Source organism: Kribbella sp. NPDC050281 (assembly GCF_040655855.1).
In the GTDB taxonomy this organism is placed as follows: Bacteria; Actinomycetota; Actinomycetes; order Propionibacteriales; family Kribbellaceae; genus Kribbella.
Genome location: NZ_JBFAKS010000025.1, coordinates 1 through 115,343, shown reverse-complemented (window position 1 = coordinate 115,343; position 115,343 = coordinate 1). Strand labels below are relative to the sequence as shown.

At 68.9% G+C, this 115,343-nt stretch carries 103 protein-coding genes and 1 pseudogene (1 of these 104 running past the window's edge); 70 read left to right on the top strand and 34 right to left on the bottom strand.

Going from position 1 to position 115,343, the window contains the following annotated elements; genetic code table 11:
• On the bottom strand, window positions 1-99 hold the 5' end (the start) of the coding sequence (thiO, locus tag AB0I34_RS25965; RefSeq protein ID WP_360449556.1) for a glycine oxidase ThiO. It extends 1,059 nt beyond the left edge of the window; only the first 99 of its 1,158 coding nucleotides appear in the window; its start codon is at window positions 97-99; its stop codon lies off the left edge, out of view.
• Between the two features lie 43 nt (window positions 100-142).
• Between thiO and thiE the strand changes: the two genes are divergently transcribed.
• Genes thiE through AB0I34_RS25950 form a run of 3 tightly spaced genes read left to right on the top strand, consistent with a single transcriptional unit; the run spans window position 143 to window position 1,655 of the window.
• Window positions 143-790, top strand: coding sequence for a thiamine phosphate synthase (gene thiE / locus AB0I34_RS25960; RefSeq protein ID WP_360449553.1), 648 nt, complete (start codon window positions 143-145; stop codon window positions 788-790).
• On the top strand, window positions 787-1,224 hold the full coding sequence (locus AB0I34_RS25955) for a ribonuclease (RefSeq protein WP_360449550.1): 438 nt from the start codon (window positions 787-789) through the stop codon (window positions 1,222-1,224). The genes thiE and AB0I34_RS25955 overlap by 4 nt, the downstream gene beginning before the upstream one ends.
• Entirely contained in the window at window positions 1,221-1,655 is a 435-nt protein-coding gene (locus tag AB0I34_RS25950) for a barstar family protein (RefSeq protein WP_360449548.1), read from the top strand. Before AB0I34_RS25955 ends, AB0I34_RS25950 begins: the two co-directional genes overlap by 4 nt.
• On the opposite strand, the gene AB0I34_RS25945 is transcribed toward AB0I34_RS25950, so the two are convergent.
• Together AB0I34_RS25945 and AB0I34_RS25940 are read right to left on the bottom strand one after the other, a co-directional pair.
• Window positions 1,641-1,994 (bottom strand): DUF4180 domain-containing protein, encoded by a 354-nt coding sequence (locus AB0I34_RS25945; protein ID WP_360449545.1) that lies wholly within the window; start codon window positions 1,992-1,994, stop codon window positions 1,641-1,643. The two genes, AB0I34_RS25950 and AB0I34_RS25945, sit on opposite strands and share 15 nt — an antisense overlap.
• Window positions 1,979-2,791 (bottom strand): alpha/beta fold hydrolase, encoded by an 813-nt coding sequence (locus tag AB0I34_RS25940; RefSeq protein WP_360449542.1) that lies wholly within the window; start codon window positions 2,789-2,791, stop codon window positions 1,979-1,981. Before AB0I34_RS25940 ends, AB0I34_RS25945 begins: the two co-directional genes overlap by 16 nt.
• Window positions 2,792-2,887: 96 nt before the next feature.
• Between AB0I34_RS25940 and AB0I34_RS25935 the strand changes: the two genes are divergently transcribed.
• The gene (locus AB0I34_RS25935; RefSeq protein ID WP_360449539.1) at window positions 2,888-3,307 is read left to right on the top strand and encodes a helix-turn-helix domain-containing protein; all 420 of its coding nucleotides are present in this window, start codon (window positions 2,888-2,890) and stop codon (window positions 3,305-3,307) included.
• Between the two features lie 267 nt (window positions 3,308-3,574).
• Here AB0I34_RS25935 and AB0I34_RS25930 read toward each other — a convergent pair whose 3' ends face one another.
• Window positions 3,575-4,645: a polyprenyl synthetase family protein gene (locus tag AB0I34_RS25930; RefSeq protein WP_360449536.1), complete on the bottom strand. Its 1,071-nt coding sequence runs from the start codon at window positions 4,643-4,645 to the stop codon at window positions 3,575-3,577.
• Between the two features lie 56 nt (window positions 4,646-4,701).
• On the opposite strand from AB0I34_RS25930, the gene metF reads away from it, so the two are divergent.
• The gene (gene metF / locus AB0I34_RS25925; protein WP_360449534.1) at window positions 4,702-5,619 is read left to right on the top strand and encodes a methylenetetrahydrofolate reductase [NAD(P)H]; all 918 of its coding nucleotides are present in this window, start codon (window positions 4,702-4,704) and stop codon (window positions 5,617-5,619) included.
• 28 nt (window positions 5,620-5,647) lie between these two features.
• Window positions 5,648-6,178 carry a histidine phosphatase family protein gene (locus tag AB0I34_RS25920; RefSeq protein WP_360449531.1) on the top strand — a complete coding sequence of 177 codons (531 nt, stop codon included), beginning with the start codon at window positions 5,648-5,650 and terminating at the stop codon, window positions 6,176-6,178.
• Window positions 6,179-6,199: 21 nt separating this feature from the next.
• Here the strand turns inward: AB0I34_RS25920 and AB0I34_RS25915 are convergent, their stop codons facing one another.
• From AB0I34_RS25915 to AB0I34_RS25905, 3 genes are all read right to left on the bottom strand, one after another.
• On the bottom strand, window positions 6,200-8,413 hold the full coding sequence (locus tag AB0I34_RS25915) for a UvrD-helicase domain-containing protein (RefSeq protein WP_360449528.1): 2,214 nt from the start codon (window positions 8,411-8,413) through the stop codon (window positions 6,200-6,202).
• 92 nt (window positions 8,414-8,505) lie between these two features.
• Window positions 8,506-9,813, bottom strand: a complete 1,308-nt coding sequence (locus tag AB0I34_RS25910) for an NAD(P)/FAD-dependent oxidoreductase (RefSeq protein WP_360449526.1) — start codon at window positions 9,811-9,813, stop codon at window positions 8,506-8,508.
• The gene (locus tag AB0I34_RS25905) at window positions 9,813-10,424 is read right to left on the bottom strand and encodes a DUF4126 domain-containing protein (protein WP_360449523.1); all 612 of its coding nucleotides are present in this window, start codon (window positions 10,422-10,424) and stop codon (window positions 9,813-9,815) included. Before AB0I34_RS25905 ends, AB0I34_RS25910 begins: the two co-directional genes overlap by 1 nt.
• A 175-nt stretch (window positions 10,425-10,599) precedes the next feature.
• Here AB0I34_RS25905 and AB0I34_RS25900 point away from each other — a divergent pair, with 175 nt between their 5' ends.
• Together AB0I34_RS25900 and AB0I34_RS25895 are read left to right on the top strand one after the other, a co-directional pair.
• Window positions 10,600-12,537 carry an N-acetylmuramoyl-L-alanine amidase gene (locus AB0I34_RS25900; protein WP_360449520.1) on the top strand — a complete coding sequence of 646 codons (1,938 nt, stop codon included), beginning with the start codon at window positions 10,600-10,602 and terminating at the stop codon, window positions 12,535-12,537.
• A gap of 10 nt (window positions 12,538-12,547) precedes the next feature.
• Entirely contained in the window at window positions 12,548-13,279 is a 732-nt protein-coding gene (locus AB0I34_RS25895) for a nucleotidyltransferase domain-containing protein (RefSeq protein WP_360449517.1), read from the top strand.
• Here the strand turns inward: AB0I34_RS25895 and AB0I34_RS25890 are convergent.
• Window positions 13,272-13,742, bottom strand: a complete 471-nt coding sequence (locus AB0I34_RS25890) for a YbaK/EbsC family protein (protein ID WP_360449514.1) — start codon at window positions 13,740-13,742, stop codon at window positions 13,272-13,274. The two genes, AB0I34_RS25895 and AB0I34_RS25890, sit on opposite strands and share 8 nt — an antisense overlap.
• A 33-nt stretch (window positions 13,743-13,775) precedes the next feature.
• A complete protein-coding gene (locus AB0I34_RS25885; protein WP_360449511.1) occupies window positions 13,776-14,333 on the bottom strand; it encodes a DM13 domain-containing protein in 558 nt (185 codons plus the stop codon).
• A gap of 175 nt (window positions 14,334-14,508) precedes the next feature.
• Between AB0I34_RS25885 and AB0I34_RS25880 the strand changes: the two genes are divergently transcribed.
• The 5 genes from AB0I34_RS25880 to AB0I34_RS25860 all read left to right on the top strand — a co-directional run bounded on the left by AB0I34_RS25880 (window position 14,509) and on the right by AB0I34_RS25860 (window position 17,533).
• Entirely contained in the window at window positions 14,509-15,108 is a 600-nt protein-coding gene (locus AB0I34_RS25880) for a DUF6504 family protein (protein ID WP_360449508.1), read from the top strand.
• Entirely contained in the window at window positions 15,105-15,578 is a 474-nt protein-coding gene (locus AB0I34_RS25875) for an SAV_6107 family HEPN domain-containing protein (protein ID WP_131351369.1), read from the top strand. The genes AB0I34_RS25880 and AB0I34_RS25875 overlap by 4 nt, the downstream gene beginning before the upstream one ends.
• A gap of 93 nt (window positions 15,579-15,671) precedes the next feature.
• Window positions 15,672-15,872, top strand: coding sequence for a hypothetical protein (locus AB0I34_RS25870; protein ID WP_360449506.1), 201 nt, complete (start codon window positions 15,672-15,674; stop codon window positions 15,870-15,872).
• Between the two features lie 209 nt (window positions 15,873-16,081).
• Window positions 16,082-16,834 carry a methyltransferase domain-containing protein gene (locus AB0I34_RS25865; RefSeq protein ID WP_360449503.1) on the top strand — a complete coding sequence of 251 codons (753 nt, stop codon included), beginning with the start codon at window positions 16,082-16,084 and terminating at the stop codon, window positions 16,832-16,834.
• Window positions 16,835-17,113: 279 nt separating this feature from the next.
• Window positions 17,114-17,533, top strand: coding sequence for a DUF3040 domain-containing protein (locus tag AB0I34_RS25860; RefSeq protein WP_360449500.1), 420 nt, complete (start codon window positions 17,114-17,116; stop codon window positions 17,531-17,533).
• Window positions 17,534-17,768: 235 nt separating this feature from the next.
• Here AB0I34_RS25860 and AB0I34_RS25855 read toward each other — a convergent pair whose 3' ends face one another.
• The 3 genes from AB0I34_RS25855 to AB0I34_RS25845 are packed head-to-tail and all read right to left on the bottom strand — an operon-like array spanning window position 17,769 to window position 22,405.
• Window positions 17,769-20,081, bottom strand: coding sequence for a DUF3488 and transglutaminase-like domain-containing protein (locus AB0I34_RS25855; protein WP_360449497.1), 2,313 nt, complete (start codon window positions 20,079-20,081; stop codon window positions 17,769-17,771).
• A gap of 41 nt (window positions 20,082-20,122) precedes the next feature.
• Window positions 20,123-21,409, bottom strand: a complete 1,287-nt coding sequence (locus AB0I34_RS25850; RefSeq protein ID WP_360449495.1) for a DUF58 domain-containing protein — start codon at window positions 21,407-21,409, stop codon at window positions 20,123-20,125.
• A gap of 3 nt (window positions 21,410-21,412) precedes the next feature.
• Window positions 21,413-22,405 carry a MoxR family ATPase gene (locus tag AB0I34_RS25845; protein WP_238163086.1) on the bottom strand — a complete coding sequence of 331 codons (993 nt, stop codon included), beginning with the start codon at window positions 22,403-22,405 and terminating at the stop codon, window positions 21,413-21,415.
• A gap of 513 nt (window positions 22,406-22,918) precedes the next feature.
• Between AB0I34_RS25845 and mraZ the strand changes: the two genes are divergently transcribed.
• The 18 genes and pseudogenes from mraZ to AB0I34_RS25755 all read left to right on the top strand — a co-directional run bounded on the left by mraZ (window position 22,919) and on the right by AB0I34_RS25755 (window position 42,757).
• Entirely contained in the window at window positions 22,919-23,350 is a 432-nt protein-coding gene (gene mraZ / locus AB0I34_RS25840; RefSeq protein ID WP_131514606.1) for a division/cell wall cluster transcriptional repressor MraZ, read from the top strand.
• Between the two features lie 359 nt (window positions 23,351-23,709).
• On the top strand, window positions 23,710-24,675 hold the full coding sequence (rsmH, locus tag AB0I34_RS25835) for a 16S rRNA (cytosine(1402)-N(4))-methyltransferase RsmH (protein WP_360449492.1): 966 nt from the start codon (window positions 23,710-23,712) through the stop codon (window positions 24,673-24,675).
• The gene (locus tag AB0I34_RS25830) at window positions 24,675-25,349 is read left to right on the top strand and encodes a hypothetical protein (protein WP_360449490.1); all 675 of its coding nucleotides are present in this window, start codon (window positions 24,675-24,677) and stop codon (window positions 25,347-25,349) included. The genes rsmH and AB0I34_RS25830 overlap by 1 nt, the downstream gene beginning before the upstream one ends.
• A 4-nt stretch (window positions 25,350-25,353) precedes the next feature.
• Window positions 25,354-27,567 (top strand): penicillin-binding transpeptidase domain-containing protein, encoded by a 2,214-nt coding sequence (locus AB0I34_RS25825; protein WP_360449489.1) that lies wholly within the window; start codon window positions 25,354-25,356, stop codon window positions 27,565-27,567.
• A 50-nt stretch (window positions 27,568-27,617) separates the two neighbouring features.
• A complete protein-coding gene (locus AB0I34_RS25820) occupies window positions 27,618-29,141 on the top strand; it encodes a UDP-N-acetylmuramoyl-L-alanyl-D-glutamate--2,6-diaminopimelate ligase (protein ID WP_360449487.1) in 1,524 nt (507 codons plus the stop codon).
• Entirely contained in the window at window positions 29,138-30,529 is a 1,392-nt protein-coding gene (murF, locus tag AB0I34_RS25815; RefSeq protein ID WP_360449485.1) for a UDP-N-acetylmuramoyl-tripeptide--D-alanyl-D-alanine ligase, read from the top strand. The genes AB0I34_RS25820 and murF overlap by 4 nt, the downstream gene beginning before the upstream one ends.
• Window positions 30,526-31,602: a phospho-N-acetylmuramoyl-pentapeptide-transferase gene (gene mraY, locus AB0I34_RS25810; RefSeq protein ID WP_360449483.1), complete on the top strand. Its 1,077-nt coding sequence runs from the start codon at window positions 30,526-30,528 to the stop codon at window positions 31,600-31,602. Before murF ends, mraY begins: the two co-directional genes overlap by 4 nt.
• A complete protein-coding gene (murD, locus tag AB0I34_RS25805; protein ID WP_360449481.1) occupies window positions 31,599-33,038 on the top strand; it encodes a UDP-N-acetylmuramoyl-L-alanine--D-glutamate ligase in 1,440 nt (479 codons plus the stop codon). The genes mraY and murD overlap by 4 nt, the downstream gene beginning before the upstream one ends.
• A 4-nt stretch (window positions 33,039-33,042) precedes the next feature.
• Window positions 33,043-34,281 carry a putative lipid II flippase FtsW gene (gene ftsW / locus AB0I34_RS25800; RefSeq protein WP_360449478.1) on the top strand — a complete coding sequence of 413 codons (1,239 nt, stop codon included), beginning with the start codon at window positions 33,043-33,045 and terminating at the stop codon, window positions 34,279-34,281.
• A 27-nt stretch (window positions 34,282-34,308) separates the two neighbouring features.
• Window positions 34,309-35,397: an undecaprenyldiphospho-muramoylpentapeptide beta-N-acetylglucosaminyltransferase gene (gene murG / locus AB0I34_RS25795; RefSeq protein ID WP_360449476.1), complete on the top strand. Its 1,089-nt coding sequence runs from the start codon at window positions 34,309-34,311 to the stop codon at window positions 35,395-35,397.
• Window positions 35,394-36,854, top strand: coding sequence for a UDP-N-acetylmuramate--L-alanine ligase (murC, locus tag AB0I34_RS25790; protein WP_360449474.1), 1,461 nt, complete (start codon window positions 35,394-35,396; stop codon window positions 36,852-36,854). Before murG ends, murC begins: the two co-directional genes overlap by 4 nt.
• An 18-nt stretch (window positions 36,855-36,872) precedes the next feature.
• Window positions 36,873-37,613: an FtsQ-type POTRA domain-containing protein gene (locus tag AB0I34_RS25785; RefSeq protein WP_360449471.1), complete on the top strand. Its 741-nt coding sequence runs from the start codon at window positions 36,873-36,875 to the stop codon at window positions 37,611-37,613.
• A 160-nt stretch (window positions 37,614-37,773) separates the two neighbouring features.
• Window positions 37,774-38,718: pseudogene (gene ftsZ / locus AB0I34_RS25780) on the top strand (cell division protein FtsZ); the annotation flags it as partial.
• 610 nt (window positions 38,719-39,328) lie between these two features.
• Window positions 39,329-40,060 (top strand): peptidoglycan editing factor PgeF, encoded by a 732-nt coding sequence (gene pgeF, locus AB0I34_RS25775; RefSeq protein WP_360449468.1) that lies wholly within the window; start codon window positions 39,329-39,331, stop codon window positions 40,058-40,060.
• Window positions 40,057-40,770, top strand: coding sequence for a YggS family pyridoxal phosphate-dependent enzyme (locus tag AB0I34_RS25770; protein WP_360449466.1), 714 nt, complete (start codon window positions 40,057-40,059; stop codon window positions 40,768-40,770). Before pgeF ends, AB0I34_RS25770 begins: the two co-directional genes overlap by 4 nt.
• A 70-nt stretch (window positions 40,771-40,840) precedes the next feature.
• A complete protein-coding gene (gene sepF, locus AB0I34_RS25765) occupies window positions 40,841-41,404 on the top strand; it encodes a cell division protein SepF (protein WP_360449463.1) in 564 nt (187 codons plus the stop codon).
• 38 nt (window positions 41,405-41,442) lie between these two features.
• On the top strand, window positions 41,443-41,748 hold the full coding sequence (locus tag AB0I34_RS25760; protein ID WP_360449460.1) for a YggT family protein: 306 nt from the start codon (window positions 41,443-41,445) through the stop codon (window positions 41,746-41,748).
• Window positions 41,749-41,995: 247 nt separating this feature from the next.
• Entirely contained in the window at window positions 41,996-42,757 is a 762-nt protein-coding gene (locus tag AB0I34_RS25755; RefSeq protein WP_131351431.1) for a DivIVA domain-containing protein, read from the top strand.
• Window positions 42,758-42,851: 94 nt separating this feature from the next.
• On the opposite strand, the gene AB0I34_RS25750 is transcribed toward AB0I34_RS25755, so the two are convergent.
• Complete coding sequence (locus tag AB0I34_RS25750; protein WP_360449458.1) at window positions 42,852-43,307, bottom strand: pyridoxamine 5'-phosphate oxidase family protein; 456 nt, start codon at window positions 43,305-43,307, stop codon at window positions 42,852-42,854.
• A gap of 46 nt (window positions 43,308-43,353) precedes the next feature.
• On the opposite strand from AB0I34_RS25750, the gene AB0I34_RS25745 reads away from it, so the two are divergent.
• Window positions 43,354-43,830, top strand: a complete 477-nt coding sequence (locus tag AB0I34_RS25745; RefSeq protein WP_360449455.1) for a MarR family winged helix-turn-helix transcriptional regulator — start codon at window positions 43,354-43,356, stop codon at window positions 43,828-43,830.
• 573 nt (window positions 43,831-44,403) lie between these two features.
• Here AB0I34_RS25745 and ileS read toward each other — a convergent pair.
• Entirely contained in the window at window positions 44,404-47,556 is a 3,153-nt protein-coding gene (gene ileS / locus AB0I34_RS25740; RefSeq protein WP_360449452.1) for an isoleucine--tRNA ligase, read from the bottom strand.
• Between the two features lie 646 nt (window positions 47,557-48,202).
• On the opposite strand from ileS, the gene AB0I34_RS25735 reads away from it, so the two are divergent.
• From AB0I34_RS25735 to AB0I34_RS25695, 9 genes are all read left to right on the top strand, one after another.
• Window positions 48,203-48,889, top strand: coding sequence for a TraR/DksA C4-type zinc finger protein (locus AB0I34_RS25735; RefSeq protein WP_360449450.1), 687 nt, complete (start codon window positions 48,203-48,205; stop codon window positions 48,887-48,889).
• On the top strand, window positions 48,862-49,494 hold the full coding sequence (gene lspA / locus AB0I34_RS25730; RefSeq protein WP_360449447.1) for a signal peptidase II: 633 nt from the start codon (window positions 48,862-48,864) through the stop codon (window positions 49,492-49,494). The genes AB0I34_RS25735 and lspA overlap by 28 nt, the downstream gene beginning before the upstream one ends.
• Before the next feature lie 17 nt (window positions 49,495-49,511).
• Window positions 49,512-50,420, top strand: a complete 909-nt coding sequence (locus AB0I34_RS25725) for an RluA family pseudouridine synthase (RefSeq protein WP_360449597.1) — start codon at window positions 49,512-49,514, stop codon at window positions 50,418-50,420.
• Window positions 50,417-51,022, top strand: coding sequence for a Type 1 glutamine amidotransferase-like domain-containing protein (locus AB0I34_RS25720; RefSeq protein ID WP_360449444.1), 606 nt, complete (start codon window positions 50,417-50,419; stop codon window positions 51,020-51,022). Before AB0I34_RS25725 ends, AB0I34_RS25720 begins: the two co-directional genes overlap by 4 nt.
• 128 nt (window positions 51,023-51,150) lie before the next feature.
• Window positions 51,151-52,140: a type IV toxin-antitoxin system AbiEi family antitoxin domain-containing protein gene (locus AB0I34_RS25715; RefSeq protein ID WP_360449442.1), complete on the top strand. Its 990-nt coding sequence runs from the start codon at window positions 51,151-51,153 to the stop codon at window positions 52,138-52,140.
• A 192-nt stretch (window positions 52,141-52,332) separates the two neighbouring features.
• A complete protein-coding gene (gene dnaE / locus AB0I34_RS25710) occupies window positions 52,333-55,881 on the top strand; it encodes a DNA polymerase III subunit alpha (RefSeq protein ID WP_360449440.1) in 3,549 nt (1,182 codons plus the stop codon).
• Between the two features lie 80 nt (window positions 55,882-55,961).
• The gene (locus AB0I34_RS25705; RefSeq protein WP_360449437.1) at window positions 55,962-56,582 is read left to right on the top strand and encodes a hypothetical protein; all 621 of its coding nucleotides are present in this window, start codon (window positions 55,962-55,964) and stop codon (window positions 56,580-56,582) included.
• Between the two features lie 78 nt (window positions 56,583-56,660).
• Window positions 56,661-58,520, top strand: coding sequence for a DUF3352 domain-containing protein (locus AB0I34_RS25700; protein ID WP_360449435.1), 1,860 nt, complete (start codon window positions 56,661-56,663; stop codon window positions 58,518-58,520).
• 128 nt (window positions 58,521-58,648) lie between these two features.
• Window positions 58,649-59,020 carry a VOC family protein gene (locus AB0I34_RS25695; protein ID WP_360449433.1) on the top strand — a complete coding sequence of 124 codons (372 nt, stop codon included), beginning with the start codon at window positions 58,649-58,651 and terminating at the stop codon, window positions 59,018-59,020.
• Here AB0I34_RS25695 and AB0I34_RS25690 read toward each other — a convergent pair.
• Window positions 59,011-59,778 carry an SDR family NAD(P)-dependent oxidoreductase gene (locus AB0I34_RS25690; RefSeq protein WP_360449431.1) on the bottom strand — a complete coding sequence of 256 codons (768 nt, stop codon included), beginning with the start codon at window positions 59,776-59,778 and terminating at the stop codon, window positions 59,011-59,013. The genes AB0I34_RS25695 and AB0I34_RS25690 overlap by 10 nt on opposite strands.
• 18 nt (window positions 59,779-59,796) lie before the next feature.
• The gene (locus AB0I34_RS25685; RefSeq protein ID WP_360449429.1) at window positions 59,797-60,516 is read right to left on the bottom strand and encodes an SDR family oxidoreductase; all 720 of its coding nucleotides are present in this window, start codon (window positions 60,514-60,516) and stop codon (window positions 59,797-59,799) included.
• Between the two features lie 103 nt (window positions 60,517-60,619).
• On the opposite strand from AB0I34_RS25685, the gene AB0I34_RS25680 reads away from it, so the two are divergent.
• From AB0I34_RS25680 to AB0I34_RS25670, 3 genes are all read left to right on the top strand, one after another.
• Window positions 60,620-61,495, top strand: a complete 876-nt coding sequence (locus AB0I34_RS25680) for a LysR substrate-binding domain-containing protein (RefSeq protein WP_360449426.1) — start codon at window positions 60,620-60,622, stop codon at window positions 61,493-61,495.
• Between the two features lie 25 nt (window positions 61,496-61,520).
• Window positions 61,521-62,663 carry a serine hydrolase domain-containing protein gene (locus AB0I34_RS25675; protein ID WP_360449424.1) on the top strand — a complete coding sequence of 381 codons (1,143 nt, stop codon included), beginning with the start codon at window positions 61,521-61,523 and terminating at the stop codon, window positions 62,661-62,663.
• An 82-nt stretch (window positions 62,664-62,745) separates the two neighbouring features.
• A complete protein-coding gene (locus AB0I34_RS25670; protein ID WP_360449421.1) occupies window positions 62,746-63,894 on the top strand; it encodes a serine hydrolase domain-containing protein in 1,149 nt (382 codons plus the stop codon).
• A gap of 37 nt (window positions 63,895-63,931) precedes the next feature.
• Here the strand turns inward: AB0I34_RS25670 and AB0I34_RS25665 are convergent, their stop codons facing one another.
• The 4 genes from AB0I34_RS25665 to AB0I34_RS25650 form a co-directional block, all read right to left on the bottom strand.
• Entirely contained in the window at window positions 63,932-64,510 is a 579-nt protein-coding gene (locus AB0I34_RS25665; protein WP_360449418.1) for a dihydrofolate reductase family protein, read from the bottom strand.
• An 80-nt stretch (window positions 64,511-64,590) separates the two neighbouring features.
• Window positions 64,591-66,426 carry a DNA helicase RecQ gene (recQ, locus tag AB0I34_RS25660; RefSeq protein WP_360449416.1) on the bottom strand — a complete coding sequence of 612 codons (1,836 nt, stop codon included), beginning with the start codon at window positions 66,424-66,426 and terminating at the stop codon, window positions 64,591-64,593.
• A gap of 58 nt (window positions 66,427-66,484) precedes the next feature.
• On the bottom strand, window positions 66,485-66,916 hold the full coding sequence (locus AB0I34_RS25655; protein WP_360449413.1) for a VOC family protein: 432 nt from the start codon (window positions 66,914-66,916) through the stop codon (window positions 66,485-66,487).
• A complete protein-coding gene (locus tag AB0I34_RS25650; protein WP_360449410.1) occupies window positions 66,913-67,755 on the bottom strand; it encodes a helix-turn-helix domain-containing protein in 843 nt (280 codons plus the stop codon). Before AB0I34_RS25650 ends, AB0I34_RS25655 begins: the two co-directional genes overlap by 4 nt.
• 122 nt (window positions 67,756-67,877) lie before the next feature.
• Between AB0I34_RS25650 and ilvD the strand changes: the two genes are divergently transcribed.
• The gene (ilvD, locus tag AB0I34_RS25645; RefSeq protein WP_360449407.1) at window positions 67,878-69,728 is read left to right on the top strand and encodes a dihydroxy-acid dehydratase; all 1,851 of its coding nucleotides are present in this window, start codon (window positions 67,878-67,880) and stop codon (window positions 69,726-69,728) included.
• Here the strand turns inward: ilvD and AB0I34_RS25640 are convergent.
• The 4 genes from AB0I34_RS25640 to AB0I34_RS25625 are packed head-to-tail and all read right to left on the bottom strand — an operon-like array spanning window position 69,725 to window position 71,835.
• Window positions 69,725-70,027: a type II toxin-antitoxin system PemK/MazF family toxin gene (locus AB0I34_RS25640; RefSeq protein ID WP_360449405.1), complete on the bottom strand. Its 303-nt coding sequence runs from the start codon at window positions 70,025-70,027 to the stop codon at window positions 69,725-69,727. The genes ilvD and AB0I34_RS25640 overlap by 4 nt on opposite strands.
• Window positions 70,027-70,263: a YlcI/YnfO family protein gene (locus AB0I34_RS25635; protein ID WP_329475872.1), complete on the bottom strand. Its 237-nt coding sequence runs from the start codon at window positions 70,261-70,263 to the stop codon at window positions 70,027-70,029. Before AB0I34_RS25635 ends, AB0I34_RS25640 begins: the two co-directional genes overlap by 1 nt.
• 24 nt (window positions 70,264-70,287) lie before the next feature.
• Window positions 70,288-71,115 (bottom strand): SDR family NAD(P)-dependent oxidoreductase, encoded by an 828-nt coding sequence (locus AB0I34_RS25630; protein ID WP_360449402.1) that lies wholly within the window; start codon window positions 71,113-71,115, stop codon window positions 70,288-70,290.
• Between the two features lie 51 nt (window positions 71,116-71,166).
• The gene (locus tag AB0I34_RS25625) at window positions 71,167-71,835 is read right to left on the bottom strand and encodes an LON peptidase substrate-binding domain-containing protein (RefSeq protein WP_360449399.1); all 669 of its coding nucleotides are present in this window, start codon (window positions 71,833-71,835) and stop codon (window positions 71,167-71,169) included.
• A 101-nt stretch (window positions 71,836-71,936) separates the two neighbouring features.
• Between AB0I34_RS25625 and hisD the strand changes: the two genes are divergently transcribed.
• The 14 genes from hisD to AB0I34_RS25555 all read left to right on the top strand — a co-directional run bounded on the left by hisD (window position 71,937) and on the right by AB0I34_RS25555 (window position 90,677).
• Window positions 71,937-73,274: a histidinol dehydrogenase gene (hisD, locus tag AB0I34_RS25620; protein ID WP_360449396.1), complete on the top strand. Its 1,338-nt coding sequence runs from the start codon at window positions 71,937-71,939 to the stop codon at window positions 73,272-73,274.
• Window positions 73,274-74,398 (top strand): histidinol-phosphate transaminase, encoded by a 1,125-nt coding sequence (locus AB0I34_RS25615; protein ID WP_360449394.1) that lies wholly within the window; start codon window positions 73,274-73,276, stop codon window positions 74,396-74,398. Before hisD ends, AB0I34_RS25615 begins: the two co-directional genes overlap by 1 nt.
• Before the next feature lie 72 nt (window positions 74,399-74,470).
• The gene (hisB, locus tag AB0I34_RS25610; RefSeq protein WP_360449392.1) at window positions 74,471-75,070 is read left to right on the top strand and encodes an imidazoleglycerol-phosphate dehydratase HisB; all 600 of its coding nucleotides are present in this window, start codon (window positions 74,471-74,473) and stop codon (window positions 75,068-75,070) included.
• Window positions 75,067-75,708 carry an imidazole glycerol phosphate synthase subunit HisH gene (hisH, locus tag AB0I34_RS25605; protein ID WP_360449389.1) on the top strand — a complete coding sequence of 214 codons (642 nt, stop codon included), beginning with the start codon at window positions 75,067-75,069 and terminating at the stop codon, window positions 75,706-75,708. Before hisB ends, hisH begins: the two co-directional genes overlap by 4 nt.
• 119 nt (window positions 75,709-75,827) lie before the next feature.
• Window positions 75,828-77,219 (top strand): glutamate decarboxylase, encoded by a 1,392-nt coding sequence (locus AB0I34_RS25600; RefSeq protein ID WP_360449387.1) that lies wholly within the window; start codon window positions 75,828-75,830, stop codon window positions 77,217-77,219.
• 5 nt (window positions 77,220-77,224) lie between these two features.
• Entirely contained in the window at window positions 77,225-78,529 is a 1,305-nt protein-coding gene (locus AB0I34_RS25595) for a DUF2254 family protein (protein WP_360449385.1), read from the top strand.
• The gene (gene cydD / locus AB0I34_RS25590; protein WP_360449382.1) at window positions 78,516-80,177 is read left to right on the top strand and encodes a thiol reductant ABC exporter subunit CydD; all 1,662 of its coding nucleotides are present in this window, start codon (window positions 78,516-78,518) and stop codon (window positions 80,175-80,177) included. The genes AB0I34_RS25595 and cydD overlap by 14 nt, the downstream gene beginning before the upstream one ends.
• On the top strand, window positions 80,177-81,886 hold the full coding sequence (cydC, locus tag AB0I34_RS25585; RefSeq protein WP_360449380.1) for a thiol reductant ABC exporter subunit CydC: 1,710 nt from the start codon (window positions 80,177-80,179) through the stop codon (window positions 81,884-81,886). Before cydD ends, cydC begins: the two co-directional genes overlap by 1 nt.
• Before the next feature lie 82 nt (window positions 81,887-81,968).
• Complete coding sequence (locus AB0I34_RS25580) at window positions 81,969-83,366, top strand: cytochrome ubiquinol oxidase subunit I (RefSeq protein ID WP_360449377.1); 1,398 nt, start codon at window positions 81,969-81,971, stop codon at window positions 83,364-83,366.
• 17 nt (window positions 83,367-83,383) lie between these two features.
• Window positions 83,384-84,367 carry a cytochrome d ubiquinol oxidase subunit II gene (cydB, locus tag AB0I34_RS25575; protein ID WP_360449375.1) on the top strand — a complete coding sequence of 328 codons (984 nt, stop codon included), beginning with the start codon at window positions 83,384-83,386 and terminating at the stop codon, window positions 84,365-84,367.
• 58 nt (window positions 84,368-84,425) lie between these two features.
• The gene (locus AB0I34_RS25570; RefSeq protein WP_360449372.1) at window positions 84,426-86,003 is read left to right on the top strand and encodes a GMC family oxidoreductase; all 1,578 of its coding nucleotides are present in this window, start codon (window positions 84,426-84,428) and stop codon (window positions 86,001-86,003) included.
• Window positions 86,004-86,033: 30 nt separating this feature from the next.
• Window positions 86,034-87,410 carry a glucose-6-phosphate dehydrogenase gene (gene zwf / locus AB0I34_RS25565; RefSeq protein WP_360449369.1) on the top strand — a complete coding sequence of 459 codons (1,377 nt, stop codon included), beginning with the start codon at window positions 86,034-86,036 and terminating at the stop codon, window positions 87,408-87,410.
• Between the two features lie 16 nt (window positions 87,411-87,426).
• A complete protein-coding gene (locus AB0I34_RS25560; RefSeq protein WP_360449367.1) occupies window positions 87,427-88,824 on the top strand; it encodes an NAD(P)/FAD-dependent oxidoreductase in 1,398 nt (465 codons plus the stop codon).
• Window positions 88,788-90,677: a glycoside hydrolase family 15 protein gene (locus AB0I34_RS25555; protein ID WP_360449364.1), complete on the top strand. Its 1,890-nt coding sequence runs from the start codon at window positions 88,788-88,790 to the stop codon at window positions 90,675-90,677. The genes AB0I34_RS25560 and AB0I34_RS25555 overlap by 37 nt, the downstream gene beginning before the upstream one ends.
• Before the next feature lie 46 nt (window positions 90,678-90,723).
• Here AB0I34_RS25555 and AB0I34_RS25550 read toward each other — a convergent pair whose 3' ends face one another.
• Window positions 90,724-91,917, bottom strand: coding sequence for a cation:proton antiporter (locus tag AB0I34_RS25550; protein ID WP_360449362.1), 1,194 nt, complete (start codon window positions 91,915-91,917; stop codon window positions 90,724-90,726).
• Between the two features lie 186 nt (window positions 91,918-92,103).
• Here AB0I34_RS25550 and AB0I34_RS25545 point away from each other — a divergent pair, with 186 nt between their 5' ends.
• From AB0I34_RS25545 to AB0I34_RS25515, 7 genes are all read left to right on the top strand, one after another.
• Window positions 92,104-92,943, top strand: coding sequence for an ABC transporter ATP-binding protein (locus tag AB0I34_RS25545; RefSeq protein WP_360449360.1), 840 nt, complete (start codon window positions 92,104-92,106; stop codon window positions 92,941-92,943).
• A complete protein-coding gene (locus AB0I34_RS25540; RefSeq protein ID WP_360449357.1) occupies window positions 92,940-93,767 on the top strand; it encodes an ABC transporter ATP-binding protein in 828 nt (275 codons plus the stop codon). The genes AB0I34_RS25545 and AB0I34_RS25540 overlap by 4 nt, the downstream gene beginning before the upstream one ends.
• Window positions 93,764-95,620: an AMP-binding protein gene (locus AB0I34_RS25535; RefSeq protein WP_360449354.1), complete on the top strand. Its 1,857-nt coding sequence runs from the start codon at window positions 93,764-93,766 to the stop codon at window positions 95,618-95,620. The genes AB0I34_RS25540 and AB0I34_RS25535 overlap by 4 nt, the downstream gene beginning before the upstream one ends.
• Window positions 95,617-96,504 (top strand): branched-chain amino acid ABC transporter permease, encoded by an 888-nt coding sequence (locus tag AB0I34_RS25530; protein ID WP_360449351.1) that lies wholly within the window; start codon window positions 95,617-95,619, stop codon window positions 96,502-96,504. Before AB0I34_RS25535 ends, AB0I34_RS25530 begins: the two co-directional genes overlap by 4 nt.
• Window positions 96,505-96,524: 20 nt before the next feature.
• Window positions 96,525-97,616, top strand: coding sequence for a branched-chain amino acid ABC transporter permease (locus AB0I34_RS25525; protein WP_360449349.1), 1,092 nt, complete (start codon window positions 96,525-96,527; stop codon window positions 97,614-97,616).
• 45 nt (window positions 97,617-97,661) lie between these two features.
• On the top strand, window positions 97,662-98,963 hold the full coding sequence (locus tag AB0I34_RS25520) for an ABC transporter substrate-binding protein (protein ID WP_360449346.1): 1,302 nt from the start codon (window positions 97,662-97,664) through the stop codon (window positions 98,961-98,963).
• 138 nt (window positions 98,964-99,101) lie between these two features.
• Window positions 99,102-100,502 carry an alkaline phosphatase PhoX gene (locus AB0I34_RS25515; protein WP_360449344.1) on the top strand — a complete coding sequence of 467 codons (1,401 nt, stop codon included), beginning with the start codon at window positions 99,102-99,104 and terminating at the stop codon, window positions 100,500-100,502.
• Between the two features lie 47 nt (window positions 100,503-100,549).
• On the opposite strand, the gene AB0I34_RS25510 is transcribed toward AB0I34_RS25515, so the two are convergent.
• The 9 genes from AB0I34_RS25510 to AB0I34_RS25470 all read right to left on the bottom strand — a co-directional run bounded on the left by AB0I34_RS25510 (window position 100,550) and on the right by AB0I34_RS25470 (window position 109,909).
• Entirely contained in the window at window positions 100,550-101,788 is a 1,239-nt protein-coding gene (locus AB0I34_RS25510; protein ID WP_360449341.1) for an ATP-grasp domain-containing protein, read from the bottom strand.
• 9 nt (window positions 101,789-101,797) lie between these two features.
• The gene (locus AB0I34_RS25505; protein ID WP_360449338.1) at window positions 101,798-103,054 is read right to left on the bottom strand and encodes an MFS transporter; all 1,257 of its coding nucleotides are present in this window, start codon (window positions 103,052-103,054) and stop codon (window positions 101,798-101,800) included.
• Window positions 103,051-104,298, bottom strand: a complete 1,248-nt coding sequence (locus AB0I34_RS25500; RefSeq protein ID WP_360449336.1) for an ATP-grasp domain-containing protein — start codon at window positions 104,296-104,298, stop codon at window positions 103,051-103,053. The genes AB0I34_RS25505 and AB0I34_RS25500 overlap by 4 nt, the downstream gene beginning before the upstream one ends.
• A 1-nt stretch (window position 104,299) precedes the next feature.
• Complete coding sequence (locus AB0I34_RS25495; RefSeq protein ID WP_360449334.1) at window positions 104,300-104,674, bottom strand: hypothetical protein; 375 nt, start codon at window positions 104,672-104,674, stop codon at window positions 104,300-104,302.
• Window positions 104,671-107,019, bottom strand: coding sequence for an FAD-dependent oxidoreductase (locus tag AB0I34_RS25490; RefSeq protein WP_360449332.1), 2,349 nt, complete (start codon window positions 107,017-107,019; stop codon window positions 104,671-104,673). The genes AB0I34_RS25495 and AB0I34_RS25490 overlap by 4 nt, the downstream gene beginning before the upstream one ends.
• Window positions 107,020-107,023: 4 nt before the next feature.
• Complete coding sequence (locus AB0I34_RS25485; RefSeq protein WP_360449330.1) at window positions 107,024-108,379, bottom strand: class I tRNA ligase family protein; 1,356 nt, start codon at window positions 108,377-108,379, stop codon at window positions 107,024-107,026.
• The gene (locus tag AB0I34_RS25480; protein WP_360449327.1) at window positions 108,372-108,725 is read right to left on the bottom strand and encodes a cupin domain-containing protein; all 354 of its coding nucleotides are present in this window, start codon (window positions 108,723-108,725) and stop codon (window positions 108,372-108,374) included. The genes AB0I34_RS25485 and AB0I34_RS25480 overlap by 8 nt, the downstream gene beginning before the upstream one ends.
• Window positions 108,726-108,953: 228 nt before the next feature.
• A complete protein-coding gene (locus AB0I34_RS25475) occupies window positions 108,954-109,364 on the bottom strand; it encodes a ferritin-like domain-containing protein (protein WP_360449325.1) in 411 nt (136 codons plus the stop codon).
• A complete protein-coding gene (locus AB0I34_RS25470; protein WP_360449322.1) occupies window positions 109,361-109,909 on the bottom strand; it encodes a cell division protein FtsK in 549 nt (182 codons plus the stop codon). Before AB0I34_RS25470 ends, AB0I34_RS25475 begins: the two co-directional genes overlap by 4 nt.
• 154 nt (window positions 109,910-110,063) lie before the next feature.
• Here AB0I34_RS25470 and rimP point away from each other — a divergent pair, with 154 nt between their 5' ends.
• The 4 genes from rimP to infB all read left to right on the top strand — a co-directional run bounded on the left by rimP (window position 110,064) and on the right by infB (window position 115,288).
• Window positions 110,064-110,585 (top strand): ribosome maturation factor RimP, encoded by a 522-nt coding sequence (rimP, locus tag AB0I34_RS25465; RefSeq protein WP_360449320.1) that lies wholly within the window; start codon window positions 110,064-110,066, stop codon window positions 110,583-110,585.
• Between the two features lies 1 nt (window position 110,586).
• Complete coding sequence (gene nusA / locus AB0I34_RS25460; RefSeq protein WP_360449318.1) at window positions 110,587-111,564, top strand: transcription termination factor NusA; 978 nt, start codon at window positions 110,587-110,589, stop codon at window positions 111,562-111,564.
• 105 nt (window positions 111,565-111,669) lie between these two features.
• Window positions 111,670-112,035: a YlxR family protein gene (locus tag AB0I34_RS25455; protein WP_360449315.1), complete on the top strand. Its 366-nt coding sequence runs from the start codon at window positions 111,670-111,672 to the stop codon at window positions 112,033-112,035.
• A gap of 112 nt (window positions 112,036-112,147) precedes the next feature.
• On the top strand, window positions 112,148-115,288 hold the full coding sequence (gene infB / locus AB0I34_RS25450) for a translation initiation factor IF-2 (RefSeq protein WP_360449312.1): 3,141 nt from the start codon (window positions 112,148-112,150) through the stop codon (window positions 115,286-115,288).
• The last annotated feature ends 55 nt before the right edge of the window (window positions 115,289-115,343 follow it).

Below are 115,343 nucleotides of genomic sequence, written 5' to 3'. Positions count from 1 at the left end.
TACCGTCACCTGCATACCGTCTGCCGCGAGGCGCCAGGCGGTCGCCAGACCGATCAGCCCGGCGCCGACCACCACCACATCGGACGTGTGCTCAGGCATGCCGTCAAGCCTACGTCCAGCAAGACATGGCAGGCTTTGCGGTGTGACTGAGCACACCGATCGCCTCAACGACGCCCACCTGTACCTCTGCACGGACGCCCGCGAGAAGCAGGGCGACCTCGGACAGTTCCTGGACGCCGCGCTGGCCGGTGGCGTGGACATCGTGCAGCTCCGCCAGAAGGAGATGGAGGCGGCCGACGAGCTGGCCGCGCTGGAGGTGTTCGCGGACGCCTGCAAGCGGCACGGCAAGCTTCTGGCGGTCAACGACCGGGCAGACATCGCGTTCGCGTCCAGGGCCGACGTACTGCACCTCGGCCAGCGGGACCTGCCGGTGCACGCCGCACGAGCCATCACCGGACCGGATCCGATCATCGGGCGGTCGACGCACACGTTCAGTCAGGTGAACGCTGTGGTGGCCGAGCAGGGATCCGACTACTTCTGCGTCGGTCCGACCTGGGAGACCCCGACGAAGCCCGGTCGTCAGGCGGCCGGTCTGGATCTCGTCTCGTACGCCGCCAGCCGGCCGCAGTCCAAGCCCTGGTTCGCGATCGGCGGCATCGATCTCGGCCGGCTCGACCAGGTCATCGAGGCCGGCGCCACCCGCGTGGTCGTCGTCCGCGCCATCACCGACGCGGACGACCCGGAGGCGGCGGCCGCGGAGTTCAGCCGGCGGCTGCGGGGTGCCGGGTGATCAACAACCCGAAGACCGCCCGGATCATCGCCGCGATCCTGATCGCCATGCTGGTGATCACGTTGGCGGCGTCGTTGTTCGGCTGCGCCGCGGCCAAGACCCAGCCGTCGAGCACGTCGAGCACGGATCCGGACAGTGGTCTTCGGATCGTCGCGGTGGCGGACCTCCCGAAGGAGGCGCAGGACACGCTGAAGCTGATCGACGCGGGCGGACCGTACCCGTACAGCCGCGACGGCGTCGTGTTCGGCAACCTCGAGAAGATCCTGCCGAAGCACGACCGCGGCTACTACCACGAGTACACGGTGAAGACGCCGGGAGAGAAGGACCGTGGTGCCCGCCGGGTCGTGACCGGCACCGGCGGCGAGCGTTATTACACGGATGACCACTACGAGTCGTTCCGCCGGATCGCGGAGGACGGGAGCACCGACGGATGACCGACCTGCGCACGCTACTGACTGACGGGGTGCGCCCCGGTGTCTACCGCTGGCAGTCGGACCAAACGCCGGATCAGGTACGCCGTGACGTCGCGGCGGCAGGCTGGGACTTCGTGCTCCTGGACACCAGCGACGTCACCGACAAGGCCGGCTTCCTCGACCAGTGCGCGACCGCGTTCGACCTGCCGCGCTGGTTCGGCCGGAACTGGGACGCGCTGGCCGACTCGCTGAGCGACCACTCCACGGGTGCGCCCGAGATCGTCCTCTGGGAAGGCCTGCACCACCTGCTCGAGCACGACCACGACACCGTCGACGTCGCGCTCCAGATCTTCGCCGAGGACATCACGAACTCGGGCCAGCTCCGCGTCCTGGTCCGTGAGCCCTCGGCCGCCGCCACGCCGGACCTGATCGGCTCGCTACCTGCCCTGTAGCCGATCGGCGAGCTCGTCCAGCTCGGGCACGAAGACCACCGACCGACCGCGGTTGCTCTCCCGCACCCAGTCCCGCAACGGCTCGCTCTTCGCGAGCCGGTCCGTCAGGTCGCCGACTACTGCGAACCCCACGCCGTACTGCACGAACTTCTGCGTGATCGCTCCTGCCCGTCCGGTCCTCAGGTCGAAGAACTCGTCCCCGAGCAGGTCCGCCTCCAGGGCGACCCACGTCGCGTCGTGGTCGTAGACCGCCTGCGAGATCAGATCCACCGCGCCCCGCTCGTCCACCACCTCGATCTCGGTGACGTACACCCGGACCCCGCCTACTTCCTCAACCACTCCAGCACCCTCTCGGTCTGGGCCGGCACCACGTGCCCGGCCTTCGGCAACACCACTGTCTGCTCCGGCAACCGCCGCTTGGTCTCCTGCGCGTCGAGCATCCGGTCGCGCCCTCCGACGATCACCAGCAGGTCGAGCTTCGACAACTGCTCGTCGGTGAAGATCGGGAGCCGCACCCGCCGGGGCCGGAAGTGCTCGTGCACCTGCAGTGCGAACCGTCCGTACTCCGTTGCGTCCCCCGACGGCAACGGGCCTGCGACCAGCCGCATCGTCTGCAACGTCCCCCAGCGCCCGAACGGCTGCAGGAACAGTGCAGGGATGAAGATCAGCGACTTCTGCCGCCCGATCCCAGCCGGTGTCAGCAACGCCAGCCTCTCCACCCGCCCCGGCCGCCGGACCGCGTAGTCGAGCGCGAACCACCCGCCTAGCGATCTGGCCACCATCCGCGTCGGGCCATGAATCCCGAGCCCTTCCAGTACGTCGTCCAGCCAGTCCACCTGCGCATTCAGTGCGGGACGTACCGGCGCGCTCATGCCCGGCTCACCGAGCAGATCGACCGCGTGTACCCGGAAATGCTCGGACCAGGCCGCCACGTCACCGATCCACTCGAGCGTCGTACTGGCCGAGCCGTGCAGGAGGACGAGTGGAGGCGTAGCTACCGGTCCGCTGCTGACGACGAACGTTTCGCCTTCACGCGTCGGCAGCAGGCGCTGATCGCTCGGCACCGGCCAGGTGGCCAGCAGCTCGCGATAGCACTCGTGCAGCAGATGTCTGCCTGCCTCGGAGGTGAAGATCATGGCACTAAACTACCTTAAACTTCCCTATTGAGTCATTTATAGGGAATTCTAAGGAATCGGCCCTAGGCTTGGTGCCCACGACGACGAAGGATGCGGATGCCTCAGGAGCTGTACTCGGTCGAGCAGGTCGCGCAGCGACTCGGGCTGCACGTCCGGACGATCCGGAACTACGTCCGCGACGGCCGGCTGAAGGCGGTCCGGATCGGCAAGCAGTACCGGATCGCGCGCGAGGACCTGGAGGCGTTCACCGGCACCAGTGCGGCTGCGCTGGAGGTGGACCAGCAGACCCGGCACGTGGAGGCGTCCAGCATCGTGCACATCGACGCAGTCGACCGAGCCACCGCAGACCGGATCAGCACGCATGTGATCGGGTCGCTCAATCAGAGCGGGATCGGCCGGCTCCGCGTCGAGACCGTGTACGACGAGGACCGCGCCGTACTGAAGGTGATCATCCTGGGAGACCTCGCTCCGACCGCTGAGCTGCTCCGGCTGATCGAGATGATGACCGCCACCTGACCGCAGGTACGCCGCGGCTGGCCATGGCTACCCGGAAACAAGTCGCCACCTGGAGACGAAAAGTTTCCGGACAGAGGCCCGTCCGGCGGAGGGCAGACGGGGTGTGCTGGGTCGCCGTTGTGCGTGCGGGGCGAACGCCCACGCCATCGCAATCGCGGTGTTTCGGGTGCCGGCCCGCAGGGGAGTCGCCGGGTAGACCGATTGTGATGGTCTCGGCGTCCACCCACGGCCCGGTTTCGCGCCGAAGGTCTCGGTCGGCCTGGGCGGTCAGAGTTGCCGGGAGGTGGCTGCGATCGCGAGGTCTGCGAGCGCCTTGCGAGCGGTGTCGTCGGCCAGGGGAGCGCGGTCGAGCGCGTCGAGGGCGTCCTCGGTCCGCTCGGTGATGAGATCCTCACAGGCCTGCACCGCCCGGGAGTCTTGCAGGATCTCGCGCAGCAACTGGATCTCGTCGTCGTCCAGGTCCGGTCGCCCGAAGAGCCGGTCGAACTCGGTCAGCTGCACCTCCGACGCGTGGTCGACCGCGTACGCGACCAGCACAGTCCGCTTGCCCTCGCGCAGGTCGTCACCGGCCGGCTTCCCGGTCAGTGCCGGGTCGCCGAACACCCCGAGCAGGTCGTCGCGCAGCTGGAACGCCTCACCGACGGGCAGTCCGTACGCCGACAACGACTCGATCAACCGCTGATCCGCACCGGCCAGCGCTGCCCCGACGTGCAGCGGCCGCTCGACCGTGTACGTCGCCGCCTTGTACCGCAGTACTCGCAGGGCCAGGTCCATGTCGGACTCGCCGCTCGCCTGCGCGAGTAGGTCGAGGTACTGACCGGCTGTCACCTCGACCCGAACGGCATCGAAGTACTGCTCCGCTCGTGCCAGCGCGGCCGCGTCGAAGCCAGACGTGTGCAAGAGCTCGTCCGCCCAGATGAGGCACAGATCTCCCAGCAGGATGGCCGCACCGATGCCAAAGCTCAGCGCGTCGCCGCCACGACCGGACTGCTCCGACCGAGCCCGCTGCAACGCCTCGAAGCGGCGATGCGCGGCCGGTGCACCTCGTCGTACGTCGGAGGAGTCCATCACGTCGTCGTGGACGAGGGCACTGACGTGCAGCATCTCCAGACTGGCCGCGGCCTTCAGGATCGGTCGGGCCGGGTCACCACCGGCGGCGCGGAATCCCCAGTAGCAGAAGGACGGCCGCAACCGCTTCCCGCCACTGGTCGCGTCCCGGGCGGCCTGCACCTGCTCGGTCAGCTCCGGCCCGATCGCCTCCAGGCGCCGCTGCTGCAGGTCGAGGAAACCGGTCAGCGCGCGCTGCACCTCGGCGGGGATGTCCACATCGCCATACACGTCTCGGAGCGTAGTCGGTGCGACGACACGGTGGACACCGCGGGTAACCTATCGCCATGGCGAACGGTCTTGCTTCGACGCGTCCCGGCAACCGGCCGACGATCCACGAGCTCCTCGCGAGCGGAGGCCGTTCCTTCTCGTTCGAGTTCTTCCCGCCGAAGACACCCGAGGCCGAGGAGGTGCTGTGGCGCTCGATCCGGGAGATCGAGCAGCTGCGGCCGACCTTCGTCTCGATCACGTACGGCGCCGGCGGGACCACCCGGGACGGCACGATCCGGGTCACCGAGCGGGTCGCCCAGGACACCTCGCTGACGCCACTCGGCCACCTGACCTGTGTCGCGCACTCACGCGACGAGCTGCGGTCGGTGATCGGTGCGTACGCCGGGTCCGGGGTGCGCAACATGCTGGCGCTGCGCGGCGACCCACCGGGTGGTCCTAACCAGCCCTGGGTCGCGCACCCGGAGGGCATGAACCACGCGATCGAGCTGGTCGAGCTGATCCGGTCGCTCGGCGACTTCTGCGTCGGCGTCGCGGCGTTCCCGGACAAGCACCCGGAGGCCACGTCGCTGGAGGCGGACGCGCAGGTGCTGGCGGCCAAGGCGCAGGCGGGTGCGGACTACGCGATCACCCAGATGTTCTTCGGAGCGGACGACTACTTCCGGCTGGTGGACCGGGCGGCCGCGCTCGGCTGCGACATCCCGGTGCTGCCGGGCATCATGCCGGTCACCAACATCAAGCAGATCCAGCGGATGGCGGAGCTCACCGGGATGGCGCTGCCGACAGCTGTCACCGACCGCCTGCTCGCGGTCGAGGAGGACCCGGCCGCGGTCCGGCAGGTCGGCGTCGAGATCGCCACCGAACTGTGCGAACAGCTGCTGGCCGGCGGCGCTCCGGGCATCCACTTCATCACCTTGAACCGATCGACCGCGACCCGTCAGGTCTTCCTCAACCTGCGATCGTCGGTCGTGTCCTGACCGCGGCACCCGGCCGTATCCTGTGGCGATGGCTGACCCGTCGGATCTGTTGATCGACCGCACCCTCGTCCTGCTCCGGCACGCCAAGGCGGTCCCGCCCGAGACCATGCCGGACCTGCAGCGTCCGCTGGCCGACCGCGGCCGCGCCGACGCCCGCGCGGCCGGCCGCCATCTAGTTGCCCAAGGCATCGAGGCCGGACTGGTCCTGTGCTCGCCGTCGGAGCGCACCCGGGAGACCTGGCAGTGCGCCGCCGAGGGCGGGGCGACCACCTCCGATATCTGGTACGACCGGCGCATCTACAACGCCGACACCGACGAGCTCCTCGATGTCATCCACGAAGTACCGGCCGAGGTCCGTACCGCGATCATGATCGGCCACGCACCAGGCATCCCGTGGCTGGCCGACGAGCTCGCACTGGACGGCACCAGCCCGGAGCGGGTCGAGCTCACCAAGAAATACCCGACATCGGGCCTGACCATCCTCCACCTGACCTGCCGCTGGTCCGACCTGTCCGCGAACGAGGCCGACCTCGTGTCGTACGTCGTACCTCGCGGCTGACCCGCGAGGTACGACGCGCGCTCAGTCGCGGGTGGGCAGCCAGTGCGTGGTGCTGTTGATCGTGATCAGCCGTTGCGTCGCCCGGGTCAGTACGACGTACAGCGCGCGGACGCCACCGAGGGTGTCGTGCACGATCTGGTCCGGTTCGACCACGACCACAGCGTCGTACTCCAGGCCCTTGGACTCGAGGGGGCTGACGGCAACGACCCGCGGATTGCCGATGTCGGCCAGCACCGCGTCGACGGCAGGTCGCAGCTTCGGCGTGACGATGACGCCGACCGTGCCTTCCACCAGTTGGAGCAGCTCGGTGGCCGCGTCCGCGGTGGCCTCGACGACCTTGCCGTCGTCGAAGATCCGATGCTCCGGGTCCACTCCGGTACTGCGGACGGCGTTGGGCAGATCGGCGTCGGGGAGACTCTGCCGGATCACCTCACCGGCGAACGCGTAGATCTCGGCCGAGTTCCGGTAGTTGGTCGACAGCCGGAACGTGTGCCGCCGCAGGTGCGACAGCATCGAGTCCATCGCCGCACGGGCCTCGTCCGGGTCCGGCCACGAGCTCTGCGCCGGGTCGCCGACGATCGTCCAGCTCGCCTGCGGCCCGCGCCGCGTCACCATCCGCCACTGCATGGGGGAGAGGTCCTGTGCCTCGTCCACCAGCACGTGGGCGTACTCCTCCGGCTCCTCGGCCTCTCTGGCCGCCGCTGCCCGGGCGCGCCGCTCCGACGTCGTCAGCACCTCGTTGACGCCGTCCGACAGGCCTTCCAGCCAGTCGAACTCCTCGTCCTTCGTCTCCGAGACCGGAGCGCGTCCCAGCACCGTGTCCAGCTCGTCCAGCAGGGCCACGTCGGCGATGGTGAACTCGTCGGTGCCGCGGATCGCTCTGGCGAGCGCGTCGACCTCGGCCGGCGTCAGGTCGTTGCGGGCCCACCGCTGCAACCGCCGCGGATCACCGAACCACCGCAGTACCGCCTCCGGCGTCAGCACCGGCCACCACTGGCTGAAGAACGACCGGAACGCCGGTGTGTCGGTCACCCGGTCGCCGAACGCCTCACGGTCGGCGTACACGCCGGTCCGCAGGTCCTCCGGGAACCGCTGCCACAGCGCGCCGACCAGAGCCTTGCGGGCTTCGGTGCCCGCCCGGTTGCGTGGCGTACGGCGCAGTGCGTTCCGACGTACGTTGTCCAGCTGGTTGGCGTCCAGCTCGATCGTGGCGCCGCCGAGGAAGACGCGCAACGTGGCGGGCGCCGTCGGCACGCGGTCGCGGGCGGCCCGTGACAGCAGTGCGCTCATCCGGAGCGAACCCTTGATCGCGGCAACCTCCGCCTCGTCGACCGCGGTGGCCTTGACGCCGTCGACCAGCTCGCCGACCGCCCGCAGGGAGACCGTGTTCTCACCGAGGCTCGGCAGCACGCGCTCGATATAGGCCATGAACGCGGCCGACGGCCCGACGACCAGTACGCCGCCCCGCTCGAAGCGCCGGCGGTCGCTGTACAGCAGGTACGCCGCCCGATGCAGAGCCACCACGGTCTTGCCGGTGCCCGGTCCGCCGCCGATCACGGTGACGCCACGAGCCGGCGCCCGGATCGCCTCGTCCTGCTCGGCCTGGATGGTGGCGACGATGTCACGCATCGTGTGACCGCGAGCGCGCGACAGCGACGCCATCAGTGCGCCCTCGCCCATCACCGGCAGGTCCTCAGGAGCGCGCTCCGGGGCGAGCAGGTCGTCCTCGAGGCCGACGATGCGGGCGCCCTTGTTGCGCAGGACCCGCCGCCGGACCACCTTCAGCCGATCGGTCGAGGTGGCGCGGTAGAACGGCTCCGCGGCCGGCGCGCGCCAGTCGATCACCAGCGGCTCGTACTCGGCGTCACGGACACCGAGGCGGCCGACGTACAGCCTCTCCAGATCCGCCGCGGTGCCTGCGGCCGGCTCGTCGTCGCCCTGGTCGGAGTCGAGCCGGCCGAAGACCAGGCCCTCGTGCTCCGCGTCCAGCTCGGCGATCCGGCGGGCGGCGGCGAAGACCAGCACATCCCGCTCGTACAGACCGGTCTGCTCCTCGTCGCGGACCCGGCCGACGTTCTGCGCCTGCCCGCGTTGGTGCCCTTCGACCGCGATGCGCGACGCCGATCGAGCCGCCTCCGCGACCCGGTCGTACACCCGGTCGACGTGGTGCTGCTCCGCCGCCAGCTCGGCCCGCTCGACGTTCTCGTGATCGGCCGACGTAGGGGATTGATCCACCGAGGTCCTCTCTACTGCCGGGCTCCTGCCCCGACACGGAACACATGAACGATCAATCCTACGTGGGTCCGGTGACTGAACCCCACCCGGTATCAGGCCTTGCCGATGGCATCGGCCACGATGGCGGCGCCGAGTGTGGTGGCGGGCACACCGGAGCCCGGGTGAGCGCCCGCACCGACGCAGTACAGGCCTTTCACGGGGGAGACGTTGGACGCCCGGCGCCGGGCTGTTCTGTACCCCTCCCAGGCCACCCCGGCCCACCAGGACGGTGACGTCTGACGGGACACCACCTTGTCCCGGATGTGCAGCCCACGGGCCACGAGCAGGTCGAGTACGTCGTCCGTCGGGTAGCCGTGCACCAGGACTGACCACGCCTGGTGGCCGGCCGGTGCCTGTCCGCCTGTTCGGACGACCACTGTCGGCGTACCGTGCAGCACCGTCTCGAACGGCAGGCTCGGCACAGGCTCCTGCAGCCCGAGATGTACTACGTACGCCGCCTGGGCCTGGTGCGTCGCCAGCACCTTCTTGCGGACCTTCTTGGCCGCCGGGTCGTCCATGAGCTCGGCGTAGAGCTGACGCGGGTCGATGTCGCTGACCACGATGTCGGCGGGCAGCTCGGTCGCATCGGCCAGTCGTACGCCGGTCACACTGCCGTCGGCCGTGGAGACCGCAACCACCTCCGCGCCGGTGCGTACGTTGATCTTCCGCTCGCTCGCACGCTGGGCCAGCGCGTCCGCGAGCGCACCGAAGCCGCCCTCGATCGTCCAGCGGCCGAACGTGCGCTCCAGGTAGGACCACACCCCGACGTACCCGGGGGTGAGCTTGGCGTCCGATCCGCCTTGCGCTGCGAAGTGCCGCAGTACCGCACGGGCCCGGTCGTCCCCCAGCTCGCGGTTCGCCACCTTCTCCAGCGACTGCCAGGGCTTGAGCGACCGGACTGCACGCAGCGACAGCTTGTCGTGCAGCGGTGGCTCGAGTGAGGTCTTCCGCAGGATCTGCCACGTCTCGCCGTAGCCGTCGACCAGAGCGGTCCATTGCTTGGCGGTCTTCTGGTCGGCCAGACCGGTCCATGCCTCCGCCTGCGCACCGCGATCACTGATCGGCAGGTCCAGCACTGACCCGTCGCCGAACATGTGCCGCCGCGGCTCCGTGATCGGCTCGAGCTGGACCAGACTCTCGATCGGGCGGCCGCTCTTGCGGAAGAGGTCCCGCAGCGCCGCAGGGAGCGTCGTACTGGCTGCTCCTGCGTCCCAGCTGAACCCGTCCGCCTCGACCCGACCGAGTACGCCGCCCAGGTGCTGGTCGCGTTCGCACACGGTGACCTCATGGCCGAGCTTGGCCAGCCGGACTGCACTGGCGAGGCCGGCCAGACCAGCCCCGACGACTACAACGCGGGCCATCAGGCGGCACTGCTCCCGGTCACCGGGGCGCCCCGTTTCTCCCGCCACGCCTTGAAGCGCGCGAAGCCACGGCGGATGAACCGGAACGTGAAGTACACCCCGATCAGGCCGAGCAGCAACAGCACGCCGGCGATGATCAGCGCGATCTCCGGGTGGAACACGGCGAGCGCCACCACACTGGCGACGGCGACGTCCTCACCGGACGACGCGGCGATGTTGGTGACGGGCTCGGGGGAGGTGTTGATCGCCAGCCGCAGACTCGACTTCACAGCGTGTGAGAGTAGCGCCACGAGTCCACCGGTGGTCGCGATCACGGCCTGCTGCAGGGTGCTCGCCTCACCGGACAGCAACGCGGCGATGATCACGCCGATGGTCGGCCGGATCACGGTCGAGATCGCGTCCCAGGCCGAGTCGACGTACGGAATCTTGTCGGCGACGAACTCGAAGGCGAATAGAACACCCGCTGCGATCAGAACCGGGGTGGTGGTCAGGGCCGTCGGTACGTCCTCGGCGCCGGCGAAGCGGCCGAGCAGACCGAGAATCAGTACGCAGGCGTAGGCGTTGATGCCGCTGGCCCATCCCGTCGTGAACGCCAACGGCAACGCTTCCATCGTCGATCTCCGTAACGCTCGGTCGCCACCCCGTGAGACGGCATGCTTCGTCAGTATCGAACCTGCGGATGTGAGTTTTGGTTAACCGTTGACATCCGGTCCGCCCCGACCCACAGTGACTAGGCTGCCAGTCTGCGTGACCGGCATCCCCCGCCATCGGGTTCAGGAGATCAACATGCTTCGTCGTCCGAAGATTCTCGCCGCACTGGCAGCGGTCGCGCTGCCCATCACCGCGCTCGGCGTGTCGACCGGAGGCCCACCCGCTGCCGCTGCGCCCCCAGGGCCATCCGCCGCGACCGCCTCCGCCACCGCGGCCTCCGCGTTCAACGCTGCCGCCGCGAAGTACGGCGTACCCGAGTCTGTCCTGCTCGCCGTGTCGTACGCCGAGTCGCGGTGGGACGACCATCTGGGTGCCCCCAGCACGTCGGGCGGTTACGGCCCGATGCACCTGACCGCCGTCGACCCCAGCGAAGTGGCCGACCTGTCCGGCAAGCGCAAGGTCGCCACCGCTGCGTCGCTGCGGACCCTCGACAAGGCGTCCGAGCTGACCGGGCTGGACCCGGCCGCCCTCAGGAACGACACCACTGCCAACATCAACGGCGGCGCCGCGCTCCTGGCGTCGTACCAGCGCTCTCTCGGCCTCGCGGTCGGTGCCAGCACCTCTCCGGCCCAGTGGTACGGCGCCGTGGCGTCGTACGCGGAGGCCGGCGACCGCGTGGCCGCCTCCGGCTTCGCCGACGACGTCTACTCGATCATGGCCCGCGGTGCGGCCCGGACGACGAACACCGGACAGCAGATCACGATGGCTCCGGTCGCAGTGACTCCGGACAAGACGCAGGTCGGCAAGCTGGCGCTGCCCGCGGGGACGAAGCCCGCGAACAGCGACGTCGAGTGCCCTCCGACACTCGGGTGCGAGTGGCTGCCCGCGCCGTACTCGCAGTACGGCCCCGGGGCCGGTGACTACGGCAACCACGACCTGGCGAACCGGCCGAAGACCGGCAAGATCGACTACATCGTCATCCACGACACCGAGGGCAGCTGGCAGACCACGCTGAACCTGGTGCAGGACCCGACGTACGTGAGCTGGCAGTACACGATGCGCTCGTCCGACGGCCACACGTGGCAGCATGTCAAGGCCAACGACGTCGCGTGGCACGCCGGCAACTGGTACGTGAACATGCACAGCATCGGCATCGAGCACGAGGGCTTCGCCCCGCAGGGTGCCACCTGGTTCACCGAGGCGATGTACCGCAACTCGGCCAAGCTGGTCCGCTACCTCGCCGCCAAGAACAACATCCCGGTCGATCGCGCCCACATCATCGGCCACGACCAGGTGCCGGGCACGGTTCCCAGCACGGTGGCCGGCATGCACTGGGATCCGGGACCGTACTTCGACTGGGAGCACTACTTCGACCTGCTCGGCGCCCCGATCTACGGGAACAAGATCTTCCCGGTGAAGGCCGGCTCGATCGTCTCCATCAAGCCGGGCTTCGAGAACAACGTCCAGGTCGTGACCGACTGCACGGGCGCCGGAACCACCTGCGACCCGCAGGGCACCAACTTCGTGTACCTGCGTCAGTCGCCGGACGACGCCGCTCCGCTGGTCAAGGACGTGGGACTGCGTCCGGGTGCGACCGCGAGCACCACACAGGTCTCCGACATCGGCGCCCGCGCCACGGCCGGTTCGCAGTACGTCGTGGCGCAGCGGCAGGGCGACTGGGTGGCCGTCTGGTACCTGGGCGCGCTGGGCTGGTTCAAGAGCCCGGCGTCGGCTCCGGACGCGTTCGCCAAGCCGGGTCTCGTGGTGAAGCCGAAGGCGGGCAAGGCCTCGGTGCCGGTCTACGGGCGTGCGTACCCCGAACAGGCGGCGTACCCGGCGGGTATTCCGTACCAGACCGTCACGCCGCTGCAGTACTCGATCGGTGCCGGCCAGGCCTATCCGGTCAGTGACCTCAACATCGAGACCGACTACTACCGCGCCGTCACCTTCGCCGGTCAGCCTCCGACCGACCACGTGCAGGTGCTCGGCAAGGACCGCTACTACCAGATCTGGTTCGGCCACCGGATGGCTTACGTCCGGGCCGCCGACGTGGACATCAGGCCGGCCGTCTAGCTTGCCTGTTGTGCATGACGAAGCCGTCCAGCAACTGCTGGACGGCTTCGTCGCGTCGGTGCGCCAGGTCGCCGCGGTCGAGGCGATCTGGCTGCACGGTTCGCTGGCCCTGGGCGACTACCAGCTGGGGCGCAGCGACCTCGACGTCGTCGCGGTCGTCTCCACGCCACCGCCTGCTGCGATCGAGAACGTGCATCGCCGGCTGATCGACACGTCCCCGCTGGCCGCCAAGCTCCATTGCTCGTACATGGTCCGCGACCAACTGACCGACGTCTCGATCCGCCATGCGACGTTCGCCCAGGGGCGGTACTTCGACCGGCCGGTGACGCCGGTGACGCGGCGAGAGCTTGCCTTGAGCAATGTCTCGCTCTTCGGTCCGCCGCCTTCCTCGTTGCTGCCGGCCACCAGTGACGCGGAGTTGTCCGCCTTCATTCGCCGTGACCTGCGGGAGTTCTGGCTGCCCGCCGTGGCCCGGCGGACGAACTGGTACGTGGACATCTGGGTCGATCTCAGCTTGCTGACGCTCGCCCGTGCGCACGTCACGCTGACGACGGGGGACCTGATCACCAAGCGGGCCGCCCTCGACGTCCTGCCGTCGTTGGGAGCACCCACGGCCGTGATCGCGGACATCAGCCGGCGCAGGTACGGCCCGGCGACGCGGACCTGGCCGTGGTGGCGCCACCGCCGCGCAGTCCTGACGCGCCGCTTCGTCCAGACCGCGATCCCCACCGTCCTCAGTTGACGGTGATCGGGGTTCCGTTGGCGATGGAGACGAGTTCGGCGTACGTGGTCGGGAAGACCGAGTGGGGGATGCCGGCAGCGGCCCAGATGACGTCGTACTGCTCGAGGGCGGCGTCGACGTAGGTCGGGACCTGATGCGGGTGGCCGACCGGGGCGACACCGCCGATCGACTGGCCGGTGTGCTCCTTGACGAACTCCGGGGTGGCGCGGCGGAGCTTGCCGATGCCGAGCTCGGCGGCGACCTTCGCGGTGTCGACCCGGTGCGCGCCCGAGGTCAGGATCAGGACTGGTACGCCGTCGCCGTCGAAGATCAGGCTGTTCGCGATCGCGCCGACCTCGCAGCCGAGCTCGGCGGCAGCGGCCGCCGCCGTCGGCACCGCCTCGTCCAGGATCACGATCTCACCGGTGGCACCGGCCGCCTTCAAGGCATCGGCCACCTTCTGCACATTGGGATGACTGCTCACCCTCGGCACCTTATGCGGGCGCCTTGACGCCGGTCACGCCGGTTTCAGTTCGGCTGCTCCGAAGGACACGTTGAACCGGTCGCACCAGATGGCCACGCTGCGGAAGTCGCCGAGTGTCAAGCCGGCCGGGACCGGATAGTTCTGGTTGCCGTGGTTGCCCTTCAGGCTGCCCAGACTGCGGTAGCGCCCGTCGTCGAACAAGTGCCATCCCGCTCGGCCCGGAACGACGTTCGCATCGCTCAACCACACTTTCAGATCGGGACCGTCCGAGGTGTCGAGGTTCTCGATCCTCAGCACCCGGCTGCCGTCGGACAGCCGGAGTACGGCGACTGTGCCAGACGTCTCGTGTTCGTGCGTGATCAACTTCCCGGTCAGGAGAACCTCTGTCGTGGGCGGGACCTGCTTCGGTGCGACGGAAACTGTCGGTGGCGTCGTCGACGATGTCTGTGTGGAGATCGGAACAGCGCCGGGTAGCGCCTCGTCGACCACCGTGTCGGTGAAGAGCCGCCACGGCTGGAAGAGCGGCAGCGCGACTGCCGCGACCACGACGGCAACGGCCGCCGCGGTGACCAGTGCTGCCCGCTTCTTCACGGTCCGTCCCTTCGTCAACGCCTCGGTGCACCCAGTCTGGCGGCCGGATCGGTCGCGCGGCGGCGCGCCGGGCTTACGGGCCGTTGACGATTGTCGGCGGGCGGCGATACGCTTCCAGTGTTCGAACAGATGTTCGATTACCTCCGACCCGGCTTCGTCGGGAGGCCGGCCGGAGGTGACCCGGACAGCTGGACGGCTCCGGTGCGGAGTTGCGGCCGCATCGGGATCCGGTGGTTCCGGCGGGCCGGGCACCGAGGTGGACCTCGACCCCCACCTCGCGCCCACCCGCCGGGCCTCCGACCAGGCCGTCGACCAGGGGAAGCAGCAGTTCGTACACAGGAGGCGATGGACCATGTGGGAGTTCGACGAAGCCGTCGAGGTGCGTTCGGGTGTCGTGGACGGCGTCGAGACCCCGGAGCAGTTCCTCTGGCGTGGCCGTCTGTGGCGTGTCTGCTCCGTCCAGTCTCACTGGACGGAGACCGCTGCCTGGTGGGAACGCGGCATCATCGGCACCCCGATCCATCGCGTGACCGACTGGCATCACGCCGAGGCCGCTCCGGCCGTCGCCGAAGCGCCTGTCCTTGCCGGTGCTGCCCCGACCAGCGGCGCAGCGAACGGCGCGGCGGTCGGCGTACTGGATGCGGACTGGGGACCGCGGCGCGCGGTGTACCGGGTGGAGGCCGGGTGCGGCCGGCACGGTCGGCGTGAGCTGTTCGATCTCGCGCACGACCCGGACTCCGGCCGCTGGCAACTGGAAAGGGTGACAGACCGATGACCGTTTCACCGGTGTCTCCGGCGGCTGCCGGCGCGGCGAGCCGGGAGTTGTCCCGCGCCCGAGCCGCCCTGGCCGAGGCGTTGGACACGAGCGACCATCTGATCCGCTACTCGAGTGCGCATATCGCGGCTCTCCGGGTCGCGGCGGCGGTCTTGGCCGTGCGCGCCCGGCCGGTGCGCTCCGGCGCTCGCCGCCGCATCCAGCGGAATGCCTGGGTGCTGCTGGCTGAGGTCGCCCCAGAGTTTGCCGAGTGGGCTACGTTCTTCTCGGCCGGTGCGTCTCAGCGGGCTGCCGCCGAAGCCGGCCTGGAGCGAGCCGTCACGACCCGCGAGGCCGATGACCTGATCCGCGCAGTGGAGACCTTCTACGGTCTGGTCGAGTCCTCGCTGCGGCTGTCCAGCACCGCCACCTTCACCGCCACCACAGACCCTCAGTCGGTCCTCACCCAGTCCTGGATGCAGGCCAGCTAGCAACAGCCCACGACGGCAGTCACTCGGAGAGAAACGACATTGAGTCAGGTACGCAGAGGTGTCGGCCATGACCTGTGCGGTCGCGTGCATGCAGTGCTCGGGGTCGAGTGCTATCTGGCCGACACCCACTACCCGAGCCCGCATCAGTCGCTCGAAGGCGAGTCCTGGGACGACGGTCTGTGCAGCAAATGCGCGGGCGGCGGCCTCCTGGCCGGCTACACCTGCGACCGCTGCAACGGCGCCGGCTTCGAGCCCGTCGAGCTGATCGACCCCGAAACCTACCAACCCGGCTAACCCCGCACCTCCGGCGGCGCGACGCGGCGGCAGGTGGGCGGGGTGGTGACCGCCTCCTCCGCCCCGCGGTGGCGCCACGCCGCGGCAGGTCGGCAAGTGGTGACCGCCTCCTCCGCCCGCACACCTACCCGGACGGCGGTGAGCTACCGGGGTGGGAAGTAGGGTGTGGCGGACGTGGGGTGGTTGGTTGGGGGACTGCTAGGAGGGTCATGACGATGGTCGATCGGCGGCGGCGTTCGCTGCGGACGGCGCTGGTGGGCGAGGCTCTGCGGGTTGCCCTGGCAGGGCGGGCCCGGACCGATCCGGGTGCCGGGCTGGACATCGTCGACCTCGGTGGCGGCACCGGCGGATTCGCCGTACCGCTGGCCGTCGAAGGTCACCGGGTGACCGTGGTCGACCCGAGTCCCGACGCGTTGGCGTCGCTGGAGCGGCGGGCGCGGGACGAAGGCGTGAGCGACCTGGTCCGCGGCGTCCAAGGCGATGCGGCCGAGCTGCCCGGCCTGGCCGGCGAGTCAAGTGCGGATGCCGTCTTGTGCCACGGCGTACTCGAGGTCGTCGACGATCCGGTGCAGGCCCTGCAGGCCATGGCCTCGGTACTGCGCGAAGGCGGCGTACTGAGCTTGCTCGTTGCCCAACGCAACGCTGTCGTACTGGCGCGGGCCCTCGCCGGTCACCTGGCCGAGGCGCGGGTCGCACTGCAGGACCCGGACGGTCGCTGGGGTGCGAACGATCCGATGCCGCGGCGGTTCGACGAGGCCGGCATCATCGCGCAGTTGGCCGACGCCGGCTTCATGGTCCACACCGTCCACGGCGTCCGTACGTTCGCCGACCTGGTCCCGTCCGCTTTCGTCGACGCCGAGCCGGGCGCCGCCGACTCCTTGGCCGAGCTGGAACGCGCTGCCAGCCAGCACCCCGACTTCCGGGCGCTCGCCACTCAGCTGCACATCCTCGCCACCCGCTGACCACCCGGACAGCGCCGGGGACGTCCACGAGGTACGACGTACCGCCTCAGACGCGCGTGTCGCGGCTCACAAAGACAGCCCGGAACGCCCGAGGGCGACGGAAAGTGACGGGCTGGCGACCGTATGCTGGAACAAGGTTTCGGCTGGTCGCGCCGTGGCTCGGGAGCGTCCGTCGAGGCGGGGAGTTTCCGGACCGTGACGCGCTGGACAGGCGGCCAGGGTTTCGTGTGAGGCACGCGCGTCCTAGACTGATGGTGGCCTATCGAGATCGCGCTCACCATGGAGGGATCGACGGTGCCCCTCTCGGAAGAAGAGCAGCGCCAGTTCGAGCAGCTCGAACGCGCCCTCGCTGCGGAAGACCCGAAGTTCGTCTCCGCCATGCGAGGGACCAATGTGCGCTTGTATTACAAGCGCCGGGCAGTGCTTGCCGGCGTTGGATTCGTGCTGGGCATCGCGGTCTTGATGGCCGGCGCGATCATCCCCAACACCATCATCGGAGTCATCGGCTTCGTGATGATGGTCGCCTGCCTCTACATCGCGGCGCTCAGCATGAAACGGATCAGCAACGCGGGGGACTCGGACGACATCCCGCCGCCGCCTCCGCCGTCGAAGCGGCATCGGACCAAACACGACTCGTCCGGAAGTTTCATGGAGCGCATGGAGGACCGCTGGCGGCGTCGCCGCGACGAAGACCTCTGACCGGCCGCCGCGCCGGCTGAGCGCGAGACCAGTCGAAGAACCACACCCGTGCCCTGGTGGGGCGGGTGTGGTTCTTTATGTGCGCGGTCTGGTTCGAGATCTGTCCCAGGTGGGAAGCCACCGCCCTCGGCCGCGCACCCCGGGTGGGTCGGCCGCGCACCCCGAGATGGAATGCGCGGCCGAGGTCCACTGTGCGGCGAAGGCCTGGTCGTCAGCTGCGGCCGAGGCGCGGCTGTCAGTTGGCGTGGCGCCCGCGGAGGACCAGGGACCTGAGCCGGGCGAGCAGAAGGTCGAACTCGTCCAGGAGGTCGGAGGCCTCTGTGCTGCCCCGGTTCAGGTACCAGCGCCAGGACGGTGGCAGCAGCCGCGCCCGCCAGCGGCGGACCTGCCGCGCCTGGGACCACAGCGCCTTGCGTACGGCGGCCGCCTCGGCCCGGAGGTCCGTGCTTGGGTTCACGTCACCGGAGTACCGCAGAGCCTCGATGCCACGGGCCAGCCGGAGAGCCTGCGGATGCGTCTCTGTGGGCAGCTTCGTCAGCAGCCATTCGCCGGACTGGCGTGGTGTGGAGATCTCCGACCAGTCGAGACCGAGGTCCCGGGACGTGTCGCGGATCTCCGCCCAGAGCCCTTCGGCTCCGGCCCGGCCTGGCGGCCGGGAGAACCGGCGGCGTCTGGTCAGACTGCGGATCAGCCACGGGATGCACAGCAACAGGATCACGCCCGCGCTGATGCCGATCGCCTGGCCGCCTCCGTTGGTGAACCAGTTGCCCTGGTCGAGGACCGCGACGCCGCTGTCGTTGGGCAGGTTGCGGTCGCTGTTGGGCTTGTCGATCAGCGGGTCCTCGGTGCCGCCCGGGGTGATCGGCGCGGTGCTCGGCGCCGTCGACGGGTTGATCGGGTCAGAGCCGGTGCCGACCGTCCAGCTTGGTGCGGCCGCCACCCGGGCCGGCGGGGTCGGCTCGAACCGGACCCAGCCGTAGCCCTGGAAGTACAGCTCGGGCCACGCGTGCATGTCGTGCATCCGCACCGTGTACTGGCCGTCCTTGTCGGATGTCCCGGGCAGGAACCCGATACCGACCCGGGACGGGATACCGAGGATGCGCGCCATCAGCGCCATCCCGGTGGCGAACTGCTCGCAGTACCCGGTCTTGTTCTCCAGCAGGAAGTCGCGCAGCGCCGGCATCCCGCTGCCGCGCGCGTTGTCGGTGCTGTAGGTGAAGCCGCCGCCGCTGCGGAACCAGCTCTGCAGCAGCACCGCCTCGTCGAACTGGTTGCCCTTGGCATCGGCAGTGACCTCGTTGGTGAGGTCCTTGATCTCCTGCGGGGTACGCCGCGGCACCCGGCTGGTGTACTCGTCCGGCGCACCGCCCTGGAGGGCGTTGTGCAACTGGTCCGGGTTGGGCTTGAGGTCGTACGCGCTCAGGTTGTACTTCTTGCCGCCGACGACCTGCCCGTTCGACGACACCACGTCGAGCGCGCCGGCGTCGTACCGCCAGTCCCGCTTGAGCGAGATCGTCCGCAGCGGATAGGGGACCGGCGCGAACTGGGACCGGAAGCTCCGGCTGACGCTGATCTCCATCTTGGTCTGCGGGGCCTTGCTCAGGTCGCCGTTGTACCCGGGTGGCGGCGCGAGTTCGCCGTCGATCTTGCGGTTCTCCGGCCGGGGCGCGATCCGCCAGGTGTTGCCGTCGAAGCTGTCGAGCGCAGTCAGCCGCAGGTAGGTGCCGGCGTCCGGACCGCCCTTGTAGGTGAGCGCGACCACGTTGTCGCCGCGCTTGAGGTTCTTGCCCATGTCCAGCATCGGGTCGGTCGACGAGATCGACGCGCCGACGCCGTTACCGGGACCGCTACCCGCCAGGCCGTTGCCAACGACACCTTCCGGCAGCGCCGGCAGCAACGCCGGCAGAAGTGCGGCGAGCGCAACCACGCTCAGACCGATCCGCCGGCCCGCCTGGCCGAGCGCGGACGCCTCGACCGGCTCGGCAGCGTCCAGGTGCGACACACCGGAGATCCGGCGGCCCCATCGGCTCAGCCTGCTGCGGCCCTCGGCCGACAGCAGCACGATGTAGCCGATCGCCGGCGGGATGAACAGCAACGCGGGCAGTCCGCCGTGCACGGTCGCGGCCGGCACGGTGTACATGATCAGGAGCAGCAATCCGGCCCAGGCCGCCTGCCGAAGCTGCACGGCGACGACGTGGATCAGCAGTCCGGTCGCGGAGATGACCGACACGGCGAACAGGGTCAGGTGCGAGTCCGGCGGCAGCGGCGCGCTGAACCGGTTGATCGAGTCCATCGCGTTGACCAGCTGCTGGTTGAACTCGATCGCTGTCGCCTTCCACGGGAACAGCCCGAACTTCAGCGTGCTGTTCAGGAAGAACAGCGACAGCAGTTCGATCAGCACCAGTAGTTGAACCAGCGGTACGACGATCCGCGGGGCGCGCAGGTTCTGCAACAGCACTCCGACGCCAGTGACAGCCCCGCACAGAAACGCACTGATGAACAAGAACGGCCCCGAGAACACGGGCGTCAGCACGAGCGACCCCAACACGGTCGCTCCCCAAGCGGCGAGAGAGATCCTCACGTGACCGGTCATGCGATCCTTCCGCTCCGCAGCCCGAGGCCGGACCACACGGTGGGTAGGTGGTCGCCGCGCCGGACTCTGGCGACCCGCCAGCCGCTCCGGCGCAGTTCGTTCTCAGTGGCGTCCGCGGCGGCGGTCAGCCGGGCCGCCTTCTCGGTCGCCTCGGCGCCGACCGCCCAGCTGGCCGCGTCGAGCAGCAGCGCGACGCCGATGGCCTGGCTGGTCCGCCAGCGGTTCAGCGAGGTGATGTCCTCGGAGCTGCACGCGCCGAGGATCGCGATCACCAGGCTCGGGTCGTGGGAATGCCGGTCAACGGTCAGCAGCGGACCGATCTCGGCGTACTTGTGTTCCTCGACGGTCGCGCACTCGGTCAGCAACTGCTGCGTGGTGAGCGGCTGGTGGACGGAGGCCGAGGTGCGGTGGGTGATCGCCGACAGTGTGGTCGGGCCACCGAGCATCGTGGTCGCGTAGCCACGGCGGATCCGGTCGATGCCGACCGAGGCGGCCGCGCTGACGGCCCACTCGAGGCTGGACGACGGGCCGTGGCCGTGGTGCGAGATGACCCGCGCGTCCAGGAACATCGCGCACCGGCTCTGCCAGGGCTGCTCCTCCCGCCGCACCATCAGCTCGCCGCGGCGGGCGGTCGACCGCCAGTGCACCCGGCGGAGGTCGTCGCCGTCGCGGTACTCGCGAACAGTCGCGTCCTCCTCGCCGGCCGACGCGATCGCCCGCGGCCGGTTCTCACCGGAACCGGCCCGGTCCGCACCCAGCCGGATCTCCGGCAGCCGGTAGACCCGCGGCGTCACCAGCAGGTGCTGGCTGCGGGTGAACGTGCGGCTGGTCTCGACCAGACCGAACGGGTCGGCCACGGTCAGCATCAACGGCCCGACCTGGAACAGGCCGCGGACGTCGGACTTGACCGAGTAGGTGACCGTACGACGCCAGTTCGGACTGACCCGGTCGACCACGAAGCGCGGCCGGTGACCCAGCACGTAAGGGATCCGGTCCTCGAGCAGGAGCAGACCCGCGGGCATCCGGCCTTGGTTGCTCAAGGCAAGCTCCACCGTCGCCTGCGTACCCACCGGCACCTGGTCCGGCGCGAGGCTGCGCCGTACCTGCAGTCGAAGCCTGGTTCGTCCGACGACGAGCGCCGCGACCAACGGCAGTGCGACCAGCAGGATGCCGACGCGCAGCAAGTCCTTCTGCCCGAGCAGGAGTGCACACAGAGAGGCGGTGATGCCGGCCGCGACGAACGCCCGCCCTCTGGTGGTCAGCCCGCGCAGTGCCTGCCGCATGTCTCAGTCCCGACGAGTGCGGGGGAGTGCCACTGTGGACACCAGCCCGGAGATGATGTCGGCTGCACCGCGCCCACCGAGATGCGCCTCAGCCGCAGGAAGAACACGGTGCGCCAGCACGGGCACCGCGAGCTCTTGAACATCGTCCGGGAGCACGAACTCCCGGGAGTCGAGCGCCGCCGCCGCGCGGGCCGCCCGGATCAGGTGCAGGGTGGACCGGGGGCTCGCACCCAGCCGGAGCTCCTGCGACCGACGGGTCGCGCCGACCAGGGCGACGGCGTACTCCTTGACGCCCTCGGACACGTGCACCGACTGCACCGTCTTCACCAGCCGCAGGATCTGCTGGCCGTCCGTGACCGGTTGCAGGCTCTTCAGCGGGTCGTCGGCGGCGTGACCGTCGAGCATCCGCAGCTCGGCGGCCGGCTCCGGGTACCCCATCGAGACGCGGGCCATGAAACGGTCGCGCTGCGCCTCGGGGAGTGGGTAGGTGCCTTCCATCTCGATCGGGTTCTGGGTCGCGATGACCATGAACGGCGCCTCGAGCTGGTACGTCGTGGTGTCGACGGTGACCTGGCGCTCCTCCATCGACTCCAGCAGCGCGGCCTGGGTCTTCGGCGAGGCACGGTTGATCTCGTCGCCGACCACGATGTTCGCGAACACCGCGCCGGGCTTGAACTCGAAGTCGCGGATCTCCTGGTTGAAGACCGAGACGCCGGTGATGTCCGACGGCAGCAGGTCCGGGGTGAACTGGATCCGGCGCACGGTGCAGTCGATCGACCGGGCCAGCGCCTTGGCCAGCATCGTCTTGCCGACGCCCGGTACGTCCTCGATCAGAAGGTGGCCTTCGGCCAGCAGGACCGTGACGGCGACCTCGACCACGTCGGGTTTGCCCTCGATCACCTGCTCGATGGCCCGGCGGACTCGTCCCGCCACCTCGGCCAGTTCGTCGAAGTCCCCGGCTCCTGCCAGTGCCGAGCTGGTCGCGGTACTGCTCACCCTGAGTCCTCCCCATTCGTTGACGGCCGACACATTCTCACCCGCTGTAGGGGCCGGGCCTAGAGCATCGGAAGTTTCGTTACCTGGCGTTTCGGTGTTCATCGGCACAGGCCCTCACCGGCTGGGTCGGAAAGTCGTCCCTCCAAGCGTACGGGCGGCGAAAACAAACTGCCGGGGGTTACGACGGCTCTGGGCGCCGAATGGTTCATCCCGATGCGGAGCGGAGTGGCATGAGCACCGAGTGGAGCGAAGTGGCGGATGACCGGGTGGAGCGAGGTGGAGAAGGCCGGTGGAGGGGAGTGGATGGGCCGGTGGAGCGAAGCGGAGGAGAGGCAGGCGCCTGACCGGGCAGCGACACGCGGGAACGCCGGGTGGGATTCGCGGCGCGGGTGGGGGGAAACGGGCGGAAGTTGGTTGACGGTGGTGGAAAGTGGAGTAAGGTGGAGCGCAGTGGAACCGAAGTGGTGGATACAGCTCGCCTGAGACGGAGAGTCCGCAACGGGGAGGTGGAGCGTGTTCCTCGGAACGCACTTCCCCAAGCTCGACGACAAGGGACGGTTGTTCCTGCCGGCGAAGTTCCGCGACGAACTGGCCGACGGCCTGGTGATCACGCGTGGACAGGAGCGGTCGCTGTCCGTGTGGCCCGAGCGCGAGTTCATCCAACTGACAGAGCAGCTGAAGCAGGCGCCGATCACCAACAAGGGTGCGCGGGACTATCTGCGGATGCTGTTTGCCGGAGCCTCGAACGAGGTGCCGGACAAGCAGGGCCGGGTCACCATCCCGCCGATGCTGCGCGATTACGCGGGACTGGATCGCGACTGCGTCGTCATCGGGGCGATGAACAGGGTGGAGATCTGGAACACCGAGAACTGGAACAGGTACTCGCAAGAGCAGGAGCAGGCCTTCGCGGACCTCTCCGAAGAGGTATTGCCAGGGATCTTCTAGCTGAACAGTGGGCGAGCAGGACCGAGAGCACACCGACCGTCCGGTGAGATCACGGGTCCGACTTCCGACCTCAAGCCCTTGGCGCCACTTCCCCGGCGCCAAGACCGACGAGGTACTTCCCCGGAAGGCGTACCCGCGATCTGACCGGACGGTGTCACTCGAAGCACCGCGCCACAGCGACACCCTCCACCCCGCCCCACCGCAGGACACGTACGACGGCGAACCGCCGGACCGGATCCGCGACATCCGGAGCGGCGACCAACCGGAAGGCCGGCCCGGACGGCAGGCCTGACGGGCAGCACAGCAGTACAGAACCTGCGGGGGCAGGGTCGCTCCCGCGGCGACGGGAAGGGTCGAGGATGAACGCTGCGGAGCGGCATGTGCCGGTGATGCTGGAGCGCGTGGTCGCGCTGCTGGCGCCGGCGCTCGCGCACCCCGGCGCGGTCCTCGTCGACGCGACCCTCGGCCTCGGTGGTCATTCCGAGGCGTTCCTGCGCAGCTTCCCCGACGTCCAGCTGATCGGCTTCGACCGCGACCCCGCGGCGTTGCGCCTCGCCGGTGACCGGCTGGCGCCGTACGAGGAGCGGATCACCCTCGTGCACGCGGTGTACGACCAACTCCCGCGGGCGCTCGCGGACCTCGGCGTACCGGCGATCGACGGGATCCTGTTCGACCTGGGCGTCTCGTCGATGCAGCTGGACGAGGCCGACCGCGGGTTCGCCTACGCGCAGGACGCGCCGCTGGACATGCGGATGGACAGCACCGGCCCGACCACCGCCGCCGACATCGTGAACACCTACAGCGCGGCCGACCTGGCCCGGATCCTGTTCCAGTACGGCGAGGAGAAGTTCGCCCGGCGGATCGCGGACCGGATCGTGCGGGAGCGCGAGACCGAGCCGTTCACCACCAGCGCGCGACTGTCCGAGCTGGTGCGGAACGCGATCCCGCAGGCTGCCCGGCGTACCGGCGGGCACCCGGCGAAGCGGACGTTCCAGGCGCTGCGGATCGAGGTGAACGGCGAGCTCGAGGTACTCCGGCGGGCGTTGCCGGCTGCGCTCGCGGCGCTGGCGCTGCACGGGCGGATCGTGGTGATGAGCTACCAGTCCCTCGAGGACCGGATCACCAAGCAGACGTTCGCTGCCGCCACGAAGAGCGACGTACCTGACGACCTGCCGGTCATTCCGGCCGGGCACGAGCCGTACCTGAAGTTGCTGACCCGCGGCGCCGAGCGGCCGACCGAGGAGGAGGTCGCGGCGAACCCGCGGGCCGCCTCCGCTCGCGTGCGAGCCGCCGAACGAATCCGGGAGAAAGGGCTGGTGGCCTGATGAGTACTGTCTTCAGCCCGTCCAAGGCACGGGTCACGCCGGCGCCGGCCAAGCGGTCGGAGCCGAAGCTGCGGGTCGTCTACGGTGCGCCGTTCCGGCCACCGCGGATGCCGTTCGTCATCTTCGTGGTGTCGCTGCTGGCGGCCGGCCTGGTCGGCCTGCTGCTGCTCAACACCGAGCTGCAGGGCGGGACCTTCCAGGTCACCGAGCTGAACAAGCAGGCCGATCAGCTGCGGGACCAGCAGGAGCAGCTGGAGAAGCAGGTCCGCACGCTGGAGTCGCCGCAGAACCTGGCCGACCGGGCGCTGAGGATGGGCATGGTGCCGAACCCGAACCCGGTCTTCCTGCGGCTGTCCGACGGGCGGGTGCTCGGGGTGCCGCAGGAGGGCAAGGCCGGGACCGGTGCGGCGATGTTCGGTCCCGGCGCGGCGCCGAAGCCGGCCGTCACGCCGAATCCGCCGGTCGTCACGCCCAAGCCTCCGCCAGCGACGGTGAAGCCTCCGGCCGGCACGGTGAAGCCTCCGGCCGGGACGGTCAAGCCGGGGACGGTGACGCCGGGTACGGCTACCGCACGGACAGGAACCGCCACGGGTAACAAGCCGCCCGCCACCACGAACTCCCCGCGCACCGGTACGACGACAGGGGCGCAGGGCACCACGACCACCGGGGGATGATCGGATGACGGACCGACGGGGCAGCGAGCCGCCACGCAGGCGTGGCACCGAGCCGGGCCGGGGCGGCACGCCCCGCAAGGCCCAGCCTCGCCGTCCGTCCGTCACCGACAGCAATCGCTCCACCCCACAGCGTCCCGAATCCACCCGAGACCGCCTCCTCCGCCAAGCCCGCGAGGAGCAGGAGAGTGCCGCTCAACCGAGTCCCGCTCCGCGCCGTCCTGTGAAGAAGGCGCAGCCGAAGAAGCGGGTGAGCTCGAACGGCGCGCGCCCGACACCCCGCCGGACGACTGGTGACACCGACCCGCGGAAGAGGCCGGTCAAGAAGGCGCCGGCCAAGAAGGCTGCTGTCAAGAAGTCGGGAGGGAAGAAGAGGCCTCCGCAGAATCGGCCGGCTCCTCGGCCCAGGAAGCGGAAGGTCAAGCGGCCGCCGCGGACTTTGAAGTTGGGGCGGCCGACGTTGCGGCTGCGGGTGACGTTCGGGGTGATGGCGTTCGTGCTGTCGCTGTTCGCCGGGCGGCTGGTGCTGCTGCAGGGCGTGGACCCGGACAGCTATGCCCAGGCGGCCAGCCGGGAGAACACCAAGCCGTTCCCCCTGTACGCCTCCCGCGGCGCGATCGTCGACCGCAACGGCGTCCCGTTCTCGGTCTCCGAGGACGCGGTCGCGATCACCGCGGACCCGACCCAGACCGGCCCGGTCGCGACGCAGCTGGCCGCGATCATGGCGCCCAAGCTGTCCGGTACGACGTACGACAAGCTCGTCACCGCGATGACCGGGAAGGGCCGGTACGTCCGTCTCGCCCGCCAGGTCGCCCCGCAGACCTGGAACGAGATCCAGGCCGCGATGAAGCAGGGCAACGCCGGCATCAACGAGCAGAACAAGGCCAAACCGCAGGACCAGAAGGCCCCGCTGCTGGCCGGCCTCTACACCGAGGACGACCCGGTCCGCAGCCACCCCAACGGCACCATCGCCGCGAACGTGGTCGGCGTGGTCGGCGGCGACGGCAAGGGGCTGTCCGGACTCGAGTACGGGCTGAACGACAAGCTGTCCGGTCAGGACGGCAAGGCGATGTACGAGGTCGACACCAAGGGCAACAAGATCCCGAACGCGAACCACACGGTCGAGGAGCCGAAGCCCGGCGTCGGCGTACAGCTCACCCTGGACGCCGACCTGCAGTGGTTCGCCGAGAAGCGGATCGAGCAGACGGTGAAGCAGTACAAGGCCAGCGCCGGCACCGTGGTCACGATGGACGTGAAGTCCGGCGAGATCCTGGCGATGGCCAACTACCCGAGCTTCGACCCGAACAAGAGCATCACCTCGCCGAGCCAGTTGACGAACCCTGCGCTGGAGCGGACCTACGAGCCGGGCAGTGTGCAGAAGGTGGTCACCATGGCCGCTCTCGCCGACGCCGGCCTGATCGACCTGAACACCAAGCTCCGGGTCCCGGGCAGCATCGAGGTGCAGCGGCGCACGATCAAGGACCACTGGGACCACGGCACGCTGAACCTCACGATCGCCGGGGTGGTCGCGAAGTCGTCGAACGTCGGCACGATCATGGCCTCACAGCAGATGCGGATCCCGCAGTTCGTGAAGTACCTGCACGACTTCGGTTTCGGCGCGCCGACCGGGCTGAACTACCCGGGCGAGAGCAAGGGCCTGATGCCGCCGGGTGACGAGTGGAGCGAGCTGACCCGGTCGAACGTCGCGTTCGGCCAGGGCCTGTCGGCGAACGCGGTGCAGATGACCGCCGCGGTGAACGCGGTCGCGAACGGGGGCGTCTACGTGCCGCCGAAGCTGGTCCGCAACTACGTCGACGCGAACGGCACCACCACACCGAACCAGACCGCCCCGCCGCGTCGGGTGGTGAGCGAGAAGGCCGCCAAGGAGGTCGCCACGATGATGGAGGCGGTGACCGCGAAGAAGGGCACCGCACCGCAGGCGGCGATCGACGGCTACCTGGTGGCCGGCAAGACCGGAACCGCCCAGGAAGTCGACTCGGCCTGCGGGTGCTACCGCAAGTGGGCGACTTCTTTCGCCGGATTCGCCCCAGCCGACAACCCACGGTTCGTGACGTACGTCGTACTGCACGACCCCGTGGGTGCGCGGGGTGGTGGCTTCCAGGGAGGACCGGTGTTCCGAGACGTGATGAGCTACGCGCTGCAGAAGTACGTCGTCCCACCGACGGGGGCGAAGCAGCCCGACGTTCCCATCACCTGGTGACGCAGGGTCAGGTAGGACTCACGGTGCCCGGAGCGGTAGCCTCTGGGCCCGTGTCCAACCCTTCCGCCGCAGGCGGCGCCGTCGCAGCGATCAGGCCACGGCACATCGTGCCGGTCGACCTCGCCGAGGTCGCCAGGGTCGCCCACGCGCGGACCCCGGCAGCGTCGGCCGACATCACCGGTGTCTCGCTCGACTCGCGCTCCGTCCTTCCTGGTGATCTGTACGCCGCTCTGCCGGGTGCGATCACGCACGGTGCGGCCTTCGTGGCGAAGGCACAGCAGTCCGGAGCGGTCGCCGTGCTGACCGATCCCACCGGTGAGGAGCGGGCGAACGCGACCGGTCTGCCGGTGCTGGTGGTCGACAAGCCGCGGGACGTGCTCGGCGCGGTCGCTGCCCGGATCTACGGCGAGCCGACCAGTGAGCTGCGCCTGATCGGTATCACCGGCACGAACGGCAAGACCACGACCTGCTTCCTGCTGGACGCCGTACTGCGTCGGCTCGGGCAGGCGGCGTTGATCGGGACGATCGAGACGCGGATCGGCGACGAGGTGGTGAAGAGCGTCCGGACCACTCCGGAGGCGACCGATCTGCAGGCGCTGTTCGCCGTCATGCGGGAGCACGCTGTGGCGTGGTGCTCGATGGAGGTGTCGAGCCACGCACTGGCGATGGGCCGCGTGGATGGCGCGCGGTTCGCGGTGGCCGGGTTCACCAATCTCACCCAGGACCACCTGGACTTCCACAACACGTTCGAGGAGTACTTCGCCGCGAAGGCCTCACTGTTCACCCCGGAGCGGTGTGATGTGGCGGTGGTGACCATCGACGACGAGTACGGACGCCGGCTGGCCGCGCAGACCGTCGTACCGTTGGTGACTGTGTCCACGACCGGCGAGGCCGACTGGACCGTCGCGAGCCGGCACCAGTCCGAGCACGGCACGACCGTTCTCGACATCCAGGGGCCGGGGGAGACGCTGACCGTCGAGATCGCGCTGCCTGGTGACTTCAACGTGGCCAACGCGCTGCTGGCGACCGCGATGCTGCGGCAGGTCGACGTACCGGCGGAGGCGATCGCGGCCGGACTGCGGACCGCGACCGTGCCGGGGCGGATGGAGGCGTTCACCCGTGAGGACGGCCTCGCGGTGATCGTGGACTACGCGCATACGCCGGACGCGGTCGAGCTCGCGCTGAAGGCGGCGCGCGGCGCGACGAAAGGCCGGCTGTTCGCGATCGTGGGCTGCGGCGGCGACCGCGACGCGGGCAAGCGCCCGCAGATGGGCGCCGCGGCCGCGCGGGCATCGGACGTCGTCATCGTCACCGACGACAATCCGCGCAGCGAGGACCCGGCGGCGATCCGGGCCGCTGCGCTCGAGGGTGCCCGGCAGGCGGTCCCGGGCGTCGACCTGCACGAGATCGGTGACCGGAGGCGGGCCATCGCGACCGCGATCGAGCTGGCCGGACCCGGCGACACCGTCGTCGTACTGGGCAAGGGCCATGAGACAGGCCAGGACGTCGGCGGTGTGATCCACCCGTTCGACGACCGCCAAACCGTGCGTGAGTTGCTGGAGGCTGAGCGGTGATCGGAGTCAGGTGCGGTGAGATCGCCGAGGCGGTCCACGGCGAGCTGGTGGGTGTGGACCCGTCGGCCGTCGTCGACGGTGCGGTGGTGATCGATTCGCGAGCAGCCGCGCCCGGCGGGCTGTTCGTCGCCCTGCCCGGTGAGCGGGTCGACGGGCACGACTTCGTCGGTACGGCGTCCGAGGCCGGCGTCACGGCGTCACTCACGACCCGGCCGATCGACGGTGCACCCTGCATCGTCGTCGCCGACACCCAGAAGGCGCTCGGCGATCTGGCCCGGCTCGTGGTCAGCCGGCTGCCCGAGCTCGTGGTGATCGCCCTGACCGGCTCGTCCGGCAAGACCAGCACCAAGGACCTGATCGCGCAGCTGATCCGCCCGTACGGCGAGACGGTGTCGCCGGAGAACTCGTTCAACAACGAGATCGGTCACCCGCTCACCGCGCTGCAGGCGACCGAGAGCACGAAGTACCTGGTCGCCGAGATGGGCGCGCGGCACATCGGCGATCTCACCTACCTGTGCGGGATCACGCCGCCGCGGGTCGGACTGGTGCTGAACGTCGGGACGTCACATATCGGCGAGTTCGGCTCCCAGGACAACATCGCGCTCGGCAAGGGTGAGGTGATCGAGGCCGTCGTCCCCGGTGGTACGGCGATCCTCAACGCCGACGACCATCGGGTCGCGGCGATGCGGAGCCGGACAAAGGCACGAGTGCTGACCTTCGGCGAGGCGCCGGAGGCGGACATCCGCGCGGAGGGCGTCAAGCTCGACGCCGAGGGACGCCCCGCGTTCACCGTGCACCTCGGCGACTTCGCCGGCGAAGTGCAGTTGCAACTCATCGGCGAGCACCACGTGTCGAATGCGCTGGCCGCGGCGGCTGTCGCCTCGGCAGTCGGCCTCACCCCCGAACAGATTGTGGCCGGGCTCAACTCCGCAGGCCGCGTGTCGGCGGCGCGGATGGAGCTGGTCGAGCGGGCGGACGGTGTCACGATCATCAACGACGCCTTCAACGCCAACCCGGACTCGATGCGCGCGGCACTGAAGGCGCTGGTCGCGATCGGCCGCTCGCGCGGTGCGCGAACGTGGGCGGTGCTGGGCGAGATGCGCGAACTCGGCGACACCTCCACCGACGAGCACGACGCGATCGGACGGCTCGTGGTCCGGCTCGACGTCAACCGGCTCGTCGTGGTCGGGGAGGGTGCGAAGCCGATCCACCTCGGTGCGTCGCTCGAAGGTTCCTGGGGCAACGAGTCGGCGTTCGTCGACACCATCCCGGAGGCGCTGGAGATGCTGCGGTCCGAGCTGCGTCCGGGTGACGTCGTACTGGTGAAGTCCTCGAAGGCGGCGAAGTTGCGCAGCCTCGCCGATGCTTTGCTGGAGGGCGCGCAGTGATCTCGATCCTGTTCGCCGGCGCCGTGTCGATGGTGCTGACGCTGCTCGGCACCCGCTGGGCGATCACGCTGCTGTCGCGGCGTGGCTACGGCCAGGAGATCCGCGACGACGGCCCGACCTCGCACCACACCAAGCGCGGTACGCCGACCATGGGCGGCACCGTCTTCATCGTCGCCACCATCGTCGGGTACTTCGCGGCGAAGCTGTTCACGATGATCAGCGGCCACGGGAGCGCGCCGACCGCCTCTGCGCTCCTGGTGCTGTTCCTGTTCGCCGGCATGGGCGCGGTGGGCTTCCTGGACGACTTCATCAAGATCGTCCGCCAACGCAGCCTGGGCCTGCGCAGCAAGGCGAAACTGGCCGGCCAGACGGTGGTCGCGGTCTCCTTCGCCGTCCTCGCGCTGCAGTTCCCCGACGAGCGCGGCCAGCGTCCGGCCTCGCCGTTCATCTCGTTCATCCGCGACATCAACTGGCTGCACCTGGCCGGGATCCTGGTGGTGATCTGGATCCTGCTGCTGATCGCCGGCATGTCGAACGGCGTCAACCTGGTCGACGGCCTGGACGGTCTGGCCACCGGCGCGTCGATGATGGTGTTCGGTGCGTACACCCTGATCTGCATCTGGCAGTTCAACCAGAGCTGCGCGTCGTTCCCGACCGCCAAGTGCTACGAGGTCCGCGATCCACACGACCTGGCCGTGGTGGCCGCCGCTCTGACCGGCGCGCTGTTCGGCTTCCTGTGGTGGAACGCGTCGCCGGCGAAGATCTTCATGGGCGACACGGGCTCGCTGTCGCTGGGTGGTGCGCTGGCCGGGTTCGCGGTGATGACCCGGACCGAACTGCTGGTGCTGCTGCTCGGCGGGCTGTTCGTCATCGTCACCGCCTCGGTGATCCTCCAGGTCGGCTACTTCAAGCTGACCGGGGGCAAGCGATTGTTCCGGATGGCGCCGCTGCACCACCACTTCGAGATGCTCGGGTGGGAACAGGTCAATGTGGTGATCCGGTTCTGGATCATCCAGGGCCTGTGTGTCGTGATCGGTCTCGGGCTGTTCTACGCGGAATGGGTCGCCGGATGAGTCTCGAAACACGCACCTCCGACGGTTGGGCGACGACCCGGTTCGTTGTGCTCGGCTTCGGTACGGCGGGCTACGCGTGCGCCGACTCACTACTGCAGGCCGGCGCCGAGCACGTCACGGTGCTGGACGATCGGGACAACGAGGCACTGCGCGAGAAGGCGCAGATCCTCGAGACCCTCGGCGCCGCCATCACCCTCGGCCCGGGCAGTACGGCGGAACTCCCGAAGGATGTCGACATCGTGGTGACGTCGCCCGGCGTCCCGCCGTACGCGCCGCTGCTCGCGCAGGCCGACGAGCGCGAGGTGCCGATCTGGAGCGAGATCGAACTGGCCTGGCGGCTGCGGGACCCGGCGAATGCCGCGCCGTGGCTGTGCATCACCGGGACCAATGGCAAGACCACGACCGTGCAGATGCTGACCGCCATGCTGACCGCGGCCGGCCACCGTGCCGTTGCCGCGGGCAACGTCGGGCTGCCGCTGCTGGAAGTCGTGATGGACCCCGAGCCGTACGACGTGATCGCGGTGGAGCTGTCCAGCTACCAGTTGCACTTCACCCACTCGATGTCCGCGCACTCGGCCGCCGTACTGAACCTCGCGCCCGATCACGTCGACTGGCACGGGTCGATGGAGGCCTATGCGAAGGACAAGGGCCGGATCTACGAGAACTGCCAGATCGCGTGCGTCTACAACGTCGCCGACCCGGCCACCGAGCAACTGGTCGTCGACGCCGAGGTGATCGAGGGCTGCCGCGCGATCGGCTTCACCCTCGGTACGCCGGGACTGTCGATGGTCGGCCTGGTCGAGGATCTGCTGGTCGACCGCGCCTTCGTCGAGCAGCGCGAGACCTCCGCGCTGGAGCTGGCGAAGCTCGACGACATCACGCCGGCGGCACCGCACAACGTGGCGAACGCGTTGGCCGCGGCGGCGCTCGCCCGGGCGTTCGGCGTACCCGCGACGGCGGTGAGGGACGGGCTGCGCGGGTTCACCCCGGACAAGCATCGGATCGCGCATGTGGCGGAAGTTGCCGGGGTCAACTATGTCGACGACTCGAAGGCGACCAACCCGCACGCGGCGCAGGCGTCGCTGCTGGCGTACGAGCACGTGGTCTGGATCGCCGGCGGTCAGGCCAAGGGCGCGACGTTCGACGAACTGGTGCTCGCGGCAAGGGAACGGCTGCGGGGGGTCGTGCTGCTCGGCCAGGACAAGCAGGTAATCGCCGAAGCACTTGCCCGACACGCACCGGATGTCCCGGTAATCACTGTCGAGGCAACGGACACTGGAGCCATGCAGATCGTGGTGGGGGAGGCGGCGAAGCTGGCACAGGTGGGTGACACCGTGCTGCTCGCGCCTGGCTGCGCATCCTGGGACATGTTCGCCAACTACGGAGCCCGTGGCGACGCCTTCGCCGAAGCCGTGCAGCAGTTGACCTGGGAGTGATCGCGTGACGTCGATCGCGGATCAGCCCAAGAAAGCGCAGGACGAGCGGCCGTGGATTGCCGCCATCCGCGAGGTGCTCGACCGGCCCCTGACGTCGTACCACATCCTGCTCGGTGCGACCGGCCTGCTGCTGGTGCTCGGGCTGCTGATGGTCCTGTCGGCGTCCAGCGTCCTGTCGCTGCGTGCGAACGGGAACAGCTACACGATCTTCGTCCGCCAGTTGATCTGGGTCGGCGTCGGCCTGCCGATGGCGTATGTCGCGTCCCGGATGACGCCTCGGCACTTCCGCATGCTCGCGTACGTCGCGCTGCTCGGTTCGGTGTTCCTGCTGGTGCTGACCTACGTGCCCGGCCTCGGTGTCGGGGTGAAGGGCAACACGAACTGGCTGAACCTCGGTGGACCCCTGCAGATCCAGCCGAGTGAGTTCGCCAAGCTGGCGCTGGTGATGTGGTGCGCGGACCTGTACGCGCGCAAGGAGAAGTTGCTCACCCAGTGGAAGCATCTGCTGGTCCCGATGGTGCCGGTCTGCGGTCTGGTGATCGCACTGGTCGTCGGACAGCACGACCTGGGTACGGCCCTGGTGCTGATGGCCGTGATGATCGGCATGATCTGGGTGGTCGGCGCGCCGACCAGGTTGTTCATCGCGACCATCACGGTGGTCGGCACGATCGCGTCGTACTTCGTCATCACCGCGAAGCACCGGATGGACCGCGTCTCGTCGTTCCTGGATCCGTTCACCGACCCGTCCGGTGTCGGCTGGCAGGCGTACCACTCGTTCTACGCGCTCTCGACCGGCGGCTGGTGGGGTGTCGGAATCGGCAACAGCCGGCAGAAGTGGGGCAATCTGCCGGAGGCGCACACCGACTTCATCTTCTCCGTGATCGGTGAGGAGCTCGGCCTGTTCGGGTCGCTCACCGTGCTCGCCCTGTTCCTCACCCTGGCCTATGCCGGAGTGCGGATCGCGACTCGGAACACCCAGCCGTTCGTCCGCTATGCGGCGGCCGGGATCACCGTCTGGATCATGGCGCAGACCCTGGTCAACCTGGGTGCCGTGATCGGACTGCTACCCATCGTGGGGATTCCGCTCCCGCTTTTGTCGTACGGTGGTTCCGCACTGCTGCCGACGCTGATCGCGATCGGCATGCTGCTGTCCTTCGCGAAGGCCGAACCCGGCGCGCAGGCCGCCTTGAAGGAGACCAGGCGGTCGCGGTTCGGATGGCTGCCTTCGCGGCGTACGCCCTAACGAGAACACGCGGGAGCGTTGAAAGCTGTGCCCAGCATCGTCCTGGCCGGTGGAGGATCCGCCGGCCACACCTCACCCCTGATCGCCACCGCCGACGCACTGCGCCGCATCGACCCGACGGTCGAGATCCTCGCCCTCGGCACCGAGCGTGGCCTGGAGACCCGCGTGATTCCCGAGGCCGGCTACCGGCTCGAGTTGATCCCGCCGGTGCCGCTGCCGCGCAAGCCCACGCCCGCCCTGCTCGCCGTCCCCGGGAAGATGCTCGCCTCGGTCGGCGCGGCCCGCAGGGCGCTCGACGAGGCGAAGGCCGACGTCCTGGTCGGATTCGGCGGCTACGTCTCCACACCCGCGTACGTCGCGGCGTGGCGGCGGAAGACGCCGATCGTCGTCCACGAGGGCAACGCGATGCCCGGGATCGCGAACAAGTTCGCCGCCCGCTACTGCACGCGGCACGTGAAGACATCCTTCCCGGGCACGGACCTTCCGCACGCGGAGTACGTCGGCCTGCCGATCCGGCGAGCGATCTCCACGCTGAACCGGGCCGCGCTGCGCGCCGAGGCTCGTCAGTTCTTCGGACTGGACCCGGACGCGCCGACGCTGTTCGTGACCGGTGGCTCGCAGGGCGCGCAGCAGATCAACCAGGCCGTCTCCGGCGCCGCCGCGGACCTGCAGGCAGCCGGGATTCAGGTGCTGCACGCGATCGGCCCGAAGAACACCCTCGAGGTCCCGCAGACCGGTCGCTACCCGTACGTCGTGCTCAACTACGTCGACCGGATGGACCTCGCGTACGCCGCGGCCGACCTGGTCGTCGGCCGCTCGGGTGCGAACACGGTCACCGAGGTGTCCGGTGTCGGCCTGCCCGCGATCTACGTTCCGCTGCCGATCGGTAACGGTGAGCAGCGATTGAACGCGAAGCCGGTGGTGGACGTGGGTGGAGGTGTGCTGATCGACAACGCGGAGATGACGACGGACTGGGTCCGGGCCAACGTGCCGCAACTTCTGCACGACCGTGAGCGTCTGACAGCCATGTCCACAGCAGCGACCGGCGTGATCCGTACGGATGCCGACGAGCGATTGGCGCGGATCATCCTGGATGTGGTGGGGTCTGCTTCGTGATCGTCACCGCTCCTGACACAACGCTGCCCGCGGAGAAGCTGGGCAGGGTGCACTTCGTCGGTATCGGCGGCGCCGGTATGTCCGGGATCGCCCGGATCATGGCGTCCCGCGGCATCGAGGTGTCCGGCTCCGACGCCAAGGACAGCAAGGTGCTGGCCGCGCTGCGCGCGCTCGGCGCCACCTGCTGGGTCGGCCACGCCGCCGAGCACGTCGCGGCCGTGGACACCGTGGTGGTGTCGACCGCGATCCGCGAGACCAACCCCGAGGTGGTCGCGGCACGGGCCGCCGGGATCCAGATCCTGCCGCGGGCCGCCGCGCTCGCCTCGGTGATGGTCGGTCGCCGGACGCTGGCGATCGCCGGCACACACGGCAAGACGACCACGACCTCGATGCTGACCGTCGCGTTGCAGCACTGCGGAGCGGATCCGTCGTACGCGATCGGCGGCAACCTGAACGAGTCGGGCTCGAACGCCCACGACGGCAGCGGTGACCTGTTCGTCGCCGAGGCGGACGAGTCGGACAAGTCGTTCCTGACGTACACGCCCGAGGTGTCGATCGTCACGTCGGTCGAGCCGGACCACCTGGACAACTATGGCGACGAGGCCAGCTACCGGAAGGCCTTCGAGGAGTTCTGCGGTCGCGTGCTGGCCGGCGGCTTCATGGTGATCTGCCACGACGACGCGGGTGCGCGCCGGCTGGCGGCGTACGCGCAGGAGCAGGGGATCGACGTCCGCACGTACGGCGAGTCGGAGGACGCGGACCTGCGCGTCACCGAGATCACCGCCACCGGGGCGACGCAGTCGTTCGTGCCGGTGTACCGCGGCCGCAAGCTGCCGATGGTGCAGTTGCAGCAGGCGGGCAAGCACAACGCGCTGAACGCGTCGGCCGCGCTGACGGTCGGCCTGGGCCTCGGGTTCTCCGCGGCCGACCTCGCCGAGGGGTTGGCGTCGTTCACCGGCACCGGGCGGCGGTTCGAGTTCAAGGGGCTCGAGGACGGCGTACGGGTGTTCGACTCGTACGCTCATCACCCGACCGAGCTGGCCGTCGACCTGACCGCGGCCCGACAGGTCGCGGGGGAGGGCCGCGTGGTCGCGTGCTTCCAGCCGCACCTGTTCAGCCGGACCAGGATCTTCGCCACCGAGTTCTCGGACGCGCTCGCGCTGGCCGACGAGGTCGTCGTGATGGACGTGTTCGCCGCCCGTGAGGACCCGGAGCCTGGTGTCACCGGTGCCCTGATCGCGAACCACGTGCCGTTGAAGCCGGAGCAGGTCCGCTTCGAGCCGTCCTGGTCCGCCGTACCTCAGCTGGTCGCCGACCTGGCCGAGCCCGGCGACCTGGTGGTCACCCTGGGCGCCGGCGACGTGACCCTGATCGGGCCGGAGGTCGTTGGTCTGCTGGCCGAACGCGCCGCCGCCCGCGAGTCTGCCGCGGAAGCCCTTGCCCCTGTGGTGGAGTAATTGCGTGGGGTTTGTTGAATGAGCCAGAGCGCTGATCTGGCTCGGGCACAGCAGCGGTTCGCGCGCCGGCAACGGCTCGTGCGGTGGCGGAGTTGGCTGCCGTGGGCCATCGGCGGCGCACTGGTCGTCGTGGCCGGCGTGATCGTCTGGTTGTTCTACTACTCGTCCGCCTTCGCAGTCGACGGCGTCCGGGTGAGCGGTGCGGACACGGTGCCGGTGGCAACGATTCAGAACGTCGCCGAGGCACCGGTCGGGACGCCGCTGGCGAAGGTCGATCTGCGCTCGATCGCCGACCGGGTCCGGACCATTCCGGCGGTGGCGGACGCGCAGGTGACCCGCGCCTGGCCGAACAAGGTCGTGATCGTCGTCACGGAACGGGTCGCGGTGGTGGTCGTCACCGACGGGTCGCGGTTCGAGTTGGTCGACGCGACCGGTACGACGTTCAAGACCGTGCCGAACCGGCCGGCCGGGCTGCCGGAGGCCAAGGTCACCGGCTCCCGGCGCGACGTCACGATCCGTTCGCTGGTGACGGTTTCGGCGGCCCTGCCGGACACGTTGCGGGCCCAGGTCGGGTCGATCTCGGCGGAGTCGCCGGACTCGATCACCCTCAACCTCGGCTCCGGGGTGAAGGTCGTGTGGGGCAGCTCCGATGACAGCGAGCGCAAAGCGGAAGTACTCAGCGTACTGATGAAGCGCAAGGCGAAGGTGTACGACGTCTCGGCACCCGATCTCCCTGTCACCAAAGGGGAAAAGCGGTGAGGGATCACATCACGGGAGTGTGCGGCGAGGCGCGTGGACTTTGGCTGGAAGCGTCCCGTACCGTGCGTCGTAATCTAAAGTTGACATAAGTCTAAGCATTCAGTTGAGGTTCAGTCTTTTCGCTGGACAACGGGAAACGAACGAGGCGAGAGGCGCGGACGTGGCGGCACCGCAGAACTACCTGGCACTCATCAAGGTCGTCGGCATCGGCGGAGGCGGCGTGAACGCCGTCAACCGGATGATCGAGCACGGTCTGAAGGGCGTTGAGTTCATCGCCATCAACACCGACGCGCAGGCGCTGCTGATGAGCGACGCGGACGTCAAGCTCGATATCGGCCGGGAGGAGACCCGGGGCCTCGGCGCCGGCGCGAACCCGGCGATCGGGCAGAAGGCCGCCGAGGACCACGCGGAGGAGATCGAGGAGGCGCTGAAGGGCGCCGACATGGTCTTCGTCACCGCGGGCGAGGGCGGCGGCACCGGCACCGGTGGCGCGCCGGTGGTGTCCCGCATCGCGCGCTCGCTCGGTGCGCTGACGATCGGTGTGGTGACCCGGCCGTTCTCGTTCGAGGGGAAGCGCCGTGCGACCCAGGCGGAGGACGGTATCGCCGCCCTGCGCGAAGAGGTCGACACGCTGATCGTGATCCCGAACGACCGGCTGCTGACGATCTCCGACCGCGCCGTGTCCGTGCTGGACGCGTTCAAGCAGGCCGACCAGGTGCTGCTGCAGGGTGTTTCCGGCATCACCGACCTGATCACCACGCCCGGCCTGATCAACGTGGACTTCGCCGACGTCAAGGCGGTCATGTCCAACGCCGGATCCGCGCTGATGGGCATCGGCTCGTCCCGCGGCGAGGACCGCGCGGTCGCGGCGGCCGAGGCGGCCATCTCCTCGCCGTTGCTCGAGGCAAGTATCGAGGGTGCGCACGGCGTGCTGCTGTCGATCGCCGGCGGCTCCGACCTGGGCCTGTTCGAGATCAACGAGGCGGCCCAGCTGGTCTCGGAGTCCGCGCATTCGGACGCGAACATCATCTTCGGCGCGGTCATCGACGATGCCCTCGGCGACGAGGTGCGGGTCACGGTGATCGCGGCCGGGTTCGACGGCGGGATGCCGAAGCGCCGTGAGCAGGCGATGAACTCGGCCCGCCCACAGACCACGCGCCCGGCGACCGACGCGTCGACGTACTCGGCCCCGATGTCCGGGACGACGAACCCGCCGGCACAAAGCGGTCAGCCTGCGACTGGGCAGCCGGGTCAGCCACCGGCAGATCAGCCTGGCGCCGGCCAGTCCGCATCCGGTCAGCCGGCCGCGGGCCAGGGCACCGCGGGGCAGAACGGCGGTCCGGCTCAGCCGGCCTCGGGCACCCCGGCCGGCCAGGCCACGACTCCGCCTGCTCCGACCGACGACACCGTCCCGGTGCCGGCCCCGACCGAGGGCCGTCCGGGAGCAGGCACGACCAACTCGGCCCGCCCGCAGGCCGGTGACCCGGTTCGCACCGTGCCGTCGCAGCCCGCGCCGCACACGCCGGCCACTCCGACCTCGCCGCACTCGTGGCCGACCAACGGTCCGAGCAACTCGCCGACCGGCGGTTCGACGTCCGGTTCCACCTCCTCGCAGCCCGCGCCGGCCCGCCCGGTCCGCAAGCCGGAGCCGGAAGAGGACCTCGACATCCCGGACTTCCTGAAGTAAGGAGCGTCCGGGCCGGTAGCCTTTGTTCGTGTTCAGCTACGACGAGGTTCACTCCGCTGCCCGCTTCGCCGTCACCGACCGCTTCGGCGGTGTGAGCACAGCGCCGTACGGCGAGCTGAACCTCGGCGGGTCGGGCGAGGATCCGGAGCTGATCGCGGAGAACTTCCGCCGCATCGCGGCGGCCTTCGGCGTCGAGCCGGAGGCCGTGGTCCGGGTCAGCCAGGTCCACGGGCGCGACGTTCATGTGGTCCGGCCGGGGGACGAGTTGCCGGCCGACCCGACACCGACCGCGGACGCGATAGTCACGACCAGGTCCGATGTGGTGCTGGCTGTCCGTGCCGCCGACTGTCTCCCGGTCCTGCTGGCCGATTCCGAGCAACGCGTGATCGGTGCCGCCCACTCCGGACGCCCGGGGATGTACGTCGGCGTCGTACCGGCCACCGTCGAGGCGATGCGTGACCTCGGTGCCCGGCACATCACCGCCGTACTCGGGCCGCATGCGTGTGGGAAGTGTTACGAGGTGCCCGCGGAGATGCGGGCCGAGATCGCGGAGCGGGTGCCGGCGTCGTACTCCGAGACCACGTGGGGTACGCCGGCCATCGACGTGGCCGCTGGAGTGAAGTCGCAGCTGGCCGAACTCGGGGTCGAGGTCATCGACGCGACCACATGCACGATCGAGTCGGAGAACCTGTATTCGTACCGGCGTGAAGGCAAGGTCAGCGGACGCCTGGCTGGTCTGGTCAAGCTGGCCGCGGAATGAGCACACGTACTGACGAACTGCGGAGCAATCTGCAGCAGGTCCGGGAACGGATCGAGAAGGCCTGTCAGGCGGCCGGGAGGTCTCCGGACGAGGTCACCCTCGTCGCGATCACCAAAACCTTCCCAGTTAGCGACGTACGGGCGCTGGCGGCCCTCGGGGTCCGGGACGTGGGGGAGAACCGCGAGCAGGAGCTCAAGGCGAAGGCACCGGACTGCGCGGACCTGACCTGGCACTTCGTCGGGCAACTGCAGTCGAAGAAGGCCCGCTCGGTGGCCCGGAACGCGTCGATCGTGCACTCCGTGGACCGCTCGTCACTCGTGGCCGCGCTGTCGAAGGCCGCTGTCGCCGAGGAGAAGACTCTTCGCTGCCTGCTCCAGGTCAGCCTGGCGTCGTACGGATCGAGTGAGGCCGCGACCGGCGCCGAACGGGGTGGAGTCGAGCCTGACGCCGTACCGGAACTGGCCGCGGAGGTCGCGGCCGCGGACCGGCTGGAGCTCGGTGGCGTGATGGCGGTAGCGCCGCTGGGATCGGACCCCGACGTTGCCTTCGCCGGGCTGCAAGAAGTAGCGTCCCGGCTACGCTCCGAACACCCCGGCGCAGACTGGATCTCGGCCGGGATGACCGGTGATCTGGAGGCCGCGATCAGGCGCGGCGCGACACACGTCCGGCTCGGGCGCGCCTTACTCGGTACGCGTCCTCCACTCGGTTAGTGTCGACATCGAGCAGGTTTGCTTCCTGCTCACCGTTGTCGTCGAACCGGGATCGAGGGGCTGGAGGGCCATGAGCGGCGCACTGCGCAAGATGGGTGTGTACCTCGGCTTGGTCGAGGACGGGGAGCGCTACAACGCTCGCTACGACGATGAGTACGACGACTACGAGGAGTACGACGAAGCCGTCGACGGGGAGTCCCACGAGCCCGAGCCGGTGCCCGCCGGCCGGGAGAGCCGCGAGGCCCGTGAATCCCGCACCGAGTCGCAATCTCACTCGGGTCGCGAGGAGCAGGGCGCAACGGTGAGCAAGTTTCCAGATCGACGTGGTGTTGCACCGTCCCCGGAGGTTACCGAGTTGGCCCGCATCACCACCGTGCACCCGCGCAGCTACAACGAGGCGCGCGTCATCGGTGAGCACTTCCGCGACGGCACGCCCGTCATCATGAACCTGACCGAGATGGACCACGCGGATGCCAAGCGGCTGGTCGATTTCGCCGCCGGGCTGATCTTCTGCTGCCGTGGTTCGATCGAGCGGATCACCACCAAGGTGTTCCTGGTCTGCCCGCCGAACGTGACGGTGGCCGCCGAGGAGAAGGAGAAGATCGCCGCGGACGGGTTCTACAACCAGAGCTGACCCGAACCCTTCGCCGGTCTTCTACACTCATTGACGACATGGTTGCTCTAACGCTCGTCCTCAGTGTTCTGTACTGGGTGCTGCTCGCCTTCTTTCTGGTGCTGGTGGCGCGGTTCGTACTCAGTCTGATCGTCATGTTCGCGCCGCAGTGGCACCCGAAAGGCCCACTGCTGCTGTTCTTCGAACTGATCTACTCGGTCACCGATCCGTTCCTGCGCCCGCTGCGGCGGATCCTGCCCCCGATCGGGGCCGGCGGGATCCGGATCGACCTGTCCATGCTGATGCTGTTCGTGATCGTCTCCGTGGCGATGTCGATCAACTCGACCGCGCTCGGATCGCTGTGACCCAGCGGATCGGGCCGGACAGGGAACCGGCGGAGGTTCTGCCGGGTCGGAGGGTGAGTACACCGGGTACTGGGTAGGTAGAGTCTCGACGAAACGGCTGAGTTGTCGAGACTCTCCGCGGGGGCAGTGGAGCGTTATCGCCCGCCCGGATTCCGTCAGAACACAACGAAGCGATAACGTGATCTACTGAGTCGCCGAGGTGAAGGCCACGGGGACTCCGCCAAGACACAGACAAACGAGGTGAAAGATGCCGCTGACGCCGGATGACGTCCGCTCGAAGCAATTCACGCCCGTCCGACTACGGGAGGGCTACGACGTCACAGAGGTCGACTCCTTCCTCGACGAGGTGGAGGCCGAGCTCGAGCGACTTCTCGCCGAGAACGAGGAGCTGCGGGCCAAGCTCGCGGCGGCTCAGCGCGCGGGCGCGGGACAGGAGCGGCCGGTCGTCGACCAGACCGCTGCGCTGCCGCCTGTCGTGCAGCAGCCCAAGCCCCCGGTCGTCGTCGAGAAGCCGGAGGAGAAGCCACCCGTGGTGCCCGCTGTTGCGGCCGCGGGGGCTGCTGCGGCAGCAGGCACTGTCGGGGACGCGTCCAGCTCCGCCGTGCGGCTGCTGGAAATGGCGACCAAGCACTCCGACGACCTGGTCCAGGAGGCGAAGGACACCGCCGACAAGATCATCGGCGAGGCCCGCGCCAAGGCCGAGCGGCTGGAGAACGAGGCGCGTGGCAAGGCCGACCGGATGACCGGCGAGGCCCGTGCCCGCGCCGAGAAGCTGGACGGCGAGATCGCCGAGCGCCGGGCCCAGATGCTCGGCACGCTGGAGAAGCAGAAGGGTCAGCTCGAGCGCACGATCGACGACCTGCACGCCTACGAGCGCGAGTACCGCAGCCGGCTGAAGACGTACTTCACCGAGCAGCTCAAGGCGCTCGGGAACGGCGACGACACGCTCAGCCCGCGCAACGGCTTCCGCCCGGAGGCTCGCGCCCAGGCTCACGGTCACGGCGTCTAAAAAACCTCGAGAAGAGGCGGTGCTTTCCGGCAGCACCGCCTCTTCGGCATGTCTGGCCACGTCTGACACACCGTCCCGTTGCGGTGACAGGGTGTCAGGGCCAGGCGAGCGGATCCTTCCGGCCACTGAGCGTCTCGACGTCGGTGAGCCGCAGCCGGTACGGCGTCAGCCGTAGCAGGGAGGGCGATTCCCCGGCCGGGCCGTCGGGGAACACACTCCAGAAGTTGTAGCCGAGCGGTGCCGGCTCGCCCCGGTACAGTTCCCAGACTCGTTGCCTGGTCGCGACATCGGCGACCCACTCCGCGCGGCAGTCCGCGACAGCCACTTGATGACCGGGCTCCCAGTAGCTGCAACTCAAGTACGGGCTGTAGGCAAGGTGTCGCACCTTCACCGGCGTCGCCCGCGTGACGATCCACCCGGTCAGCTCATCCGCCAGTTCCCACAGCGGATGGAGGATGCGGGTCCGCGGCCGGTGATCCGGTCCGACGGTCGCGACGGTGCACCACACGATCCGGTGCGCCCGATCCAGAAACTCCTTTTGCACAACCATGGTTGTAGGTTAGCCGATACACAACCACGGTTGTATAGTTCGCGGCATGGACTTCGATCCGGCCGGTGCGGACCTCTCACTCGCCTCGCTGTTCGCCGGCTGGGCGCTGGCCGACGAGCTGCAGCGCCGCCTGGTGGCGGACGGTTTCGAGGACACCCGATTCGCCGACGGGGTGATCTTCCAGCATCTGGTCAGCGGCCCGGTGACGATCAGCACACTGGCCGAGCGTCTCGGTGTCACCCAGCAGGCCGCGTCCAAGTCGGTCGTGGACCTCGAGCATCGTGGCTACCTGACCCGCGAGCCGGATCCCGCCGACGCTCGCGCGCGGAACGTCGTACTCACCCAGCGGGGACAGTCCGTGATCGCCGCGGCCCGGCGTCATCGGGCGGCCCTGGACGCAGAACTCCGCCGAGCCCTCGGCACCGAGCGCATCGAAGCAGCCCGGTTGCTGCTCGTCGACACCATCAACCACCTCGGCGCCACCCCACCCCTCCGAGCCCGCACCGTCCGCCCACCGCGCTAACCACCCGCCCGACCCATTCGCGCGTGCCCTCCCGCCCGCCTGCAGACCGATTCGCCCGCGCGCCCGCCCGCATGCAGACCCGCGCGCGCCCGCCCCCGTCTGGTGGGCTGACCCGCGAGATGGTGGGTTTGCCAGCCGCCTGCCGATGGCCAACCCCCCATCCGGTGGGTCGACCCACTCGCCGGCGCACCCGCCAGCATGCAGACCCGCCCACCCGACCGCCCCGTCTGGTGGGCTGACCCACGAGACGGTGGGTCTGCCAGCCGCCTGCCGATGGCCAACCCCCCATCCGGTGGGTCGACCCACTCGTCGGCGTGCCCGCCCGCGCCTCCGCCCGCGTACAGACCCACTCGCCCGCGCGCCCGCGCCCGTCTGGTGGGCTGACCCACGAGACGGTGGGTTGGCCAGCCGCCTGCCGATGGTTGACCCACCGTCCGGTGGGTCAGCCCACCAAATGGGCATGGACGAACGAACGGACAGGCGGGCGGACGGGCGAGCATGCGGGCGGGGTGGATGGGTGGAGTGGGGTGGATGGGTGGGGTGAGGGGGATGGGTGGGGTGAGGGGGATGGGGTCAGGCTTTGGCTAGCCAGTAGGTGAGGTGCAGGTCGTCTTCGGTGCCGGTGGCAACGTCCGGCGACTCGGTCGGGGCCGAGTGCGCCAGCTCGACTGCCAGGACCTCGCGGGCGATCTCGTCGCTGTGCTTGCCGAGGGCATCGGTCAGGTCGGTGTCGGTCGAGGTGAGCCAGACCTTGATCCGGTCCGAGACCTCGAGGCCGGCGTTCTTCCGGGCTTCCTGCAGGGTCCGGATGACCTCGCGGGCCAGGCCGGCCTGCTTGAGCTCCGGCGTGACCTCGAGGTCGAGGGCAACGGTTTCGCCCTGCTCGTTCACCACGGACCAGCCTTCGCGCGGCCGCTCCGACAGCAGCACCTCGGACTCGCCGACCTCGACGTTCTCACCGTCCACCACGACGGTCGCCGTACCCGACTCCTTCAGGGACGCGGCGAGGGCGGCGGCGTCGGCCGCGGCGATCGCGGCGGCGACCACCGGGGTCTGCTTGGCGAACCGTTTGCCGAGCTCGCGGAAGTTGCCCTTCGCGGAGAACTCGACCAGGTCCGCGCCGGCGGAGGAGAGCGGTTCGACCGAACCGACGTTGAGCTCGTCGGCGATCTCGCGCAGCAACTGCGGAGACAGGTCGGCGATCGCCGCCGATCCGACCAGCGCCCGGGACAACGGCTGGCGCGTGCGCACCTTCGCCTCGGCCCGCGCCGAGCGGCCGAGCTCGACCACGCGACGTGCCATCGACACATGCTGTGCGAGTGCATCGTCGATGAGGCTCTCGTCGTACGCCGGGAACGTTGTCAGGTGCACCGACTCCGCGAGCCCGGGCGTGACCGGGCGGAACACGTCCTGCCAGACCCACTCGGTGACGAACGGCGTCAGCGGCGCCATCACCCGGGTCAGCGTCTCGAGCGTCTCGTGCAGCGTCGCCAGCGCGCCGGGGTCACCGGCCCAGAACCGGCGGCGCGAACGCCGGACGTACCAGTTCGAGAGCACGTCGACGAAGCCGCCGATCGCGGTGCCAAGCTTCTGCGTGTCGTAGACGGCGTACGCCTCGTCGGCGTCGCGGACCAGCCGGTGCGTCTCGCCGACCAGCCAGCGGTCCAGCACCGATCGCTCGGCGACCGGCGGCGCGTCCGTGGGTGACCAGTCGGCCAGCCGCGCGTACAGAGCGTGGAAGGCGACCGTGTTCCAGTAGGTGAGCAGCACCTTCCGGATGATCTCGTTCAGCACGTTCGGTCCGATGCCGCGCGCCTTCCACGGCGACCCGGACGCGGCCATGAACCAGCGCAACGCGTCCGCGCCGTGGTCGTCCATCAGCGGGATCGGCTCGAGGATGTTGCCCAGGTGCTTGGACATCTTCCGGCCGTCCTCGGCCATGATCAGGCCGAGGCAGACGACATCGCGGTACGGCGACTCGTCGAACACCAGCGTGCCGATCGCCATCAGCGTGTAGAACCAGCCGCGGGTCTGGTCGATCGCCTCGGAGATGAAGTTGGCCGGATACGTCTGCTCGAACTTCTCCTTCGAGCCCTCGACCCAGGGGTAGCCCCACTGCGCGAACGGCATCGAGCCCGAGTCGTACCAGGCGTCGATCACCTCGGGCACCCGGCGGGACTCCGCGCCGCAGGTCGGGCAGACGAAGGTGATGTCGTCGACGTACGGCCGGTGCGGGTCGGTCTCGCTCACGTCGCGTCCGGCCAGCTCACTGAGCTCGGCCAGCGACCCGACGCAGACCTGGTGGTCGTCCGCGCACCGCCAGATCGGCAGCGGCGTACCCCAGTAGCGGGTCCGGGAGACGGCCCAGTCGATGTTGTTGCGCAGCCAGTCGCCGTACCGGCCCCACTTGACCGAGTCCGGGTACCAGTTGGTCTTCTCGTTCTCGCGGAGCAGCGCGTCCTTCACCTGGGTGGTGCGGATGTACCAGGAGGGGAGGGCGTAGTACATGACCGGGGTGTGGCAGCGCCAGCAGTGCGGGTACGGGTGCTCGTACGGCACGTGCTTGTAGAGCAGGCCGCGGTCCTGGAGGTCCTTGACCAGGGTCTCGTCGGCCTTCTTGAAGAACTGCCCGCCGACCAGCGGCACGTCGGCGGCGAAGTGGCCGTTGCTGTCGACCGGGTTCACGACCGGCAGGTCGTACGCGCGGCTGACCGCGAGGTCGTCCGCGCCGAACGCGGGGGACTGGTGCACCAGACCGGTGCCGTCCTCAGTGGTGACGTACTCGGCGAGTACGACGTAGTGCGCCGGCTCGGGGAACTCGACAAGCTCGAACGGTCGCTGGTAGGTCCAACGCTCCATCTCACGACCGCCGTACCGGCCGGTCACCGTCCAGCCCTCACCTAGCCGGTCCAGCAGCGGCTCTGCCACGACAAGCGACTCGGTGCCGTCGGTCGCGACGACGTACTCGACGTCGGGATGAACTGCGACAGCAGTGTTTGAAACGAGCGTCCAAGGTGTCGTCGTCCAGACCAGCAGCGACGCCTGGTCGGCCAGAGGTCCGGAGGTGAGCGGGAAGCGGACGTAGACCGAGGGGTCGACGACCGTCTCGTAGCCCTGGGCCAACTCGTGGTCGGACAGGCCAGTGCCACAGCGCGGGCAGTACGGCGTGATGCGGTAGTCCTCGACCAGCAGACCCTTGTCATGGATCTGCTTCAGCGACCACCAGACCGACTGCACGTACGGCGCGTCCATGGTCCAGTACGGGTGCTCCATGTCCACCCAGTAGCCCATCCGCCGCGTCATGTCCTCGAACGCTTCCACGTGCCGCAGGACCGACTCGCGGCACTTGGCGTTGAAGGCGGCGATGCCGTACGCCTCGATGTCGTTCTTGCCGGTGAAACCGAGTTCCTTCTCCACCGCGACCTCGACCGGCAGGCCGTGGCAGTCCCAGCCGGCCTTGCGCTCGACCCAGAAGCCCTTCATGGTCTGATAGCGCGGGAACACGTCCTTGAAGACGCGGGCCTCGATGTGGTGGGTGCCGGGCATGCCGTTCGCCGTCGGCGGGCCTTCGAAGAACGTCCACGGCTGTCCGCCCGCGGTCTGCTCGAGGCTCTTGGCGAAGGGATCGTTCTCGTCCCACCGGGTGAGCACCTCGCGCTCGAGCGCGGGGAAGTCAACTTGTGCCGGGACCTGCCGCCACGGGGTCCTCGGGGTGTCTGCCGCCATCGTTACGTCGTCCTTCGTCGCCAGTGACCTGCTGACGAGGGACGAAGTACCAGGCTTTGGTCGCCGGATACCGCGCGGTACCACCCTCCTTGGTAACTCCGGGTGGAGCTACCCACTTCCTTCCCGCGCCGCGGCCGGTTCTAATAGGTCCTTGCGGACCGTTCTTCCGGCGGCTCCGGGGTGATGGCCCCATCACTGCCTTTGCGGATCGCGGTTGTCAGTGTACGGCGTAGTACCAGGCAACTACGAATCGTTAAGTGACCGGGGCCGGCGGGGTGAGGCAGTGAAAAGCACTGGTCAGGGGAGGATTCAGGGATGAGAATTCTCCCGCGGGCTCGGGTGCTTCCGGACCTCGGTCTGCGGTAGGACGTCAAAGGGGGAGGAGAGCGACATCCGGCGGGGCGTCGAACAGATGCTCGGCTGAATTCCAGTTGGGTCCGAACTGATGCTCGTTCGGAACGAAACAGACTCGGGTGGTGAGACAGTCGCAGATGCGACTGTGACGCGCGGAACATCGAGTGGCCTTGAAGAACCGACTACCGTATGTCCACGGTCTGCGCGTCGGACTGGCACGTGGTGAACACGTGGCCTAATGTCTTGCGACCAGTCCGCTTCAGTCTCCGACGAAGGCAGGGGGTAGCTGACCATGGCTACATCGGCTCCCAAGAAGACCGCCCCCCAACGCACCGCCGCGGCCAAGAAGAGCGCCGCGAAGAAGACGACCGAGCAGGCCAAGACCACGGCCCGCAAGAAGGCGCCGGCGAAGACCTCACCGGCCAAGAAGACTTCCGCGGCGAAGAAATCCACAAGTTCGGCCGCGGCGAAGAAGACAGCTGCGAAGACCCCTGCCAAGAAAGCTCCGACGAAGAGGGTGGCCATGAAGACGAACGAGAACAGGGCCCCGGCAACGGCGCCGGCGAAGTCCGCAGCACGCAAGGCTGAGACCCTCGCGGTGAAATCCGGGGAGACCCCGTGGACGACGGCCGAGCTGGCCGAACTGCGCGGCGAGCTGGAGGCCGACGTGGTGCACCTGCGGGAGGAGATCCGCGACGCCGAGCAGGAGATCGTGGGCCTGCTCCGCGACGGCGGTGACGGAGCCGGTAACGACCAGGCCGACGTCGGCTCCACCACGCTGGAGCGCGACCACGAGATGTCGCTGGCCAACAACGCCCGGGACATGCTGGACCAGATCGAGCGGGCCCTGGCCCGGATCGAGAACGGCACCTACGGCGTCTGTGAGAGCTGTGGCAACCCGATCGGCAAGGGTCGGTTGCAGGCGTTCCCGCGTGCGACACTGTGCGTGTCATGCAAAGAACGCGAAGAACGTCGCTGAACCACACCTCGTCCCGTCAGGCGGGGGACGACGCTGAACCGACGCCGGAACCGGCCGACCACGAGTCGGCCGGTTCTCCGTCGTCTCCGGACCCTGCCACGCCGCCGCCGAAGAAGTCCTGGAAGTGGACCCTCATCTTCGCCGTCGTGGGGCTGGTCATCCTCGGGCTGGATCAGTTGACGAAGGCTCTGGCGCTCCAGCATCTGACGCCGGGTGAGCCGGTGAACGTGATCGGGAGCCTGCTGAAGTTCAACCTGATCCGGAACTCGGGAGCCGCGTTCAGTCTCGGCGCCGGGTATACGCCGTACATCAGCGTCATCCAGATCACCGTCGCGGCCGGGGTCATCTACCTGTCCCGGCGACTGGGGTCGGTGGGCTGGGCGATCGCGTTCGGGCTGCTGTTCGGCGGTGCGGTCGGCAACATCATGGATCGGGTCTTCCGCGAGCCGTCGCCGTTCCACGGGCACGTCATCGACTTCCTGCAGACCCCGCACTGGGCGATCTTCAACGTCGCCGACATGGCGGTCACCACGGCCGCCTGCCTGCTGGTGCTCCAGACTCTGCGCGGCGTCCGCCTGGACGGTACGAAAGACCACCGGAAGTGAGTGACTCCCGGACCGTGATGGTGCCGGATGGGCTGGCCGGCGAGCGCCTGGACGCGGCGCTGTCCCGCCTGTTCGGCGTGTCCCGGACCAAGGCCGCCGAGCTGATCGAGTCCGGCCTGGTCCAGGTCGACGGTGCCCCGGCTCCGAAGTCGTCCCGGGTGGCGGCCGGCGTACTGCTGGACGTCGAACTACCGGCTCCGCCCGCCGCGGTGACCGTCGTGCCCGAGACCGTGGACAACCTCCGAATCGTGTACGACGACGACGAGATCATCGTGGTCGACAAACCGGTCGGAGTCGCCGCGCACCCGTCGCCCGGCTGGACCGGCCCGACCGTGATCGGCCACCTGGCCGGAGCCGGCTTCACGATCTCCACCAGCGGCGCTGCCGAGCGCAAGGGCATCGTGCACCGGCTCGATGTCGGCACCTCCGGGTTGATGGTCGTCGCCAAGACCGAGTACGCGTACACCGTGCTCAAGCGCGCCTTCAAGGAGCGCACGGTCAAGAAGATCTACCACGCGCTGGTCCAGGGCCACCCGGACCCGTTCACCGGGACCGTGGACGCGCCGATCGACCGGCACCCGCACCACGACTACAAGTTCGGCGTCGTCGCGGGCGGCAAGCCGAGCGTCACTCACTACGAGACGCTCGAGGCGTTCCGGTACGCGACCCTGCTCGAGATCACCCTCGAGACCGGCCGCACCCACCAGATCCGCGTGCACATGTCCGCCATCGGCCATCCGTGCTGCGGCGACCTGACGTACGGCGCCGACCCGGTGCTCGCCGAGCGGCTCCAGCTCACCCGGCAGTGGCTGCATGCCATGCGCCTCGGCTTCAACCACCCCGGCACCGGCGAGTACGTCGAGTTCACCTCGGAGTACCCGGACGACCTCGACCACGCGCTGGACCTGCTCGTGGACTCGCAGTGAGGCTGTACCTGTCTTCCTTCCGTCTGGGTGACCATCCCGAGCGCCTGGTGGCACTCCTGCCACCGAGCGGCCGGGTCGCCGTCATCTGCAACTCGATCGACTTCGAGGAGCCTGGCGAACGCAAGGAGAAGGTGGCGGCCGAGATCACCTGGCTGACCGAACTGGGTCTGCGTCCCGAGGAGCTCGATCTCCGGGAGTCCGCCGATTTCTCGACGTACGACGGAGTCTGGGTCCGCGGGGGGAACGTCTTCGTCCTCCGCGAGGCGATGGCGCGCTCCGGTGCCGACCGGATCCTCCCTGATCTGATCCGCTCCGACCACCTGGTGTACGCCGGGTACAGCGCGGGGCCGTGCGTCCTCGCGCCCAGCCTGCGCGGGCTCGAACTATGCGACGACGTCGACGCGGTCGAAGGCGAGGTGATCTGGGACGGTCTCGGTGTCCTCGACCACGCCATCGTCCCGCACCTGAACTCCCCCGGCCACCCGGAAATGGAGCTCCTGGAGAAAGTCGCTGCCCTCTACGACCGCACCAACGTCCCCTACCTCCCCATGCACGACGGCCAGGCCCTGGTCATCAACGGCCCCCACCGCACCCTCACCTGATCCCCTCTGTTTGGTTTGGGGAGCGGAATGGACGTGGAACGACGTGCAGAACTCCCCAGTCGTGGTGGTTGTCCACAGGGGGAGAGGTGGGAGGGCGGGGGGTGTGGGGGTGAGGGCATGTTGTGGGTGTGAATTGGGATGCGGACGAGTTTGTTGGGGATCGGCGGCGGCAGTTGGGGGCGTTCACCCGGGCGCAGGCGAACGCGTACGGCGTATCGGATCGGTCGCTCGCCATGCGATGCCGATCCGGACGGATCGAGCGGGTCTATCAGGGTGTGTACGTCGATTTCTCCGGCCCTGTTCCGTGGGAGACGCGGCTGTGGGCTGCCTGGTTGGCGTACGGACCGGAAGCGGCCCTGGCTGGAGAGACGGCGCTTCGAAGGTACGGACTCGACGGGGACTGGGGTGACGTGGTCCGGCTGGAGATTCCGCACCACCGCCGGGTGCGCGGTCGGGCGGGCGTCGTCCTGACTCGCTCCCGCGAGTTCGACAGTCGGGTCGTCGCGGCCCGCGAACCCCGGATAGTGCGGATCGAGGTCGCTGTCCTCTCGGTCGCGAGTCGCCGCCCCAGGCTCGAGACCGCGGCGGCGCTCGTACTCGACGCCTGTCGCCAGCGTCGTACGACCCCACAACGTCTGCAATCGGAGCTGGATCGGCAGCACCGCCTTCCCCGGCGCGCGGCCCTCGGCGAAGTACTTCGGGACGCGACCAAAGGGGTCGAGTCGTTCCTGGAGCTCACCTACCTGCGCAAGGTTGAACGGGCGCACGGTCTCCCGGCCGCCGTGAGGCAGGTCCGAGTCGCCGCCGGCGTCGGCGCTGTGTACCGGGATCTCGAGTATGACGAGTACGGTCTGATCGTCGAGCTCGACGGCCGTGCCGGGCACGAGGATGCCCGTTCCCGCTGGCGCGACATGAGCCGCGACAACGCCGCCCTGATGACGGCGAAGGCGACTCTCCGATTCGGGTACCAGTTGGTGGCCGACCCTTGCGCCGCGGCTGTCCAGGTAGCCCATGTCCTCCAATCCCGCGGCTGGCCCGGCACCCCCACCCGCTGCACCCCCACCTGCCCCCTCCCCTTCACGCGTTCGGATCTGGGGAGCGCAGCACACGCAAACTGACCAGCAGAACTCCCCAGTCACGGGTGGGGCGAGGGGAGGGGAGCGGGGGAGGGGAGCGGGGGAGGGTGACCGGATAGCGGGCGGATCGGGGTGGGTGGGGGGTTCGTCGGAGCGGCGGTTCACGGACTGTCGGTGGGGCGGATTAGGCTGCTGCGGTCACCTTCACTCACGCCCTGGGAGGTCTGCGAAGACATGGCGTCCAGCGACAGTTTCGTGCATCTACACGTGCACACCGAGTACTCCATGCTGGACGGCGCCGCGCGGATCGACGAGTTGTTCAAAACCGCCCATGACATGGGTCAGCCGGCGATCGCGACCACCGACCACGGCTACGTGTTCGGGGCCTACGAGTTCTGGAAGACCGCGAAGAAGTACGACGTCAAGCCGATCATCGGCGTCGAGGCGTACCTGACCCCGCACACGCATCGGAGCGAGCGGAAGCGGGTCAAGTGGGGCGACGCGAACTCGGGTCGCGACGACGTCTCCGGCAGTGGTGCGTACACCCACATGACGTTGCTGGCGAAGAACACCTCCGGCATGCACAACCTGTTCAGGATGAGCTCGCTGGCCAGCCTCGAGGGCTACTACTTCAAGCCCCGGATGGACCGCGAGCTGCTGAACACCTACGGCCAGGGCCTGATCGCGACCACCGGCTGCCCGTCCGGTGAGGTGCAGACCCGGCTCCGCCTCGGGCAGTACAAGGAGGCCGTCGAGGCTGCCGCGGAGTTCCGCGACATCTTCGGCAAGGAGAACTTCTACTGCGAGTTGATGGACCACGGCCTCGGCATCGAGCGGGACATCCAGAAGGACCTGCTCAAGCTGGCCCGGGAGCTCGGCCTGCCGCTGGTCGCGACCAACGACCTGCACTACACCAAGCCCGAGGACGCGACCGCGCACGCCGCGCTGCTGTGCGTGCAGTCCGGTTCGACCCTGTCCGACCCGAACCGGTTCAAGTTCGACGCGAACGAGTTCTACGTCAAGACCGCGGCCGAGATGCGCGAGGTCTGGAAGGAACTGCCGCAGGCGTGTGACAACACGCTGCTGATCGCCGAGCAGTGCGACGTCAGCTTCACCGAGGGCGAGGGCCGGTTCATGCCGCGCTTCCCCTGCCCGGAGGGACACAACGAGGAGTCCTGGTTCGTCGCCGAGGTCGAGACCGGTCTGCACTTCCGCTACCCCGACGGCATCCCGGACGCGGTCCGCAAGCAGGCCGAGTACGAGATCGAGGTCATCGTCGGGAAGGGGTACGCCGGCTACTTCCTCGTCGTCGCCGACTTCATCAACTGGGCCAAGAAGAACGGCATCCGGGTCGGACCGGGCCGTGGTTCGGGTGCCGGTTCGATGTGCGCGTACGCGATGAAGATCACCGACCTGGACCCGCTCCAGCACGGCCTGATCTTCGAGCGCTTCCTGAACCCGGAGCGGATGTCGATGCCCGACTTCGACGTCGACTTCGACGACCGCCGCCGCCCCGAGGTGATCCGCTACGTCACCGAGAAGTACGGCGACGACCGGGTCGCGATGATCGTCACCTACGGCACGATCAAGGCCAAGCAGGCGATCAAGGACGCCGGCCGGGTGCTGGACTACCCGTTCGCGATGGGCGACCGGATCACCAAGGCGATGCCGCCGACCGTGATGGGCAAGGACGTCCCGCTGTCCGGCATCTTCGACCCGCAGCACAAGCGGTACTCCGAGGCCGGCGAGTTCCGGCAGTTGTACGAGTCGGACCAGGACGTGCGCAAGATCGTCGACACCGCGCGCGGGCTGGAGAACCTGAAGCGCCAGTGGGGTGTGCACGCGGCCGGCGTGATCATGTCCAGCGAGCCGCTGATCGACCTGATCCCGATCATGCGCCGCGAGCAGGACGGCCAGGTCATCACCCAGTTCGACTACCCGAGCTGCGAGACGCTCGGCCTGGTCAAGATGGACTTCCTCGGCCTGCGCAACCTGACGATCATGGACGACGCGGTCAAGAACGTCGAGGCCAGCCGCGGCATCACGCTGGACCTGGACGAGCTGGCCAAGAGCCTGAACGACGGCCCGACCTTCGAGCTGCTCGGCCGCGGTGACACGCTCGGTGTGTTCCAGTTCGACGGCGGCCCGATGCGGGCGCTGCTGCGGCTGATGAAACCGGACGGCTTCGAGGACATCTCGGCCGTCGGCGCGCTGTACCGGCCCGGCCCGATGGGCGCGAACTCGCACACCAACTACGCCCTCCGGAAGAACGGGCAGCAGGAGGTCTCCTACCTGCACCCGGAGCTGGAGAAGGCGCTGGAGCCGATCCTCGGACCGACGTACGGGCTGATCGTCTACCAGGAGCAGGTGCTGAAGATCGCCCAGGAGCTGGCCGGCTACAGCCTGGGCAAAGCGGACCTGCTCCGCAAGGCGATGGGCAAGAAGAAGAAAGAGGTCCTCGACGCCGAGTACGTCGGCTTCGAGGAGGGCATGAAGTCGAACGGCTTCTCCGCCCAGTCGATCAAGGCGCTCTGGGACGTCCTGGTCCCGTTCTCCGACTACGCGTTCAACAAGGCGCACTCCGCGGCGTACGGGCTGGTCTCGTACTGGACGGCGTACCTGAAGGCGAACTACCCGGCGGAGTACATGGCCGCGGTCCTCACGTCCGTCAAGGACGACAAGGACAAGATGGCCATCTACCTGAACGAGTGCCGCCGGATGGGCATCAAGGTGCTACCGCCGGACGTGAACGAGTCGGACTCGAACTTCACCCCGGTCGGCACCGACATCCGCTTCGGCCTGTCCGCGATCCGCAACGTCGGCGTGAACGTGGTGGCCGAGGTCGTCGCGGCTCGCGAAGAGAAGGGCCGGTTCACCGACTTCGTCGACTTCATCGACAAGGTGCCGCTGCCGGTCTGCAACAAGCGGGTGATCGAGTCGCTGGCCAAGGCCGGTTCGTTCGACTCGATGAACCACGCCCGGCGCGCGGTCGTCGCGGTGCACGAGCAGGCCGTCGACGAGGCGATCGACCTGAAGCGGAACGAGGCGCACGGTCAGTTCGACCTGTTCTCGATGGGCGACGACGAGGCGGACGAGGGCGAGGGGAACAGCCGGCTCACCGTCACCGTTCCGGAGATCGAGGAGTGGGACAAGGCGACCAAGCTCGCGCACGAGCGCGACATGCTGGGGCTGTACGTCTCCGACCATCCGCTGTTCGGCGTCGAGCACGTGCTGACCAACGGCAGCGACTGCACCATCGGTCAACTGCTCGCCGACGAGGACCGGCCGGACGGCTCCCAGGTCACCATCGGCGGCCTGGTCACCGCGGTGCAGCGGAAGGTGAACAAGCGCGGCGACATCTACGCGATCGTCACCATCGAGGACCTGGAAGGTTCGATCGAGGTGATGATGTTCTCCTCCGCGTACCAGTTGCACGCACACCTGCTCACCAACGACGCGATCATCTTGATGAAGGGCCGGGTCCGGCGTCGTGAGGACCGGCTCGAGCTGAGCGGCTCCGAGGTGATCGTGCCGGACCTGACCGAAGGCCCGAGCGGGCCGGTGGTGATCACGATGCCGGTGAACCGGTGTACGCCGCCACTGGTCGAGCAACTGCGGGACGTGCTGCAGTCGCATCCCGGGATGACCGAGGTGCAGTTGCGCCTGCAGGCCCGCCAGAAGACCACGGTGATGCGGATCGGCGACCGGTTCCGCGTGACGCCGACGTCGTCGCTGATGGCGGATCTCAAGGCGCTCCTCGGACCTTCCTGCCTGGCCAGCTGAGGGGACCTGTGAACGAGTCGTCTTCCGTTGCCGACCGGGGCGGTGGGGTGGGGCAGCAAAGAATGAGCCACACTGTCGAGGTGAGTCAACAGGAGTCCGCACAGCCCTCGCCGTACGTCGCACCGCCCTCGGGGCTGCCGTTCGGTACGCCGCCGGCGACGGAGCCGGAGATGCCGTGGGCGAAGGCGATCCTGGTGACCGTCGTCGTGTTCCTGGTCGCCGGTGTGGTGGCCGGGTGGGCCTGGCAGCAGTTCTCGCCGCTGGCGCAGTACACGGTCGACGAGCGGGGCGGTGCTCTGGGCGAGGAGCAGATGACCCGGATCTTCGGGCCGGACGGCACATTCACCTCGATCGGGTTCGTGACCGCGCTGGTGCTGGGGGCCGCACTCTTCTGGTGGCTGCGCAACTACGGGCCGTGGTCGGTCGCGATCGTCGTACTCGGCGCCTGCATGGGTTCGGGAGTCGCGTGGGGTGTGGGCATGCTGCTCGGCCATGATCCGCTGCAGCAGCGACTGGAGGCGGCGAAGCCGGGAGACCTCGTGTCCGCCCCGCTGGAGCTGCATACCTGGACTCCGGCCGCGGCCTGGTTGGTCGGTGCCGCGCTGGCCGCAGCCGTCATCGCCGCCACCACCTGGCGCAGCGAGCCGGTTGCAACCACTTCGCAACCTGGCGCGTCAAACCCCCCGCCACCGGTGCACTAGTGTGTCCAGGTCGTGCCGCGCGAGAGCGCCGGACGACCTAGCCGGTGGGTGAGGCCACCGGACCACGCGAGGGAGCATATGTCCGACCAGAACATCCCGCCCAACCCGCCGTACCCAGGCGCCGGCGGTCCGCAGCACCCCCAGAACCCGTACGGCGGCCCCCCGCAGGGGCGGCGCCCGTACGCCGGTCCGCCGCAGGGACAAGGCCAGTACGGCGGCCCCGCTCAGCACGGCGCTCCGCAGGGTCAAGGCCAGTACGGCGGCCCCGCCCAGCACGGCGCTCCGCAGGGACAGCGCCCGATGGGTGCTCCCGGCAACCAGCAGGGTCCCTGGACGCAAGGCGCTCCGCAAGGTGCACCGCAGTACGGCCAGGCGCCGTCGCAGGGGCACCCAGGTCAGGCGCCGTACGGGCAGCAGCCTGGCGGACCAGGCGCGTACGAGCAGATGAACATCGGCGGACAGCCGCCGCAGGGGCCTGGGTTCGGTCCGGGGCAGTGGCAGGAGCCGAAGAAGCGCCGCGGCAAGGTGATCCCGCTGATCGCCGCGCTGGCCATGGTGCTGGTCGTCGCGGGCGGCGGAATCTTTGCCTACGGCAAGCTGAATGGCGGCGAGCAGCCGGAGGCCGTGCTGCCCGGCACCGCGGTCGCCTATGCCCGCGTGGACCTGAACCCATCGGCCGGCCAGAAGGTCGCCGCGATCCGGTTCCTGATGAAGTTCCCGTCGGTCAAGGAGAAGCTCGGCCTGACCGGTGACAAGGACGACCTGCGGCAGAAGCTGTTCGAGCAGATCAAGAAGTACGCCGGTGACGACCTCGCCGATGTGAACTACGACAAGGACATCAAGCCGTGGCTCGGCGAGCGCGCCGGTCTGGCCGCGCTGCCCGCCACCGACGGCAAGAAGGACCCGGACGTGGTGCTCGCCGTCCAGGTGAAGAGCGAGAGCGACGCGAACAAGGGCCTGGACAAGCTGCTGGCGAACGAGGACGAGAAGCCGGGCCGTGCGTTCAGCAACGGCTACGTCCTGCTCGCCGACAGCCAGGCGATCGTCGACACGGCGGTCGCCACCGCCAAGGACAACCCGCTGGAGAAGAACGCCAAGTTCAGCGCGGACATGGACAAGCTCGGCGAGCGCGGCTTCATGTCGGCCTGGGCGGACATTAAGGCCATTGCCTCGCTCTCCGGCCGGGTCGAGTCCGAGCAGTTGGCCGGCCTGGGCGACGCGAGCATGGCGGCGGCGCTGCGGTTCGACTCGCAGTACGTCGAGCTGAAGGGCATCGCCTCGGGGGATCAGAGCATCAAGGTCAACTCGGCCGACGCCGGTGACGTGATCGGCCAGTTGCCGGACAGCACCGCCGGTGCTCTCGCGGTGTCGGGTGGCGAGAGCCTGATCGACACGATGTGGAAGCAGATGGAGAAGGCGGCCAACGGCAACCTCGAGCAGCTCACCCAGGGCTTCGCCGAGGAGACCGGCCTGAAGCTGCCGGACGACCTGAAGGTTGTGCTGGGCAAGAACCTGGCCCTCGCGATCGACAAGGACACCTCGAACGGCCCGAAGATCGCGGCCCGGCTCGAGACCGACCCGGCCAAGGCCGAGCCGGTGGTGGAGAAGCTGACCACGCTGCTGCGGGACAAGTCCCGGGCGAACATCCCGGTCGAGTCGGCCAAGGACGACGACACGCTCGTGCTGGCGACCGACAAGGACTACGCCGACCAGGTGCTGAAGGGTGGCACGCTGGGCCAGACCGACAACTTCAAGCAGGCCCTGCCCGACACGAAGGGCGCGGTGTCGATCGGTTACATCGACTTCGAGGCCGCGGGTTCGCTGAGCGAACGGTTCAGCTCCGACAAGGACCTGGCCGCGCTGAAGTCCGGCGGCTTCGTCGCCCGCTCCACAGGGGACGGCCAGGCCGACTTCACCCTCCGGGTGGTCGCGAAGTAGTCGTTCCATCGAGAAACCCCGGACGGCAGCGGTATGCCGTCCGGGGTTTCTTGTGAAGTGATGTCGAAAACGCCGGTGCGGCTTCTACCTCCTGAGTGAAAGCACCTTTCACCGAGAAGGAGAACGAGATGAACCACCTCACCGGCATTCGGACCGTCGGCGTACCGGTGAACGACCAGGATCGTGCGGTCGCGTTCTACACCGAGACGCTGGGATTCGAGCTGTTGATGGATGCTCCGCTGCCGCAGTTCGGCGGTCGCTGGATCGTGGTCGCGCCGCCCGGCGCCGCGGCCAGCATCGCGCTCACCCCGGCCAGGGACGACAGCCCGGCCGGCATCGACACCGGCATCCGCCTGTCCAGCCCGGACGCCGAGGCGGCGCACGAGCACTTCCTCGCCGCAGGCGTCGAGACCGACGAACTGCTGAAGTGGCCGGACGTCCCGCCGATGTTCAGCCTCCGCGACCAGGACGGGAACCGGCTGTACGTCTCTCAGGAATGACCCGGCAGCGTCACGCCGGTGAGCGAGGCGCAGGCGTCCAGGAAGGCCGCCTGCACCTCCGGATCGGACGCGGCCGGATGCGTCCGGTGCGGCCGGAGGTGGTAGTAGTACCCACCGGTCGGCGTGCTCGCCGCGGTCGCGAGCCAGACCTGGGTCAGGTGCGCCTGGCCCAGGTCGCCGGGTGCACCGCGGCCGCCCATCTTGGTCGGGACCCAGCCCGGATCCACGGCGTTCGACAGTACGTCGGGCCACAGCCGGGCGACCGCGAAGGCGAGGATCACGTCGTGCAGCTTCGAGTCCGAGTACGCCTGCGCTCCCCGCCACCGCCGCCGTACCCACTGCAGGTCGTCGAGTACGACGTCCCCGCTCTCGTGCATGCCCGAACTCAGATAGATCAGCCGGTCTGGCCGATCGATCAGAGCGGTCAGCAGGTACGGCGCCAACGCGTTGACGGCGAACACGTGCTCCAGGCCGTCGACGGTCTCGATCCGTGGTTCCTGATAACCGACCGCCGCGTTGTGGATCACCACGTCGAACCGGCCCGACTCGTTCGCCTGCCGGGCCAGGTCGCGCGTCTGCGCGATACTCGCGAGATCGCCGGTCAGCGCGGCTTCGGCTCCGGGCAGAGCGGCCATGGCATCAGCCGCACGGGCTTCGTTGCGGGCATGGAGTACGACGTCATGCCCTTGATCGATGAGCTCGGAGGCCGCCAGCCGGCCGAGGCCGTCGGCGGAACCGGTGATCAGGATGCGTGCCACGGTGTCCACTCTGCCAGCTCAGACGAGGACATGGCCGCCGTCGACGGTGACGATGGTGCCGGTCGCGTAACCCTGGTTCATCAGGTAAACGTACGTCTCGGCGATGTCGGTGACCTCGCCGACCCGTCCGACCGGGAGCAGCCGCGCCGTCTCGTCGTACAAGGTCTGCTGGTCCTCGACGGACAGGTCCGACCACAGTGGCGAGCGGACGACGCCGGGCTTGACCGCGTTGACGCGGAGTGGTGAGAGTTCGACGGCGAGCGCCCGGACCAAAGAGTCCATGGCACCGCAGATGCTGGCCGCCACCGACCAGCCTGGACTGGGGCGGTCACCCGCGGCGCCGGTCGTCAGTACGACGGAGCCGCCCCGGCGGATCTTCGATGCGGCGGAGCTGACCGCACCGAGAGCGCCGAAGTACCGGAGCTGGAACGCCTGCCGGGCCCGCGCGAGGTCCATCGACTCGACCTCGAGCAGCGTGAGCGGTTCACCGGCCGTGAAGATCAGGTGGTCGAACGGGTCGAGACGATCGAAGAAACCCTTGACTGCCGCGGCGTCGGTCAGGTCCACCGCCTCGCCGGACACGGTCGCGGGGAGTGTGTCCAGCGCGCGCTTGACGGACTCGGGGTTGCTGGAGGCAACGATCACGGTGGCGCCCTGGGTGGCGGCGAGGTGGGCGGTCGCGAGCCCGATCCCCGACGTACCGCCGAGGACGACGACGCGCTGATCCTGCAAACTCATCAGAAGACTGCCTTTCGTGGTGGGGGATTCCCTTCCACGATGCGGGCGTCCGGCCGCCGGAGTCCAAGACCTGTTCCGGCGCCTGTAATACCCTGAAGGTATTATGGACGTCGACCTCCGCAAGCTCAGGTACTTCGTCGCCGTCGCCGAGGAGCTGCACTTCGGTCGGGCGGCGGAGCGACTGCACATCGCCCAGCCGGTGCTCTCCCGGCAGATCCGCGCGTTCGAGGACGAGCTCCGGGTCCAGCTCTTCGTCCGGACCAAGCGCGCCACCGAACTCACGCAGGCGGGTCGCCAGTTGCTCGACGACGCCCGGCCACTCCTCGCCTCAGCCGAGGCCGTGCGCCGCCGTGTCACTCAAGCAGCGCGGGGACCGAAGACCTTCACCGTCGGCTTCATGCCCGGCATCACCGTCACCCCAGCTGTTCGCGCCTTCGCCGCCGCACATCCCGAGGTCGAGGTCGAAGTGATCCGCACGACCTGGGATGACCAGGTGGACGTCCTGCACGACGGTCGCGTCGACGTCAGCATCGTGCGCCTGCCGATCGACCAGCAGGGCTTGAGCATCCGCCCGCTCTTCGAGGAGCCCAGGGTCGCGATGCTCCCGTCCGACCACCGCCTGGCCGGCAAACCGGTCATCGAGATCACCGACCTCGCCGACGAACACCTGCTCCAGGAGCCTGACGCCGTTCCCGAATGGCGTGACATCGCGCTGGAGTTGCGCGCCGGCGCACCGAAGCCGCTCCCCGCACTCCGCAGCGTCGAGGAGAAGCTCGAACACGTCGCCACCGGCACCGGCATCTCGATCCTCCCGCTGTCGGTCGCGACCTTCTACCACCGCTCCGACGTCGCCGCCGTACCGGTGAACGACCTCGCCACCAACAAGGTATGCCTGGCCTGGATCGCCTCCCGCCGCTCCCGCTTGATCTACGACTTCGCCGATCTGGCCGTCACCGTCGACTGGACTCCGCAGCGCTGAACTCCTCCGGTGCCACTATCGAAGGATGGTGAAATCGGGGATGGCGGTGCTGCTGGTGCTGACGTTGGTGGGTTGTTCGGGTGGGAGCCCGGCCACGAGTACGCCGGCCACGGCCGCAATCTTCCTTGATCCGGCGACGACGCCGCTCGATCAGGCGAAGGCGAAGGCCTTGCAGGACGTGCTCGCGAAGATCGTCGCGACGCAGGACCTCGAGTCGGGCTCGCGGGGTGTGACGGCCACGGTCGTCACCGATCGGTGGACCTGGTCCGGGGCGGCGGGGAAGGACGCCCGGGGTACGGCGTTGACCGCGGACACGAGCATGGCGGTCGCGAGCATCACGAAGACGTTCGTCGCGGCGGAGGTGATGCTGCTGGCGAAAGCGAGGAAGGTCGACCTGGACGCGCCGATCTCGACGTACGTGAAGCACAGGCTGACCGCCAACAAGGCGACCGTCAGGCAGCATCTCTCGATGACATCCGGCGTGCCGAACTACCTGCCCGAGGACTACGCGCGGATGGACAAGGCGATCGCGACCGCGCCGAGTGAGCACTGGACGCATGAGCAGGCCTTGTCCTACGACACCGCGCCGGTCGGAGCACCGGGCAGCACCTACAACTACAGCAATCCCAGCTACGTGCTGCTCGGGCTGCTGATCGAGAAGGTGACCGGGCAGCCGCTCGCGACCGTGCTCCGCCGGGACTTGGCTACGCCGGCCGGGCTGCAGCACGCCGCCTTCCAGGACGGGGAGAAGCCGCAGCCGCCCGCTGTGGTCGACGCCAACCCAGGGTGTGGCTCGGCGAACGACGGCTATCTCCCGTGCCGCTCGATCGCCAGCCTGTCGGCGGCGAACGGAGGGCTCGCCGCCGACGCGCCGACGATCGCGCGCTGGGGATACCAGCTGTACGGCGGCCGCATACTTCCGGCCGACCTGGTGAGCGAGATGACCAAGGGCGAGGGCGAGTACGGGCTCGGGACGATGCTGTTCACCGGACGGTTCGGCATCGGTACGGCGTTCGGCCACCGCGGTGAGATGGCCGACCACACCAGCCTGCTGGTCGTGATCCCGGAGAAGAGACTCTCCGTCGCCCTGCTCCTTGCCGATGGCAACAAACAGGTCGACACCGCGATGGCCGGACTCCTCACCGCCGTCCAGCCGTTGCTGAACTGACCTCCGCGGGCGCACCCAGGCCGCCGGATCCCGCAGCGGCAGAGCACTGCCCCCCGGACGGTTTCGGTGGCATGATCGAAGGATGAGGTGGAGCGCGGCCGCCCTCTTGGTGATCGCGCTGGTGGGGTGCTCTGGTGGGGGAGACGAACCGGCAGCGGCGCCGATCATCCCTGTCACGATGCCGGCGTTCCCGGATCCGGGAACAACAGCGCTCGAACCGGGGAAAGCCCAGGCTCTGCAGAACGTGCTCGCGAAGATCGTCGCATTCCCGGACAGCCCGGCAGGTTCACGGGGGGCGACCGCGGCGGTCGTCACCGATCGTTGGACGTGGTCCGGAGCGGCCGGCAAGGACATCCGGGGAACGGCGTTGCGCCCGGACACGAGTATGCCGGTCGCCAGCATCACGAAGACCTTCATCGCCGCGGAGGTGATGCTGCTCGCCAAGGCCGGGAAGGTCGACCTGGACAAACCGATCTCGACGTACGTGCAGCACAAGCTGACGGCGAACGGCGCGACCGTCCGGCAGCACCTGTCGATGACGTCCGGTGTTCTCGACTTCGAGGGGATCGACTTCGCCCACCTGGACACGGCGATCGCGGCTGCTCCTGGTCGGCATTGGAGGCTCGGGGAGGTGCTGTCGTTCCACAGCTCGAAGGTTGGTCCGCCGAACAGCCCCTTCAGTTACAGCAATCCCAGCTACGAGCTGCTCGGCATGCTGATCGAGAAGGTGACTGCCCAGCCGCTCGCCACCGTCCTGCGTCGCGACCTGGCCACACCGGCCGGGCTGAAGCACGCAGCCTTCCAGGACGGGGAGAAGCCGCAGGCGCCGGCCGTGCAGGACGACAACGAGTCCTGCGGCGAGCCTGACGGTTACCTCCCGTGCCGCGCCTTCGCGAGCTCGATCGCAGCCGCAGGTGGGCTGGCCGCCGACGCGCCCACTGTCGCGCGCTGGGGATACCAGCTGTACGGCGGACGCGTGCTGCCGGCCGGCCTGGCCGGCGAGATGATCAAGGGCGACGGCGAGTACGGGCTGGGGACGATGCTGTTCACGCTGCAGTTCGGCCTCGACACGGCGTACGGCCATGGCGGGGACATGCCTGACCACTCCAGCATGATGGTCGTGATCCCGGCGAAGAAGGTCTCGGTCGCGCTGCTCGTTGCCGACGGCGAGAGGCACCTGGACGGCGCGATCGTCGAGCTGACCACGGCCCTCCGACCCTTGCTCGGGTGAGCCGGGACCGGAGGCCCATCGCCAGGCAGTGCTCGGCTCAGCGCCGGACGCGGTAGCGGATGTGGGTGGCTGCCGGGGTGTCGATCACCCGCGCGACCTCCAGTTCGATCCGTTCCGGCAGGACGTCGAACAGGCGCATCCCGCCGCCGAACAGCACCGGGACCTGGTCGATCTGCAGCTCGTCGAGTACGCCCGCCTCGAGCGCCTTCTGGGCGGTGACCGCACCGTGGACCAGGACGTCCTTGTCCCTGGCCGCGGCCTTCGCCTGCGCCATCGCGGTCTCGATGTCGGAGACGAACTTCACCGTCTCGTACTTCGCGGCCGCCTCAGGCACCGGTTGGCGGCTGAGCACGAAGATCGGCACGCCGTGGTGGTCGCCGCCGTAGAAGTCGACCTGTTCCGCCGTACGCCGGCCGACCAGCACCGCGCCGGTCGCGTTCAGTTCGTCCCAGACCTCACCGGCCGGCCCCTCCGGCCGGCCGAACTCGCCGTCCGCGCGCTCGTACCACTTGTGCAACCGCATGAAGCCGTCGCCGCCCGGGTTGCCCGGACGGTCGTTCGGGCCCGCGATGTACCCGTCGAGGGACATCGCCATCAACAACACCGATGAAGACATGATCCTGCTCCTTCACTCCGCAGAGCGCGGCCGACCCGCGCTCATACCCTCGCGTCGAAGGAACCCGGCCGGACTCGACATCAGTCCGGCGCGGACAGCGCCTCCAGGACGCCCTCGCCGTACTTGGCCAGCTTGTTCTCGCCGATGCCGCTGATGGTGCCCAGCGCGGCCAGGCTGCCGGGGAGGTCGGTGGCGATCTGGCGGAGCGTCGCGTCGTGGAAGATGACGTACGCCGGGACGCCCTGCTCCTTCGCGACGGCGGCACGCCAGGTCCGTAGCCGCTCGAAGACCGGAGCCGCCTCGGGGGACAGGTCCGCCGCCGCCTTCTTCTTCGACCCCGACGAGGACTTCGACCGCATCCGCTCCGGCTCCCGGCGCATCATCACCTCGCGCCGGCGGCCGAGCACCTCGCCGCTCTCGTCGGTGAGCACCAGCGTCCCGTAGTCGCCCTCGACCGCGAGCAGCCGCAGCGCCAGCAACTGCCGGATCACGCCGCGCCACTCGGTGTCCTTCAGTTCGGTGCCGATCCCGAACACACTCAGCTGGTCGTGCCGGAACTGCTTGACCTTCTCGGTCTCCTTGCCGAGCAGGATGTCGATCAGCTGGCCTGCACCGAACTTCTGGCCCCGCTCGTGCTGCAGCCGGTACACGGTCGACAGCAGCTTCTGCGCCGCGATCGTCCCGTCCCACGACTCCGGCGGAGTCAGGCAGGTGTCGCAGTTCCCGCACGCGTCGCCGTGCTGACCGAAGTACGCGAGCAGTTGCGATCGGCGGCACTGCACGGTCTCGCACAACGCGAGCATCGCGTCGAGATGCGCACTGAGCCGCCGCCGATGCGCGAGATCGCCCTCGGAGGTGTCGATCATCTTCCGCTGCTGAACGACGTCCTGCAGCCCGTACGCGAGCCACGCGGTGGACGGCAGCCCGTCGCGCCCTGCGCGGCCGGTCTCCTGGTAATAGCCCTCGACCGACTTCGGCAGATCGAGATGGGCGACGAAGCGGACGTCGGGCTTGTCGATGCCCATCCCGAACGCGATCGTCGCGACCACGACCAGCCCGTCCTCGCGCAGGAACCTGGCCTGGTTGGCGGCGCGGGTCCGACTGTCCAGGCCGGCGTGGTACGGCACGGCCTCGATCCCGTTCTGGGTCAGGAACGTCGCGGTCTTCTCGACGCTGTTGCGGGACAGGCAGTAGACGATGCCCGCGTCGCCGGAATGCTCGGTCCGGAGCAGGTCGAGCAACTGCCGCTGCGGGCTGTCCTTCGGCACGATCCGGTACTGGATGTTCGGCCGGTCGAAGCTCGCGACGAAGTGCTTCGCGTCGGTCAGCTTCAACCGGGTCGCGATCTCCTGGTGCGTCGCCTCCGTGGCGGTCGCGGTCAGCGCGATCCGCGGTACGTCGGGCCAGCGCTCGTGCAACTCCGACAGCATCAGGTAGTCGGGCCGGAAGTCGTGGCCCCACTGGGACACACAGTGCGCTTCGTCGATCGCGAACAGTGCGATCTTGCCCTGGTCGAGCAGCCGCACGGTCGACTCCACCCGGAGCCGCTCGGGGGCCAGGTAGAGCAGGTCCAGCTCGCCGGCCAGGAACGCCTGCTCGACCTCGCGCCGCTGCTCGAAGTCCTGGGTCGAGTTGAGGAAGCCGGCCCGGACCCCGAGCGCGGTCAGCGCGTCGACCTGGTCCTGCATCAGCGCGATCAGTGGCGAGATCACCACGCCCACGCCGGATCTGACCAGCGCCGGGATCTGGTAGCACAGCGACTTGCCACCACCGGTCGGCATCAGCACCAAGGCGTCCCCACCGGCAACGACCGTGTCGATGATCTCGGCCTGCTGACCGCGGAAGGCGTCGTACCCGAAGACTCGGCTCAGCACTTCGACGGCTTCGGAAACGGGCAGCCCGGGTGTCTCGGTCACCCCGCGAGTCTAATGAGATCGCCACGTCGATGCTGGGCGTGCGGCACGATCCTGTGGATTACTCGGGGATCTCGCCGGCATAGGTGCCGACGCTCCAGATGTTGCCCTCGGGATCGCGGACGGTGAAGCCGCGGGATCCGTAGTCCGCGTCGGACAGGCCGCGGACCACGACCGCGCCGGCGGCGACCGCGCGGCCGATCAGGCTGTCCGGGTCGTCGTGGACGAGATACACCGACTGGGGCACGTCGGCCAGCGCACTGAACTCGTCCGCTTCGGACTTGGCGTCGCTCGAGCCGACCATGATGCCGCCACCGGTCGGCCAGGACAGCTCGGCATGAGCAACCGAACCCTCAGCCGCTCCGGGGTACGACGCGACCAGGACGAACCCGAGTCCCTCGGTGAGGAACGTCAGTGCGGCCTGTCCGTCCTTGTAGTGCAGACCCGGCCAGACGCCGATCACGGTCTTCTTCTGTTCAGTCGTCGTGTTCATGCCTCCAACTCTTCGGCCCAGGCCGGGACGAAGTCTTGAAGATTTGGGAGCTCCTCGACCAGCCACTGGCGCGGCGAGCAGCCCGCGATCGCCTGCCACTCCCTGGTCAGATGCGCCTGATCGGCGTACCCGAACTCGGCGGACAGGTCGGCGAGCCGGATCGCCGGCTGCCGTCGCAACCGCCCGACCGCCCGCTCGAACCGCAGTACGCGCGCCGCCACCTTCGGCGGCAGCCCGAATTCGGCAGTGAACCGATCGGTCAGATGCCGCCGGCTCCAACCGACCTCCGCGGCCAGCTCTTGTACGCCGATCGCCCCGCCGGCGTCACGCAGTCGTCGCCAGGCCCAGCTGACCTCCGGACGCACCTCATGTGCAGGCGTGTCCGCCATCCGCCGGAGGAACAGCGTCTCGAGTAGGTCCATGCGCTCGTCCCAACCCGGGGCCTCCCGCAGCTGCTCCGTCAGCACGCGGGCGGGCCGGCCGAGCACCTCGTCGAGGCCGACGACGGTGGACGCGAGCTCACCCGGTGGCAGGCCGAGCAGGACGCGCGCCGCGGCCGGCGTCAGTGACAGCTGGACGCCTGCCCGGCTGGGTGTCGCGCCGATATGGACCGCGGTCGAGTGCAGTCCGCCGACCAGTGCGTCGTACTTCTCCACCGGACAGTCGGGCCAGGCGACGCCCAGCGGATCGTCGAGGGTGATGACGAGCGTCAGGTACCGCGAGGGCAGGCCGCGGTGCAGCTCCGGGGGATCGCCGTGGTACGCGTACCCGCTCACGTCACCGACGTACGGGCGCAAGGCAGGATGCACCGCTCGCGTGTGGTGTTCCATCCCAGCCATGTGCTCAGGCTAGATCCGGCGTCCGACAGAATCATCCGCTCCACAATCCGGGACCCGCGTACCGGCATCCGGACGCACGTGGCAACATCAATGGGGTCGTTCTACTGCGAGGAGATGCCGTCGTGCCTGCCCTGAGGTCCCGTACCGTCACCCACGGCCGCAACATGGCCGGCGCCCGCGCCCTCATGCAGGCCTCCGGGGTCGCCCGGGAGGACTTCGGCAAACCGATCGTCGCGGTGGCGAACAGCTTCACCGAGTTCGTCCCCGGCCACACCCACCTGGCGCCGGTCGGCCGGATCGTGTCCGAGGCGATCCACGCGGCCGGTGGGATCGCGCGCGAGTTCAACACGATCGCCGTCGACGACGGCATCGCGATGGGCCACGGCGGCATGCTCTACAGCCTGCCGTCGCGGGACCTGATCGCCGACTCGGTCGAGTACATGGTCGAGGCACACTGCGCCGACGCGCTGGTCTGCATCTCGAACTGCGACAAGATCACCCCGGGCATGCTGAACGCCGCGCTCCGGCTGAACATCCCGACCGTGTTCGTCTCCGGCGGCCCGATGGAGGCCGGCCGGGCCACGCTGGTCGACGGCACCGTGCGCAAGCTGGACCTGATCGATGCGATGTCCGAGGCGGTGAACGAGAACGTCTCCGACGCCGACATCCTGCGGATCGAGGAGAACGCCTGCCCGACCTGCGGCTCCTGCTCCGGCATGTTCACCGCGAACTCGATGAACTGCCTGACCGAGGCGATCGGCCTGTCGCTGCCCGGCAACGGTTCGGTGCTCGCCACCCACACCGCCCGGAAGGCCCTGTACGAGAAGGCCGGCGAGACCGTCGTACAGATCACCAAGCGGTACTACGACAACGACGACGCGACCGTACTGCCGCGCAACATCGCGTCCCGCGAGGCGTTCGGGAACGCGATGGCGCTGGACATCGCGATGGGCGGGTCGACCAACACGATCCTGCACCTGCTCGCGGCCGCGCAGGAGGCCGAGGTCGGCTTCGACCTGGACGACATCAACGCGGTGTCGCGCCGGGTGCCGTGCCTGGCCAAGGTCGCGCCGAACGTCGCGCCGGGCGGGACGTACTACATGGAGGACGTGCACCGGGCCGGCGGCATCCCGGCGATCCTGGGTGAGCTGCACCGGGCCGGACTGCTGAACGAGAACATCCACACGGTCCACAGCGACTCGATCGACGACTGGCTGAAGACCTGGGACGTGCGTGGCGGTTCGCCGTCGCCGGAAGCCGTGGAGCTGTGGCACGCGGCGCCTGGGTGCAAGCGGTCGGCGACCGCGTTCTCGCAGTCGGAGCGGTGGGAGACCCTCGACACCGACGCGGCCGGCGGATGCATCCGCGACCTCGAGCACGCCTACTCCAAGGACGGCGGCCTCGCCGTACTGAAGGGCAACCTGGCCGTCGACGGCTGCGTCGTGAAGACGGCCGGGGTGGACGAGTCGATCTGGACGTTCCAGGGTCCCGCGGTGGTGTGCGAGTCGCAGGAGGAAGCGGTCGAGAAGATCCTTGCCAAGCAGGTCCAGCCGGGTGACGTCGTGGTGATCCGGTACGAGGGCCCGAAGGGCGGCCCCGGGATGCAGGAGATGCTGTACCCGACGTCGTTCTTGAAGGGCCGCGGCCTGGGCAAGGTCTGCGCGCTCGTCACCGACGGCCGCTTCTCCGGCGGCACCTCGGGCCTGTCCATCGGACATGCCTCCCCGGAAGCCGCGTCCGGCGGGACCATCGCGCTGGTCCAGGACGGCGACCAGATCCGCATCGATATCCCGAACCGCTCGATCGAGCTGCTGGTCGACGAGGCCGAGCTGACCGTACGCCGGGATGCCCTCGGCGGCGTCTACGCCCCGCGCGCACGCGAGCGCAAGGTCTCGCAGGCACTCCGCGCGTACGCCGCCATGGCCACGAGCGCGGACAAGGGCGCGGTGCGCGACGTGAGCAAGCTCGGCTAGAGCTCGAGGTCGAAGGCGAGGGTGATGGCCTCGGCCAGGGCGGGTTCCTGGTCGGGGTGGAGGTAGCCGATCAGGCGGCCGAGCTGGGCCTTCGGGATGGTCTGGATGTTGTCGCAGGAGATCGCGCTCTGATGGTCGAGCCCGTTCTCCGGGCCGACCAGTACCTCGGTGGACAGGCCGCGGATCGTGCTGGTGATCGGCGCCACCGTCACGTTGGTCAGGCGTGGGCGGATGAGTTCACGCGTCAGCACCACGACCGGCCGCGGTTTGTCGAGCCGGGCGATGTGGAGCGGCCGCATCAGTCGAGGTCGGTGAGCACGGTGCCGGCGGCCGCGGGCGCCAGGCCCTCCAGGTCGGGGTAGTCGCCGTGCTCGGTCAGGATGGCGAGGTCGCGGGCGGCCAGCTCGCGGCGGCGCTCACGCTCCATCGCCCGGGCGACCACGGACGCCCGGCTCGTTGCCTTGTCGGTCGCCACCAACTGGTCCATGAAGTCGACCAGTTCGTCCGGCAACCGCACGGTGATCTGCTTGCTCATACCAGAACCATACCGCGCTGGGATTCACTTCGGTAGGGCGGTCTGCTCCGCGCAGGTCTGCCACAGCCGCTCGGCGGTCGCCTGGTCCTGCGCCGCGGCGGACGGCTGGGTAAGTTTCTTGTCCGAGTAGTAGCCGCCGGCCCCGGCCTCAGCTCCCGTCGCGAGCCACACCAGCGTCTCGGCGCCCTGCTCCGGTGTCTTGGCGAACGGCTTGGTCATCGCCATCATGGCCTTCATCAGCCGGCCGTTGTTGGTGTTGAACCCGGTGGAGACCAGCCCGGGCTCGAACGAGTACGCCTGGACCCCTCGCCGGGCCAGCTCCACGGTGAGCAGGATCGTCGCGAGCTTCGTCTCGCCGTACCGGCGCAGCGGGCCGCCGGTCATCCGGGTGGTGGTGGAGTAGAACCGCTCCCCGGTCAGGTCGTCGAAGTCGATGCGCTTCGCCTTCGCGTGCTCGTCCGAGACGGTCATGATCACCCGGCCGCCGGGGGAGAGGTGGTCGGTCAGCAGATTGGTGATCAGGTACGGCGCGAGCACGTTCAACGCCCAGGTCAGCTCGATCCCTTCCGGCGAGAGCTGATGGGTGCCGTAGATCGCGCCGGCGTTGTTCACCAGCACGTCGATGGCCGGCGCCCGGTCCGCGACGTCGGCGACCATCGTCCGGATCGAGGCCTGCGAGGTCAGGTCGGCCTCGAAAACGTCCGCCCCGCCGAGGTCGGCGGCGACCTTCTCGGCCTTCGCCCGATTCCGCGCCACGAGCCCGATGCGTGCGCCCTGCTGACTCAGCTCGCGTGCAGCCGCCAGCCCGATGCCGTTGGTTCCCCCGGTGATCAGTACGTATTTCCCGTCCATCCCCAGCCCCTTCGAGAAGGTCCCCTGGGTCTACTACAACCCCGGCGGGGGTCAGTTCGGCGACATCGTCGACCAGCTGAGGTCGGTGTCGGGCAGCGACGGGAGCGCGGCGATGGCGGCCAGCTCGGTGTCCAGCAGGCCGACGAGCTGGGCCAGCCGGGCCGTGGTGTCGGTCGCTTCGAGCAACTTCTGCCGGTCCGGGGTGAGCAGCGTCATCGCGGCCGACATCAGGTACGACAGTGTGCTCGGGTCGTCCGGCAGTTCGCCGATGTGCAGGCCCGGGCGGCTGATCTCGGTGACGGCCGCGGCGTACCGGCGGAACCGTTCGATCGCGATGGTCGCCGTACCGAGTGGGTCGTCGCCCAGCTCCTCGTCCAGCCACTCGACGTCCGCGACCAGGTAGTCGCCGCCGCCGTCCAGCTCGGCCACCTTGAACCGGCGGTTGCCGGTCAGCGTGAGCTCGACCGGTCCGTCGTCGTCGGCGTCGAGGGTGATCTCCGAGATCGTCGCCGCACAACCGGTCCCGTAGAGCGACCGGAACACCCGCTCACCCAGCTCGTACCCGTCCCGGACGGCCAGTGCGCCGCAGACGAGTTCACCGCCGTTCTCGACCAGGTCGCGGACGACCGCGCGGCCCTGGACATCGGTGACCGGAATGGGGAGCACCAGCCCGGGGAAGATCACCGTCTCGACAGTGAGCAGCGGCAGGCGGGAGTCCATGCTGTCGAGCGTAGTGGACGATCACCCCGATCACGGCTCGTGATCGGCCGCGTGGTGGATAGGGCGCAGGGACGGCGGGTCGTCACCACTAGACTGAGCCCATGATTCGCCGCGTCGACCTGCGGGGCCGAGTGGCGGCCGGAGAGGTGTCCGACCTCCAAGCCGAAGTGAATGCCCTCGTCCCCCGAGCCGTGTTCGACGTCGAGAAGGCTCTCGACGTCGTCCGACCGATCTGTCTGGACGTCCGCCATCGTGGACTCGAGGCGATCAAGGAGTACGGCGAGAAGTTCGACCATGTGCGTGTCGACGAGGTCCGCGTCCCGGCCGAGGCACTGAAGACCGCGCTGGAGGAGCTCGACCCCGAGGTCCGTGCGGCGTTCGAGGAGTCGATCCGCCGGGTCCGCGAGGTCAGCCAGGACGAGCTCACCCCCGACATCGCCTCCGAGCCCGCCCCCGGTGGCCGGGTGACGCAGCGGTTCGTCCCCGTCCAGCGCGTCGGGCTGTACGTGCCGGGTGGTCGTGCGCCACTGGCGTCATCCGTCGTGATGAACGTCGTACCGGCGCAGGTTGCCGGCGTCCCGTCTCTGGCCGTCGCGTCACCGCCACAGAAGGAGTTCGGCGGCCTGCCGCACCCGACGGTGCTGGCGGTGTGTGCGCTGCTCGGGATCGAAGAGGTCTACGCGATGGGCGGCGCGCAGGCGATCGCCGGCTTCGCCTACGGCTTCGGTGCTGGTGTCACGGGCTGCCGGAAGGTCAACCTGATCACGGGTCCCGGCAACATCTATGTGGTCGCGGCCAAGCGGTTCCTGCTGGGTGAGGTCGGCATCGACTCCGAGGCCGGCCCGACCGAGATCGCGATCCTCGCCGACGACACCGCGGACCCGCAGCACGTCGCCGCCGACCTGATCAGCCAGGCCGAGCACGACCCGATGGCCGCCAGCGTGCTGGTGACGCCGTCGGAAACGCTGGCAACCAAGGTGGAGGCCGAGCTGTCGGTGCAGGTCGCGAAGACCAAGCACCAGGACCGGGTCACCGAAGCGCTCAACGGTCAGCAGTCGGCCGTCGTACTCGTGGACGATCTGGACCAGGGGACCGCGGTGGTGGATGCGTACGCCGCCGAGCACCTGGAGATCCAGACCGCGGACGCGGAGGAGCGGGCCGGGCTGATCACCAACGCCGGCGCGATCTTCGTCGGCGGCTGGTCGCCGGTCTCGCTGGGCGACTACTGCGCTGGGTCCAACCACGTCCTCCCGACCGCCGGCTGTGCCTGCCACTCGTCGGGGCTGTCCGTGCGCAGCTTCCTGAAGGCGATGCACGTCGTGAACTACTCGCGCGACGCCCTGCAGGAGGTGGCCGGCCACGTGGTCGCGCTGGCGCACGCCGAGGACCTGCCGGCCCACGGCGCCGCGGTGTCGGTGCGATTCCCCGGGGAGGACTGATGGGCCGCTTCGACGGGCTGCCGCTCCGCGACGAGCTGAAGAGCTTCGAGCCGTACGGCGCCCCGCAACTCGATGTCCCGGTGCTGCTCAACGTCAACGAGAACCCGTACCCGCCGAGCGAGGAGACCGTCGCCGACATCGCAGCGTCGGTCACCGAGGCGGCGCGTGGCCTGAACCGCTACCCGGACCGTGAGTTCCTGGAGCTGCGTGCGGAGCTCGCGGCGTATCTGGGCCGGGAGTCCGGCGCGCAGCTGACCGCCGAGCAGGTCTGGGCGGCCAACGGCTCCAACGAGGTCATGCTGCACATCCTGCAGGCCTTCGGCGGACCAGGACGTACGGCGCTCTCGTTCGCGCCGACGTACTCGATGTATCCGGAGTACGCGCGGGACACGAACACGGCCTGGGTGACCGGCCGCCGGGCCGAGGACTTCACCCTCGACCAGAGCAAGGCGCTGGCCGCGATCTCGCGGCATCACCCGTCCGTCGTACTGCTCGCCTCGCCGAACAACCCGACCGGGACGGCGCTGCCGATCGACGTGGTCGAGGCGATCGCCGCCCGGACCGCCGCGGTCGGCTCGGTCCTGGTGGTCGACGAGGCGTACGCCGAGTTCCGCCGTACCGGGACGCCGAGTGCGGTGACGCTGCTGCCGTCATACCCGAATCTCGCGGTGGCGCGGACGATGTCGAAGGCGTTCGCGCTGGCCGGTGGCCGGGTCGGATACCTTGCCGCGAGCAAGCAGTTGGTGGACGCACTGCGGATCGTGCGGCTGCCGTACCACCTGTCCGCTGTGACGCAGGCGGTCGCGCGGGCAGCACTGCGGCACTCCGACGAGCTGCTCGGCCGGGTCGAGCAGTTGCGGGTGGAGCGCGACGAGACGGTCGACTGGCTGCGGGCGCAGGGCCTGCGTGCGGTCGACTCGGACGCGAACTTCGTCCTGTTCGGAACGTTCGCCGACCGGCACGCCGTCTGGCAGTCGCTGCTGGACGACGGCGTACTGATCCGCGAGACCGGCCCGGACGGCTGGCTGCGGGTTTCCATCGGCACCGGCGCCGAGATGGCCGCATTCCGCATTTCACTGGAGCGTGTACTGAAGACCGACGTGGGAAGGCTGACACATGAGTGAGCGAAGCGAGCTCATAAGACAACATGGTCGCCAATGCGGGGAATGCGCGCCCGCAGCGAAGCGAGGACGTGCATGAGCCGCACAGCGCGGATCGATCGGGAGACCAGCGAGTCCAAGGTCCTGGTCGAGCTGAACATCGACGGCGAGGGGCGGGCCGAGATCTCAACAGGGGTTGGGTTCTACGACCACATGCTCAACGCGCTGGCCAAGCACGCGCTGCTCGACCTGCACGTGAACACGGTCGGCGACCTCGAGATCGACGCGCACCACACGGTCGAGGACACCGCGATCGGCATCGGCCAGGCGCTTCGTGAAGCTCTCGGGGACAAGCGCGGCATCCGCCGCTTCGGCGACGCGACCGTGCCCCTGGACGAGGCGCTGGTGCACTGCACGGTCGATCTGTCCGGCCGGCCGTACTGCGTCCACACCGGTGAGCCCGACGGTCAGGTGTACGCGATCATCGGCGGCGACTACGCCGGTTCGCTGACCCAGCACGTGTTCGAGACGCTCGCGTTCAACGCCGCGATCTGCATCCACATCCGGGTGCTGTCCGGCCGCGACCCGCACCACGTCGTCGAGGCCCAGTTCAAGGCCTTCGCCCGGGCGCTGCGCGCGGCCGCCGAGCTCGACCCGCGGCAGCCGGGCATTCCGTCGACCAAGGGCGCTCTGTGAGCAAGAAGGTCGTGCTTCTCGACTACGGATCGGGCAATATCCGGTCGGGGGAGAGGGCCCTGCAGCGCGTCGGCGCGGACGTGACAGTCACTTCCGACTTCGACGAGGCGCTGAACGCGGACGGCCTGCTCGTCCCGGGCGTCGGGGCGTTCGAGGCCTGCATGACCGGGCTCAAGTCCGTTCGCGGTGACGTCGTGGTCGACCGTCGGCTGACGGGCGGGCGCCCGGTGCTCGGGATCTGTGTCGGCATGCAGATCCTCTTCGCCCGCGGCATCGAGCACGGCGTCGAGACCGAGGGCTGCGAGCAGTGGCCCGGCACGGTCGAGCGGTTGAAGCCCCAGCACGACGAGCCGGTCCCGCACATGGGGTGGAACACAGTCGACGTGCCTGCCGGCACTGCGCTCTTCGACGGCATCGAGAAGGAACGCTTCTACTTCGTCCACTCGTACGGCGTCCGCGAGTGGCAGTTGACCGACGCCCGCGAGTCGGTGGCCCCGCTCGTGACCTGGACGTCGTACGGCGGCGACCGGTTCGTCGCCGCGGTCGAGAACGGCCCGCTCGCGGCCACCCAGTTCCACCCCGAGAAGTCCGGCGATGCCGGCGCCGCGCTGCTGGCCAACTGGGTCCGCTCGCTCTGAGCGCAGCCCCGGCGTACGGCGTGTGCCTCATGCGGAGCGGGTGAGGACGTCCCGGACGCCCGGGTGTGGGATGGATGGTGGCGGCAAGTCGTGTCGCCGCGACCGAGGGGTGATCGGCGATGACTGGCATCAGCAGCACCACGAAACGGGCGGCCAGCGATCTGACCGTCCTACCGCGATTCACCAGGGACACCGTGGTGTCGGTCCCGAAGGACCGGATGCCGGATCAGGAGATGCTGCCTCAGTCGGCGTACGGGATCGTCCGGGACGAGGTCATGCTGGACGGCAACGCCCGGTTCAACCTGGCAACGTTCGTGACCACGTGGATGGACGACGAGGCGGACCGGCTGTACGCCGAGACCGTCGACAAGAACATGGTCGACAAGGACGAGTACCCGCAGACGGCGGAGATCGAGAGCCGGTGCGTGAGGATGCTCGCCGACCTGTGGAACGCGCCGGACACAGCCGACGCGATCGGGACATCGACGACCGGCAGTTCCGAGGGCTGCATGCTCGGCGGCCTCGCACTCAAGCGGCGCTGGCAGCACGCCCGTCGCGCCGCGGGTAAGCCCTTCGACCGGCCCAACCTCGTGATGGGCCAGAACGTGCAGGTCGTGTGGGAGAAGTTCGCCGAATACTGGGATGTCGAGCCGAGGTACGTCCCGCTGGAGGGCGACAACCTCTACCTGACCGCCGACCGGGCCCTCAAGTTCGTGGACGAGAACACCATCGGTGTGGTCGCCATCCTCGGATCGACGATGGAAGGCAGCTACGAGCCGGTCGCCGAGATCTGCGCGGCGCTGGACGACCTCGAGGAGCGAACGGGGCTGTCCGTGCCGGTGCACGTCGACGCGGCGTCAGGTGGGTTCGTCGCTCCCTTCCTGCAGCCTGACCTGGTGTGGGACTTCCGGCTGCCGCGAGTGGCGTCGATCCAGGCATCCGGTCACAAGTACGGGCTCGTCTATCCGGGCGTCGGCTGGGTGCTGTGGCGGCACACCGTGAACCTGCCCGAGGAACTCGTCTTCAAGGTGAACTACCTCGGCGGGGACATGCCGACCTTCGCGCTGAACTTCTCCCGGCCCGGCGCGCAGGTGCTGCTGCAGTACTTCCAGTTCCTGCGACTCGGCCGCGACGGCTACCAGCGGATCCAGCAGACCTGCCAGGACGTCGCCGTACACCTCAGCGAGGCGATCAAGGAGATGCCCGAGTTCGAGCTGGTCTCGGATGGACGGGACCTGCCGGTGTTCGCGTTCCGGATGGCCGACGGCATCACGAAGTACACGGCGTACGACGTTTCGCGGAAGCTGCGCGAGCGGGGCTGGCTGGTGCCGGCGTACACGATGCCGCCGAATCGGGAGGATCTGGTCGTCCTGCGGGTGGTCGTGCGGAACGGATTCAGCCACGACATGGCCGACCTGTTCCTGCGCGATGTGCGGGTCGCGGTCGAGTGGCTCGACGGGCTGGTGGCGCCGATGCCGCAGGAGAAGGAGCCGGCCGGGTTCCATCACTGACCGGCATGACCGTGAGGTTCTGGGCAGCCGGATTCCGGGCACACCAGTACGTCCGGCAGAGCCTGTGGGTCGTGCCACTCCTCGGCGGCCTGTTGGGCGTGGTGCTGGCCGGGGCCGACCTCCGGCTCGAGGGCCGGATCTCGTTGCCGCCGGAGTGGTCGTACTCCGAGAGCACCGCGAGCAACGTGTTGTCGTCCGCCGCGGCCGCGATGGTCGGGCTGATCGGCTTCGTGGTCACGATCGGCGTGCTGGTCGTCCAGATGGCGACCGGCACGCTGTCGCCACGGTTCATGCGGCTGTGGTACCGGGACCGGCTGCAGAAGTTCGTGCTCGCGGCGTTCACGGCCACGTTCACCTTCGCCTTCGCACTGCTGCGCCAGGTGGAGTCCGACTCCGTGCCCGATCTGGGCATCAGCCTGGTCGGGCTGGCCGTCGGGATCGATCTGATCCTGCTGCTGCTGTACTTCGACCGGTTCGTGCACGCGCTGCGGCCGGTCGCCGTCGCGGCGGCGATGGCACAGGCCGGGCTTGCGATCGAGGCCGAGGACGACGGCCTCGTCGCGGACACCCGTTCCGGCGATCAGGCGGACCGGCGGGGGGCGGCGAGCTCCAGGGTGCCGGCCCCTCGGTCGGGCGCTATCCAGGACATCGACATCGCCGGCATCGTCCGGTTCGCGGCGGCCCGGGACCAGCTCGTCGTCATCCCGCACACGATCGGTGACTTCGTCATCGCGGGCAGCGCCATGATGGAGGTTCACGGCCCGGCGGCCGGCGAGGCCGACCTGCGGCGGCTGGCCAGGATGGTCTCGCTGGGGCGCGAGCGCACGATCGACCAGGACCCGGCGTTCGCGTTGCGCATCCTGGTCGACATCGCCATCCGGGCGTTGTCTCCGGCGGTCAACGACCCCACCACCGCGACGCAGGTGCTCAACTACATCGGCGCCCTGCTGCTCGGGATCGGCGCCTCCGACCGCGCCTTCCGGGGGATCGCGCTCGACACCAACGGCCAGGTCCGCCTGGTCCTGCGGACCCGCGGATGGGCGGAATACCTGGAGCTCGGAGTGACCGAGATCCGCCAGTACGGCGCGTTCTCGCCGCAGATCTGCCGCCGGTTGCGCGCCATGCTCGAGGAACTGCGGGCCGGAGTCCTCCCGGCACGCCGCGAAGCCGTGCAATCGCAGCTCGAGGCCCTGGATCGCGCGACCGACACGGCGTTCGCCGATCCGTTCCAGCGGGCGCTGGCACGGATGAGTGACCGGCAGGGCCTTGGCGCCGCGCGACTCGGCGAGGACTCCGATGCCCGCCGTTGACCGGAGACTGATCACTCGGACGCGGGCAGTCAGGACGTTGCTGCTGCGGTCCACCTTTCTCGGGGTCGCGACCGCGGCCTTGGTCGTCGCACAGGCCTTCCTGCTGGCGGGCCTTCTGTCCAGGGCCTTCCAGGACGGCGCGGGGCTTGCCGAGTTGCGCGGTCCGCTACTGGCCTTGCTCGGCGTCGTGATCGCCCGTGCCGGGCTCGCCTGGTGGGCCGAGCTGATGGCACACCAGGCCGCCACGCAGGCGAAGGCGGAGCTGCGGATGACCTTGCTGCGGCACATCGTCGACCTGGGGCCCGCCTGGCTCACCCGGCATCGGACCGCGGATCTCGAGACGCTCGGCACCCGGGGCCTCGATGCTCTTGACGGCTACTTCACCCGCTACCTGCCGCAGCTGATCCTGGCCGTGATCGTCCCCACCGCGGTCATCACGGCGGCCGTGACACAGGACATCGTGGCTGCGGCGATCGTCGCCGTCACCGTTCCCCTGATCCCGCTGCTGATGGCCGTCGTCGGTGCCGGTGCCAAGGCTCAGGCGGTCAAGCGTCTGGTCGTCCTTCAGCGTCTGGGCGGCCACTTCCTCGACAGCATCGCCGGCCTGACGACGCTGAAGGTGTTCGGCCGGTCGCGGTCCCAGGCAGCCCTGGTCCGTCGTGCGACCGACGACTTCCGGCAGGAGACGATGGGTTCGCTGCGAGTGGCGTTCTTGTCGTCCCTCGTGCTGGAGTTGCTCGCTTCGTTGTCGGTGGCGGTCGTCGCGGTGGCTGTCGGGATCAGGCTCGTCAGTGGCAGTCTCGACCTCTCGACCGGCCTGTTCGTGCTCATCCTTGCTCCTGAGGCCTACCTCCCGCTCCGCACGCTCGGTGCGAGCTTCCACGCGGGCACGGACGGTGCCGCGGCGGCGGACCAGGTGTTCACGGTGCTGGACAGCCCGCGTCCGGCAGGGGATATCGGAGCCGTGCTCCCGTTCCACCCGGCCGTAGATCTCCGGGTGAACGACCTGTGCGTGAGCTATCCGGATCGGACCGGCCCCGCACTCGACCGGATCAGCCTGTCCGTCCGGTCAGGGGAGGTGGTGGCCTTGACCGGGCCGAGTGGTTGCGGCAAGTCGACGCTGATCGCCGTACTGCTGGGCTTCGTCGGGGTGGACTCGGGGCAGGTGACCGTCTGCGGGGTGAACCTGGCGCAGCTCGATCCCGACCGCTGGCGCCAGAACGTGGCATGGGTCCCGCAGCGGCCCTACCTGTTGGCCGCGAGTCTGGCCGACAACATCAGGCTCGGCAGACCGGACGCTGCCGAGGAAGACGTACTGCGAGCGGTCGACGACGCCGGGCTCAGGCAAACGATCAACAGGCTGCCGTTCGGCCTCGCGACACCGCTGGGCGAGCGCGGTGCTGGCCTGTCCGCGGGGGAGAAGCAGCGCGTCGCGCTCGCGCGGGCGTTCCTGATGGACGCACCGCTGCTCCTGCTCGACGAGCCGACGGCCAACCTGGACGGGGAGACCGAGGCGTCGGTCCTCGCCGCGGTCGTCCGGCTGACTGTCGGCCGGACGGCGTTGATCGCCGCGCACCGACCGGGCCTGGTCGCGGTGGCGGACACGGAGATCCAGCTGGAACGCGCGACCGCGTTGGACTACCGATGATGTCCGGCGTGACGGCCCGGCTGGCCGCGGCCAGTCTGCTCGGGGCGGGTGGCGCCGCCGCCGGCCTCGGTCTCGCGGCGACCGCCGGCTGGCTGATCGCCCGCGCCTCCGAGCAGCCGAACATGGCGGCGCTCGGACTCGCTGTCGTCGGGGTGAGATTCTTCGGGATCAGTCGCGGGTTGCTCAGGTACGCCGAGCGCCTGGTCGGCCACGATGCGGCGTTCCGCGTGCTGGCCGACGTACGGATGAAGGTCTACGCCAGGCTCGAGCGTCTCGCGCCGGCCGGCCTGCCGGGTTTCCGCAGCGGTGATCTGCTGGCCCGGTTCGTCGACGACGTGGATTCACTGCAGGATCTGCTGTTGCGCGTCGTCTCGCCGTACGTGGTCTTCGTCGCCTCCATCGGGCTGACGGTCGGCCTGGTCGGGGCCCTGGTACCGGCCGCCGGCGTGGTTGTCCTGGTTGCCGCGCTGCTCTGCGCGACCGCCGTCCCAGTCCTCGCCCGGCAGTTGGTGAGGCGCTCCGAGGCGCGCCAGTCCGAGACGCGAGGCGAGCTGTCGACTGCTGTGGTCGACCTGGTCCAGGGTGCGCCCGACCTCATCGCCTACGGTGCGGCGAAGGCCCAGTTGCGCAAGGCCGATCGAGCCGACGCCGGGCTGACCAGGGTCGCTCGGGCGGCCGCCCGTACCGCGGGGACCGGCTCGGGGCTCACCGCCCTGCTGGCCGGCCTGTGCGTGTGGGGTGTGCTCGCGATCGGGATAGTTGCTGTCGACAACGGTCGACTGCCCGGTGTCCTGCTCACTGTCGTCGTCCTCGTCTGTCTGGCCGCCTTCGAGGTGGCCTCCGGACTCCCGCAGGCCTTCGCGATCTTCGAACGGGTACGGCGTTGCCAGGAACGGGTCGATGCCCTGCTGGCTGTCGAGGTTCCCGTCCGCGAGCCGATGCATCCGGTGCCGCTGCCGGCCGCGCCGTACACGATCCGGCTCCGTGGTGTGCACGCCCGCTACCCGTCCGGACAGCTTGCGCTGGACGGGATCGACCTGGATCTGGCTCCCGGCGAGACGATCGCGGTGGTCGGACCCAGCGGAGCAGGCAAGTCCACGCTGGCCGCCGTCCTGCTGCGCTTCCTCGACGTCGAGTCTGGTACGGCGTCCCTGAACGGGGTCGGTCTCGATGACCTGGATCCGGACGCGCTCCGCCGGGTGGTCGGTTCGGCCGAGCAGGACGCACATGTCTTCGACCGCACGATCGGCGACAACCTCCGGCTGGCCCGGCCGGACGCCACCGATGCCGAGTTCCGGGCCGCGCTCGCAAAGGTCGGTCTGCTGACCTGGGTCGACGGCCTGCCGCACGGTCTGGACACCGAAGTCGGCGAGCACGGCACCCGCCTGTCGGGCGGCCAGCGGCAGCGGCTCGTCGTCGCGCGTGCCCTGCTGGCGGATTTTCCGGTGCTGATCCTCGACGAGCCGACCGAGCATCTCGACCCCCGGGCCGCGGACGCGCTGACCGCGACCCTGCTGGCGGCGCCCCCCGGGCGCACCACGCTGCTCATCACTCATCGGTTGGGTGGCCTGCAGAGCGTCGATCGGGTCCTGCTGCTGGAAGCGGGTCGCGTAGTGGAGTCGGGCACCCACTCTGAGTTGGTGGCGGCGGGCCGGACGTACGCGCGGATCTGGGCCAGAGAACAGGCAGATCTCACCCGGTCGGAATGATGCGCCGCCGGCGAGTCAGGGATGAGCCTGGGGGAACGACGACGTTCCCGACGAGGGTGATCAGCCCGAGGAAAGGTCTGCGATGGACCCGACCGACCTGGCCCGTATCCAGTTCGCCACGACCAGCATCTACCACTTCGTCTTCGTTCCGATCACGATCGGGCTGGCGTTTCTGGTCGCCGTACTGCACACCAAGTGGTACCGATCGGGCAAGGAGGATCACAAGCGCTTGACCCGGTTCTTCGGTCACCTGTTGCTGATCAACATCGCCGTCGGGGTGGTCACCGGGCTGGTGCAGGAGTTCCAGTTCGGCACGAACTGGTCGGCGTACTCGCGGTTCGTCGGCGATGTGTTCGGTGCACCGCTGGCGATGGAGGGACTGGCGGCGTTCTTCCTGGAGTCGACGTTCGTGGGGTTGTGGGTCTTCGGCTGGAACGTGCTGCCCCGGCGGGTCCACCTCGCCACGATCTGGCTGGTCGCCGTCGGGGCCTCGCTCTCGGCCGCGTTCATCATGGCCGCGAACTCGTGGATGCAGCACCCGGTGGGTTACACCACCAACGCCCAGACCGGGCGGCCGGAGCTCAGTTCGATCGGGGACCTGTTCACGAACCCGGTGTTCGTCTGGGGCTACATCCACGTGCTGCTGGCTTCGCTGCTGACCGGAGCCGTGCTGATGCTGGCAGTGTCCGCGTGGCAACTGCGCCGCCGCGAGAACAGCGGGCTCTTCCGCGGTTCGGCCAAGCTCGCGATCATCGTGCTGCTCCCTGTCTCGGTCCTGGCGCTGGGGGTGGGCAGCCACCTCGGTGTGGTGGAGGCGGAGTACCAGCCGATGAAGATCTCGGCCGCCGAGGCGCAGTGGGAGACCTGTCAGCCGTGCTCGTTCTCGCTGTTCCAGATCCGCGGCGGCAGGAACGACGAGACCCCGACACAGCTGCTCGAGGTACCCCATCTGCTGTCCGTGCTCGCCACCGGCACGTGGAACGGCCAGGTGGAGGGCCTCAACGAGTTGCAGGCGGCCGACGTCCAGCAGTACGGCGAAGGCAACTATGTACCGAACGTGTTCGTGCAGTACTGGTCGATGCGGGTGATGGCCTACCTCGGCAGCCTGCTGGTGCTGGTCGGCCTGTGGGGAGCCTGGCTGCTGTATCGCCGCAAACTCACGGAGTCGCGACTGTTCCTCGCGGTGGCGACCTGGGCGGTGCTTGCACCGGTTCTGATGAACACAGCCGGCTGGATGCTGACGGAGAACGGTCGGCAGCCGTGGCTCGTCCAGGGACTGATGAAGACCGCGGACGGCGTGTCCACCTCGGTCAGCACGACCGAGCTGGCGATCAGCCTGGCGGCGCTGGTCGTCGTCTACCTGCTGCTCGGCATCGCCTACGTGTTCCTGATGCTGCGCTACGCGCGGCGCGGCCTCGAACTCGACCATGCCGAGGAAGAGCCCGGCCGCGATCCCCGCACGCCGGCGATCACCTACTAGCGAGCCGGGAGGCAGCCATGGGACTACCCGAGCTGTGGTTCGTGATCATCGCGATCCTGTGGACCGGTTTCTTCGTGCTGGAGGGTTTCGACTTCGGCGTCGGCGTACTGCACCGGGTGCTCGGCCGGACCGATCGGGAGCGCCGGGTGGTGATCAACACCATCGGCCCGTTCTGGGACGGCAACGAGGTCTGGCTGGTCGTCGGCGGTGCGGGGATCTTCGCCGCCTTCCCCGACTGGTACGCCAGCTGGTTCTCGGCGAGCTACCTCGCGGTCCTGCTGCTGCTGGTGGCGCTGATCATGCGTGGCGTGTCCTTCGAGTTCCGTGGCAAGGTCGACACGCACGGCTGGCGCCGGTTGTGGAGCGGCACGCTGACGACCGGCAGCCTGCTGGCGCCGCTCGTCCTCGGAATCGCGCTCGGTGACCTGATCGCGGGCCTCCCGATCAACGCCGACGGCGAGTTCACCGGCTCGTTCTGGGATCTCTTCACGCCGTACGGCCTGTGGACCGGACTGACGCTGGTGACGTTGTGCCTTGTGAACGGGGCGACGTTCGTCGGCATCAGGACCACCGGTGAGCTGCGCCTGCGAGCGCACCGCACCGCCGGCCGGGTCGGCTGGGCGGGCTTCGTGGTGGTCACAGTCTTCGCGGTCTGGACCCTCGTCGTCGCCGACCACGGCTGGGGGCCGATCCTGACCCTTGCCATCGCCCCGGCAGCACTGGTCGGCTCCGTCTGGGCGATGTACGGCGAACGTGACCGCACCGCGTTCATGCTGTCTGCGACGGCGATGGCACTTGCCGTGGCGGGGCTGTTCGCCGCGCTCTACCCGCAGGTCCTGGTGTCGAGCACAAACCCCGCGTACAGCCTCACGGTCGACAACTCCGCGTCGGCCCACTACGCGCTCACAGTGATGAGCGTGATCGCGCTGGTGTTCTTGCCCTTGGTGCTGCTCTACCAGGCCTGGTCGTACTTCGTGTTCCGTCACCGGCTGAGTGCATAGAGGCTTCACCCCACCGGGGTGAGGTATCTCGTCCGCATCCGTCGAAGGATCAAGCGGTATGGCGGGCGATCAGCACTTCGACGTGATCATCATCGGCACCGGCGCGGGAGGCGGCACGCTGGCCCATCGGCTGGCGCCGTCCGGAAAGCGGGTCCTCCTGCTCGAGCGGGGGGACTACCTGCCGCGAGAACGCGAGAACTGGTCGTCCTCGGCGGTGTTCGTCCAGGCCCGGTACCGCGCGCCGGAGTCCTGGTACGACCAGCACGGCCACGAATTCCCCCCGGAGACCAACTACTACGTGGGTGGAAACACCAAGTTCTACGGCGCCGCACTGTTCCGGTTGCGACCGCAGGACTTCGGTGAGTTGCAGCACCACGATGGCGTCTCACCGGCCTGGCCGGTGAGGTACGACGACTTCGAGCCGTACTACACCGAGGCCGAGCATCTGTACCGTGTCCACGGCCGCCACGGCGAGGATCCCGGCGAGGGACCGGCCAGTGCGGAGTACCGCTTCCCGCCGGTCGAGCACGAGCCCCGGATCCAGCAGTTGAACGACGACCTGGAGAAGCAGGGACTGCATCCGTTCCACCTGCCGATCGGCGTCGACCTCATCCAGGACGAGCACGGCCGGGCGACCCGGGACAGCGTTTGCATCCGGTGCGACCGGGTGGATGGCTTCCCCTGTCTGGCCCAGGCGAAGTCGGACGCGCAGGTGATCTGCGTCGACCCGGCGTTGCAGCACGAGAACGTGTCGATGCTGACGAACGCCAAGGTGGTGCGCCTCGAGACCGACCCGACGGGACGAACGGTCTCGCAGGTCGTGACGGAGGTCGACGGGTCGACCGAGCGGTTCAGTGCCGACGTCGTGGTCGTCGCCTGCGGCGCGGTCAATTCCGCCGTACTGCTGCTGAACTCGGCCAACGACCGTCATCCGAACGGTCTCGCGAACAGCTCGGACGTCGTCGGCCGCCACTACCTACGGCACAACAACCTCGCGCTGATGGCGGTGTCGAAGGAGCCGAACCCGACCCGGTTCCAGAAGACCCTGGCGATGAACGACTGGTATCTGGGTGCCGACGACTGGGACTACCCGCTCGGCGGGATGCAGATGCTGGGCAAGTCCGACACCGAGCAGGTCCGCAGCGGTGCGCCGCGCTGGGCCGGCAAGGTCTCGCCGGGCATGCCGTTCGAGGTGATCGCGCACCACGCGGTCGACATCTGGCTGTGCGGTGAGGACCTTCCGCAGCCGGGCAACCGGGTCACCGTGCGCAAGGACGGGTCGATCCAGCTCGCCCTGGACGAGAAGAACAACGTCGAGGGCGTCAACCGGCTGAGGCACAAGCTGCAGGGCATGCTCGGCGACCTGGGGATGCACGAGCACCGGCTGCTCGACCACAGCATCTACCTGCACAAGGGAATGCCGATCGGCGCCACCGCACACCAGGCCGGCACCGTGCGGTTCGGCGACGACCCGGCGAGTTCCGCGCTCGACGTGAACTGCAAGGCCCACGACCTCGACAACCTGTACGTCGTCGACACCAGCTTCTTCCCGAGCATCGGTGCGGTGAATCCCTCGCTGACCGCGATCGCGAACGCGCTCCGGGTCGGCGACCACATCCTCGACCGGCTGCGCTGAGCCCCGCGGTCCGGACTGATTGGAGTACGTATGCCAACCGCCGACATGGACGCACTGGTGATCTTCGGTGCGACCGGTGATCTTGCCAAGCTGGAGACCTTCCCTGCCCTGGTCGGGCTGGTCGACCGGGGGGTGCTCGACGTCCCGATCGTCGGGGTGGCGAAGAGTGGCTGGGGACTCGATCAGTTCCGCGAGTACGCCGCGGCTTCGTTGCGAGCCAACGGGATCGACCCGGCCAGTCCCGCGGCGGCCGGCATGCTCGGCCTGCTGCGGTACGTCGACGGCGATCTCGACGACGACGCGACGTACGCGGCGATGGCCGACGAGGTCGGCACCGGCGGTCACGCGCTGTTCTATCTCGAGGTACCGCCGCCGCTGTTCGGCCGGATCGCCCAAGGCATCGCGAAGGCGGGCAAGGCCGACGGGGCCCGTGTGATGGTCGAGAAGCCCTTCGGCACCGACCTGAAGAGCGCACAGCAGCTCAACGCGACGATGAGCGAGGTCTTCCCCCAGAGCGCCATCTACCGGGTGGACCACTGGCTCGGCCTGGACCCGCTGGAGAACGTGCTGTTCGCCCGCTTCGCCAACTCGGTGATCGAACCGCTGCTCAACCGCGACCACGTGGAGAGCATCCAGATCACCATGGCGGAGAGCTTCGACGTCTCCGACCGCGGCAGCTTCTACGACCGCACCGGTGCGATCCGCGACGTCCTGCAGAACCACATGTTGCAGGTGCTCGCGAGCGTACTCGCCGATCCGCCGAGCCAGCTCGCCGACGCCGCTTGGCGGGCTCAGAAGGCCGCGGTCATCGGCTCGCTACACCCGCTGACCGCCGAAGACACGGTGCTCGGGCAGTACGACGGCTACCTCGACGTCGCCGGCGTCGATCCACACTCGCGGACCGAGAGCTACGTCGCGGTCCGGCTCGGCCTCGACACCTGGCGCTGGGCCGGCGTACCGATCGCGATCCGAGCCGGAAAGTGCATGCCGGTCACCGCGACCGAGGTGGCCATCCGGTTCCGCCGCCCACCGCAGGACCTGTTCAAGCTCGAGGGTGCCGCGGACGCCAACCAGTTGCGGTTCCGGATCTGGCCGGAGAGCGAGGTCGGGCTCACCCTGTGCGGCAAGAAGCCCGGCGCCGGCTGGGCCGCGCAGCCCGAACACCTCACCTTCTCCCAGGCGGCGGGATCCGACCAGCGACCCTACGACCGGCTGATCGGGGCAGCGCTCCTCGGCCGGCAGGCGCTGTTCGCCTCGCAGGAGACGGTCGAGGCTGCCTGGCGGGTGGTCGAGCCGGTGATCGGTGGTGACCTGCCCGTCGTCCCGTACGCCAAGGGAAGTTGGGGCCCGAAGGAGGCCGACGCCCTGCTGCCGCACGGCGTGATCTGGCACGACCCGGCAGGATGATCGAAGGAGCCGGCCGATGACACAGCCGACCAGCAGCGGCGCTCGGGATCCAGCGGAGCCTCGCCGGGTGGTGATCGTGGGCGGCGGCTTCGCCGGTCTGTTCGCGGCCCGTGCGTTCCGGCGCCGACCGGTGCAGGTCACCCTCGTCGACCGCGCCACCCACCACCTGTTCCAGCCGCTGCTGTACCAATGCGCCACCGGGGTGCTGTCCGAGGGCCAGATCGCCATGCCGCTGCGGGCGATCCTGCGCAAGCACCGCAACGTCGACTGCGTGCTCGCCGAGGTGACCGGCTTCGACGTCGAGGCCCGCATCGTGCACGCGATGCGGCCGACGGGAGGCGACATCGAGTTCCCGTACGACGACCTGATCCTGGCCGCCGGCGTACGGCAGTCGTACTTCGGGCATGACGAGTTCGCCAGGTTCGCACCTGGGATGAAGACGCTCGCGGACGCACTCCTGATCCGCCGCCGCGTCTTCGGTGCCTTCGAGATGGCACAGTCGGCCACCGATCCTGAGGAACGCCGGCGATGGCTCACCTTCGCGCTGGTCGGCGCCGGTCCCACCGGTGTCGAACTGGCCGGGCAGATCCGCGAGGTGGCCACCTCGACGCTGAGCAAGCAGTTCCACGACGTCGATCCCACCGAGGCCAAGGTGCTGCTCTTCGACGGCGGCGACGCGCCACTCGCGCCGTTCGGGCCGAAGCTGTCCGGCAAGGCCGCCGCGACGCTGACACGCCTCGGTGTCGAGCTGCATCTGGGATCGATCGTCACCGACGTGAACGCGAACGGGCTGGTGGTCCGTGGACCCGACGGCGCGAGTACGTCGTACCAGGCCGGAACCGTGCTGTGGGCCGCCGGGGTGGCGGCGCCGCCGGTCGCCGACGTGCTGGCGAAGGCGACCGGCGTCGAGCAGGACCGGGCCGGGCGGATCAAGGTCCAGCCGGATCTGACCCTGCCCGGCCATCCGGAGATCTCCGTGGTCGGTGACGTGATGAGCCTCGACCGCCTTCCCGGCGTCGGCGAGGTGGCGATGCAGACCGGCTACTACGCGGCGAAACGGATCCGGAACGAGGTGGACGGCAAGACGGACCCACCGAAGCCGTTCAAGTACCGCGACTTCGGCTCGGCGGCCTACATCGCGCGCGGTCAGGCGGTCGTCGAGGTCGGCCGGGTGCGTCTCAGCGGCAAGCTCGGCTGGCTGTCGTGGCTCGGCATCCACATCGCCTTCCTGACCGGGTACCGCAACCGCGTCGGCGCGGTGCTCAGCTGGGCGGTCGCCTTCAGCCGGGAGACCCGGCGCGAACGAGCCTTCACGATGCAGCAGGTCGCGCCCGGCGGCGCCGATCTCTATCGCAACCGAACAGGAGACGACTCCTCATGGCCGACTACCCACCCATCGCCGAACACGGACTGATCGGCGATCTGCAGACCGCCGCGCTGGTGACCACCGACGGCTCCATCGACTGGTTCTGCTGTCCACGGTTCGACTCGCCGAGCGTCTTCGCCGCTCTGCTCGACCAGGAACGCGGCGGCTACTTCCGGGCGCGGGCGACCGGTCCTGACGTCACCAGCCGGCAGCTGTACTTCCCGGACACCGCCATCCTGATCACCCGGTTCATGACCCCGGACGGCGTCGGCGAGGTCGTCGACTTCATGCCGCCGGCCGGCAAGCAGCCCACCGCGAACCACCGGATCCTGCGGGTGATGCGATGCGTACGGGGGCGGATCGACTTCGAGGTGGACATCGTGCCCCGGTTCGACTACGGCCGTACGGAGCACGAGACAAAGCTGGTCGGGCAGGGGGTCGTTTTCTCGACCGACGACCTGAGTCTGACGTTGCACGCGGTCCGTGAGCCGGGTGACGAGCGGCTGGCGCAGGTCCGGGTGGACGGCGGCGATCTCCACATCGACTACACGATGACAGCGGGTCAGTCCCGGGGACTGGTGCTGGAGTCCGCGGCCGACGGGCCACCGCGAGAGATCGGGGTCGCGGAGTTCACGGCGATGTTCGACGACGTCACGACGTACTGGCGCAAGTGGCTGTCCAAGTCGACGTACACCGGCCGGTGGCGGGAGATGCTGCAGCGCTCGGCGATCACTCTCAAACTGATGACCTATGCGCCCACCGGAGCGGTCGTTGCCGCACCCACGGCCGGGTTGCCCGAACAGGTCGGCGGTGAACGCAACTGGGACTACCGCTACACGTGGGTTCGGGACGCGTCGTTCTCCGTGTACGCACTGCTCGGCCTGGGGTTCACCGAGGAGGCGGCCGAGTTCTGCGAGTGGTTGCGGGACCGTGTGCGGGAGGAGACCACGGGAGAGGGCGGTCCACTCAACATCATGTACCGCGTGGACGGTTCGTCCGACCTGATCGAGGAGTCCCTCGAACATCTGGAGGGCTACCGAGGCTCCCGGCCGGTACGGATCGGCAACGGCGCCTCGGACCAACGGCAGATGGACATCTTCGGCGAGGCGCTGGACAGCATCTACTTCGCCGACCAGCACGGCATCGAGCTCGACCACCGCGGTTGGATGGCGTTGCGCGGCATCGCCGACTGGCTGACCGACCACTGGGACCTGCCGGGTGCGGGGATCTGGGAGACGCGCGGCGGGCCGAAGGACTTCACCTATGGCCGGGTGATGAGCTGGGTCGCCCTCGACCGGGCGATACGGATGGCCGCGAAGCACGGCCGGCCGGCGGCGGTGGAGCGCTGGACCGAGAGCCGGGACCTGATCTACAACCAGGTGATGGCACGCGGCTGGAACGAGAAGATCGGAGCCTTCGTCCAGCACTACGACGACACCGTGCTCGACTCGTCACTGTTGCGGATGGCAACGGTCGGCTTCATCGCACCCACCGACCCGATGTGGCTGTCCACGCTGGACGCGATGGACGCCGGGCTCGTGGTCGACAGTCTCGTCTATCGCTACGACCCGGCCGCTTCGCCGGACGGGCTGGCCGGCGACGAGGGGACGTTCTCGCTCTGCACCTTCAACTACGTCGACGCGCTGGCCCGGGCCGGCCGGCTCGAGGAAGCCCGGCTCATCTTCGAGAAGATGCTCACCTACGCCAACCACGTCGGCCTGTACTCCGAAGAGATCGGTTCGACCGGCGAACAGCTCGGGAACTTCCCGCAGGCGTTCACGCACCTCGCGCTGATCGACGCGGCCATCACTCTCAACGCAGCGCTGGATGAGGCGAGGGCCGAGGGGCGGACCACCGTGACGGACGTCCCGGCCGCGCGCGGTAAGGCGGAGCGGCGGTGACCTGACCGGTCACGGACCCCGGCGATCCTGACCCTGGCGTTTCCGGCTAGGGCCGGGGCTCGTCGAGTACGTCGGGGGAGCGGATCAGCCGGCGATCGATGGCGACCGCGATCGCGGGGTACACCAGCACCGACAAGACGCCGGCGCCCACCAGGGCGGCGGCGTTCTCCGGGAGCATGTGACCGGTCTCGAGTCCGATCTCGCTGAGGGCGACGAGCAGCGGCAAGGCGGTCGACACGACGAAGACGAGTTCGAACCGTCTCGTCCGGGGAAGTGCGGTCCGGTAGATCAGCAGCGTCGGAAGGCCGCGGACGACCAGGAGCAGAAGGAAGAACAGGAACAGCCGCGCCGGAGCTTCGACGATGGACCGCACGTCCAGGCCCATCCCGGACGAGACGAAGAAGATGGGGATGAAGAAGCCGTAGCCGACGGCGTCGAGCTTGTGATCGAGCGCCTCGACGTTCCCGGGCGCCCACCGGCGCAGTACGACGCCGGCCACGAAGGCTCCGAGGACGACGTCGAGGCCGAAGTCGTTGGCGACGACGAGCAGGAGCAGCAGCATCGCGACGGTCCACCGCAGCGTGGTCTGCGAGGTCGCGTGCTCGCCCTCCGACAGGATCCGGGCGATCCGTCCACCGCGACCCAGCCGGGGGACCAGACTCAGCAGCAGCGCGAGGACGCCCATCCCGACGAGGGAGATCAGCCCGATGAACCGGCCGTGCGACCCGAGGAAGATCGCGATCGCCACGACCGGCAGGAACTCCCCGACCGCCCCGGCCGCGAGGACGTAGGAGCCGAAGGAACCGCGCAGCATGTTGTTGTCCCGCAGGATCGGCAACAGTGTGCCCAGCGCCGTCGTGGTCAGACCGAGCGCGACCGGTACGAACGCGTCCACGACGCCCAGCGCGGCGAAGCCCCCGACGACCGCACCGGCCAGCGCCACCGTGACCAGCCACCCGACGATGGCGAGTTTGCCGGCCCGCTGCTTGAAGACCGCCAGCTCCAGCTCGTAGCCCGCCAGCAGGAACAAGAACCCCAGCCCGACGTTCGCGAGCAGTTCGATGCTGTCCGGGTCGGCCCAGTCGAGCACCTCTGGCCCGACAACCACACCGCCGAGAATGAGCACCACGACCTGCGGGATCCGCGCCTTGCGCCACAATCCCACGATGATCGGCGTCACGGCTGCCACCAGCACGACCACGAAAAGACTGGTCAGTCCCTGACCGAGATCACTGCCCATCCGTTCAGCGTGGCTGCTCGTGCGCCCCGGGTCGTCCCCTGCCCCGGACGATCCGGGCCGGCGGTGATCCGGGTCCCCGCGCTGTAATACCAGTGGCGTAACTGGTTATGCCCCTGTCCCGGGATCACGGTTTGGGTGACAGTGTCCGATTTCCGGGCTGCCAGGCCTTCACGGATGACAGCGGTGATGTCACACTCACTCGCCAGAGCGGTGGCAACCATCGGGGATCCGGGAGGCCGGGTGCTGGCGGCGAAGAACCTCGAGGTCGTCTACGACGACGTGATGCTGGTGCTGCGGGGCGTCGGCCTCGAGGTCCCGCAGGGACGGATCGTCGCCCTGCTGGGGGCCAACGGCGCCGGCAAGTCCACGCTGCTGCGCGCGCTGTCCGGCCTGCTCGACGTCCACGACGGAGAGGTCCGGCGCGGGTCGATCACCCTCGACGGCGAGCCGATCCACTCGTACGGCGCCAGCAGGATCGCTGCCCTGGGCATCAAACAGGTGATGGAGGGACGGCGGATCCTCGCCGACCTGACCGTCGAGGACAACCTGCGGATCGGCGGACACGTCCGCCCGCGCTCGATCCGGAGCAACCTGGATCGCGCCTACCAGATGTTCCCGGTGCTGGCCGATCGGCGGCGTTCGCTGGCCGGCTACCTGTCCGGTGGCGAGCAGCAGATGCTGGCGATCGGCCGGGCGCTGATGTCCGATCCGAAGTACCTGCTGCTGGACGAGCCGAGCCTCGGCCTGGCGCCGATGATCGTGCACCAGATCCGGGACGTGATCGTGCAGATCAACCAGGAGGGCACCACCGTGCTCCTGGTCGAGCAGAACGCGGCGATGGCGCTGTCGATCGCCGAGCACGGCTACGTGCTGGAGAACGGCGCGATGGTGATGGACAAGCCCGCGGCCGATCTACTCGCGGACGGCGACGTCCGGGAGTTCTATCTGGGCCTCGGCGCCGAAGGCTCGACGAAGTCCTTCCGCGACGTGAAGCACTACCGCCGCCGGAAGCGGTGGCTGTCATGACCGCGACGGAGGCTCGTCAGAGCGAGAGCACGCCGGAATCCACCTCGGTGCTGACGTTCGAGGACGTCGTGCTCGGGTTCGACGGGGTGACCGCTCTCAACGGTGTGACCTTCCAGGTGGATCCAGGCGAACTGTTCGCGGTGATCGGACCCAACGGCGCGGGCAAGACCTCGATCTTCAACGTGCTGTCCGGCGTCTACAAGCCGCAGCGCGGCACGGTCCGGTTCGGTGACGACGACCTGATCGGGCGGCGGCCGCACGCGATCGCGCGGCTCGGCATCGCCCGGACCTTCCAGAACATCGAACTGTTCTCGAACCTGACCGTGCTGGACAACCTGATGCTCGGCCGGCACCTCCATCACCCGTACGGCGTCCTCGCCGCGTTGGGCTGGATCGGCAAGGCCCGCCGCAACGAACTGGCCAACCGCCGCGCGGTCGAGGAGATCGTCGACTTCCTCGAGCTGGCGCAGTGGCGGCGACTCCCGGTCGGCCTGCTGCCGTACGGCGTACAGAAGCGGGTCGAGCTCGGCCGGGCCCTGGCCTCGGAACCGAAGCTGTTGCTGCTGGACGAGCCGGTCGCCGGGATGAACCTCGAGGAGACCGAGGACATGGCCCGGTTCATCCTCGACATCCGTGACGAACTCGGGCTGCCGATGGTGATGGTCGAACACGACATGGGTCTGGTGATGGACCTGGCCGACCGGATCATGGTGATCGACTTCGGCCGGCCGATCCGCACCGGTACGCCGAAGGAGGTGGCCACCGACCCCGACGTGGTCCGGGCCTACCTGGGCGAGGAACACCGGGTGGTGGAGCGGTCATGACGACGGTCGCGGCTCCGGTCATGATGGCGACGATCGCCACCCGGGTGCGGGATCGCGCCGCCGCGTCGCCGGACCTGATCGCCTTGCGGGAGAAGGATCTGGGCATCTGGCAGCAGGTCAGCTGGCAGGGGTACTGGGACACCGCGGAGCTGGTCGCGCACGCCCTGCTTGCCCTCGGCATCGAACCCGGCGACCGGGTCGCGATCCATTCGGAGAACCGGCGCGAATGGCTCTACACCGACGTCGGCACGGTCGCCGTCCGCGCCGCCACGGTCGGCCTGTATCCGACCAACCCGGTCGCCGAGGTCGGCTACCTGCTCCGCCACTCCGGCGCGAGGGTGCTGATCGCCGAGGACCAGGAGCAGGTCGACAAGGCCCTGGCGATCGACGACCTGCCCGAACTGACGCACATCGTGTACGTCGAGCCCCGCGGCATCCGGAACCGGTACGACGACTCGCGGCTGCTCGCCTGGCCCGATTTCCTCGCGCTCGGCGAGGGGCATCGACAGGCACATCCGCAGGCCGTGACCCAGCGGATGGAGGAGTCGCGCCCGGACGACGTGGTCACGCTGATCTACACCTCCGGCACCACCGGCCCGCCGAAGGGCGTGATGCTCACCGCGGCGAACGTCGACTTCGCCATCCAGGAACTGATCGAGCGCGGCGGTTTCACCGCGCCACCACCGTCGCCCCGCGACAGCGTGCTGTCCTACCTGCCGCTGTGCCACGTCGCCGAGCGGATCTTCAGCGGCTGGTTCGGCGCCGGGGCCGGAGTCTGCGTGCACTTCGCCGAATCGATCGAGACCGTTGCCACCAACCTGCACGAGGTTCAGCCGACCGTCCTGTTCGGCGTACCCCGGATCTGGGAGAAGATCGCGGCCGGGGTGCAGAAACGGGTCGAGTCCGCCGACCCGGTGAAACGCGCGATCGGTGGCTTCTGGTTACGCCGGGCCGACTGGATCGGCGACGTACTGGCGGCCAACGAAGGTCGGCATACTGCTGCATCCCGGGCGGTCTACGCCGTCGGATGGCTGTTCTGCTACCGGGCACTGAAGGACCGGCTCGGCCTGCGCAAGGTCCGGTACGCCGCCTCCGGTGCCGCGCCGATCGCACCCGAGGTACTGCGGTTCTTCATGGGCCTCGGCCTGCCGATGCACGAGGTGTACGGCATGACCGAGAACACCGCGGTGGCGACGGCGAACCGCCCGGGCCGGGTCAAGGTCGGCACGGTCGGCGAGCCGCACGCCGGCGTCGAGGTGCGGATCGACGAGAGCACCGGCGAGATCCTGACCCGGCACCCGGGCACGTTCGCCGGCTACTGGCACGACCCGGACGCGACCGCGGCGGTGATCGAGCCGGACGGCTGGCTGCACACCGGCGACGTGGGGGAGTGGGTCGACGGCACGCATCTGCGCATCACCGACCGGATGAAGGACATCATCATCACCGCGGGCGGCAAGAACGTCGCGCCGTCGGAGATCGAGAACGCGCTCAAGGCGTCGCCGTACATCAAGGAGGCGCTCGTGGTCGGCGATCGCCGCAAGTTCCTCGCCGCCCTGATCGGCATCGAACCGGACACGGTCGGCCACTGGGCCCAGATGCACCGGCTGCCCTACTCGACGTACGGCGATCTGTCCGCGAAGCCTGAGGTGATCGCGCTGGTGCAGACCGTCGTGGACGAGGTGAACGTCCGGTTCGCCACCGTCGAACAGGTCCGGTCGTTCCGGCTGCTGCCGAAGTTGCTGGATCACGAGGACGGCGAGCTGACCGCGACCCAGAAGCTGAAGCGCAGCGCCGTGACCACCTCGTTCGCCGGACTGGTCGAGTCCATGTACGCGGAGGGTGCCCGGTGAACGAGTTCATCGCCACGGTGGTCCGCGGGCTCGGCAACGGGTCGATCTATGCGTTGCTGGCGCTGGGATTCGTGATCGTCTACAAGTCGATGCGGGTGATCAGCTTCGCCCAGCCGGCCTTCATGATGGCCGGCGCCCTGCTGGTCAGCTACTTCGTGCTGTCGATGAACTTCTTCCTCGCCGTCGTGGTCGCGCTGGTGCTGACCGCACTGCTCGGAGCCGGCGTGGAGCGGCTGGCGCTGCGGCCGATGATCGGCAAACCGGTGTTCGTGATCGCGATCATCACCCTCGGCGTCGACATCGTGATCCGCACGGTGGTGAACGCGTTCATCGGCCTGGACATCCGTCAGATGGGCGACCCGTGGGGTCTGCGGCAGGTCGACGTACTGGGGGTGAAGGTCGATCAGCGGCACCTGGCCACGCTGGTCACGACGCTGATCGTGGTCGCCGCGCTGTTCGCCTTCTACCGCTGGTCGCGGACCGGACTGGCGATGCGCGCGGCGTCGTCGGACCAGGAGGTCGCGCTCGCGCAGGGCGTCTCGGTCGGCCGGGTGTTCTCGCTGTCCTGGGCACTCGCGGCGGCCCTCGCCGGATTGGCCGGTGTGTTCCTGTCGACCGGCATCGGACTCGAGCAGAATCTCTGGCTGACCGCGCTCAAGGCTCTGCCGGTGATCATTCTCGGCGGCCTCGACTCGCTCGGTGGAGCGGTGGTCGCCGGACTCTCGATCGGCGTGGTCGAGGCCCTGGTCGGCAGCTACGGCGCAGACCTGCACCCGGTCTTCGGCGGCGACTTCTTCCTGGTCGTGCCGTACCTGCTGATGCTGCTCGTCCTTTTGATCAGACCGTACGGCCTCTTCGGCACCAGGGAGGTCGAGCGCATATGAGCACCCGCTCCGGACGACCCATGTTGTACCTGACCTACGGGCAGGACATGGCGTTGCTCAACACCTCGGCGAAGCGCGGCTGGACCTTGGTGCTGGCGATCGGTGCCGTGTCCTTGCCTTTCCTGCTCACCGACGACCTGCTCCTCGTACTGGCCACCGCATGTGTCGCGTCGATCGGTGCGATCGGCCTGAACATCGTCACCGGGTACGGCGGACAGGTGTCGCTCGGGCACGCGTTCTTCCTGGGGATCGGGGCGTACACCGCGGCGGCGATCTCGGGTGATCCGGACAGCACCCGGCTGATCGGCTTCGGGATCACCTCGGTGCCGATCTGGTTGCTCGGGGCGGGTCTGGTCGCCGGTCTGGCCGGGCTGATCGTCTCGCCGTTGGCGGCCCGGTTGCGCGGGTTGTACCTGGCGGTGGTGACGCTCGGACTGGTGTTCATCGGGGAGCACATCTTCAAGCACTGGAAGCACCTCACCGGAGGAGTCGGGGTCGGCCGGCCGGCCGCCGTACCGGAGTTGTTCGGGATCCAGTTCGCGGTCGACGGGGAGGTGTTCACGAAGGCGCAGAAGCTCTATCTGCTGATGCTGGTGCTGCTGGTGATCTTCGGCGTACTGGCCCGCAATCTCGTCCGGTCCAGGGTCGGCCGGGCGCTGGCCGCCGTCCGGGACCGGGATCTGGCCGCCGAGGTGATCGGCGTCGACGTGACCCGGTACAAGATGATCGCGTTCGCGGTGTCGTCGTTCTACGCCGGCGTCGCGGGCGCGCTGCTGTACGTGATGATCGGGTTCGTCGAGCCCGGGTCGTTCAACCTCGCGCTGTCGGTGCAGTACATCGCGATGATCCTGATCGGTGGCGTCGCCACCATCTCCGGATCGGTGCTCGGCGCCCTGTTCATCACGCTGCTACCGCGGGTCACCCGCGAGCTTCCGGCCGTACTGCCGTTCATCAGCGGCAGTTCTGGTTCCGGGGGCATCACGGTCTTCCAGGTCGAGACGATTCTGTACGGCCTGTTGATCATCGGCTTCCTGATCTTCGAACCTCGAGGGCTCTTCGGGATCTGGAACCGGCTCCGCACCTACTGGAAGTCATGGCCGTTCTCGCACTGACCCCGCAAGCCTGGGGGCCACCGACCGGCCGGAGAAGGAGTATCGATGAGCGTTCGCAGGGGAATCGCCATCGCGCTGGTAGCGGCGATGGCTGTGCTGGTGGGGTGCCGGAACGACGCCCCGGAGACGCAGGAGGCTGGTTCGGGCGTCAAGTTCGACGTCGGGGTCACCAGTGAGCCGTGCCCGGGTGCGGTCGACGCGGCCAAGGGCTGCATCTACCTCGGGTCGATCTCGGACCTGACCGAGGGCCCGTTCAAGGCACTCGGCGTACCGATCACCGAGGCCCAGAAGGCGTTCTGGAAGCGCGTCAACACCGCCGGCGGGATCGGCGACTTCGAGGTCGACGTGACCAAGTTCGTCAAGGACAACAAGTACAACCCACAGACCCACAACGAGGTGTACGCCGAGATCAAGCCCGACGTACTGGGACTGGCCCAGACGCTCGGCTCACCGACCACGGCCGCCATCCTCGGCGACCTGAAGTCCAGCAACGTGATCGGCGTACCGGCGTCCTGGACCTCGGCCTGGGCGTTCGAGGACGTCATCCTCGAGTCGGGCACGAACTACTGCTTCGAGTCGATGAACTCGGTCGACTTCGGGGCGGAGACGCTGAAGGCCAAGAGCGTCGCCGCGGTGCACTTCCCGGGTGACTACGGTGACGACGCCGCGGCCGGGACCAAGCTCGCGGCCGAGGCCAACGGGATGGCGTTCACCGACATCCCGACCGCGCCGGGGCAGGAGAACCAGGGGGCGGCGGTCCAGAAGCTGCTCGCGGCCAAGCCCGATCTGGTCATCGTGTCCACCGGTCCGACCGAGGCGGCGACGATCGTTGGCGGAGCGGCCCAGAACGGGTTCAAGGGCCAGTTCATCGGCACCAGCCCGACCTGGAACGCGGCGCTGCTGAAGAGCCCGGCCGCTCCCGCGCTGACCGCGCTCTATCGGCAGTCCGGACCCTGGGCGCCGTACGGCACCGACACAGCGGGGCACAAGGCGCTGGCCGGGGCGCTGGACCAGACGATGTTCAAGGCCGCGCCGAACGACGGTTACACGGCCGGCTGGGTCTGGTCGTATCCGATGAAGGCGGCCCTGCAGAAGGCCGTCGACTCCAAGGACCTCACCCGCGCCGGGTTGCTGGCCGCGGTGAAGTCGCTCGAGACCGTGGACTACGAAGGGATGCTGCCCGCGGAGGCCGGCAAGTTCGTCGGTACGCCGGACGAGCGGGTGTTCCGGAGCAGCATCATCTCCAAGGTGGACCCGACGGCGCCGACCGGCGTGAAGGTGGAGAAGGACTTCTTCACCGGCAAGACGGCCGAGAAGTACCAGTTCACCAAGCCCTGTTACCAGTAGGTCGTTGAATATCGAGGTACCCGCGGGGGTTGGGCTTCGCGGGTACCTCGACGCGCGGTTCGCCTTGTCGTTGACTGTCGTTCACCATACGTTCATCGATGACCGGCAGATCTTTTCCGCCCACGAGGAGGCCGTACCGTGTCCGTTGATCCGCATCCCCTGTCCCGACGCCAGTTCGTCAGCCGTGCCGCCGCGGCGGGCGTGGCGGTCAGCCTGGCCGGCTCGGTCGAGGCGCTGTACACCGCCCAACCCGCGCTCGGCACCTCCGGCCCGAAGATCGGCTACGGCCCGCTGATCGAGGACCCGGACGGCATGCTCGACCTGCCGCGCGGGTTCGGCTACAAGATCCTGTCCCGCGAAGGCACGGTCCGGCCGGACGGGCTGAAGATCCCGAGCCGGTTCGACGGCATGGGCGTGTTCCCGGATCGTGATGGCGGGAACCGGCTGGTCCGCAACCACGAGTGCAGCCCGACGTCCGTGATCAAGGTGGTCGCCCCGGCCGAGCGGACGTACGACCCGGCCGGCGCCGGCGGCACCAGCACCCTGGTGGTGGACCGGCACAACGCCGCCGGCAAGGAGTTCGTCAGCCTCGGCGGTACGGCGATCAACTGCTCAGGCGGCCCCACGCCGTGGCGCACCTGGCTGACCTGCGAGGAGACCGAACTCAAGGCCGGCGAGAGCGGTTACACCAAGGACCACGGCTTCATCTTCGAGGTCGATCCGTACGACGACCGCCGCAACGTCAACCCGGCCCCGCTGAAGGAGATGGGCCGGTTCCAGCACGAGGCGGTGGCCATCGATCCGTCCACCGGGATCGTGTACGAGACCGAAGACGCGTTCGTCGCGCCGCTCGGCGGCTTCTACCGGTTCCTGCCGAACCGTCCGCGCGGCGGCTGGGGAACGCTGCGGGCCGGCGGGGAACTGCAGGCCATGCACATTCCGGATCTGCCGGACCTGTCCGTCGTCCAGGAGGCCGGCGCGCTGTTCCACGGCGTGCAGTGGGTGAAGGTGCCGGACCCGCTGGCGACGACCGAGTCGGTCCGGGCGCAGGACTACGCGAAGCCGATCACCGGCGGCTACAAGCTCGAGGGCTGCTGGTGGGGCGACCGGGACCGCTGCGTGTACTTCGTCTCGTCGTTCGCGCGGACCGAGCTGGGGCCGAAGGTGGACCACGACGGACAGGTGTGGCGGTACGACCCCCGGAAGGAGACGCTGCGCCTCGAGGTGATCTTCACCCGGCCGAAGCCCGGCTCGGACGACCCGGAGTTCGATGCCCCCGACAACATCACGATGTCGCCGTACGGCGGTCTGATGATGTGTGAGGACGGGCTCGGTGAGCAGCACATCCTCGGGACCACCGAGGACGGCCAGGTGTTCAAGTTCGCCCGCAACCGGGTGAACCTCGGCACGCCGGAGGACCCGGAGTACGGCGAACTGTCCGGTGTCGGCTTCTCCGCCGACGGCCGGACGATGTTCTTCAACATCTACAACCCCGGCATCACCTACGCCGTCACCGGCCCCTGGCGCCGCCGCCGCTGAGCACCTGCGGGGATATCCCTTGTTTTCAAGGGATATCCCCGCACTTTTCAGGATGTGGTGATGACGATGCCGGACTCCATGTCCAGGACTCGGTGGTAGTCGGCGTCGAGGGTGGCCGGGTCGCTGTGGATCAGGATGACCCAGGCCAGGCACGTGAACAGATCCACGGTCTCGGGTACGACGGCGTCCTCGTCGTACAGGATCTTCATCCAGTGGAACGACTTCAGCGACTCGATGTCGCCGAAGACCTCGCGGTTGCGGAAGTACCCCTCGCGCGGCGCGATGACGAAGATGCCGCGCAGGTGCTGGACCAGGTCGAACCCGTCCCGCACCTCGCCGCGCACCCGGTGCGCCACCGTCCGCTTGATGTGGTTGTCGCCGGTGGCCAGGTCACTGACCATCTGGTGACCGCCGCCGGCCGGCCGCGCCGCGACCTCGATCAGCCGCGGTCCGTCCGGCGTCATCATCACCTCGACGTGACCGCAGCCGACCCGGATGCCGACCGCGTCGAGCACGTCACGGGTGTACGGCCAGAGGGCCTGCACCTCCGCGTCGTCCTCGGCCAGGAAGTCGATCCGCCGGTAGATGCCGATCTTGTCGCCCCGGCTGACCTTCGTATAGCGGCAGACGTCGACCAGCGCGTGCGTCCCGTCCACGCTGTAGGTGTCGACCAGGTACTCCGTTCCTTCGGCGTACTCCTGGATCAGGACGGCGTCGTTGATCAGCCCCAGCTTGTTGGTCCGGCCAAGGACCCGGTCGAACCGCTCCCGCCAGTCGCCGTCCTCGAAGACGACGTACACCTCGTCGCCGGCGGCGCTCTTCGGCGGCTTGATCACCAGCCGCTTACCGAGCAGGTCGTTCTCCTTCAGCCACCGCTCCGCCTCGACCGGATCCGCGGTCAGGAACTGGCGCAACCGCGGCACACCCGCGGCCGCGAGCGCCTGTGCCATCTCCCACTTGTCCCGCCGCGCCGGCGCCAGCTCCGGGAGGTTGCCAGTGCCGGGCGCCAGGAGCCCGGTCAGCCGGTCGCACAGCTCGACCCCGCTCTCCGCACCAGGCACCAGGTACTCCGGCTCGTACTGCCTCAGCTCCTCGGCCAGCGCCTGTACGTCGCCGGTGAAGTAGTGCACGTGCTCGAAGTCCTCCGGATGCCAGCTCGTCGTGTACGCCGGCGGTGGCTCGGAACCACTGAGTACGGCGACCGGCAGCCGGCCCGCCTCGCGGAACGCGGCCGGATATTCCTGTCCCGTGGACAACGGGTCCACGATGATCGTGTAGTTGCTCATCCTGTCCTCCTACGAGCTCTCGCTCGGCAACGGCTCCGCGGCCGGGGTGATGTCGGTGGTCTCCTCGGCGGTCGTCGCCGTCATGCCGAAGTACGCGAGGACGACGCCGATCGCGCCGGCCAGCCCGCACCAGACCCAGACCCGGGTGCCGGACGTGTTCCACACCCACACCCCGAGGAACGGGCCAAGGGCGGACCCGAGGCCGAACATCGCGTGCGCCGATCCGACGTACCGGCCGAGCAGGGGCTTCGGCGCGGCCATGCCCGGATACGCGAACATGGTCGGGCCGCCGATGATCTCGGCCAGCGTCCAGAGCAGGGTGCCGATCACGAAGATCGCCAGCCCGCCGGGTAGCGCGTAGAACGCCAGCCCGCCGCCCAGCAGTACGAACCCGGTCATCGCGACCACGCGGGCCGGACGGTTCTGCACCACCTTCGTCACCAGCAACTCGCAGGTGATCACGACGAAGCCGTTCAACGCGACGATCGCGCTGTACCACCAGGTCGACAGCCCGTCCGCCTTCATGTGCAGCGGCAGCACGGCCAGGTACTGCATGTAGATCGCCGCGTTGATGAACATGCACAGTAGGAACAGCACGTACTTGTGGTCCCGCAGTACGGCGACGTATCCACCGCCCGACGGTTGGTCCTCCGGTGTTTGCTCGACGGCGGCTGCGGATCGCTTCGGCAGCGCGACGATCGCCACGGCGGCGTACGCCAGCGCGGCGACCGCCTCGCCGATGAAGAGCAGGTTCCAGGACACGGCGACGAGGGCGGCGCCGATCAGCGGTGCTGCCGTCGTGCCGAGGTTCATGGCCAGCCGGTAGACCGCGAAGATCATCACCTGGCGGTTCTTCGGCGTCAGTTCGGTCAGCAGGGCAGCAGACGCCGGGCGGTAGAACTGGCCGACCGCACCGGCCAGCGCCACCACGACCACCACGGCCGTGTAGCTCGGCACGTAGGCGATCGCGAGGACGAACCCCGCCATTCCGAACATGCTGATCATCACCGCGGCCCGCGGCCCGACCCGGTCCGACAGCGATCCGCCGATGATCAGACCGATCACCGAGCCACCGCCGTACACGCCGAGCGCGGTGCCGGCCTGGACCGGCGTGAAGCCCTTCGAGGTGGTCAGGAACAGCACCAGGAAGACCTGCAGGAACCAGCCGAGCTTGTTCACGAAGACCCCGACCAGCAGCGCTTTCACCGGCACCGGAGCGTCCCGGATGGTCTCCCAGATGCCGGTGCTCTCGTCGGTCGCCGTCATGGTGTCGGCTCCTTCGGATGACCTGACCAGCGCAGCGCCTTCTCCGCCGCGTCGAGTCCGGCGCGGCAGTCGTCGACCGTCGTGGCGACGGTCGTGGCGTAGGCGATCCGGCCCCAGAGCGTGCCAGCCGGCGGGGGACTGGTCGTGGCGCCGGCCTCCATCAGCGGCACCAGTTGGTCGATCGTGGCCGGCAGACCGTCCGCGTCGAAGCCGACGGAGTCGAGCACCGTGTCGTCCTCGTCCACGTAGAAGAAGCGGACCCCGCCGACTATCGTGCGGTCCGGCAGCAGCGCGGGTTGACGTCCGCAGGCGACCGCGGCCGCGGCCAGCCCCGGATCCACACCGGTCGCCTGCAGACCGAGGTACGGGATCAGGTCGCCGCCGATCCGCGCGTTGATCTCGATCAGCTTCGGTCCGTCGGCGGTGATCATGAGTTCGGTGTGCGTCACGCCGTCGGTGAAGGCGACCGCCTTGTGCGCGTCGACGAGTACCTGCAGCAACTGGTCGTCGGCGAGCAACGGATCCGCGGCGTCCACGAAGTGCCCGATCTCCTCGGCGTACGGCGGGTAGCCGATCTCCTTACGAGCCAGGCAGAACGGCGTCACCTGACCCTGGTACACCGCGGCGTCGATGCTGATCTCGTAGCCGTCGGCGAACTCCTCGACCAGCACCTTGAGGTCGTAGTGCGGCGCCTCCGGCACGGTCGTGTCGTGGGCGAAGTCCCAGTTCGCCGTCAGCTCCTCGGGTGAGTCGACCTTGACCACGCCGAGGCTGGCGGCCAGCGCGCGCGGCTTGAGGATCACCGGATACCCGAGGTCGCCGGCGACGGCGAGTGCCTCGTCGACGGTGTCCACCAGGATCGACTTCGGCTGCGGGACCCCGTGCTCGGCGAGCGCCGTACGCGTGAGATGTTTGTCGCGGCAGCGGTTCACCATCGCGACGTCACCGCCGGGCAGTCCGAGCGCTTCGGCGATGTGGGCGGTCTGCAGGATCCGTGCCTCGTCCCAGCACAGCACGCCGTCGATCGCTTCCTTGTCGTTGAGTTCGTTCGCCGCGGCGACGAGCGCGTCGGCGTCGAGCGTGCTCTCCAGCACGGTCCAGTTCTCGATGTACTCCGTCTCCCAGGTGGGCTCGGCGTGCAGGAACATGTGGATCCGGTACTGCGGTGCGATCGACCGCAGGATGTACTCGCGGAACAGCCGCATGCCGGTGGCCACCACCAGCAGGTGAGGTCGGTCGTTCATCTCAGGCCTCCCTGACCGGAGCGGGGATCTGCCGGATGGCACTGATCCCGGTGGTGCCGTCGGCGCGACGGAAGTGGTCCCTGATCCGGATGTTGCCTTGAGCATCGAACTCGGGAGTGCTGTGGCACTCACCGCTGACCAGGTCGCCGGTCGCGGTGACCAGGCAGTACGCCGCATCGAACGAGCCGTCCGGCCGCAGCAACCCGACCAGCCGGCCGCTGCGCAGCATCCCGCCGGTGTAGAACTCCGCCCAGACCAGGTCGTCGTCGCGGTGATACTGCCCGTACGGCGCGCCGCCGGCCGGATCGTCGACCTCGAGCCGGAACCACACCCCGTCGACATCGGGAACCAGCGGTTCCGGGACTGCCGCGGTCACCACCGCACCGCGCACAACTCGTCGGAGATCGGGTAGATCTCCCGCTCGAACATGGAGTTCAGCACGATCGCGGCCCGGACCGGCAGCTGCGTCAGGCCGGCGTTCGTCAGCCCATGGCTGTACCGGCTCGCGTTGAAGGTGTAGATCCGGTGCCCGTTCATGCCCTTCCAGCGCACCGAGTAGTCCGGCTCGACCAGCAGTTGACCGTCGTCGTCGACCTCGATCCGCTCCCGCAGGTCGTCGTCGAAGGGTGCCTCGACGTGCTCCCGTCCGGCCGCGACCACCATCTGCCGTACGACGTGCTCCTCCGGCGTGGAGGTCGTCGTACAGCAGAGGCGGATGTTGCCGTCGGCCAGCAACTCGGACGTCCTGACGTCGCGGCCGGGCAGCAAGGTGACCGGGAAGCGGCCGAGCGTCAGCATGCCGTCGTAGTTGGCCTGGTACAGCGCCCGCAGGCCGCCCGGGGTGATGGCGTCGCCGCTGTAGCGGGAGTCGTCGATCATCTCGCGGCGCTTGCCGCGGTTCAGACCCTGCAGGTACTCGATGTGGGACGGCCGGTAGAGCTCGTTGGCCATCGGCGAGTCGTCGATGCTGCGGAACCACTGGTTCCGGCCGAGCCAGCGGATGTCGGTGAAGCCGGAGCCGAGCAGCCGCAGGACACACTCCAGCCCGGTCTGACCGCCACCGACGACCGCGGTCGGCGCTGCCGTGTCCAGCGCGGCCATCCGTACGCCGAGGTCGTCGGCGATGAACGCCCGCTCGGCGGGCAGTTCGGTGATGTACGCCGGCCGGACCGGGCGCGTGCCCAGGCCGAGGACCAGGTGTTCGGAGACGGCGGCGGGGACACCGTCGACGCTGACCTCGAAGCCGTCGTCGGTGATGGAGATCGAGTCCACCCGGGAGGTGAAGTGCACGACGCCGAGGCGCTCGGTCGCCCAGGCGAGGTAGCGCTCGTACTCGATCCGGGGGAGCGAGTCGAACTGGGAGTTGATCAGCGCATAGAGCCGCCCGGAGGTGACCAGGTAGTTCAGGAACGTCAGCTCGTGCCGCGGGTCGACCAGCGACACCAGGTCCTTCATCCAGCCGGTCTGCATCCGGACCCCGGGGTAGAGCAGGGGCGTGTGCCAGCCGGTGCCCGGCCGGGCGTCGAACAGCGCGAGTGGTTCGGTGGTGGCGTTCTGGTAGAGCGCCGCCAGCGAGAGGTTGGAGGGACCGGCCCCGATACCGATGGTGTGGTAGCGGGGCGTTCCTCGCTGCGGGCCTGGTTCCGTGATGGTCATGCGCTTGTTCTCCGTCCGCGAAGTGGTGGTGCGCGATGTGCCGATCAGGTCGCTCGCGGCCGTCCGGCTTGCGGCCAGCGCGGTTTTCACGCTGCCGCCGGATCCACCGGTGAAGGTGTAGAGCCGATGTGAGCTGCCGAGGACCGACCAGAGGGTCAGTACCGGCGGATCGGCGTAACAGTCGGCGTTGCTGACCATCAGGTCGGGCGCCGACAGCTTGAGGTGTGGCAGCCGTTCGGCGGCGATCCGGACGGCCTGGTCGGCCAGGTCCGGGATCGGCCGGCTGCTGCCGGGGTTGACGGACCAGTGGTGGGTGTCGACGCCGAGCAGCAACCGGCCATCGGCGGTGGGCCGCCCGTACAGGTCGCTGGTCTCGTCGACGAACATCGTCGGCAGGGCGCCGGTCACCCGATAGGTGGCGACCTGGATCGCCTTCGTGCGATACGGCTGGGCCGGGAGGGCACTGCCGGTCAGCAGCCCCGGTGTCCACGGTCCGGCCGCGACGACGACAACGTCGTACCGATGGCTGGACGCGGGGAGGCGGCAGCTCACCGATCCGTCCGGGTGCGGGACGAGCCGGAGAACCGGGCCGGCCAGGACTCTGCTGCTCCGGCTGTCGGCGAGTCGTTGGATCACGGCCGTCCGGAGTTGGTCCGGCCGGATGAAACCCGCCCGCTTCTCGAGTACGCCGACAGTGCCGTCGGGCAGGCCGTGCCAACCCCGGCGGCGAAGGTCGGTGCCATCGACGATCTCGGTCGAGCCCGGATGGGCGTGTTCGACCTCGGCGACCGCAGCCTCGAGCCCGGCGTACGACGGCAACAGGTACGTGCAGCCGGTTTCGGTGTACCCGGCCTTCTCCTGCAGACCCTCGAACAACTCGCTCAGGCTCTCGATGGCCAACCGACGCTGGACCGGATGGGTCTCGAACCCACGCACACCGCCGCCCGACGCCGCGGTCGCATCCGTCCCAGCCGAACCGGTCACGAGGTCGACCTCGACCCTGTCGCTCAGACGCCAGGCCAGCAGGGCACCGGCGATGCCGGCTCCGATGACGCAGACTCGCATCGCCCTACTCCTGGTCAGACCCGGTCAGCGCCGCGCGCAGTGACCCGGTCTCCTGAACGCCGCCGGCCAGCAGCGTGAGCAGACTGCGAACCGCCAGCGGTGGGTCGAATCCCTCCGGCCGCAACGCGCTCTCGCCGCGGGTGAGTTCGATCGCGGCAAGGTCTGGATCGAGTGGCTCGGAAACGCGCCGGACGCCGGCCAGCAATGGCCCGGCGCGGTCGGCGAAGGCGCGGAACGAAGTGAAACTGAAATCACTGCGGAAGCGGTCGGGCCGGTCCCAGGCGAGAAACAAGCGAACGATTGACGGGTCTTCGGTCCGGAGCAATTCCGTGGCACCGGTCCCGTGTTTGCGGCTGGTCGAGAATTTCTCCCCGGCAAACGTGTAGAACTCGTTCACCACCAGGCCGGAAAGGGGCAGCCGGGCGACGCCGGCAGCGGCCCAGACGGCCGGCCAGTACAGCGCGTACCAGAACGCGTTGTCCAGGCCCAGGAAGTGCCACAGTGATCCGACCTGGTCGAGCGCGGTCAGGTACGCCGGTATCTCCGCGGCCTCGGGGTCGATGCCGCGGGCAACGGCATACAGATCGGAGAGCGCAATCTCGGTGTACGGGCCGATCCGCAGGCCGGTGAGTGGGCCGTCGCCCTCGAGACCCCAGTTGGTGGGACAGGCGAGTGCGATCTGCGGGAGTCCGGCGTGCAGAGTCCGGTCGATCAGGTCGCGGACCGCGGGCGGCAGCTCGGCGCGCAACCACATCGCGATCAGGGCTTCGCGGTGGTCCTCCATGCGCAGTACGGGCACCGTCGCGGCGAACGGACGCGGCTCGCCACCACAGCGGCCGCAGACCGGATCGACCATGGTGTCGACCTGGGTGAGGCTGCCGCACTGCTCACAGGCGCCGCCCGCCGCGGGTGCCTTGCACTCGCCGCACAGGCCGCTCAGGTAGGAATCGTGCAAGGTCCGGCCGCAGTCCGCGCAGGCATGCAGGGTGACCTCGCGCAACGGCGTTGCCCCGGACGCGACGAGGTGGTTCGCCAGTTGGCGGATGATCGGTCCGTGCGCGTGCCCGAGGGGATCGGTGAAGACGTCGTACCCGATCCGGGCCAGGTCGTAGGTGTCCTTGATATCGTCGCGGAACTCCGCGGTCATCACACCGACCTCGACACCTTCGCGCTCGGCCCGGGTCAGCACGTAGTTCTGGTGTACGTCGAGGCCGGTGGTGACCACGACGCGCTCGCCGCGGGCGCGCGCGGCCCGGGCCGCGATGTCGGCGGCGAGGTAGGGACCGGCCAGGTGACCGACGTGCAACGGGCCGTTGACGGTCGGCTGCGGGGAAGTGAAGACCGTGACCGGATCAGCCATGGCCGGCCTCGGCGGTGATCGGCATCCAATAGGCGCTGAAGACGGTCAGCTCGGTGTCGGACGACCGGTTCTGTACGACGTGAGCCTCGGTGCTGCTGAGCAGGAAGGCGTTGCCTTGGGGAACCACGTGTTCGCGACCGCCGACGACGACGTACGCCGTCCCCGCAACCACGACGGACAGTTCGAGTTCGGGGTGCTGGTCGACCGGGCTCTCCGAGCCCGGGGGAACGGAGTACCACATTGCTTGGAACGGCAGGTCCCGTTCGAGTCCGTACTGCTCCCAGCGGACCACTCGAAGGTCCTTCACGTACAGGTCGTCACCGGTGGTCAGATCGAAAGTGCGCATGCTTCGCCACCCTCCGTAGCCGGCGCCAGGCGCGGCTGAAGAAGTTGAATGACAGCGGAAATGTTGGTACGGAACAACACGCTGCGATCAGCCGTGGAACGAGCACGCGCGACGCCACCAACGTCGGCTACGTGAAAAGCTCGGCGACCCCCCAGTCTCCGTGGCCGAAAATATAAGGAAGGTCGCGCTGCGAGTAAAGGGGAATACGCAGAGAAATTTCGCCGGGAATCAGACGGCGCCGGGGAAGGCGACCGGCGCACCGCCCCAGGTGAGCTGGTCGCCGGCGTTCGCGAGCAGCCCGTTGACGGCGAAAGACCGCACCGCCGGCTTCTCCGCCGACTCGACCAGATCGCCGTACACCGCTGCCAGCCGCCGCTCGATCAGCAGGATCAGCGCGGCCGCCGTCGCCGCGTTGGTCACGGCCTGCGGCAGGTCGTACGCCGGCTCAGCCGCGGCCGGGGTCTCGCCCGCGGCGACCACCAGCTGGCTGAGGCGGTCGCGGTTCAAGCGGTGCTGCTCGTAGGCGTCGGTCGCGGACCGGAACCGGGCGCCGCTGAGTTTGCCGCCGGCAACGCCGATGCCGTACAGCGCGGCGTGCTCGCCTGCGAGCGCCGCCTGCAGGGCCTCCACCTCGGTCACGATGCGTCCGCCTTCTTCTTCGCTGGGGTCAGCTTCGTCCCGAGCTGCAACTCGGACGCAGCGATCATGGCCAGTAGCCGGGCCGGGGCCCCGGACAGCTTGGCCGCCGCGGTGGCGTGGGCGGCCGCCGCGGCCTTCTCCTGCTTGGCCAGTGCGGCGAGTGCGGCAGACGACGTACTGGCGGCTGCCGGGGCCTTCGGAGTCGCGGCCTGCACGCCGGCAGTCTCCTTCAACTTGGCCAGGTGGCTCGCGTGGTACTTCGCACCGGCGGCCAGCTGGGTGCGCAGGGCCGGGAACTTCCGGCTGGTGCTGGCGTAGCCGAGCGACAATAGAGTCACCTGGGCCGCCGCCGCACTGAGGGCGGTGACCACGGCCGGATCGACGGTCGGCGTCTCCTCGACCGCCTGACCGGTCTTCGGGTCGATGGCGCCCGGCGTACCGGAGCCGGACTCGTCGTCCTTGCAGCCGCCCAGCGCGACAGCACCGGGCAGCACGGCGGCGGTCGCGATGACGGTGCGGCGGGACAGGCGGGGTTCGGTCGGCACGCCGGAACGATACCTGGTGACGCGCCGGTGACCGGCCTGGGACGAGCCGGTGACGTGGACACTGCCGCGGGCCGGATATGGTGGGCTACTGCCCTCGGTCGGATCGCCGGGTGGCGGAACGGGTGCACAACTGGAGAGAGAGGCAGGTCAACCTGTGAGCCGAAGGACTGACCACACGGACACCACGAGCCTCGAGAACTTCCTGCGGCCGATCGTCGAGCAGTTCGGCTGCGACCTGGAGGCCGCCGACCTCGCGCCGGCCGGCCGCCGCCGGTTGCTGCGCGTGCTGGTCGACCGCGACGGCGGGATCAGCCTCGACGACGTCGCCGAGGTCACCAGAGCCATCTCCAAGGCGCTCGACTCCGACGACATCATGGGCGACGGCGCCTACACGCTGGAGGTCTCCAGCCCCGGCGTCGACCGGCCACTCACTCTGCCCCGGCACTGGCGCCGCAACGTCAAGCGCCTCGTCGCGGTCACACTGACCGCCGGCGGCAAGGTGACCGGCCGGATCAAGTCCGCCTCCGACGAGGCGGCCGAGCTGGACGTGGACGGCAAGGCCCAGACCGTCGCGTACGCCGACGTGGCCAAGGCCAAGGTCCAGATCGAGTTCAACCGGGCTGCCGGCAACGACGAAACAGAAACACCTGCCGACGGCACGGTGGAGGAGAACTGACATGGACATCGACATGGCCGTGCTGCGGTCGCTGGAGCGGGAGAAGGACATCTCCCTGGACGTGGTCGTCGAGGCGATCGAGCAGGCGCTGCTGGTGGCCTACCACCGCACCGAGGGTGCTCAGCAACACGCCCGCGCCGAGCTGGACCGCAAGACCGGGCACGTCACCGTGTACGCCCGCGAGCTCGGCGAGGACGGCGCCCTGGTCCGCGAGTACGACGACACCCCGGCCGACTTCGGCCGGATCGCGGCCACCACGGCCAAGCAGATCATCCTGCAGCGGCTGCGCGACGCCGAGGACGAGGTCCGCTACGGCGAGTTCTCCGGCAAGGAGGGCGACATCGTCTCCGGCGTCATCCAGCAGGGCCGCGACCCGCGCTCGGTGATGGTCGACCTCGGCAAGATCGAGGCGGTGCTGCCGGCCCCGGAGCAGGTGCCGGGGGAGAAGTACGAACACGGCTCGAGGCTGCGGGTGTACGTCGTCGGGGTCCGCAAGGGCTTCAAGGGACCGCAGATCACGGTCAGCCGGACCCACCCGAACCTGGTCAAGAAGCTGTTCGCGCTCGAGGTCCCGGAGATCGCCGACGGCACCGTCGAGATCACCGCGATCGCCCGCGAGGCCGGTCACCGGACCAAGATCGCCGTACGGACCCTGAACCCGTCGGTGAACGGCAAGGGCGCCTGCATCGGGCCGATGGGGCAGCGGGTGCGCAACATCATGCACGAGTTGCACGGCGAGAAGATCGACATCATCGACCACAGCGACGACCCGGCCACCTTCGTCGGGAATGCGCTGTCCCCGGCGCAGGTTACGTCTGTCGAGGTGGTCGACGCCGCGGCACGCGCGGCACGGGTCGTCGTACCCGACTACCAGCTCTCGCTCGCGATCGGCAAGGAGGGGCAGAACGCCCGCCTGGCCGCGCGGCTGACGGGCTGGCGGATCGACATCAGGCCGGATACCGAGAAGTCTGGCGAGTAGCTGAGGTCTGCTGCGCGCCGGACCTCTGGTGTGACTCGTGAGACCGAGAAGGTAGACTGATCTCTCGGTCGGTCGACTGAGTCGCAACCACACCCTGAGGTTTACGTGACAGTGACTACAGACGCGCGCCCTGGCAAGCCCCGGGAGCGCACCTGTATCGGGTGCCGGAAGCGGTCCGGTCCGGCTGACCTGCTGCGGATGACGGTTTCCGGAGGGCCAGAGAACCACGTGGTCCTCCCGGATCCCGATCGTCGGGCACCCGGCCGTGGGGCGCATCTGCACCCGGTGGCCGAGTGCCTCGACCTCGCCGTCCGGCGCAAGGCGTTCCCACGGGCCTTCCGGGTCCCGGGGCCGCTCGACGTGACCGGGCTGCAGGAGTACGTCGCGCAGCGTGATAAGCAAGAGGCAAGTGCAACGCAAACGGCGGCCATCCGGCCGCCCGCAGCGGTCCAGACCGCTGTGACGACATGAAGGCGGGTCATCGACTCATGACCACTCGATGAGTGTCTACCGATGAGTGCAATGCGATGAGCACGTACGTCAACTAACGGTCCGCGCCCAGGCTCGGACCAGAGGGAGAGTAGTGGCAAAGGTCCGGGTCTACGAGCTCGCGAAGGAGCTCGGAGTTACCAGCAAGGTCGTTCTGACCAGACTGAACGACATGGGCGAGTTCGTCCGGTCGGCATCCTCGACGATCGAGGCACCTGTCGTCCGGCGGTTGGCGGAGGAGTTCGAGAAGAACCCGCCGAAGAAGCGCGCGGCCAAGAAGGCCGCCGCCAGTACATCTGCCGCGCCGCAGGCGACCGCTCCGGTCGCGCCTGCCGAGCCGGCCAAGAAGGCTGCACCCGCGGCCCCGGCCGAGCGCCCTGCGCCGGCCCCGAAGTCGACCCCTGCTCCGGTGGCCGAGTCCACCGTGAGCGAGAAGGCCGAGGCCGCTCCGGCACCGGTCAAGGCGGCGCCCGCACCGGGCGTCAAGCCGGGTCCGCGTCCAGGCCCGAAGCCGGCTCCCCGGCAGGAGGCCCCGGCCGCTCCGGTCGAGTCCGCTCCGGCGGCCAAGGTCGAGGCCCCGGCTGAGACCACACCCGCGCCCTCGTTCGAGGCTCCGGCGGCCAAGGCGGCCAGCTCCGAAGCACCAGCTGCTCCCGCTCCAAGCCGTACTCCGGCCCCGAGCCGGCCGACCCCTGGTCCGGCGCAGCAGCGTCCGGCCGCCGACAGCCCGGCTCGTCCGGCGTCGCCGCGTCCCGGCGGTCCGCGTCCGGGTGGTCAGGGTGGCCCTCGTCCGGGTGCTCCGCGTCCCGGCGCTCCGCGTCAGGGCGGTCAAGGTGGCGGTCCCCGTCCGGGCGCACCGCGTCCGGGTAACAACCCGTTCAGCTCCACCCAGGGCATGCAGCGCGGTGGCGCTCGCCCGGGTCCGGGTGGACAGGGCGGCTCCGGCCAGGGTGCGAGCCCGGCCGGGATGGCGCCGCGTCCGCCGCAGGCCCGCAGTGGTGGCGGCAACGACCGGCCGCGTCCGAGTGGCGTTCCGGGTGCTCCGCGCCCCAACCCGGCGATGATGCCGAAGTCCTCGGCGGGCACCTTCACCGGTCGCCCGTCCGGTCCCGGTGGCGGCAGCGGCGGTGGCGGTGGCGGCGGTGGCCGTGGTCGCCCCGGTGGCGGCGGTCCGGGTGGTGGACCCGGCGCTCGTACCGGCGGTGGCGGTGGCGGCGGCGGTGGCTTCCGTCCGGGTGGCGGCGGCCCCAGCGGCCCGCCCGGTGGCGGCGGTGGCCGTCCGGGTCCGGGCAACCGCGGTCGTGGCGGAACGCAGGGTGCCTTCGGGCGTCCGGGTGGTCCGGCGCGTCGTGGCCGGAAGTCGAAGCGGGCGAAGCGCCAGGAGTTCGACAACATGCAGGCCCCGGCGGTCGGCGGCGTTCGCGTCAAGCACGGTGACGGCGAGATCGTTCGCCTCGCCCGTGGCGCGTCGCTGACGGACTTCGCCGAGAAGGTCGGCGTCGACCCGGCGTCGCTGGTGCAGGTGCTGTTCCACCTCGGTGAGATGGTGACCGCGACCCAGTCGGTCAACGAGGAGACGCTGCAACTGCTCGCCACCGAGCTGAACTACGACGTTCAGATCGTGTCCCCGGAGGACGAGGACCGCGAGCTGCTGCAGTCGTTCGACATCGACTTCGGTTCCGACGAGGGCGACGAGAGCGATCTGGTCAAGCGGCCGCCGGTGGTGACCGTGATGGGTCACGTCGACCACGGTAAGACCAAGCTGCTGGACGCGATCCGGATGGCCAACGTCGTCGCCAAGGAAGCCGGTGGCATCACCCAGCACATCGGTGCGTACCAGGTGACGACCGAGGTCGACGGCGAGCAGCGGGCCATCACCTTCGTCGACACCCCGGGTCACGAGGCGTTCACCGCCATGCGTGCCCGTGGTGCGCAGGCCACCGACATCGTCATCCTGGTGGTCGCGGCCGACGACGGCGTGATGCCGCAGACGATCGAGGCACTGAACCACGCCCGGGCGGCGAACGTCCCGATCGTGGTCGCGGTGAACAAGATCGACGTCCCGAGCGCGGATCCGGCCAAGGTGCGTGGTCAGCTGACCGAGTACGGCCTGGTTCCCGAGGAGTACGGCGGCGACACGATGTTCGTCGACGTGTCGGCGAAGTCCCGGATCAACATCGACGGGCTGCTCGAGGGCGTCGTACTGACCGCGGACGCGGCACTCGACCTGCGGGCCAACCCGAACATGCACGCCGAGGGCATCGCGATCGAGGCCAACCTCGACAAGGGCCGTGGTCCGGTGGCGACCGTGCTGGTTCAGCGCGGCACGCTGCGGGTCGGCGACTCGATGGTGGCGGGACCGGCGTACGGCCGGGTCCGGGCCATGCTCGACGAGCACGGCGACCCGGTCGAGGAGGCGACGCCGTCGCGTCCGGTGCTGGTGCTCGGTCTGACCGCCGTACCAGGTGCCGGTGACAAGTTCCTGGTCGTCGACGACGACCGCAGGGCACGGCAGATCGCCGAGAAGCGGGAAGCCCGTGCTCGTGCGGCCGCCAACGCCAAGCGTCGTGCGCGCCGGACCCTCGAGGACTTCATGGCCTCGATGGAGAAGGGCGAGACGCAGGAACTGCTGCTGATCCTCAAGGGCGACGTGTCCGGTTCGGTCGAGGCACTGGAAGACGCCCTGGTCCGGATCGAGGTCGGCGACGAGGTCAACCTCCGCGTCATCGACCGCGGCGTCGGTGCGATCAACGAGAACGACGTCAACCTGGCCATCGCGTCGAACGCCGTCATCATCGGCTTCAACGTGCGGCCGGCCGGCAAGGCCGGTGACGTGGCCGAGCGCGAGGGTGTGGATGTCCGGTACTACTCGGTCATCTACGCGGCGATCGACGACATCGAGGCGGCCCTGAAGGGCATGCTGAAGCCGATCTACGAGGAGGCCGTCCTCGGCCAGGCGGAGATCCGCGAGATCTTCCGCTCCTCGAAGGTGGGCAACATCGCGGGTTGCTGGGTGACCAGTGGCCTGATCCGCCGCAACGCCAAGGTCCGGTTGATCCGGGACGGCGCGGTGGTGGTCGACAACACCGAACTGTCGTCGCTGAAGAGGTTCAAGGACGACGCGTCCGAGGTCCGCGAGGGCTTCGAGTGCGGTCTGACCATCAACGGCTACAACGACATCAAGATCGGTGACGTCGTCGAGGCCTTCGAGCTTCGCGAGAAGCCGCGCAACTGATCCGCGACGGTGGCCCGGCACTGTTCCGGGCCACCGGTGTTACAACCGGAGAGGA

Bases quoted from the DNA above. Each gene is read 5' to 3' on its own strand.
- AB0I34_RS25950 (WP_360449548.1), top strand. From the start codon at position 1,221: ATGACCGACCTGCGCACGCTACTGACTGACGGGGTGCGCCCCGGTGTC.
- AB0I34_RS25940 (WP_360449542.1), bottom strand. From the start codon at position 2,791: ATGATCTTCACCTCCGAGGCAGGCAGACATCTGCTGCACGAGTGCTAT.
- AB0I34_RS25935 (WP_360449539.1), top strand. From the start codon at position 2,888: ATGCCTCAGGAGCTGTACTCGGTCGAGCAGGTCGCGCAGCGACTCGGG.
- metF (WP_360449534.1), top strand. From the start codon at position 4,702: ATGGCGAACGGTCTTGCTTCGACGCGTCCCGGCAACCGGCCGACGATC.
- AB0I34_RS25920 (WP_360449531.1), top strand. From the start codon at position 5,648: ATGGCTGACCCGTCGGATCTGTTGATCGACCGCACCCTCGTCCTGCTC.
- AB0I34_RS25910 (WP_360449526.1), bottom strand. From the start codon at position 9,813: ATGGCCCGCGTTGTAGTCGTCGGGGCTGGTCTGGCCGGCCTCGCCAGT.
- AB0I34_RS25905 (WP_360449523.1), bottom strand. From the start codon at position 10,424: ATGGAAGCGTTGCCGTTGGCGTTCACGACGGGATGGGCCAGCGGCATC.
- AB0I34_RS25900 (WP_360449520.1), top strand. From the start codon at position 10,600: ATGCTTCGTCGTCCGAAGATTCTCGCCGCACTGGCAGCGGTCGCGCTG.
- AB0I34_RS25875 (WP_131351369.1), top strand. From the start codon at position 15,105: ATGACCGTTTCACCGGTGTCTCCGGCGGCTGCCGGCGCGGCGAGCCGG.
- AB0I34_RS25865 (WP_360449503.1), top strand. From the start codon at position 16,082: ATGACGATGGTCGATCGGCGGCGGCGTTCGCTGCGGACGGCGCTGGTG.
- AB0I34_RS25860 (WP_360449500.1), top strand. From the start codon at position 17,114: ATGGAGGGATCGACGGTGCCCCTCTCGGAAGAAGAGCAGCGCCAGTTC.
- AB0I34_RS25850 (WP_360449495.1), bottom strand. From the start codon at position 21,409: ATGCGGCAGGCACTGCGCGGGCTGACCACCAGAGGGCGGGCGTTCGTC.
- rsmH (WP_360449492.1), top strand. From the start codon at position 23,710: ATGAACGCTGCGGAGCGGCATGTGCCGGTGATGCTGGAGCGCGTGGTC.
- AB0I34_RS25830 (WP_360449490.1), top strand. From the start codon at position 24,675: ATGAGTACTGTCTTCAGCCCGTCCAAGGCACGGGTCACGCCGGCGCCG.
- AB0I34_RS25825 (WP_360449489.1), top strand. From the start codon at position 25,354: ATGACGGACCGACGGGGCAGCGAGCCGCCACGCAGGCGTGGCACCGAG.
- murD (WP_360449481.1), top strand. From the start codon at position 31,599: ATGAGTCTCGAAACACGCACCTCCGACGGTTGGGCGACGACCCGGTTC.
- AB0I34_RS25785 (WP_360449471.1), top strand. From the start codon at position 36,873: ATGAGCCAGAGCGCTGATCTGGCTCGGGCACAGCAGCGGTTCGCGCGC.
- AB0I34_RS25770 (WP_360449466.1), top strand. From the start codon at position 40,057: ATGAGCACACGTACTGACGAACTGCGGAGCAATCTGCAGCAGGTCCGG.
- sepF (WP_360449463.1), top strand. From the start codon at position 40,841: ATGAGCGGCGCACTGCGCAAGATGGGTGTGTACCTCGGCTTGGTCGAG.
- AB0I34_RS25760 (WP_360449460.1), top strand. From the start codon at position 41,443: ATGGTTGCTCTAACGCTCGTCCTCAGTGTTCTGTACTGGGTGCTGCTC.
- AB0I34_RS25755 (WP_131351431.1), top strand. From the start codon at position 41,996: ATGCCGCTGACGCCGGATGACGTCCGCTCGAAGCAATTCACGCCCGTC.
- AB0I34_RS25750 (WP_360449458.1), bottom strand. From the start codon at position 43,307: ATGGTTGTGCAAAAGGAGTTTCTGGATCGGGCGCACCGGATCGTGTGG.
- AB0I34_RS25745 (WP_360449455.1), top strand. From the start codon at position 43,354: ATGGACTTCGATCCGGCCGGTGCGGACCTCTCACTCGCCTCGCTGTTC.
- ileS (WP_360449452.1), bottom strand. From the start codon at position 47,556: ATGGCGGCAGACACCCCGAGGACCCCGTGGCGGCAGGTCCCGGCACAA.
- AB0I34_RS25735 (WP_360449450.1), top strand. From the start codon at position 48,203: ATGGCTACATCGGCTCCCAAGAAGACCGCCCCCCAACGCACCGCCGCG.
- lspA (WP_360449447.1), top strand. From the start codon at position 48,862: ATGCAAAGAACGCGAAGAACGTCGCTGAACCACACCTCGTCCCGTCAG.
- AB0I34_RS25725 (WP_360449597.1), top strand. From the start codon at position 49,512: ATGGTGCCGGATGGGCTGGCCGGCGAGCGCCTGGACGCGGCGCTGTCC.
- dnaE (WP_360449440.1), top strand. From the start codon at position 52,333: ATGGCGTCCAGCGACAGTTTCGTGCATCTACACGTGCACACCGAGTAC.
- AB0I34_RS25700 (WP_360449435.1), top strand. From the start codon at position 56,661: ATGTCCGACCAGAACATCCCGCCCAACCCGCCGTACCCAGGCGCCGGC.
- AB0I34_RS25695 (WP_360449433.1), top strand. From the start codon at position 58,649: ATGAACCACCTCACCGGCATTCGGACCGTCGGCGTACCGGTGAACGAC.
- AB0I34_RS25685 (WP_360449429.1), bottom strand. From the start codon at position 60,516: ATGAGTTTGCAGGATCAGCGCGTCGTCGTCCTCGGCGGTACGTCGGGG.
- AB0I34_RS25680 (WP_360449426.1), top strand. From the start codon at position 60,620: ATGGACGTCGACCTCCGCAAGCTCAGGTACTTCGTCGCCGTCGCCGAG.
- AB0I34_RS25675 (WP_360449424.1), top strand. From the start codon at position 61,521: ATGGTGAAATCGGGGATGGCGGTGCTGCTGGTGCTGACGTTGGTGGGT.
- AB0I34_RS25670 (WP_360449421.1), top strand. From the start codon at position 62,746: ATGAGGTGGAGCGCGGCCGCCCTCTTGGTGATCGCGCTGGTGGGGTGC.
- AB0I34_RS25665 (WP_360449418.1), bottom strand. From the start codon at position 64,510: ATGTCTTCATCGGTGTTGTTGATGGCGATGTCCCTCGACGGGTACATC.
- AB0I34_RS25655 (WP_360449413.1), bottom strand. From the start codon at position 66,916: ATGAACACGACGACTGAACAGAAGAAGACCGTGATCGGCGTCTGGCCG.
- AB0I34_RS25650 (WP_360449410.1), bottom strand. From the start codon at position 67,755: ATGGCTGGGATGGAACACCACACGCGAGCGGTGCATCCTGCCTTGCGC.
- AB0I34_RS25640 (WP_360449405.1), bottom strand. From the start codon at position 70,027: ATGCGGCCGCTCCACATCGCCCGGCTCGACAAACCGCGGCCGGTCGTG.
- AB0I34_RS25635 (WP_329475872.1), bottom strand. From the start codon at position 70,263: ATGAGCAAGCAGATCACCGTGCGGTTGCCGGACGAACTGGTCGACTTC.
- AB0I34_RS25630 (WP_360449402.1), bottom strand. From the start codon at position 71,115: ATGGACGGGAAATACGTACTGATCACCGGGGGAACCAACGGCATCGGG.
- AB0I34_RS25625 (WP_360449399.1), bottom strand. From the start codon at position 71,835: ATGGACTCCCGCCTGCCGCTGCTCACTGTCGAGACGGTGATCTTCCCC.
- hisD (WP_360449396.1), top strand. From the start codon at position 71,937: ATGATTCGCCGCGTCGACCTGCGGGGCCGAGTGGCGGCCGGAGAGGTG.
- AB0I34_RS25615 (WP_360449394.1), top strand. From the start codon at position 73,274: ATGGGCCGCTTCGACGGGCTGCCGCTCCGCGACGAGCTGAAGAGCTTC.
- hisB (WP_360449392.1), top strand. From the start codon at position 74,471: ATGAGCCGCACAGCGCGGATCGATCGGGAGACCAGCGAGTCCAAGGTC.
- AB0I34_RS25600 (WP_360449387.1), top strand. From the start codon at position 75,828: ATGACTGGCATCAGCAGCACCACGAAACGGGCGGCCAGCGATCTGACC.
- AB0I34_RS25595 (WP_360449385.1), top strand. From the start codon at position 77,225: ATGACCGTGAGGTTCTGGGCAGCCGGATTCCGGGCACACCAGTACGTC.
- cydD (WP_360449382.1), top strand. From the start codon at position 78,516: ATGCCCGCCGTTGACCGGAGACTGATCACTCGGACGCGGGCAGTCAGG.
- cydC (WP_360449380.1), top strand. From the start codon at position 80,177: ATGTCCGGCGTGACGGCCCGGCTGGCCGCGGCCAGTCTGCTCGGGGCG.
- AB0I34_RS25580 (WP_360449377.1), top strand. From the start codon at position 81,969: ATGGACCCGACCGACCTGGCCCGTATCCAGTTCGCCACGACCAGCATC.
- cydB (WP_360449375.1), top strand. From the start codon at position 83,384: ATGGGACTACCCGAGCTGTGGTTCGTGATCATCGCGATCCTGTGGACC.
- AB0I34_RS25570 (WP_360449372.1), top strand. From the start codon at position 84,426: ATGGCGGGCGATCAGCACTTCGACGTGATCATCATCGGCACCGGCGCG.
- zwf (WP_360449369.1), top strand. From the start codon at position 86,034: ATGCCAACCGCCGACATGGACGCACTGGTGATCTTCGGTGCGACCGGT.
- AB0I34_RS25560 (WP_360449367.1), top strand. From the start codon at position 87,427: ATGACACAGCCGACCAGCAGCGGCGCTCGGGATCCAGCGGAGCCTCGC.
- AB0I34_RS25555 (WP_360449364.1), top strand. From the start codon at position 88,788: ATGGCCGACTACCCACCCATCGCCGAACACGGACTGATCGGCGATCTG.
- AB0I34_RS25550 (WP_360449362.1), bottom strand. From the start codon at position 91,917: ATGGGCAGTGATCTCGGTCAGGGACTGACCAGTCTTTTCGTGGTCGTG.
- AB0I34_RS25545 (WP_360449360.1), top strand. From the start codon at position 92,104: ATGTCACACTCACTCGCCAGAGCGGTGGCAACCATCGGGGATCCGGGA.
- AB0I34_RS25540 (WP_360449357.1), top strand. From the start codon at position 92,940: ATGACCGCGACGGAGGCTCGTCAGAGCGAGAGCACGCCGGAATCCACC.
- AB0I34_RS25535 (WP_360449354.1), top strand. From the start codon at position 93,764: ATGACGACGGTCGCGGCTCCGGTCATGATGGCGACGATCGCCACCCGG.
- AB0I34_RS25525 (WP_360449349.1), top strand. From the start codon at position 96,525: ATGTTGTACCTGACCTACGGGCAGGACATGGCGTTGCTCAACACCTCG.
- AB0I34_RS25520 (WP_360449346.1), top strand. From the start codon at position 97,662: ATGAGCGTTCGCAGGGGAATCGCCATCGCGCTGGTAGCGGCGATGGCT.
- AB0I34_RS25510 (WP_360449341.1), bottom strand. From the start codon at position 101,788: ATGAGCAACTACACGATCATCGTGGACCCGTTGTCCACGGGACAGGAA.
- AB0I34_RS25505 (WP_360449338.1), bottom strand. From the start codon at position 103,054: ATGACGGCGACCGACGAGAGCACCGGCATCTGGGAGACCATCCGGGAC.
- AB0I34_RS25500 (WP_360449336.1), bottom strand. From the start codon at position 104,298: ATGAACGACCGACCTCACCTGCTGGTGGTGGCCACCGGCATGCGGCTG.
- AB0I34_RS25490 (WP_360449332.1), bottom strand. From the start codon at position 107,019: ATGCGAGTCTGCGTCATCGGAGCCGGCATCGCCGGTGCCCTGCTGGCC.
- AB0I34_RS25485 (WP_360449330.1), bottom strand. From the start codon at position 108,379: ATGGCTGATCCGGTCACGGTCTTCACTTCCCCGCAGCCGACCGTCAAC.
- AB0I34_RS25480 (WP_360449327.1), bottom strand. From the start codon at position 108,725: ATGCGCACTTTCGATCTGACCACCGGTGACGACCTGTACGTGAAGGAC.
- nusA (WP_360449318.1), top strand. From the start codon at position 110,587: ATGGACATCGACATGGCCGTGCTGCGGTCGCTGGAGCGGGAGAAGGAC.